Annotated in this window: 116 protein-coding genes and 2 tRNA genes (2 of these 118 cut by a window edge); 74 read left to right on the top strand and 44 right to left on the bottom strand. The window is 69.8% G+C overall.

The features are described from left to right. Both MT347_RS09185 and MT347_RS09180 read left to right on the top strand, forming a co-directional pair. Positions 1-1,279: the 3' portion of a cation:dicarboxylate symporter family transporter gene (locus tag MT347_RS09185; protein ID WP_243500321.1), read on the top strand. 176 nt of this gene lie to the left of the window's left edge; 1,279 of the gene's 1,455 nt are visible here — the last part of the coding sequence; its start codon lies off the left edge, out of view; the stop codon is at positions 1,277-1,279. Next, entirely contained in the window at positions 1,276-2,106 is an 831-nt protein-coding gene (locus MT347_RS09180; RefSeq protein WP_243500319.1) for an aldolase/citrate lyase family protein, read from the top strand. The genes MT347_RS09185 and MT347_RS09180 overlap by 4 nt, the downstream gene beginning before the upstream one ends. A 192-nt stretch (positions 2,107-2,298) precedes the next feature. On the opposite strand, the gene MT347_RS09175 is transcribed toward MT347_RS09180, so the two are convergent. From MT347_RS09175 to MT347_RS09155, 5 genes are all read right to left on the bottom strand, one after another. Then, entirely contained in the window at positions 2,299-2,925 is a 627-nt protein-coding gene (locus MT347_RS09175; RefSeq protein ID WP_243500317.1) for a DUF1992 domain-containing protein, read from the bottom strand. Continuing rightward, positions 2,922-3,845 carry an oxygenase MpaB family protein gene (locus MT347_RS09170; protein ID WP_243500315.1) on the bottom strand — a complete coding sequence of 308 codons (924 nt, stop codon included), beginning with the start codon at positions 3,843-3,845 and terminating at the stop codon, positions 2,922-2,924. Before MT347_RS09170 ends, MT347_RS09175 begins: the two co-directional genes overlap by 4 nt. Positions 3,846-3,884: 39 nt before the next feature. Next, entirely contained in the window at positions 3,885-4,379 is a 495-nt protein-coding gene (locus tag MT347_RS09165) for a hypothetical protein (protein WP_243500312.1), read from the bottom strand. 37 nt (positions 4,380-4,416) lie between these two features. After that, entirely contained in the window at positions 4,417-4,827 is a 411-nt protein-coding gene (locus MT347_RS09160) for a DUF4383 domain-containing protein (RefSeq protein WP_243500310.1), read from the bottom strand. 231 nt (positions 4,828-5,058) lie between these two features. Beyond that, complete coding sequence (locus tag MT347_RS09155) at positions 5,059-5,868, bottom strand: enoyl-CoA hydratase/isomerase family protein (RefSeq protein ID WP_243500308.1); 810 nt, start codon at positions 5,866-5,868, stop codon at positions 5,059-5,061. A gap of 150 nt (positions 5,869-6,018) precedes the next feature. Between MT347_RS09155 and MT347_RS09150 the strand changes: the two genes are divergently transcribed. The 12 genes from MT347_RS09150 to lpdA all read left to right on the top strand — a co-directional run bounded on the left by MT347_RS09150 (position 6,019) and on the right by lpdA (position 19,048). Beyond that, on the top strand, positions 6,019-6,447 hold the full coding sequence (locus MT347_RS09150; RefSeq protein ID WP_243500306.1) for a YdeI/OmpD-associated family protein: 429 nt from the start codon (positions 6,019-6,021) through the stop codon (positions 6,445-6,447). A 43-nt stretch (positions 6,448-6,490) separates the two neighbouring features. Further along, entirely contained in the window at positions 6,491-7,132 is a 642-nt protein-coding gene (locus tag MT347_RS09145) for an asparagine synthase (protein ID WP_243500304.1), read from the top strand. 55 nt (positions 7,133-7,187) lie between these two features. Next, the gene (locus MT347_RS09140; RefSeq protein WP_243500302.1) at positions 7,188-7,394 is read left to right on the top strand and encodes a hypothetical protein; all 207 of its coding nucleotides are present in this window, start codon (positions 7,188-7,190) and stop codon (positions 7,392-7,394) included. Between the two features lie 129 nt (positions 7,395-7,523). Beyond that, on the top strand, positions 7,524-8,474 hold the full coding sequence (locus MT347_RS09135) for a sugar-binding transcriptional regulator (RefSeq protein ID WP_243500301.1): 951 nt from the start codon (positions 7,524-7,526) through the stop codon (positions 8,472-8,474). A 211-nt stretch (positions 8,475-8,685) separates the two neighbouring features. Next, entirely contained in the window at positions 8,686-10,149 is a 1,464-nt protein-coding gene (locus MT347_RS09130; protein WP_243500300.1) for an FGGY-family carbohydrate kinase, read from the top strand. Between the two features lie 24 nt (positions 10,150-10,173). After that, the gene (locus tag MT347_RS09125) at positions 10,174-10,950 is read left to right on the top strand and encodes an ATP-binding cassette domain-containing protein (protein ID WP_243500299.1); all 777 of its coding nucleotides are present in this window, start codon (positions 10,174-10,176) and stop codon (positions 10,948-10,950) included. Further along, the gene (locus tag MT347_RS09120) at positions 10,940-12,031 is read left to right on the top strand and encodes an ABC transporter permease (protein ID WP_243500298.1); all 1,092 of its coding nucleotides are present in this window, start codon (positions 10,940-10,942) and stop codon (positions 12,029-12,031) included. The genes MT347_RS09125 and MT347_RS09120 overlap by 11 nt, the downstream gene beginning before the upstream one ends. A gap of 74 nt (positions 12,032-12,105) precedes the next feature. Beyond that, positions 12,106-13,116, top strand: coding sequence for an ABC transporter substrate-binding protein (locus MT347_RS09115; protein WP_243500297.1), 1,011 nt, complete (start codon positions 12,106-12,108; stop codon positions 13,114-13,116). A 105-nt stretch (positions 13,117-13,221) separates the two neighbouring features. Next, on the top strand, positions 13,222-14,472 hold the full coding sequence (locus tag MT347_RS09110; RefSeq protein WP_243500296.1) for a dihydrolipoamide acetyltransferase family protein: 1,251 nt from the start codon (positions 13,222-13,224) through the stop codon (positions 14,470-14,472). 21 nt (positions 14,473-14,493) lie between these two features. Continuing rightward, the gene (locus MT347_RS09105; RefSeq protein WP_243500295.1) at positions 14,494-16,962 is read left to right on the top strand and encodes a thiamine pyrophosphate-dependent enzyme; all 2,469 of its coding nucleotides are present in this window, start codon (positions 14,494-14,496) and stop codon (positions 16,960-16,962) included. Beyond that, positions 16,962-17,654 (top strand): transaldolase family protein, encoded by a 693-nt coding sequence (locus MT347_RS09100; protein WP_243500294.1) that lies wholly within the window; start codon positions 16,962-16,964, stop codon positions 17,652-17,654. Before MT347_RS09105 ends, MT347_RS09100 begins: the two co-directional genes overlap by 1 nt. Further along, the gene (lpdA, locus tag MT347_RS09095; RefSeq protein ID WP_243500293.1) at positions 17,651-19,048 is read left to right on the top strand and encodes a dihydrolipoyl dehydrogenase; all 1,398 of its coding nucleotides are present in this window, start codon (positions 17,651-17,653) and stop codon (positions 19,046-19,048) included. The genes MT347_RS09100 and lpdA overlap by 4 nt, the downstream gene beginning before the upstream one ends. Positions 19,049-19,179: 131 nt before the next feature. On the opposite strand, the gene MT347_RS09090 is transcribed toward lpdA, so the two are convergent. Continuing rightward, positions 19,180-19,252, bottom strand: a tRNA-Arg gene (locus MT347_RS09090). 146 nt (positions 19,253-19,398) lie between these two features. On the opposite strand from MT347_RS09090, the gene MT347_RS09085 reads away from it, so the two are divergent. Next, complete coding sequence (locus MT347_RS09085) at positions 19,399-20,895, top strand: L-serine ammonia-lyase, iron-sulfur-dependent, subunit alpha (RefSeq protein ID WP_243500292.1); 1,497 nt, start codon at positions 19,399-19,401, stop codon at positions 20,893-20,895. A 102-nt stretch (positions 20,896-20,997) separates the two neighbouring features. Here MT347_RS09085 and MT347_RS09080 read toward each other — a convergent pair whose 3' ends face one another. From MT347_RS09080 to MT347_RS09070, 3 genes are all read right to left on the bottom strand, one after another. Continuing rightward, complete coding sequence (locus tag MT347_RS09080) at positions 20,998-21,429, bottom strand: MarR family winged helix-turn-helix transcriptional regulator (protein ID WP_243500291.1); 432 nt, start codon at positions 21,427-21,429, stop codon at positions 20,998-21,000. A 318-nt stretch (positions 21,430-21,747) separates the two neighbouring features. Next, positions 21,748-22,365: a histidine phosphatase family protein gene (locus MT347_RS09075; RefSeq protein ID WP_243500290.1), complete on the bottom strand. Its 618-nt coding sequence runs from the start codon at positions 22,363-22,365 to the stop codon at positions 21,748-21,750. 269 nt (positions 22,366-22,634) lie between these two features. Beyond that, complete coding sequence (locus MT347_RS09070) at positions 22,635-23,348, bottom strand: hypothetical protein (protein WP_243500288.1); 714 nt, start codon at positions 23,346-23,348, stop codon at positions 22,635-22,637. A gap of 194 nt (positions 23,349-23,542) precedes the next feature. Between MT347_RS09070 and MT347_RS09065 the strand changes: the two genes are divergently transcribed. After that, positions 23,543-24,370, top strand: a complete 828-nt coding sequence (locus MT347_RS09065; protein WP_243500286.1) for a Cof-type HAD-IIB family hydrolase — start codon at positions 23,543-23,545, stop codon at positions 24,368-24,370. Between the two features lie 115 nt (positions 24,371-24,485). After that, positions 24,486-25,808, top strand: coding sequence for an NAD(P)/FAD-dependent oxidoreductase (locus MT347_RS09060; protein WP_243500284.1), 1,323 nt, complete (start codon positions 24,486-24,488; stop codon positions 25,806-25,808). 47 nt (positions 25,809-25,855) lie between these two features. Here MT347_RS09060 and MT347_RS09055 read toward each other — a convergent pair whose 3' ends face one another. Continuing rightward, the gene (locus tag MT347_RS09055) at positions 25,856-26,716 is read right to left on the bottom strand and encodes a sulfurtransferase (RefSeq protein WP_243500282.1); all 861 of its coding nucleotides are present in this window, start codon (positions 26,714-26,716) and stop codon (positions 25,856-25,858) included. Between the two features lie 16 nt (positions 26,717-26,732). After that, a complete protein-coding gene (locus MT347_RS09050; protein WP_243500280.1) occupies positions 26,733-27,233 on the bottom strand; it encodes a DUF4188 domain-containing protein in 501 nt (166 codons plus the stop codon). A 71-nt stretch (positions 27,234-27,304) separates the two neighbouring features. On the opposite strand from MT347_RS09050, the gene MT347_RS09045 reads away from it, so the two are divergent. Continuing rightward, complete coding sequence (locus MT347_RS09045) at positions 27,305-27,922, top strand: MerR family transcriptional regulator (RefSeq protein WP_243500278.1); 618 nt, start codon at positions 27,305-27,307, stop codon at positions 27,920-27,922. Between the two features lie 135 nt (positions 27,923-28,057). On the opposite strand, the gene MT347_RS09040 is transcribed toward MT347_RS09045, so the two are convergent. Further along, on the bottom strand, positions 28,058-28,348 hold the full coding sequence (locus tag MT347_RS09040; RefSeq protein WP_243500276.1) for a DUF4287 domain-containing protein: 291 nt from the start codon (positions 28,346-28,348) through the stop codon (positions 28,058-28,060). Between the two features lie 121 nt (positions 28,349-28,469). On the opposite strand from MT347_RS09040, the gene MT347_RS09035 reads away from it, so the two are divergent. Beyond that, positions 28,470-29,459 carry a GNAT family N-acetyltransferase gene (locus tag MT347_RS09035; protein WP_243500274.1) on the top strand — a complete coding sequence of 330 codons (990 nt, stop codon included), beginning with the start codon at positions 28,470-28,472 and terminating at the stop codon, positions 29,457-29,459. On the opposite strand, the gene MT347_RS09030 is transcribed toward MT347_RS09035, so the two are convergent. After that, positions 29,456-30,238 (bottom strand): siderophore-interacting protein, encoded by a 783-nt coding sequence (locus tag MT347_RS09030; RefSeq protein WP_243500495.1) that lies wholly within the window; start codon positions 30,236-30,238, stop codon positions 29,456-29,458. The two genes, MT347_RS09035 and MT347_RS09030, sit on opposite strands and share 4 nt — an antisense overlap. 87 nt (positions 30,239-30,325) lie before the next feature. On the opposite strand from MT347_RS09030, the gene MT347_RS09025 reads away from it, so the two are divergent. The 4 genes from MT347_RS09025 to MT347_RS09010 all read left to right on the top strand — a co-directional run bounded on the left by MT347_RS09025 (position 30,326) and on the right by MT347_RS09010 (position 34,130). Continuing rightward, positions 30,326-31,294 (top strand): siderophore ABC transporter substrate-binding protein, encoded by a 969-nt coding sequence (locus MT347_RS09025; RefSeq protein WP_243500272.1) that lies wholly within the window; start codon positions 30,326-30,328, stop codon positions 31,292-31,294. A 68-nt stretch (positions 31,295-31,362) separates the two neighbouring features. Next, on the top strand, positions 31,363-32,337 hold the full coding sequence (locus MT347_RS09020) for an ABC transporter permease (RefSeq protein WP_243500270.1): 975 nt from the start codon (positions 31,363-31,365) through the stop codon (positions 32,335-32,337). Next, positions 32,330-33,340 (top strand): iron chelate uptake ABC transporter family permease subunit, encoded by a 1,011-nt coding sequence (locus tag MT347_RS09015; protein ID WP_243500268.1) that lies wholly within the window; start codon positions 32,330-32,332, stop codon positions 33,338-33,340. The genes MT347_RS09020 and MT347_RS09015 overlap by 8 nt, the downstream gene beginning before the upstream one ends. Before the next feature lie 31 nt (positions 33,341-33,371). Further along, a complete protein-coding gene (locus tag MT347_RS09010; protein ID WP_243500266.1) occupies positions 33,372-34,130 on the top strand; it encodes an ABC transporter ATP-binding protein in 759 nt (252 codons plus the stop codon). A 20-nt stretch (positions 34,131-34,150) separates the two neighbouring features. Here the strand turns inward: MT347_RS09010 and MT347_RS09005 are convergent, their stop codons facing one another. After that, a complete protein-coding gene (locus MT347_RS09005; RefSeq protein ID WP_243500264.1) occupies positions 34,151-34,372 on the bottom strand; it encodes a hypothetical protein in 222 nt (73 codons plus the stop codon). A gap of 77 nt (positions 34,373-34,449) precedes the next feature. On the opposite strand from MT347_RS09005, the gene MT347_RS09000 reads away from it, so the two are divergent. Continuing rightward, entirely contained in the window at positions 34,450-35,292 is an 843-nt protein-coding gene (locus MT347_RS09000) for a siderophore-interacting protein (RefSeq protein ID WP_243500262.1), read from the top strand. 238 nt (positions 35,293-35,530) lie between these two features. Here the strand turns inward: MT347_RS09000 and MT347_RS08995 are convergent, their stop codons facing one another. Further along, complete coding sequence (locus tag MT347_RS08995; protein ID WP_243500260.1) at positions 35,531-36,520, bottom strand: DNA-3-methyladenine glycosylase; 990 nt, start codon at positions 36,518-36,520, stop codon at positions 35,531-35,533. 115 nt (positions 36,521-36,635) lie between these two features. Then, positions 36,636-37,394: a winged helix-turn-helix domain-containing protein gene (locus tag MT347_RS08990; RefSeq protein WP_243500258.1), complete on the bottom strand. Its 759-nt coding sequence runs from the start codon at positions 37,392-37,394 to the stop codon at positions 36,636-36,638. A 436-nt stretch (positions 37,395-37,830) separates the two neighbouring features. On the opposite strand from MT347_RS08990, the gene MT347_RS08985 reads away from it, so the two are divergent. The 7 genes from MT347_RS08985 to MT347_RS08955 all read left to right on the top strand — a co-directional run bounded on the left by MT347_RS08985 (position 37,831) and on the right by MT347_RS08955 (position 44,927). Further along, on the top strand, positions 37,831-38,130 hold the full coding sequence (locus tag MT347_RS08985; protein ID WP_243500256.1) for a GNAT family N-acetyltransferase: 300 nt from the start codon (positions 37,831-37,833) through the stop codon (positions 38,128-38,130). A gap of 82 nt (positions 38,131-38,212) precedes the next feature. After that, on the top strand, positions 38,213-38,422 hold the full coding sequence (locus tag MT347_RS08980; protein ID WP_243500254.1) for a hypothetical protein: 210 nt from the start codon (positions 38,213-38,215) through the stop codon (positions 38,420-38,422). A 1-nt stretch (position 38,423) separates the two neighbouring features. Further along, positions 38,424-38,741, top strand: coding sequence for a hypothetical protein (locus tag MT347_RS08975; RefSeq protein ID WP_243500252.1), 318 nt, complete (start codon positions 38,424-38,426; stop codon positions 38,739-38,741). 126 nt (positions 38,742-38,867) lie between these two features. Then, positions 38,868-40,022, top strand: a complete 1,155-nt coding sequence (locus tag MT347_RS08970) for an exonuclease SbcCD subunit D (RefSeq protein WP_243500250.1) — start codon at positions 38,868-38,870, stop codon at positions 40,020-40,022. Continuing rightward, complete coding sequence (locus MT347_RS08965; protein ID WP_243500248.1) at positions 40,019-43,027, top strand: AAA family ATPase; 3,009 nt, start codon at positions 40,019-40,021, stop codon at positions 43,025-43,027. The genes MT347_RS08970 and MT347_RS08965 overlap by 4 nt, the downstream gene beginning before the upstream one ends. A 38-nt stretch (positions 43,028-43,065) precedes the next feature. Then, positions 43,066-43,248 (top strand): hypothetical protein, encoded by a 183-nt coding sequence (locus tag MT347_RS08960; RefSeq protein WP_243500246.1) that lies wholly within the window; start codon positions 43,066-43,068, stop codon positions 43,246-43,248. 176 nt (positions 43,249-43,424) lie between these two features. Then, on the top strand, positions 43,425-44,927 hold the full coding sequence (locus MT347_RS08955; protein ID WP_243500244.1) for an MFS transporter: 1,503 nt from the start codon (positions 43,425-43,427) through the stop codon (positions 44,925-44,927). 55 nt (positions 44,928-44,982) lie between these two features. On the opposite strand, the gene MT347_RS08950 is transcribed toward MT347_RS08955, so the two are convergent. The 4 genes from MT347_RS08950 to MT347_RS08940 form a co-directional block, all read right to left on the bottom strand. Next, positions 44,983-45,540: a nucleoside phosphorylase gene (locus tag MT347_RS08950; RefSeq protein WP_243500242.1), complete on the bottom strand. Its 558-nt coding sequence runs from the start codon at positions 45,538-45,540 to the stop codon at positions 44,983-44,985. Positions 45,541-45,621: 81 nt separating this feature from the next. Beyond that, positions 45,622-46,566 (bottom strand): aldo/keto reductase, encoded by a 945-nt coding sequence (locus MT347_RS08945; RefSeq protein ID WP_243500240.1) that lies wholly within the window; start codon positions 46,564-46,566, stop codon positions 45,622-45,624. A gap of 75 nt (positions 46,567-46,641) precedes the next feature. Continuing rightward, positions 46,642-46,776 carry a hypothetical protein gene (locus MT347_RS18155; RefSeq protein ID WP_279391171.1) on the bottom strand — a complete coding sequence of 45 codons (135 nt, stop codon included), beginning with the start codon at positions 46,774-46,776 and terminating at the stop codon, positions 46,642-46,644. Next, positions 46,773-46,970: a hypothetical protein gene (locus MT347_RS08940; protein WP_243500238.1), complete on the bottom strand. Its 198-nt coding sequence runs from the start codon at positions 46,968-46,970 to the stop codon at positions 46,773-46,775. Before MT347_RS08940 ends, MT347_RS18155 begins: the two co-directional genes overlap by 4 nt. A 101-nt stretch (positions 46,971-47,071) precedes the next feature. On the opposite strand from MT347_RS08940, the gene MT347_RS08935 reads away from it, so the two are divergent. Then, positions 47,072-47,569 (top strand): DUF427 domain-containing protein, encoded by a 498-nt coding sequence (locus tag MT347_RS08935; RefSeq protein ID WP_243500236.1) that lies wholly within the window; start codon positions 47,072-47,074, stop codon positions 47,567-47,569. Between the two features lie 39 nt (positions 47,570-47,608). On the opposite strand, the gene MT347_RS08930 is transcribed toward MT347_RS08935, so the two are convergent. Then, positions 47,609-49,666 (bottom strand): NAD(+) synthase, encoded by a 2,058-nt coding sequence (locus tag MT347_RS08930; protein ID WP_243500234.1) that lies wholly within the window; start codon positions 49,664-49,666, stop codon positions 47,609-47,611. 109 nt (positions 49,667-49,775) lie between these two features. Between MT347_RS08930 and MT347_RS08925 the strand changes: the two genes are divergently transcribed. After that, on the top strand, positions 49,776-53,582 hold the full coding sequence (locus MT347_RS08925) for a bifunctional RecB family nuclease/DEAD/DEAH box helicase (RefSeq protein ID WP_243500232.1): 3,807 nt from the start codon (positions 49,776-49,778) through the stop codon (positions 53,580-53,582). Positions 53,583-53,852: 270 nt separating this feature from the next. On the opposite strand, the gene upp is transcribed toward MT347_RS08925, so the two are convergent. Continuing rightward, positions 53,853-54,485, bottom strand: coding sequence for a uracil phosphoribosyltransferase (gene upp / locus MT347_RS08920; protein ID WP_243500230.1), 633 nt, complete (start codon positions 54,483-54,485; stop codon positions 53,853-53,855). 59 nt (positions 54,486-54,544) lie between these two features. Between upp and tadA the strand changes: the two genes are divergently transcribed. Then, the gene (gene tadA / locus MT347_RS08915) at positions 54,545-55,003 is read left to right on the top strand and encodes a tRNA adenosine(34) deaminase TadA (protein WP_374206522.1); all 459 of its coding nucleotides are present in this window, start codon (positions 54,545-54,547) and stop codon (positions 55,001-55,003) included. Between the two features lie 38 nt (positions 55,004-55,041). Here tadA and MT347_RS08910 read toward each other — a convergent pair whose 3' ends face one another. Then, positions 55,042-55,968: an LLM class F420-dependent oxidoreductase gene (locus MT347_RS08910; protein WP_243500227.1), complete on the bottom strand. Its 927-nt coding sequence runs from the start codon at positions 55,966-55,968 to the stop codon at positions 55,042-55,044. A gap of 83 nt (positions 55,969-56,051) precedes the next feature. Next, complete coding sequence (locus MT347_RS08905; RefSeq protein WP_243500225.1) at positions 56,052-57,164, bottom strand: alpha/beta fold hydrolase; 1,113 nt, start codon at positions 57,162-57,164, stop codon at positions 56,052-56,054. A 209-nt stretch (positions 57,165-57,373) separates the two neighbouring features. On the opposite strand from MT347_RS08905, the gene proC reads away from it, so the two are divergent. Together proC and MT347_RS08895 are read left to right on the top strand one after the other, a co-directional pair. Next, complete coding sequence (gene proC / locus MT347_RS08900; RefSeq protein ID WP_243500223.1) at positions 57,374-58,219, top strand: pyrroline-5-carboxylate reductase; 846 nt, start codon at positions 57,374-57,376, stop codon at positions 58,217-58,219. 2 nt (positions 58,220-58,221) lie between these two features. Continuing rightward, on the top strand, positions 58,222-58,509 hold the full coding sequence (locus MT347_RS08895) for a DUF1905 domain-containing protein (RefSeq protein ID WP_243500220.1): 288 nt from the start codon (positions 58,222-58,224) through the stop codon (positions 58,507-58,509). A gap of 72 nt (positions 58,510-58,581) precedes the next feature. On the opposite strand, the gene MT347_RS08890 is transcribed toward MT347_RS08895, so the two are convergent. Together MT347_RS08890 and MT347_RS08885 are read right to left on the bottom strand one after the other, a co-directional pair. Next, positions 58,582-59,253, bottom strand: coding sequence for a TrkA family potassium uptake protein (locus MT347_RS08890; RefSeq protein ID WP_243500218.1), 672 nt, complete (start codon positions 59,251-59,253; stop codon positions 58,582-58,584). Further along, positions 59,246-60,688: a TrkH family potassium uptake protein gene (locus MT347_RS08885; protein ID WP_243500216.1), complete on the bottom strand. Its 1,443-nt coding sequence runs from the start codon at positions 60,686-60,688 to the stop codon at positions 59,246-59,248. The genes MT347_RS08890 and MT347_RS08885 overlap by 8 nt, the downstream gene beginning before the upstream one ends. Before the next feature lie 68 nt (positions 60,689-60,756). Between MT347_RS08885 and MT347_RS08880 the strand changes: the two genes are divergently transcribed. The 6 genes from MT347_RS08880 (at position 60,757) to MT347_RS08855 (ending at position 62,686) form a co-directional block, all read left to right on the top strand. Continuing rightward, positions 60,757-61,152, top strand: coding sequence for a helix-turn-helix transcriptional regulator (locus MT347_RS08880; protein ID WP_243500214.1), 396 nt, complete (start codon positions 60,757-60,759; stop codon positions 61,150-61,152). A 150-nt stretch (positions 61,153-61,302) separates the two neighbouring features. Continuing rightward, positions 61,303-61,494 carry a helix-turn-helix domain-containing protein gene (locus MT347_RS08875; protein WP_243500212.1) on the top strand — a complete coding sequence of 64 codons (192 nt, stop codon included), beginning with the start codon at positions 61,303-61,305 and terminating at the stop codon, positions 61,492-61,494. An 83-nt stretch (positions 61,495-61,577) separates the two neighbouring features. Beyond that, complete coding sequence (locus tag MT347_RS08870) at positions 61,578-61,676, top strand: 30S ribosomal protein bS22 (RefSeq protein ID WP_003792170.1); 99 nt, start codon at positions 61,578-61,580, stop codon at positions 61,674-61,676. Between the two features lie 110 nt (positions 61,677-61,786). Further along, positions 61,787-62,080 (top strand): rhodanese-like domain-containing protein, encoded by a 294-nt coding sequence (locus tag MT347_RS08865; RefSeq protein WP_243500210.1) that lies wholly within the window; start codon positions 61,787-61,789, stop codon positions 62,078-62,080. A 28-nt stretch (positions 62,081-62,108) separates the two neighbouring features. Then, on the top strand, positions 62,109-62,387 hold the full coding sequence (locus tag MT347_RS08860) for a glutaredoxin family protein (RefSeq protein ID WP_243500208.1): 279 nt from the start codon (positions 62,109-62,111) through the stop codon (positions 62,385-62,387). Continuing rightward, on the top strand, positions 62,384-62,686 hold the full coding sequence (locus MT347_RS08855) for a Dabb family protein (protein WP_243500206.1): 303 nt from the start codon (positions 62,384-62,386) through the stop codon (positions 62,684-62,686). The genes MT347_RS08860 and MT347_RS08855 overlap by 4 nt, the downstream gene beginning before the upstream one ends. A 42-nt stretch (positions 62,687-62,728) precedes the next feature. On the opposite strand, the gene MT347_RS08850 is transcribed toward MT347_RS08855, so the two are convergent. Continuing rightward, complete coding sequence (locus MT347_RS08850) at positions 62,729-63,694, bottom strand: ABC transporter ATP-binding protein (protein ID WP_243500204.1); 966 nt, start codon at positions 63,692-63,694, stop codon at positions 62,729-62,731. Positions 63,695-63,919: 225 nt separating this feature from the next. Then, positions 63,920-65,278 carry an aspartate--tRNA(Asn) ligase gene (gene aspS, locus MT347_RS08845; protein WP_243500202.1) on the bottom strand — a complete coding sequence of 453 codons (1,359 nt, stop codon included), beginning with the start codon at positions 65,276-65,278 and terminating at the stop codon, positions 63,920-63,922. Positions 65,279-65,442: 164 nt separating this feature from the next. Here aspS and MT347_RS08840 point away from each other — a divergent pair, with 164 nt between their 5' ends. The 6 genes from MT347_RS08840 (at position 65,443) to ccsB (ending at position 70,918) form a co-directional block, all read left to right on the top strand. Next, positions 65,443-66,132, top strand: a complete 690-nt coding sequence (locus MT347_RS08840) for a DedA family protein (RefSeq protein ID WP_243500200.1) — start codon at positions 65,443-65,445, stop codon at positions 66,130-66,132. Between the two features lie 79 nt (positions 66,133-66,211). After that, on the top strand, positions 66,212-66,856 hold the full coding sequence (locus MT347_RS08835) for a histidine phosphatase family protein (RefSeq protein WP_243500198.1): 645 nt from the start codon (positions 66,212-66,214) through the stop codon (positions 66,854-66,856). After that, complete coding sequence (locus MT347_RS08830; protein ID WP_243500196.1) at positions 66,856-67,461, top strand: TlpA disulfide reductase family protein; 606 nt, start codon at positions 66,856-66,858, stop codon at positions 67,459-67,461. The genes MT347_RS08835 and MT347_RS08830 overlap by 1 nt, the downstream gene beginning before the upstream one ends. Next, positions 67,458-68,207: a cytochrome c biogenesis CcdA family protein gene (locus MT347_RS08825; protein WP_243500194.1), complete on the top strand. Its 750-nt coding sequence runs from the start codon at positions 67,458-67,460 to the stop codon at positions 68,205-68,207. Before MT347_RS08830 ends, MT347_RS08825 begins: the two co-directional genes overlap by 4 nt. Continuing rightward, a complete protein-coding gene (locus tag MT347_RS08820) occupies positions 68,188-69,906 on the top strand; it encodes a cytochrome c biogenesis protein ResB (RefSeq protein WP_243500192.1) in 1,719 nt (572 codons plus the stop codon). The genes MT347_RS08825 and MT347_RS08820 overlap by 20 nt, the downstream gene beginning before the upstream one ends. Before the next feature lie 4 nt (positions 69,907-69,910). Continuing rightward, positions 69,911-70,918, top strand: coding sequence for a c-type cytochrome biogenesis protein CcsB (gene ccsB / locus MT347_RS08815; RefSeq protein WP_243500190.1), 1,008 nt, complete (start codon positions 69,911-69,913; stop codon positions 70,916-70,918). 346 nt (positions 70,919-71,264) lie between these two features. Here the strand turns inward: ccsB and MT347_RS08810 are convergent, their stop codons facing one another. Both MT347_RS08810 and MT347_RS08805 read right to left on the bottom strand, forming a co-directional pair. Beyond that, positions 71,265-73,349 carry a YhgE/Pip family protein gene (locus MT347_RS08810; protein ID WP_243500188.1) on the bottom strand — a complete coding sequence of 695 codons (2,085 nt, stop codon included), beginning with the start codon at positions 73,347-73,349 and terminating at the stop codon, positions 71,265-71,267. Next, positions 73,346-76,234, bottom strand: coding sequence for an MMPL family transporter (locus MT347_RS08805; RefSeq protein WP_243500186.1), 2,889 nt, complete (start codon positions 76,232-76,234; stop codon positions 73,346-73,348). Before MT347_RS08805 ends, MT347_RS08810 begins: the two co-directional genes overlap by 4 nt. A 117-nt stretch (positions 76,235-76,351) precedes the next feature. Between MT347_RS08805 and MT347_RS08800 the strand changes: the two genes are divergently transcribed. Then, the gene (locus MT347_RS08800) at positions 76,352-76,978 is read left to right on the top strand and encodes a TetR/AcrR family transcriptional regulator (RefSeq protein WP_243500184.1); all 627 of its coding nucleotides are present in this window, start codon (positions 76,352-76,354) and stop codon (positions 76,976-76,978) included. On the opposite strand, the gene MT347_RS08795 is transcribed toward MT347_RS08800, so the two are convergent. Then, positions 76,965-77,966 carry an o-succinylbenzoate synthase gene (locus MT347_RS08795; protein ID WP_243500182.1) on the bottom strand — a complete coding sequence of 334 codons (1,002 nt, stop codon included), beginning with the start codon at positions 77,964-77,966 and terminating at the stop codon, positions 76,965-76,967. The two genes, MT347_RS08800 and MT347_RS08795, sit on opposite strands and share 14 nt — an antisense overlap. A gap of 47 nt (positions 77,967-78,013) precedes the next feature. Between MT347_RS08795 and MT347_RS08790 the strand changes: the two genes are divergently transcribed. The 4 genes from MT347_RS08790 to MT347_RS08775 are packed head-to-tail and all read left to right on the top strand — an operon-like array spanning position 78,014 to position 81,884. Beyond that, positions 78,014-78,811, top strand: a complete 798-nt coding sequence (locus MT347_RS08790; RefSeq protein ID WP_243500180.1) for an LLM class F420-dependent oxidoreductase — start codon at positions 78,014-78,016, stop codon at positions 78,809-78,811. 10 nt (positions 78,812-78,821) lie between these two features. Then, positions 78,822-79,724: a 1,4-dihydroxy-2-naphthoyl-CoA synthase gene (locus MT347_RS08785; protein WP_243500178.1), complete on the top strand. Its 903-nt coding sequence runs from the start codon at positions 78,822-78,824 to the stop codon at positions 79,722-79,724. 16 nt (positions 79,725-79,740) lie between these two features. Then, positions 79,741-80,901, top strand: a complete 1,161-nt coding sequence (locus MT347_RS08780; protein WP_243500175.1) for an AMP-binding protein — start codon at positions 79,741-79,743, stop codon at positions 80,899-80,901. Positions 80,902-80,912: 11 nt separating this feature from the next. Then, positions 80,913-81,884, top strand: coding sequence for a 1,4-dihydroxy-2-naphthoate polyprenyltransferase (locus tag MT347_RS08775; RefSeq protein ID WP_243500173.1), 972 nt, complete (start codon positions 80,913-80,915; stop codon positions 81,882-81,884). A 61-nt stretch (positions 81,885-81,945) separates the two neighbouring features. Here the strand turns inward: MT347_RS08775 and MT347_RS08770 are convergent, their stop codons facing one another. Then, a complete protein-coding gene (locus MT347_RS08770) occupies positions 81,946-82,284 on the bottom strand; it encodes a DUF4229 domain-containing protein (protein ID WP_243500171.1) in 339 nt (112 codons plus the stop codon). 109 nt (positions 82,285-82,393) lie between these two features. Between MT347_RS08770 and MT347_RS08765 the strand changes: the two genes are divergently transcribed. Genes MT347_RS08765 through MT347_RS08755 form a run of 3 tightly spaced genes read left to right on the top strand, consistent with a single transcriptional unit; the run spans position 82,394 to position 85,502 of the window. Then, positions 82,394-82,813 carry a PLD nuclease N-terminal domain-containing protein gene (locus MT347_RS08765; protein WP_243500169.1) on the top strand — a complete coding sequence of 140 codons (420 nt, stop codon included), beginning with the start codon at positions 82,394-82,396 and terminating at the stop codon, positions 82,811-82,813. Between the two features lie 6 nt (positions 82,814-82,819). Then, positions 82,820-84,592, top strand: coding sequence for a 2-succinyl-5-enolpyruvyl-6-hydroxy-3-cyclohexene-1-carboxylic-acid synthase (menD, locus tag MT347_RS08760; RefSeq protein ID WP_243500167.1), 1,773 nt, complete (start codon positions 82,820-82,822; stop codon positions 84,590-84,592). A gap of 52 nt (positions 84,593-84,644) precedes the next feature. Continuing rightward, entirely contained in the window at positions 84,645-85,502 is an 858-nt protein-coding gene (locus tag MT347_RS08755; protein ID WP_243500165.1) for a polyphosphate kinase 2 family protein, read from the top strand. Positions 85,503-85,534: 32 nt separating this feature from the next. Here MT347_RS08755 and MT347_RS08750 read toward each other — a convergent pair whose 3' ends face one another. Then, positions 85,535-86,749 carry an isochorismate synthase MenF gene (locus MT347_RS08750; RefSeq protein ID WP_243500490.1) on the bottom strand — a complete coding sequence of 405 codons (1,215 nt, stop codon included), beginning with the start codon at positions 86,747-86,749 and terminating at the stop codon, positions 85,535-85,537. A 271-nt stretch (positions 86,750-87,020) separates the two neighbouring features. Between MT347_RS08750 and MT347_RS08745 the strand changes: the two genes are divergently transcribed. The 9 genes from MT347_RS08745 to MT347_RS08705 all read left to right on the top strand — a co-directional run bounded on the left by MT347_RS08745 (position 87,021) and on the right by MT347_RS08705 (position 96,586). Beyond that, positions 87,021-87,584 carry a DUF402 domain-containing protein gene (locus MT347_RS08745; protein ID WP_243500163.1) on the top strand — a complete coding sequence of 188 codons (564 nt, stop codon included), beginning with the start codon at positions 87,021-87,023 and terminating at the stop codon, positions 87,582-87,584. A gap of 9 nt (positions 87,585-87,593) precedes the next feature. Next, a complete protein-coding gene (locus MT347_RS08740; RefSeq protein WP_308194225.1) occupies positions 87,594-88,313 on the top strand; it encodes a demethylmenaquinone methyltransferase in 720 nt (239 codons plus the stop codon). A gap of 95 nt (positions 88,314-88,408) precedes the next feature. Next, positions 88,409-89,470 carry a polyprenyl synthetase family protein gene (locus MT347_RS08735; RefSeq protein WP_374206521.1) on the top strand — a complete coding sequence of 354 codons (1,062 nt, stop codon included), beginning with the start codon at positions 88,409-88,411 and terminating at the stop codon, positions 89,468-89,470. 39 nt (positions 89,471-89,509) lie between these two features. Further along, the gene (locus MT347_RS08730; RefSeq protein ID WP_243500161.1) at positions 89,510-90,883 is read left to right on the top strand and encodes an FAD-dependent oxidoreductase; all 1,374 of its coding nucleotides are present in this window, start codon (positions 89,510-89,512) and stop codon (positions 90,881-90,883) included. Between the two features lie 250 nt (positions 90,884-91,133). Then, entirely contained in the window at positions 91,134-91,760 is a 627-nt protein-coding gene (locus tag MT347_RS08725) for a hypothetical protein (RefSeq protein WP_243500159.1), read from the top strand. Positions 91,761-92,171: 411 nt separating this feature from the next. After that, complete coding sequence (locus MT347_RS08720; RefSeq protein ID WP_243500156.1) at positions 92,172-93,437, top strand: extracellular solute-binding protein; 1,266 nt, start codon at positions 92,172-92,174, stop codon at positions 93,435-93,437. Beyond that, positions 93,434-94,402 (top strand): carbohydrate ABC transporter permease, encoded by a 969-nt coding sequence (locus MT347_RS08715; RefSeq protein ID WP_243500154.1) that lies wholly within the window; start codon positions 93,434-93,436, stop codon positions 94,400-94,402. Before MT347_RS08720 ends, MT347_RS08715 begins: the two co-directional genes overlap by 4 nt. 55 nt (positions 94,403-94,457) lie before the next feature. Further along, on the top strand, positions 94,458-95,306 hold the full coding sequence (locus tag MT347_RS08710) for a carbohydrate ABC transporter permease (RefSeq protein WP_243500152.1): 849 nt from the start codon (positions 94,458-94,460) through the stop codon (positions 95,304-95,306). Between the two features lie 11 nt (positions 95,307-95,317). Next, a complete protein-coding gene (locus tag MT347_RS08705) occupies positions 95,318-96,586 on the top strand; it encodes an ABC transporter ATP-binding protein (protein ID WP_243500150.1) in 1,269 nt (422 codons plus the stop codon). Positions 96,587-96,641: 55 nt separating this feature from the next. On the opposite strand, the gene MT347_RS08700 is transcribed toward MT347_RS08705, so the two are convergent. The 4 genes from MT347_RS08700 to MT347_RS08690 all read right to left on the bottom strand — a co-directional run bounded on the left by MT347_RS08700 (position 96,642) and on the right by MT347_RS08690 (position 100,384). Next, positions 96,642-97,175 carry a DUF6518 family protein gene (locus tag MT347_RS08700; RefSeq protein WP_279391198.1) on the bottom strand — a complete coding sequence of 178 codons (534 nt, stop codon included), beginning with the start codon at positions 97,173-97,175 and terminating at the stop codon, positions 96,642-96,644. Positions 97,176-97,187: 12 nt separating this feature from the next. Further along, a complete protein-coding gene (locus MT347_RS18150; RefSeq protein WP_279391169.1) occupies positions 97,188-97,322 on the bottom strand; it encodes a hypothetical protein in 135 nt (44 codons plus the stop codon). Positions 97,323-97,370: 48 nt separating this feature from the next. Beyond that, positions 97,371-98,906: a YdiU family protein gene (locus MT347_RS08695; RefSeq protein WP_243500145.1), complete on the bottom strand. Its 1,536-nt coding sequence runs from the start codon at positions 98,904-98,906 to the stop codon at positions 97,371-97,373. A gap of 134 nt (positions 98,907-99,040) precedes the next feature. Continuing rightward, the gene (locus MT347_RS08690; protein WP_243500143.1) at positions 99,041-100,384 is read right to left on the bottom strand and encodes a dicarboxylate/amino acid:cation symporter; all 1,344 of its coding nucleotides are present in this window, start codon (positions 100,382-100,384) and stop codon (positions 99,041-99,043) included. A 150-nt stretch (positions 100,385-100,534) separates the two neighbouring features. Here MT347_RS08690 and MT347_RS08685 point away from each other — a divergent pair, with 150 nt between their 5' ends. From MT347_RS08685 to arr, 3 genes are all read left to right on the top strand, one after another. Continuing rightward, complete coding sequence (locus tag MT347_RS08685; protein ID WP_243500141.1) at positions 100,535-101,242, top strand: FadR/GntR family transcriptional regulator; 708 nt, start codon at positions 100,535-100,537, stop codon at positions 101,240-101,242. 88 nt (positions 101,243-101,330) lie between these two features. After that, a complete protein-coding gene (locus tag MT347_RS08680; RefSeq protein WP_243500139.1) occupies positions 101,331-103,052 on the top strand; it encodes an AMP-binding protein in 1,722 nt (573 codons plus the stop codon). Continuing rightward, positions 103,045-103,452, top strand: coding sequence for an NAD(+)--rifampin ADP-ribosyltransferase (gene arr / locus MT347_RS08675; protein WP_243500137.1), 408 nt, complete (start codon positions 103,045-103,047; stop codon positions 103,450-103,452). Before MT347_RS08680 ends, arr begins: the two co-directional genes overlap by 8 nt. 7 nt (positions 103,453-103,459) lie before the next feature. On the opposite strand, the gene MT347_RS08670 is transcribed toward arr, so the two are convergent. Genes MT347_RS08670 through MT347_RS08660 form a run of 3 tightly spaced genes read right to left on the bottom strand, consistent with a single transcriptional unit; the run spans position 103,460 to position 104,743 of the window. Next, the gene (locus MT347_RS08670; RefSeq protein ID WP_200936098.1) at positions 103,460-103,597 is read right to left on the bottom strand and encodes a hypothetical protein; all 138 of its coding nucleotides are present in this window, start codon (positions 103,595-103,597) and stop codon (positions 103,460-103,462) included. Continuing rightward, entirely contained in the window at positions 103,594-104,235 is a 642-nt protein-coding gene (locus tag MT347_RS08665) for a dihydrofolate reductase family protein (protein ID WP_243500134.1), read from the bottom strand. Before MT347_RS08665 ends, MT347_RS08670 begins: the two co-directional genes overlap by 4 nt. A 19-nt stretch (positions 104,236-104,254) precedes the next feature. Then, a complete protein-coding gene (locus MT347_RS08660; protein WP_243500132.1) occupies positions 104,255-104,743 on the bottom strand; it encodes a YajQ family cyclic di-GMP-binding protein in 489 nt (162 codons plus the stop codon). A gap of 88 nt (positions 104,744-104,831) precedes the next feature. On the opposite strand from MT347_RS08660, the gene MT347_RS08655 reads away from it, so the two are divergent. The 3 genes from MT347_RS08655 (at position 104,832) to MT347_RS08645 (ending at position 106,726) form a co-directional block, all read left to right on the top strand. Further along, complete coding sequence (locus tag MT347_RS08655) at positions 104,832-105,332, top strand: FBP domain-containing protein (RefSeq protein ID WP_243500484.1); 501 nt, start codon at positions 104,832-104,834, stop codon at positions 105,330-105,332. Between the two features lie 95 nt (positions 105,333-105,427). Continuing rightward, positions 105,428-105,512, top strand: a tRNA-Tyr gene (locus MT347_RS08650). A gap of 227 nt (positions 105,513-105,739) precedes the next feature. Next, positions 105,740-106,726, top strand: coding sequence for an HNH endonuclease (locus tag MT347_RS08645; RefSeq protein WP_243500130.1), 987 nt, complete (start codon positions 105,740-105,742; stop codon positions 106,724-106,726). 478 nt (positions 106,727-107,204) lie between these two features. Here MT347_RS08645 and MT347_RS08640 read toward each other — a convergent pair whose 3' ends face one another. Beyond that, positions 107,205-107,408 carry a hypothetical protein gene (locus tag MT347_RS08640; protein WP_243500128.1) on the bottom strand — a complete coding sequence of 68 codons (204 nt, stop codon included), beginning with the start codon at positions 107,406-107,408 and terminating at the stop codon, positions 107,205-107,207. A gap of 761 nt (positions 107,409-108,169) precedes the next feature. Between MT347_RS08640 and MT347_RS08635 the strand changes: the two genes are divergently transcribed. Further along, entirely contained in the window at positions 108,170-109,159 is a 990-nt protein-coding gene (locus MT347_RS08635; protein WP_243500126.1) for a hypothetical protein, read from the top strand. Between the two features lie 164 nt (positions 109,160-109,323). On the opposite strand, the gene MT347_RS08630 is transcribed toward MT347_RS08635, so the two are convergent. Continuing rightward, positions 109,324-109,671 (bottom strand): hypothetical protein, encoded by a 348-nt coding sequence (locus tag MT347_RS08630; RefSeq protein ID WP_243500124.1) that lies wholly within the window; start codon positions 109,669-109,671, stop codon positions 109,324-109,326. An 83-nt stretch (positions 109,672-109,754) separates the two neighbouring features. Then, on the bottom strand, positions 109,755-110,183 hold the full coding sequence (locus MT347_RS08625; RefSeq protein ID WP_243500122.1) for a hypothetical protein: 429 nt from the start codon (positions 110,181-110,183) through the stop codon (positions 109,755-109,757). An 86-nt stretch (positions 110,184-110,269) separates the two neighbouring features. Between MT347_RS08625 and MT347_RS08620 the strand changes: the two genes are divergently transcribed. Further along, positions 110,270-110,698 carry a MarR family winged helix-turn-helix transcriptional regulator gene (locus MT347_RS08620; RefSeq protein ID WP_243500120.1) on the top strand — a complete coding sequence of 143 codons (429 nt, stop codon included), beginning with the start codon at positions 110,270-110,272 and terminating at the stop codon, positions 110,696-110,698. Here MT347_RS08620 and aztA read toward each other — a convergent pair. After that, entirely contained in the window at positions 110,670-111,341 is a 672-nt protein-coding gene (aztA, locus tag MT347_RS08615; protein ID WP_243500118.1) for a zinc ABC transporter ATP-binding protein AztA, read from the bottom strand. The genes MT347_RS08620 and aztA overlap by 29 nt on opposite strands. 55 nt (positions 111,342-111,396) lie before the next feature. Between aztA and aztB the strand changes: the two genes are divergently transcribed. After that, positions 111,397-111,586 carry the 5' end (the start) of a zinc ABC transporter permease AztB gene (gene aztB / locus MT347_RS08610; RefSeq protein WP_243500116.1) on the top strand. The gene runs 665 nt beyond the window's last position, so 190 of the gene's 855 nt are visible here — the first part of the coding sequence; it begins with the start codon at positions 111,397-111,399; its stop codon lies beyond the right edge, outside the window.

Genomic DNA, 111,586 nt, shown 5'->3' with positions numbered 1-111,586 from the left:
CAAGATGATGATCGCCCCGGTGATCTTCTGCACGATCGTCGTCGGCATCGGCTCGATCGCCAAGGCCTCCACGGTCGGCAAGATCGGCGGCTTGGCGATGGTCTACTTCCTGATCATGTCGTCGTTCGCGCTGATCATCGGCCTCGTCGTCGGCAACATCATTCACCCCGGCGAGGGCCTCAACATCGCCGGCGCCCAGTACGACGCCCCCGCGGCCGAGGCCACCACGACGCAGGAGTTCGTCCTCGGCATCATCCCGACCTCGTTCTTCTCGGCGTTCACTGGCGGCAGCATCCTCCAGGTGCTCTTCATCGCCCTGCTCGTGGGCTTCGCCCTGCAGCGCATGGGCGAGCGTGGTGCCCGTATGGTCGACGCGATCCGCAACTTCCAGGTGCTCGTGTTCCGCATCCTGGGCATGATCCTGTGGCTCGCCCCGATCGGTGCCTTCGGTGCCATCGCCGCGGTCGTCGGCAAGACCGGCTTCCAGGCCGTCATCAGCCTCGGCATCCTGATGGGTGCGTTCTACCTCACGTGCTTCCTCTTCATCGCCGTGGTGCTCGGCACGCTCCTCTACGTCGTGACCCGCGTCAACATCTTCACGCTCATGAAGTACCTGGGCCGCGAGTACCTGCTGATCGTCGGCACCTCGTCGTCCGAGGCCGCCCTGCCCCGCCTCATCGCCAAGATGGAGCACCTCGGGGTCTCGAAGCCCGTCGTGGGCATCACCGTTCCGACCGGTTACTCGTTCAACCTCGACGGCACCGCCATCTACCTCACGATGGCCTCGCTCTTCATCGCCTCGGCCATGGGCTCGCCCATGTCGCTCGGTGAGCAGATCGGCCTGATGGTCTTCATGATCATCGCCTCGAAGGGTGCCGCCGGTGTCACCGGCGCGGGCCTGGCGACCCTCGCCGGCGGTCTCTCGGCCTACCGCCCCGACCTGGTCGACGGAGTCGGCGTCATCGTCGGCATCGACCGCTTCATGTCGGAGGCGCGTGCGGTCACCAACTTCACCGGCAACGCGGTGGCCACCATGCTGATCGGTGTCTGGACCAAGGAGTACGACGCCCAGCGCGTTCGCGAGGTGCTCGCGGGCAACATCCCGTTCGACGAGAACCTGCTCACCGGCGACGACCACGGTTCGGTCGGCAAGGCGGCGGATGCCAAGGAGTCGGCCTCGGCAGAGGTCGGCGCCGGCCCCGCCACGGTCGACACCGACACGCTCGACGCCTTCCGCGCCAAGGCGGAGGCGGAGGCGGCGGCTCGGAGCCGTTCGTGACCATCGCGCACACCCCGGCGGGGGCGGCTTCGGCCGCCCCCGCCCCCGCGCGTGCGGACCTCGCCCGCACGTGGATGCTTCGCTCGCCGCTCGCGGGCGGCCTCGACACGGCGGCCGACGTCCTCGTGCTCGACCTCGAAGACGGGCTCCCCGCCGGCCGCAAGGCGGAGGGCCGCGCGCGAGCACGTCGCGCTGCTGTCGACGCACCCTTGTGGCTGCGGATCAGCGCCGCCGGCACCCGCGACGGCGACGACGACCTGGCCCTGGGCCGCGATCTCGGCGATCGCCTCGCGGGCGTCGTCCTGGCGATGTGCGCCGGCCCCGACGACGTCGCTCACGTGGCGGCATCCCTTCCGCTCGGCACTCCCATCGTGGCGATGGTGGAGTCGGCCGCAGCGCTCCTGGCCGCCCCGGCGATCGCCGCACACCCCGCCACCCGTCGCCTGGCGTTCGGCACGGGAGACTTCCGGCGCGACACGGGCATGGCGGCCGATCGCATGGCGCTGTCGTGGCCGCGGGCGCAGCTCGTGGTGGCCTCGGCCGCCGCGGGGATCGCGGGACCCATCGACGGCCCGTGCGGTCCGATCGAGCAGGCTCGGGATGCCGCGCTGCACGCGGTCGCCATGGGCTTCACCGGCACGCTGGCGCTTCAGGATGCCGCCGTCGCCGGCGCGCACGCGGGCTTCACGCCGTCCGCCGCCGAGGTGCAGGCCGCTCGGTCGCTGCTGTCGGAGACCCCCGACGGGCCGGTCGACGGCTCCTACGCGCCGACCCTGGCCCGCGCGCGTGCCCTCGTCGAGCGCGCGGAGGCGCTCGCCGCACTCTGAGTCCGGGCATCTACCGGCTTCGACAGGCTCAGCCGCCTCGCGGTGGGGGTCCCTGGCGTCCCCGAAGCGACGGTGCTCCTCGCGGATCGCCCCGGCTTCGACAGGCTCAGCCGCCTCGACAGGCTCAGCCGCCTCGACACGCTCGGCCCGCCGCGCGGGGCAGGTCCGTGAGCTCGTCGACGGGACCGGTTCTCACCGCCGTCCGAACCACCGCCGCCGTCGCCGCACCGGGGCCGCCACCCGTGCAGCCTCCTCGCGCTCACGCCGCCGACCAGCCCACGCCGCCACCTCGGCCTCCTCGTCCACGGTGGGCGTGACCACCGGCGGCCCGCCCTGCAGCTGCCGCCGCGCGTCGATCACCCGACGGTTGAAGTCACGGATCGCGTCGCGGACATCGATCTCGCGCGCGATGGCATCCAGTCGCTCCGCCATCTCGGCGTGTTCGACCCTCAGGGTGAGGGCCGGCGGGCCCAGCCCGGTGAGTTTCTCGGTCTCGATCTTGCGGCGGATCCACCAGTCGGGATCGTGCGCGCCGCCCAGGTCGGGCAAGGGCTTGCCGGCTCCGGGCAGGTCGTCGAACTCGCCGCGGCGGATGGCCTGCTGGATCGCGTTCTCGACGAAGGCTGCGCGCTCCGCCGCCGTCGTTCCGCGCGCCGGCGCCGGTGGGGCATCGGAGGGCGAACCGGCGTCGGCGCCGTGCGTCGATTCGGCCGCCGACGCGCGCTTCGGCGTCTCGTCGGCGGCCGGGTCGAGTCCCGCCGCCCGCAACTCGCGATCGAGTCGGTAGCGCTCCGCCGCCTGACGCGGATCGTCGTTCACGCCGCCTCCCGCTCCAGCCTCCGCAAGCGCTGACGCGCCATGTCCTGTGCGCGCGGGCCTGACCCGAGGGCCCGTTCGGTGATGCGCAGGATCACCCGCGTCAGCGTGAGCACGGGCAGGGGCCACCGCCGCACGCCGAGCAACGTGCGATACCGGCGGGGGATGGTGGCCACCGCCGCGGCGAACAGCACGCGGTAGGCCAGACCCATCGCGCCGGGGAACGGCGGTCTGCGCAGGAACCGCACCACGTCGTCGACGCGCTCACCGCCGCGCAACTCTCCGCGCTCGAAGAAGGCGTCGATCTCGCCGCGCAGCGCGTCGCGGGTGAGGGGCGGGTCGACCACCCGCATCAGGCGACCGGCCGTCGCCCAGTCCGCGACGTACGCGTCCGCACCACCGGGGATGGGCGTGCGCGACACCTCGTGCCCAGCGAGGAACGCGTCCGTGAAGGCGAGGTGCACCCATCGCACCAGGTCGGTCGCCTCCGCCGTGTACGTGCGCTCGGTGCCGTCGCCCGCGCGATAGTCGCCTTTCACGCGCTGGTGGAAGCGCCCGACGCGACGCGTTTCGGCATCCGCCTGCGTCGTCGAACCGTAGGTCAACGTGATCACCCAGCGCACCGTGCCGGTGAGGCGTCCGATCGGGTCCTCGCGATAGCGCGACCAGTCGTGCACACCCGCGAGGGCACCCGGGTGCAGCGCCTGTAGCAGAAGAGCCCGGATGCCGGCCACCAGCGTGCCCATTCCGGCGTGCACCGTCCACGCGGGGCCGTTCTCGACGAAATAGCCGGTGTCATCGCCCGCGGCGATGTCGCGGACGTACGGGGCCATGCCGGTCGGGTCGCCCGCGAGGGCGGTGAGGATCTTCCCGCGCAGCGACTGGATCCAGTCGGGGACGGAAGAGGAGGGGGCGTCGGTCACCCTCCCAGCGTGCCACCGTCTGGGGAGGCGGGCTCCGGATCAGTGACCGTCGTGGCTGATGACCGGCACGGTGCCGTCGTCTCGCAGCAGGACGGCGTTCTGGGTCGCGCCCAGGGCGGGGGTGACGACGACGGCGATGACCGCGGCCGCCACGAGCAGTCCCACCACGCTCATGGGCTGGGGCGACCGGTCTGCCGTGCCGTCACGACGGATCCGACGCAGGCGGCCCGCGGCCGCCGCCCCGACCACGACGAGCAAGACGGATGCCGCGGCGGCGCCGAGGATGCTCGTGTGGGCCGGGTCGGCGAACATCAGCGCGCCGGTCAGGACCAGGGTCGCGAGCGACCCGCCCAGGGCGGCTCGCGGCATGAGTAGGCGTCCGGTGGCCAGCACCGCTCCGCCCCAGGCGAGTGCGGCGAGGCCGAGGACCACCATCCCGGCTCCGAGGCCGACGGCGACGGCCTCGGAACCGGGTCGGACGATCGCGCCCGCGCCGAGGGCGGCGGCGATGAGCCCGGCCCCCCATGCGGACACGGAGGGCCACGACTGTGTGAAGGTCGCGGCGGTCACATCACACCGCCGCGGTGCGGGGGATGCTGCGCTCGGTGCCGAGGCCCACGCCCAGCAGCACGACGGCGCTGGCAAGGTGCAGGAAGTGGTCGGGCACGTTCAGCGCGAGGATGTTCGCCGGGGTGTCGACGAGGAAGAAGCCGACGATGCCGAGCAGAAGGTAGACGGCGCCGACGGTGGTGTTCACGCCCTTGGCGGCGCGAGCATTGGCGAGCCCGGCGACGAGAAGAGCGCCACCGATCAGCAGGTGCGCGATGTTGTGCAGCGGGTTGACCTCGAAGATGCCGAGGAGCAGACCGCCATCGGTGGCGATGAAACCGACCCCGCCGGTCACGGCGAAGCCGAGCAGTCCGACGAGCAGGTAGACAGCGCCGAAGACGGTGGCCACGAGACGGTTGGGTGATGAGCTCATGATGAACCTCCCAGAGTGTTGGCAGCGACCGTCCGGTCGCCTCACCACATCTTCGGAGGAACGCCGCCGATCGGATTGGGCTTTGCGCGTCACTCCGGTCATCCGATAGCAGTCCGGAAACGACAGAAGGCCCCCGAGTACTCTCCGAGGCCCTCCGCAACGACACCGAAATTACGGGCCCGCCCCTTCGAGTCGGAGGGGATTGCGCTTCAGCGGACGTTCACCTATCGATCACGCGGCGCGAGCGCGTTCCGCCCGTCGCCGCATCGCCTCGGCGCTGCGGCGCGCGCGGACCGCGTGCTCACGGATGAGGCGTGCGGCGTCGGACGAGCCGGCCGCCGCGCTGATCGCGCGCGCCTCCGCCGCGAGGTGGCGACGGAACTCGTGGGGGTCGGCGCCCCGGAACAGTGCACGAGACGCCGCCATGTGACTTTGCGGCCGCGATGCGAGACGGCCGGCCATGGCCCGCACCGCGTCGGACAGGTCGGCCGGGGCGGTGACGGCGTGCACCAGGCCGATGTCGTGGGCGGCCGTGGCATCCAATCGGAGGCCGACCGCGCTCATCGCGCGCGCGCGGGACGCTCCGATGACCCTCGGCAGGAGGAACGACGCGCCGCTGTCGGGGCTCAGTCCGATGGCTTCGTACGCCGTGAGGAAGAGGGCGCGGTCCGATGCGAGGATGACGTCCGCGCAAAGAGCCAGGCCGAGTCCCCCGCCCGCGGCGACACCGTCGACCGCCGCGATGATGACCGCATCCAGGTCGGCCAGGCGCGCGAGAGCCCCGTGAAAGGTCGTCGCGAGCTCGTAGACGAACTGGCCGAGGTCGTCGGCGTCGGCCATCTCGGTCACATCGCCACCGGAGCAGAAGCCGGCGCCGGCTCCCGAGAAGACGACGACCCGGGGCGCGTCCACCGCGATCTGCTCCACCGTGCGGCGCAACGACCGTGCGAGGTCGAGGCTGATGGCGTTGCCGTCATCGGGTCTGTTCAGGGTGACCCAGGCCACTCCGTCGGAGATCTGCAGGTGTACGGGTTCTGTCATCGTCTTCGCCAGTCGTCGGTGCGCCCCCACCGGCGGCTCATGCCATCAGCATCGCCGCTGCCATCTCTTCGGAGCCTCCGCGCGAACGGATTGCCGCACCCGTACGTCCGCCGGGTGTGTCCGGTCGGGCTCTCTGCCACACTGTGCCGCATGCGTTTCGAAACGACACTGTCGCAGACGGGGAACAACACCGGGATCGAGGTGCCGGCGGACGTCGTCGACGAACTCGGGGGCGGAAAGCGCGCCGCTGTCGTGGTGGACGTCAACGGCTTCGTCTACGCCAGCACGATCGGGGTGATGGGCGGTCGCTTCCTCATCCCCTTCTCGTCGGACAAGCGTGCCGCCACGGGGCTGGCCGGAGGGGATGCCATCACCGTCACGTTGACGCTCGACACCGCACCGCGAACCGTCGAGGTCCCCGACGATCTCGCCGCGGCGCTCGCCGACGCGGGTGCGCGCGCGGCCTTCGATGCCCTCTCGCCGAGCGCTCGCAAGGCGCACGTCACCAGCGTCGAGTCCGCCAAGGCCGCGGACACCCGCTCGCGCCGCGTCGCCGCGGTCGTCGCCAAGGTGTCCTGAGGGTCGCGCCCCCCGCGGACGATAGCCTGGAGCGGGAGGTGCCGTGGGGCGCACGAAAGAGGCCATAGCCGAGGGGCTGTCGATCGCGACAGCGGCGGCGCGACTCGGCGTGCGCAATCGCATCCTCGTGCAGACGATCGCCCGGGGCGGCCAGTTCGACGGCGAGGTCTTCGCGGAGTACGCCCGCAAGACGCTGAGGGCACTCGCCGACGAGCAGGACCAGGCCGCCGAGCGGGTGACGCACCAGCGCAAGCGCGCGTGGGGGCGCTTCTCGGATTCCTCCGGAACCCATGACTACCGTGATCGCGACACGCGCAACCTCCGTCGCCGCGCCAAGCAATCGCGCGGGGTGGCGAAAGAGCTCCGCGTGTTCGCCGACGACCCCGCGCGCGTGGCGGGACTCGTCGCCGACGCACGCATCGCCGCGTGGGGCGATGTCGAGGCCAACCTCAGCCAGCGTCTCGACGTCGAGGGCATGACGGCGGATGCCGATCCCGAATACGTCCAGATGCGCAAGGCCCGCATGGACGCCCTGCGCATGGTCGACCTGGCACGCCTCGCCTCACAGGCGAAGCGGCGGGCGAAAGACCGGGCCGCCGCCGACGAGACCCCGGCCGACGCGCCCGACCCGCCGTCGACCGGTGACGGCAAGTCCGGCAAGAAGAAGAAGTCGGCCGCGCGCTGACCCGCCGTCGCGCCCGCGGCGCGATACTCTCGCCCGCGAGCGAAAGGCGGATGCCATGGTGGAGCGACGGTTCGGACGGAAGACGCGGGTACCGCGTCCCGGCTATGCGATGGTGTCGGTGAGCGCGCGGGACGCGAACGGTTTCGTGCACCATTACGACGACATCGAGGCGCCCGTCGGCTCCCTCCGCGAGTCGCTGGCGATTCTTCACCTGCACTCGTCGGAGATGGATGCCGCGCACCGCGGCGAGGCCGGCGCCTGAGCACACACGTCCGGGGGCGGTGACGACACGGCCCAGCGAACGCGCCGCGTGTACCGTCGGGTGCATCTGAGCATTTCGTGCACATGCGAGCGGTTCGAGTCGTAGCATGAAGAGGACGAAGGAGTGCTCATGGCGATGGATCGTCCTCGTGGTCGGCCTTCGGCCTCGCTGGAGGCGGCCATCGTCGCGCGGCGCTACTACCTCGACAATCGTCAGAAGAGCGAGATCGCGGAGGAACTCGGGCTTTCGCGCTTCAAGGTGGCGCGTCTTCTCGACGAAGCGCGCGAGAGCGGGATCGTGCGCATCCACGTCGACGTGCCCACGGACATCGACCTCGATCTCGGTGACCGCGTAGCGCACCGCTTCGGTATCGCGAGAGTGCTCGCTGCACGGTCCCTGCCCGATGGGGGAGCCGATGACGCCGTGGTCGGCGCCGCGGCCGCGCAGTACCTCGAGAGCGTGCTCGGGTCGCAGGACGTGCTCGGAATATCGTGGGGACGTGCGTTGACGAGCACGGTCGAGGCATTCTCGGCGCGGACGATGACCGATGTCGTGCAGGTGGTCGGGGGAGTGAACGCGGGTGGGTCGGCGATCGGCGGGGTGGAACTCGCGCGCCGGATGGCTGCGGCGACGGGTGGTGCGGCTTATCCGCTCAATGCGCCGTTGCTCGTGGGTTCCGCCGAGATCGCTCGTGCGCTGCGAGGCGACGCCAGTCTCGCCGCCGCCATCGATCGTTTCCCGGCGCTCACCTTCGCCGTCCTCGGTGTGGGGTCATGGGACCCGCCGCACTCGGCCGTCGCGACGGAGCTCGACGAGCGCGAGCGTGCGCAGATCGTCGCCGCCGGCGCGGTGGCGGATGTCTGCGGCATCCTGCTCGATGGGCAGGGCGACTTCGTCGACTCCCCGTTGACGGGTCGAACGGTCGGAGTGTCCCTCGACGATCTGCGTCGGATCCCCGAGGTCGTGGCGGTGGCGGGTGGCATCGAGAAGACTCGGGCGATCGCGGCGGTCCTGCGGAGCGGGTTCGTCTCGACCCTCGTCACCGACGTGCAGACCGCTCGCCTGCTTCTGGAGTCGTAGGTCCTCCTCGCGCCACGGTCCCCGCCGGTCGAGTGGTCGCGTGAGAGCGACGGGCACCCGCCCGCGGCGCAAGATCCGCCGTGCACGCACGAGCCGCGGCTCGTCGTCGACGTGCGCACCGAATCTGTGCTTGCGTGCGCGTCCGCGACGCGTATGATGTGAGCATATGAGCGAGCAGCGCTCATATGTGCACACCAAAGGAGGTGATCGCATGACACCCATCACCATCGGGATCGACCTCGGCACCTCCAGCGTGAAAGTCGTGGCCCTTGGTCTCGACGGCGTCGTGCGCGGCACTTCCCAGGTGCACTATCCGGTCGAGCGCCCCCGCCCCTCGTGGGCCGAGCAAGACCCCCGCCGGTGGTGGCTGGCGACCTGCGAGGCCATCGCTGCGCTCCACGTCGCCGATGTCGGCCGCGTCGTCGCCGTCGGCCTGTCGGGCCAGATGCACGGTCTCGTCGCCGTCGACCGTGCCGGCGAACCGGTGCGCCCGGCGATCATCTGGTCCGACGCGCGCAGCCAGGCCCAGGTCGACCGATGGATGCACCTGCTCACGCCCGCTCGCGTGACCGCGGCCACCGGGATGCCGATCGCGACCGGGATGCTCGGCGTCAGTCTGAGCTGGGTGCGCGAGAACGAACCGGCCGTCTACGCCCGGATCGCCCACGTGTTCTCGCCCAAGGACTGGATCCGCTCCCGGCTGACGGGGGTCATCGCGACCGATCCGACGGATGCCGCTGCCGGGCTGCTCTACGACATCCGCGCGGGAGAGCCCGCGCGCGCTCTCGCCGCCGGTGTCGACCTCGACGCGGGCCTGCTCGCCCAGGTGATGCCCACTCTCGCCGTTTCGGGTCATGTCACTCCGACGGCGGCCGAGGAGTCGGGCCTGCCCGCGGGCATCCCCGTCGCAGTCGGCGGCGGCGACCAGGCCATGGCCGCGCGGGCCCTCGGCCTGCAGGATGCCGCTCGGGCGGCGGTCGCGTTGAGCTCCGGCGGTACCGCGTTCCAGAGGACGATCGAGCCGCTGGCGTCCGACCGCGGGCTGCACGTCATGCCGTTCGTCCGCCCCGGCGAGTGGATGGCGATGGGGGTGGTGCTCGCAGCCGGACTCGGCATCGACTGGCTGCTGGGACGCGTCGCCGGAGGCGACACCTCGCCGCCCCGCGTCGCCGCGATCATGGACGAGGCCGCGGCCGTCGTGCCCGGCGCGCGAGGCCTGGTGGTTGCGCCGCACCTCGGAGGGACGCGAACACCTCGCGTCGACGCCGCCGCGCGCGCCCGCATCTCGGGTCTCGGCTTCGAACACGACCTTTCTCACATCGTCCGCGGGTTCGTCGAGGGCGTGTGCGTCTGGCTCGGGGACGCGATCGACGAGCTCGCCGCCGCCGGATCGCCCGCGACCGAGATCGTCATCTCCGGGGGCGGCGCGCGTTTCGACGTGTGGCGTCGCACCCTCGCCGACGTCACGGGCCTTCCCGTGCACGTCTCCAGCGATGTGGAGCACTCCGCGATCGGGGCCGCCCTCGCCGGGGCCGAAGCAGCGGGCATCGACGTCGACTTCGACGCGCGCGCACGCGTCTCGGGAGTCATCGAGCCCGACCCCGCCGTCCGTCCCCTCTATCGCGAGCTGTCGCGGCGCCTGCGCGCCGACATCGACCGCGGCCCCCAACCCTGACCACCTCCACCAAAGGAAGCCGACATGGAACAGAGTCGTCCCGTGCTCTCCGCACGCGGGATCACCAAGCACTACGGCCACGTACAGGCGCTGCGCGGCGTCGACCTCGACATCTACCCGGGCGAGGTCGTCGGCCTCGTCGGCGACAACGGCGCCGGCAAGTCCACTCTCGTCGGCGTGCTCTCCGGTGCGACCACCCCCACCCACGGGCGGCTCGAATTCGAGGGGCGCCCCGTCGAACTCTCCAGCCCGCTCGCGGCCCGCGACCTCGGCATCGAGACGGTGTACCAGGACCTCGCTCTCGCGATGGACCTCCCGATCTGGGGCAACCTCTTCCTCGGGAGGGAGCGACTGGCGAAGGGCCTGCTGGGCAGACTCGGCTGGCTCGATCGCAAAGCGATGATCGCCGATGCCGAAGACAAGCTCGCCGGCACCCGCATCCGCATCGGCTCGACGCTCTCGCGCGCCGCCGCCCTCTCCGGCGGCCAGCGTCAGGCCATCGCGGTCGCGCGCGCGGTGTCGTGGGGCTCGAAGCTCGTGCTGATGGACGAGCCGACCGCGGCGCTCGGCGTGGAACAGCAGCAGCGCGTCGGCGAGCTCATCACCGACGTGGCGTCGACGGGCCTTCCGGTGCTGCTGATCAGCCACAACCTGCCGCAGGTGCAGGACATCTGCGACCGCGTCCTGGTGATGTACCGGGGCCGGATCGCCGCCGATCTGAACCCGCGCGAGCACGGGATCGAAGAGATCATCCGGTGGATCACCGGTGCCGCTGTGAAGGAGAACGCCGATGTCCGTTGACCAGACCCCGCGGACGTCCGCGACCGCCGCGGAAAGGGCCGTGATCCCCGCGACCACGAGCGTGCGTACCCTCGGACGCGAAGGGCGCCCCCGGTGGCGCCGCGCCGTGGGCTGGCTCGGCAGCCACGACGGCGATCCCGCTCGCGTGCTCATCCTGGTGCTGATGATCACCGTCATCGGCATCATCGCCCCGACCTTCCTGTCGAAGGCGAGCTGGCTGGCGACCTCGCAGGCGGCGACGGTCATCACGCTGCTCGCGATCGGTCAGACCTTCGTCATCATCGCCGGGGGCATCGACCTGTCGGTGGGGGCGGTGCTGGCCTGCTCCGCCATGGTCGGGGCGGTCACCATGCGACAGCTGGTCGGGGCCGGGGTGGATCCCACGCTCACGATCGCGATCGGCTTCGCGGCATCGCTGGCGACCGGCACGCTCATGGGGCTCATCAACGGGCTCGTCATCACGAAACTGAAGATCACGCCGTTCATCGTCACCCTCGGCATGCTCGGAGTCGGCACCGGCACCACGAACATCCTCAGCGGTGGTACCGAGGTCGTGGGCCTTCCCGCTCAGCTGGGCGCGATCGGCAACGCCGGGCTCCTCGGCGGGTGGCTGACGGTCCCCGTCCTCGTCACGATCGTCGTGGCCGTCGTCGCTGCCCTGGCGCTGTCGCGTACCCGCTTCGGCATGCGCACCTACGCCATCGGCAGCAACAACGGCGCGTCGCGTCGCGCCGGCATCGCCGTCGACGCGCACCTCGTGCGTGTGTACATGCTCTCCGGGGCGCTGGCGAGCATCGCCGGTGTCCTGCTGGTCTCGCGCTTCGTCGGGGCCTCACCGCTGGCCGGTCAAGGCGCCGAGTTGTCGGCCATCGCCGCCGCCGTCATCGGTGGGGCGAGCCTGACCGGGGGTCGAGGCTCGATCGTGGGCACCCTCGTCGGGGCGGCGATCACCGCTGTGCTGCAGATCGGCCTCATCCTCGCCGGTGTCCAGTCCTTCTGGCAGACGGTGGCCATCGGCATCGTCATCGTGCTGGCCGTCTACGGCGACCAGCTCCGCATCCGTCTCTCCGGCGATCGATGATCGCCCTCCTTCTTCCATCCATCGCTCCGTTTCGCCGCATCGTCGCGGCACTCACTCCCTGAAAGGCACTTCTCATGGTCACCAGCACTTCTCGCGCACTGTGGCGCGGCACCGCTGCGGCTGCGGCGCTCACCCTGGCCGCCTCGCTCTCGGCATGCGCCGGGGGCTCGGCATCCGGCGGCGACTCGTCGGGGCAGAACCTGACGTTCTACATGGTCCCGGGGCTCACCACTCACCCGGCCTACATGACGATGTACTGCGGGGGCAAGGAAGCCGCCGACGAGCTCGGTGTCGCCCTCGAGTACACGGGGGCGACGACGTGGGACCCCTCGGCGCAGCTGCCCGTCGTGCAGTCGCTGCTCGCGAAGAGCCCCTCGGCGCTGCTGCTCACCCCGACCGACGGTGGAGCGCTGCGTCCCGTGGTCGATCAGTACCTCTCCGCCGACATCCCCGTTGTCGCCCTCGACACCACTCTCACCGATACGTCGGGACTGTCCGCCGAGATCAGTTCGTCGAACGAACAGGGGGGAGCGGCCGCGGCGACGGCCCTCGGCGAGGCGATCGGCGGCACGGGCACGGTGGCGATCATCAGCGGATCACCGGGAGCCAGCACCGACGCCGCGCGCACGAAGGGCTTCCAGGACGAGATGAAGAAGTCGTTCCCCGACGTGACGCTGCTGGAGCCCGAGTACTCCAAGTCGGTTGTCGCGACCGCCGAGTCGCAGGTGCAGGCATTGATGCTCGCCAACCCCGACCTCGCGGGCGTGTTCGGGGTCAATGGCAACTCGGCCACGGGCGCCGCGAACGCCATCGTCAACGCCGGGAAGAAGGGCGAGATCCCCGTGGCGGGGTACGACGCCGAGCCGGCGACGGTGGAACAGCTGAAGGCCGGCAACATCTCGATCCTCGTCGTGCAGGACTTCAAGAAGGAAGGGCGCCTGGGTGTCGAGGCCGCGTACGAAGCGGTCACCGGTGAAGCGAGCGAGATCGAGACCCCGGTGTACCTCGAGAACGTCATCGCGACCACGGCCAACGCCGACGACCCGGAGGTCTCGAAGTACTTCTACCGCGAGACCTGCGACTGACCCTTTCGGGGCGGCCCCACGGGCCGCCCCGACCCCACCGCCTCCGGCGGTTCTTTTCGGATCTCCCTGCGCTCATGTGAGAGCGCACCGCACATGAGAGCGAGCATGATGGCCACCGAAGTCAAGGTGCCGACCACCGGCAACGCCGGCGAACCCGCCGTCCTTCTGGAATGGAACGTCGCCGTCGGCGACACGGTCTCGATCGGCGACGTCGTCGCCGTGCTCGAGACGGCGAAAGCGACCGTCGAGGTCGACACCCCCGCGGCGGGCGTCGTGCTCGATCTGCGATACGCCGAGGGCGACGAGGCTCCCGAGCACGACGTGCTCCTGGTCGTCGGGGCGGTGGGCGAGGCCGTCTCGGCGCGCACCCCGGATGCCGCGCCCTCGGCCGGCGCGTCCGTCGGTGCCTCCGCCGCACCCGACGGCGCGTCCGACCGTTCCCCGGCCACGGCTCGCGCCGCGTCGCCCGCGCCGGAGCAGAGCCCCCCGCGTGGCCGCCTCAGCATCTCGCCGCGCGCCCGCCGACTGGCCGCGGAACGCGATGTCGACATCGCGCTGATCGAGGGGAGTGGCCCCTTCGGCCGCATCGTGATCGCCGACGTGGAGGCCGCGGACACGGCGCCTCCCACGCCTTCGGCGACGGCACCCGTTCCGGCGCCCGCCACGTCCCGCGCCGGCCGCGAGGGAAGCGTCGTGCCCGTCCGTGGGGCGCGCAAAGTCACGGCGCAGCGCATGCACGCCTCTCTGCAGGGCACCGCGCAGGTCACTCTCACCCGCTACGCCTCGGGCGACGCTCTCCTGGCGTATGCGGCGCGCTTGAAGGAGGCCGCCGCACTCACGGGGGCGGCGCGCATCGGTGTGAACGATCTGCTCCTCTTCGCCGCGGCTCGCACGCTCGCACGGCACCCGGCCGCGAACTCGTGGTTCTCGTGGGACGGCATCACGCGGTTCGACCACGTCGATCTCGGTTTCGCCGTCGACACCGGGCAGGCGCTGTTGGTGCCGGTGATCCGCGATGCGCAGTCGCTCGGCCTGGGCGCACTCGCCGAGGCCGCACACGCCGCGATCGACCGCGCCCGAGCCGGGCGCCTCGCGCCCGACGAGATGGAGGGCGGGACCTTCACCGTGTCGAATCTCGGGGGGGCCGGCATCCACTGGTTCACCCCCGTGCTCAATACGCCGCAGACCTGCATCCTCGGCGTCGGTGCCACGCATCGCGCCTTTCCCGAAGCTCCCGCACAGCTTCCGCTGTCGCTCACCTTCGACCACCGCGCGATCGACGGTTCGGCCGCCGCCGCGCTCCTCGCCGACATCGCGAGCTCGATCGAACTGATCGACACCCTCGCCGCCTACTGACCACACGACCGGAGAAACGTTATGGCCAAGGAACTGCTCATCGACCCCACCGAGACGCGTCGAGCCCACGAGCTCGCGTTCGCCTCGATCAAGGTCAACGCCTACACGTCCGATGTCGCCGCACAGCGCGCGACCTACGGCGACGCCGCGATCCGCCGCATCGGGCGCGACATGATCCTCGTGCGCGAGTTCGAACTCATGCTCAACGCGATCAAACGCGAGGGCGCCTACCTCGGTGTCCCCTACACGCACCTGGGCCCGGCTCACCTTTCGATCGGTCAGGAGGCGGCCGCCGTCGGGCAGGCCTTCACCCTGGGCGCCGTGGACAAGGTGTTCGGGAGCCACCGCAGCCACGGCGAAGTCGTCGCGAAGGGGCTGTCGGCGATCACGTCGTCGTTGCCCGCCGATCTCGAGCCGCGCCTGCGCGAGTGGTCCGAGGGCGCCATCTGGGATGTCGTGCAAGACCGACTCGCCACCGACGACCCCGAACAGCTCGCCATCAACTACCTCATGTACGGCATGACGGCCGAGACGTTCGGCCGGCGCACCGGCTTCAACCGCGGTCTCGGCGGCAGCATGCACGCCTTCTTCCCCCCGCTGGGCATCTACCCCAACAACGCCATCGTCGGCGGCTCCGCGCCACTGGCCACGGGAGCTGCGCTCCACAACCGCCTGCGGCGCGCGCCGGGCATCGTCGTGGCGAGCATCGGCGACGCCTCGACGGGCACGGGACCGGTGTGGGAGTCGTTCAACTTCGCCGGCATGGCCCAGCTCGACCGGTTGATGGATGAGAAGCACCGCGGGGGTCTTCCGGTGGTGTTCTTCGTCGTCAACAACTTCTACGGCATGGGCGGGCAGCCCATCGGCGAGACGATGGCCTTCGAGCGCCTCGCGCGCATCGGCGCCGGCATCAACCGGCACAGCATGCACGCCCAGACCATCGACGGCAACGACCCGTTCGCCGTCATCGACGCGATGGAACAGGCCCGTACTCACCTCGACGCCGGCGAGGGCCCCGTGCTCATCGACTGCCAGACCTACCGCCTGTCGGGCCACTCGCCGAGCGACGCCTCGTCGTACCGCACGAAAGACGAGGTGGACCTCTGGACGGCGATCGACCCGATCGAGACGTTCTTCTCGCGCATGGTCGACGGCGGCGCGCTGCCCTCCACCGCGCAGGCCGAGCTGAAAGCCTGGGCCGAGCGGACCGTGACCGCAGCTCTCGAGGCCGCGATCGACGACACCGTGTCGCCGCGGCTGCACCTGCGCAGCGACGCCGGCGTCATGGCATCCCTGACCTTCAACAACACCACGGTGCAGCCCGGCGAGGCGCCGGCGGGCGAAACGATCGTCCCGGTCGACGAGCTGCCTCACCGGCTGGCGCTGGCCAGGAAGTCGCGCGTCGGCGTCGAGGGCGGCAAGACGCTCAGCGGCGCGAAGGCGATCACGTTCCGCGACGCGATCTTCGAGGCGATCGTGGATGCCACGGCCGCCGACGACCGCATCACGCTCTGGGGCGAGGAGAACCGCGACTGGGGTGGATCCTTCGGCGTCTATCGCGGGCTGACCGAGTTCCTGCCCCGCCACCGCCTGTTCAACTCTCCCATCTCGGAGGCCGCGATCGTCGGATCGGCCGTCGGCTTCGCGCTCAGCGGTGGACGCCCCCTCATCGAATTGATGTACGCGGACTTCATCGGCCGCGCGGGCGATGAGATCTTCAACCAGATGGCCAAATGGCAGCCGATGTCGGGCGGCCTGGTGCAGATCCCGCTCGTGATGCGCGTCTCGGTGGGGGCGAAGTACGGCGCCCAGCACTCGCAGGACTGGAGCTCGATGGTGGCGGGCGTACCGGGCCTGAAGGTGGTGTTCCCCGCGACCGCACGTGACGCGAAGGGGCTGCTGGCCTCGGCATTGAAGGGCAACGACCCGGTGGTGTACTTCGAGAGCCAGCGCCTGTACGACCTGCCCGAGACGGTGTTCGACGACGGCGTCCCGGCCGAGGAGTACCTCACGCCGATCGGCGTGCCGAACGTCGTGCGCGAGGGTGCCGATCTCACCATCCTCACCGTCGGGGCGGCGCTGTATCGTGCGCTCGAGGCCGCCGACCGCATGAAGCAGCAGTGGGGCCTGGAGGTCGAGGTCATCGACGCGCGTTCGCTCGTGCCGTTCGAGTACGACCTGCTGCTGGCATCCGTCGCCAAGACCGGGCGTCTGGTGTGCGTGTCGGACGCGAACCTGCGGGGCAGCTGGCTGAACACGGTGGCGGCGAAGGTGAGCGAGGAGGCCTTCGACGACCTCGACGCCCCGGTGGTCGTGCTCGGCGCCCGCAACTGGATCGCGCCGCCCGCGGAGCTGGAGTGGGAGTACTTCGTCACCCCCGACGACATCGTCGATGCGGTTCACACCCGCATCCGACCGCTCGACGGCCACCGCGTGCAGGACGGCCCCGGCGCCGACGGCACGCTCGACGAGTCGGCGCGGGGCATCTGATGCTCGCGTTCTACGTCGACAGCGCCGAGCGTGCGGCCGCCGAACGGATGCTGGCCACGGGCCTGTTCGCCGGGCTCACCACCAACCCCGCCATCCTCGACAAGGCCGGCCTCGGCACCGCCGACGTGCCCGAGGTGGTGCGCTGGGCGGTCGATGCCGGCGCCGCCCGCGTCTTCGCCCAGGTGCACGGCGACACTGCCGACGAACTCGTCGCCCGCGGCGAGCGGTGGCGCGCGCTCTCGGATCGCGTGGTCATCAAGGTCGCCTACTCCGCGGCGGCGTTGGAAGCCGCCCGGCGGCTCGCCGGGGGCGGCGAGGTGCTCGTGACGGGATTGCACCGCGCGTGGCAGGTGCTGCCGGCGATGGCGGCGGGGGCGACCTACGTCGCGCCGTTCATCGCTCGAATGGATGCCGCGGGACGCGACGGCCTCGTCGAAGCTGCGGCCATGACCGCCGCCGTCTCGGCCGCCGGCTCGCCGCTGAAGGTGCTCGCCGGAAGCGTGCGTACGCCCGAACAGATCCTCACCCTCGTGCGTTCCGGGGTGCGGCACCTGACCTTCGGGCCGGCGGTCTGGGAGCAGTTCTTCGGCGACGCCGTCACGCGCGACGCCGTCGCCGCGTTCGAGGCGCTCGCCTCCGACCCGGCCGTGGTGCCGGTCGCCTCCGACCAGACCGAGGGGGTTGCGGCATGAGTGCCGAGGTCGACCTCGTCGTGCTCGGTGCCGGCCCCGGCGGCTACGTCGCCGCGGTCCGCGCGGCACAGCTGGGCCTCACGGTCGCGATCGTCGAGGAGCGCTACTGGGGTGGGGTCTGCCTGAACGTCGGGTGCGTGCCGGCGAAGTCGCTCCTGCGCAACGCCGAGATCGCGCGCCTCGTCACCGCGCAGAAGGAGCTGTTCGGCCTGGCCGGCGACATCACCGCCGACTACGCCGCCGCTTACGCGCGCAGCCGGAAGGTCTCGAGCGACCGGGTCAAAGGCATCCACTATCTGATGCGCAAGAACCGCATCACCGAGTTCGAGGGTCGGGGACGCTTCACCGGTCCGCGCGCGATGTCGGTGACCGCCGCCGACGGCAGCGTCAGCGAGATCCGGTTCGGCAAAGCCATCATCGCGACGGGATCGACGGTACGGATGCTCCCGGGCGTCGAGACCAGCGCCAACGTGCTCACGTACGAGACGATGATCCTCGCGTCCGACGTTCCGCGCCGCGTGGTCGTGATCGGCGCCGGGGCGATCGGCATCGAGTTCGCCTACCTCCTGCGCAGCTACGGCGCGGAGGTGACGGTCGTGGAATACCTCGATCGCGTGCTGCCCCTCGAGGATGCCGACGTGTCGGCCGAGCTCGAGAAGCACCTCCGGTCGCTCGGCGTCGAGGTGCTCACCTCGACGCGGGTCGACGGCGTGACCGACCGCGGTGACGACGTCGAGGTGGTGTGCACGGTCGACGGCGAGGAGCGCACGCTCGTGGCCGAGCGCGTGCTCGTCTCGGTCGGTTTCGCCCCGCGCATCGACGGCTACGGCCTCGAGAGCACGGGTGTCGAGGTGACCGACCGCGGGGCGATCGCGGTCGACGGATACCTGCGCACCAGCGTCGACGGCATCTACGCGATCGGTGACGTCACCGCCAAACTCGCCCTCGCGCACGTCGCCGAGGCGCAGGGAATGGTCGCCGCCGAGCACGCGGCGGGAGCGCAGACCCACCCGATCGACGACTACCGGTTCATGCCACGCGCGACCTTCTGCCAACCGCAGGTGGCGAGCTTCGGTCTCACCGAGGCTCAGGCCCGGGCCGAGGGGCGCGGCATCCGGGTCTCGACGTTCCCCTTCGTCGCGAACGCCAAGGCGCACGCCCTGGGGGATGCCAGCGGCTTCGTCAAGCTGATCGCCGACGACGAGCACGGCGAGCTGATCGGCGCGCATCTGATCGGTCACGACGTGTCCGAGCTGCTGCCGCAGCTGACGCTCGCGCACCGGTTCGAGCTGACCGCCGAAGACCTCACGCTCAACGTCCACACCCACCCGACCATGAGCGAGGCGATGCAGGAGGCCTTCCACGGTCTGGTCGGAGCGCCGATCAACATGTGACCTCGGTGCGTCGCGAGGTCGCCCGTTTGGAGCCGGAGCGCAGGATGCCCTGCTCTTCGGCTCACGGGGAAAGAGACGAGGCCTGGTCCGGATTACTCCGGGACCAGGCCTCTCACTGTCTCAACACAGTGTGCGCCCGAAGGGACTCGAACCCCTAACCTTCTGATCCGTAGTCAGATGCTCTATCCATTGAGCTACGGGCGCAGGGCCTCCGCGCGAAACGGCGCGCAGGCCGTGGTCAAGCATAGTCGGGAGCATCGGAGACGTCTAATCGGGCCCGAACGGAACGCATCCCGGGCGTGGCGCACGGGTGTCTGTCGGGTGTCGGAACGGCGACGTACGCTGGCGGGATGAGCGCCTACACCTCCGCGTTCGAGCTGTTCTCCATCGGGATCGGACCCTCGAGCTCCCACACCGTCGGCCCCATGAAGGCCGCCGTCGATTTCGTCACGAGGCTGCGGGGCGACGACGTCCTCGACCGGGTGGTATCCGTCTCGTGCGCCCTGTACGGCTCTCTCGGCGCGACCGGAATCGGTCACGGCACCCCCGACGCCGTGGTCGCGGGGCTGCAGGGTCTCGACCCCGAGACGGTGGATCCGGATGCCGTGCGCCGGGCATGGTCGAACTGGCGCGACGGCACGTCGCTCGCCCTGGCCGGTTCGCACCGGATCCCCTTCGCGAAGGCCGACATCTCGCTCGAACCGCGAACGCGTCTGCCCGGTCACCCCAACGCCATGACCCTCGTCGCGCGCGACGCCGGGGGCGCGGTGATCGCCGACGACACCTACTACTCGATCGGCGGGGGCTTCATCCGCCGAGACGGCGAGCCGGCGCGGGTGTCGGCGGTGCCGATGCCCCTCGCCTTCGACGATGCCGCCACGCTCATCGCGCTGTGCGACGAACGCGGGATCACGATCGCCGAGGCGGCACGGCTCAACGAGGAGGCCCTGCGCTCCGACGCGGAGATCGCCGCCGGCCTCGACAGCATCTGGGATGCGATGGCGGCCTGCGTCGACGCGGGGCTCCAGAACGACGGTGTGCTCCCCGGCATCCTCAGAGTGAAGCGCCGGGCCGCCGTCATCCGGGGGCAGTTGGATGCCATCGAGGCCGAGGGTCATCGCGAGCTGCCGGGGGAGTGGCTCGGCGCCTTCGCCCTCGCGGTGAACGAAGAGAACGCGGCGGGCGGCCGCGTGGTCACGGCGCCGACGAACGGGGCGGCCGGGATCCTTCCGGCCGTGGCCATGTACTGGTGGCGCTTCCTCGCCGACTCGGGCCTCGGCGTCGGAAACGCCGTGACGCCGCACGGCGAGCTCGTCGGCAGTGCACTGCTCGGCTACGGCGGCCATGCCCTCACGCGCTCCGAGGTGTCGCACGCCGACGACGACGACGTCGCCGAGGCGAACCGCCGACGCGGCATCCGTCGGTTCCTCCTCACGGCGACGGCGCTGGGCTCGCTGTTCAAGGCCAACGCCTCGATCTCGGGCGCGGAGGGCGGGTGCCAGGCCGAGGTCGGCTCCGCGTGCGCGATGGCCGCGGGCGGACTGACGGCGGTGATGGGCGGGACCAACCGGCAGATCGAGAACGCCGCCGAGATCGCGATGGAACACCACCTGGGTCTCACGTGCGATCCGGTCGGAGGGCTCGTGCAGATCCCGTGCATCGAGCGAAACGCGATCGCCGCCTCCACCGCCGTGACGGCCGCGCGCCTCGCCCTGCGCGGAGACGGAAGCCACTTCGTGTCCCTCGACGCGGTGGTCGAGACCATGCGTCAGACGGGCATCGACATGTCGACGAAGTACAAGGAGACGAGCGAGGGCGGCCTCGCGGTCAACGTCATCGAGTGCTGAGGGGCGGGTGCGCCGACGGCGGCTCGGCTCGCGAGGCCGCACCCGACCGACGAGACCGTACCTGCGTGCCCGCCCGGGTTGCGGTCTCGACCGACGCCCGGGTCAGGCCCCGTCGCGGAGCTTCGCGGTGAGAGCGTGCAGCTGAGCGAGTTCGGTGTTGTCGAGGCGGGCCATCCGCTCGGCGATCGAGCGACCGTGAGCGGCGGCGATGCGGCGGAAGACCACCGCGCCGTTCTCGGTCGCGGTTACGAGCGAGCCGCGGCCGTCTTCCGGGTCGGCGCACTTGGTGAGCAGCCCGCGGGAGACCATCCGTTCGACCAGACGCGACACGCTCGGTTGGCTGATGAGCATGTTGCCGGTGACGTCGCGGAGGCGAGCGGTCATCTGCGGGGCGCGGGTGACGGTCAGGACCACGTCGTACTCCGCCTGCGACAGGTCGGTGCTGTCGAAGTCGCTGCGGATGTCTTCGAACACCTCGTGCTGCGCGCGGAAGAGGCTCTCCCAGGCTTGCACGGCGAGGCGTCGGTCCGTCATCCCCTCAGCGTAGGGCCGATCGGGGCCGTTCTGCCGGGTCGTCTCACCGCACGCTCGGGATGATATCGGCGGCCACGGCACGCGGTTCCGACGGCGGACAGAGTAAGGGCCGGTCGGAGAGGCTTCCGACCGGCCCTTGTCCCTGCACCAAGAGTGTCCTGCAATCACATGTCGGTAGCTGCCACAGCAAAACAACTACCGTGCAAGCACTCTATAACGGTGGGGTAACGCTAGGGAAGAGGGCGCCGTTATATTTTCGTGACCGATTTCGGCGGAGCATCCTGCGGGTTCCGTCCTCACGTCTCCTCCGCCTGACGGTCACCGACCGCGCACGTGATTCCACTGCGTGATGACCTCGGAGCCGTGCTCGAACCCGAGTTCGCTCACCGCCGAGGTGCCGAGCACGAAGTACCGCCCACCGGCGGCGGTGAGGCCGAGCCACGAGCCGGCGAGGGCGCGGAGGAAGTGTCCGTGCGAGAACACCAGCACCTGCTGGCCGGCGCGCACGCGCGGGCGGAGTTCCGCGAGCAGCGACTCTGCGCGGACGGTGACCTGCGCGACGCTTTCGCCCGGAGTGTCGCCCGGCGGCGTGCCGTCCCAGATCGTCCACGGGTGGCCCAGGCGCGCCACGATCTCGGGGGTCGTGAGACCCTCGTACGCGCCGTAGTCCCACTCGACGAGGCGGGGCTCGGTTCGCGCGTCCGGATAGCCCGCGCGGGCGGCCGTCTCCACGGCTCGGCGTAGCGGGCTCGTGAGCACGAGGTCGTAGTGCCGCGTCGCCAGGAGTGTGCCGGCGAGCTCGGCCTTGTAGGCGCCCGTCTCGGTGAGCGGGATGTCGGTGAGACCGGTGTGTCGCCCGCCGCGGCTCCACTCCGTCTCGCCGTGTCGCACCAGCACGATGCGTCCGTCGGGTTCGGTGAGTTCCGCGTCCTTCATCCGTCCATCCTCACGACCTCATCCGTGCGGCGCCAGACGAAGATGGGCCGGCCGGGAGTCCCGACCGGCCCAATCCTGCACCAGAGTGTCCTGCAATCACATGTCGGTAGGTGCCACAGCAAAACAACTACCGTGCGATCACTCTATAACGGTGAGATAACGGAGCGGAAGAGGTTTCCGTGATCTTTTCGTTACTCGAGATTCCCCGCCGGCGAGGTCGCACGGGGTCGCCGATGACGACAGAGATCGGTTCCGGCGCCGTGCGTGCCTCACTCCGAGCGTCTGAGCCAGGCCTCGACGTGGAGGATCTCGTCCGGGAACCGCGCCACCACGGACGCCAGCGCTGGAGAGACGTGATGCACCAGCACGAGCGCGCGGAAGCGACCGTCGATGTCCCAGCCCATACCGAACGTGTACGGTTCGGGCTCGGTCGCGATAGCCGCGTTCTCCGCCTGCTCGACCTCTTCGCGGGTCCACGCACTGGCAACGACGTGGAGGTGGCTTCCCAGCAGAGGGGCCAGAACCTCCCGCACCGCATCGACGTCCACCGCGGACGCGAGCCCGAACCACCCTCGCGGCCCTCGCGCGGCGAGGAGGGCCACCAGGGCATCGCCCCGGATCGCGTCGCAGGCCTCGTGCACCTCGGGGCGCAGGATCTCCGAGCGGTCCGAAACGCCGTCCACGTCGGGGAAGCTCGTTCCCTCGAGCCTGGGGAAGGACCGTACGCCGCGGCCGCCCTCCGATGCGACCGCGTCGACGATGGCCTCGCCCGTCCACACGCCATGGACGGTGACCATCCCACTTGGCTGTGCGCCGGTGAGGTCCGAGACGGGGAGGGCGAAGAAGTCCGTCTCGCCGACCAACTCGTGGTAGAGGCCCTCCCCGCGGAGGAGGAGCCGGTGCGCGGTGCCGTCTTCGACGAGGATCCCCGCTGCCGAGACCCGATCGCCCACCACGACCGGTTCCCGTCCCGTGTTCCGCATCGATGTCTCCTCGCCTTGCTGCCGACCGCCGACCTGGAGCATCAGACTGGCACGATGGCCGCCGACACGTCCAAGGTCGGAATCGCCCATCGCTGCGGCGTGCACGTTCGACGCGGACAGGCCGCGGAGTGAGTCGCCGCGGCGCCCGCGCCGGCCCGGGCGAGGGAGCCGGGGTCTGCCTCCACCCTGGGAGGATGGATGCCGTGACCTCCGACATCCGCCTGATCGCCGTCGACATGGACGGCACGCTCCTCGACGGCGACGGGAACGTCCCCGAACCGCTGTGGGAGCTGCTGCCGCGGCTGGCCGATCGCGGGGTGATGTTCGTGCCGGCGTCCGGGCGGCAGTTGGCGACCCTGCGTGCCAGCTTCGGCGAGGCGGCGGATGCCATGACCTTCATCGCCGAGAACGGGGCCTACGTCGTGCGGGCGGGTGTCGAGGTGGCATCCGATGCCCTCGATCCGGACGTCGTCGACCGGGCGGTGCGTCACCTCCGATCACTGGCGGACGAGGGTTACGACCTCGGGGTGGTCGTGTGCGGGAAGCGTTCCGCTTACATCGAGCGCACCGACGACGCCTTCCGGAGCGAGGCCTCGATCTATTACGCCGCGCTGGAGGTCGTCGATGACGTGCTCGCGATCGATGACGACGTGCTCAAGATCGCCATCTACGACTTCGCGGTCGCCGAAGACAGCGTGGGGCGCGCCCTCGACGAGATCGCCCGCTCGCACCGCGTGGTCGTGTCGGGTCGGCACTGGGTCGACATCCTGAACCCCGGCGTCGACAAGGGCGTCGCGCTCCGCGGGCTGCAGGCCGCGCTCGGCGTCACCCCCGCGCAGACCGCCGCGTTCGGCGACTACCTCAACGACCTCGAGATGCTGGATGCCGCGGACTGGTCGTATGCGATGGCCGAGGCTCATCCCGAGGTGATCGCCCGGGCGCGCCACCGTGCCCCCTCCCACACGGAGCACGGCGTGCTGACCACGATCGAGGGATTCCTCGCCGACAAGGAGCGCTTCTGACCTCCCGCGCTGTACGGGTCGTCCACCCGGGCGGTAGGCACACTCCGTAGCGGCGGATGCCATGCCCGTCGCCGCCGCAGTACCGTCGCGAGAACCACCAACCCGCGGAGGACACATGCAGACGGCTGACACCATCGTCGTGGGCGCCGGGGTCGCCGGCCTCGCCGCCGCTCGCCTCCTCGCTCGGGCCGGGCGCCGGGTCATCGTGCTCGAGGCGCGAGATCGTGTCGGGGGCCGGGTGTTCACCGATCGCGCGGACGGTCGGATCACCGACCGGGGAGCGTCGTGGATCCACGGAATCACCGACAGTCCGGTCGCCGCGGCGGCGCGGGCGTTCGGGATGCCGATGGTGGAGTTCACGGTCGGTGGGTATCAGCCCGACAGTCGTCCGTTGACGTACTTCGACGCCGATGGGCGGCAACTCGACGCCGATGCCGTGCGGCAGTACGCCGACGACGTGCGTGCGCTCAACACCGCGTTGGTCGCACTCATCGCCGACGCCCCGGCGGAGGCGACCTACGCCGACGTCGTGGAGGACGCCCTTCTGGTGCAGGAGTGGGATGCCGAGCGGAAAGAGCGCGTGCGCGAATACAACGACCGCCGCGCCCAGGAGCAGTACGGCGTCGGCATGAGCGGACTCGGCGCCCACGGCCTCGACGACGACACCGTGAACGGCGACGAGGTGGTCTTTCCCCGGGGCTACGACGAGCTCGCCCGGCACCTCTCCGAGGGGCTCGATGTCCGGCTCGGACACGTCGTGTCGGCGGTGCGCTGGTCGCCGGAGGGGGTGACGGTCGACAGCGACGGTGGCAGGTTCACCGCGGCGGAGGCCGTCGTGACCGTGCCCGTCGGCGTCCTTCACTCCGGCGGTCTCGTCATCGAGCCGGCGCTGCCGAAACGGCATCGCCGCGCACTCGGCCTCCTGCGGATGAACGCCTTCGAGAAGGTCGTGCTGCGATTCGCCGAGCGCTTCTGGGATGCCGACGTGTACGGCATCCGTCAGCTCGGCGACGAGGGGGAGTGGTGGCACTCCTGGTACGACCTGGGGCGCCTGCACGATGAGCCCGCGCTGCTGACCTTCGCCGCCGGCCCCGCGGCCGTGGCCACGCGCACGTGGAGCGACGCGGAGATCGTGGCTTCCACCCTCGCGCAGCTTCGCCGGCTCTTCGGCGACTCCGTGCCCGAACCGACCAGCGCGATCGTGACGCGGTGGCAGGACGATCCGTTCTCGCGGGGGTCCTACGCCTACATGCTCCCCGGATCGGTCGGCGCCGATCACGACGACCTCTCCGACCCCGTGGGAGGCGTGCTGCACCTGGCCGGCGAGGCGACTTGGGGCGACGACCCCGCCACGGTGCCCGGCGCGATGCTGTCGGGGCACCGCGCCGCGCAGAACGTGCTGGGACGCGGCATCCCCGTCAGCGACCTCTGGGCCTGAGCGTCCGCCCTGCGGGACAGCTCGGCGGGGCGGCTCAGCCCCGCACGTCAGCGCGGGTCGGGGCCCGTCGCCACGGGCAGATCGGGATGGTTCGACCACTGGCTCCACGACCCCGGGTACACGCGCGGTTCGAAGCCGGCGAGCGTCAGCGCGACCGCTTGGTGCGCCGCCGTCACACCCGAGCCGCAGTAGACGCCGACCGACATGCCCTCCGCGGCCCCCAGCATCCGAAACCGCGACCGCAGGTCCTCGGGCGAGCGGAACCGTCCGTCGTCGCCGACATTCTCGGTGGTCGGCGCGCTCACGGCGCCCGGCACGTGCCCGGCGCGTGGGTCGATCGGTTCGACCTCGCCGCGGTAGCGCTCACCGGCGCGCGCATCGAGCAGCAGCGAGCCGTCGGCGAACGAGGCGACCTCCTCGAGCTCGAGCACCGGCAGCGCGCCGTAGGAGAGGGAGGCGGTCCCGGGCGCGGGGGTCTCGGCGTCGCCGGTCTCCACGTCGTACCCAGCGTCGATCCAGGCCCGCAGCGATCCGTCGAGCAGGCGCACGTCGGCGATGCCGGCGTGACGAAGCAGCCACCACGCCCGCGCGCTCGACATGTTCTTCAGGTCGTCGTAGACGACCACCGTGTCACCGTCGTCGATGCCCCATCGACGCGCGGTGTCCTGCAGGGTCTGCGCTGACGGGACCGGATGCCGCCCATCGGTAGGGTCGCCGTGCCGGGCGAGGTCATGGTCGAGGTCGACGTACTGCGCGCCGGGGATGTGTCCCGCGAGGTAGTCGGGCCGGCCGTCGGGGCGGTCGAGCCGCCAGCGGACGTCGAGCACCCGCACCGGCCCGCCGTCGGAGAAGACTCCGGTAGCGAGGGCGGCGTTCAGCTCGGAGGCGGTGGTGAGGATCGAGGCCATGCCACCAGTCTGGCCCTCACGCCTGATCGGCGCCGCCGCTCGTCCGCCCGTCGGCCACCCGCGCCCGCGCCCTGTCGTGTCGTGAGCTGACGGGCACGGTCTCGGTCGCCTTCGGCAGACCCATCGGCGGGGTGGCCACGTAAATGGTCTCGGCCCGCTCGACGACGTGCGTCTCGTGCCAGATCCCGACCGCGCCGGGCGTCTTCCTCGCGCGCTTGTTGAACCGCGTCCACGCCGGCCGGTGCTCCTGAGTCGGGGCGGAGGCGTAGGCGTAGAGCTTGTCGAGCGACGACCAGTACTGCACGAGGTAGGGCCCCCGGGCTCCGAGCAGCATCGAGAACCCGAGCAGTCCCGAATCGGGGTCGACGCTCAGCTCCCGCAGCATGCGCGGCATGTCGCCCATCAGCGGCATCCACTGGTCGGGCCTCCACCACTTGTTCACGGTCATCCCGATGTGGAAGACGACGAGTTCGCCGTCGTAGCGATGGGTCATCCGACCCGGATCGATGGATGCCATGGCATGTCCTCCTTAGATAGCCTTACTATCCAGTGTTGGATAGTATGGCTATCGAGTCAAGGGGGGAAACCGTGCGCATCTCGGAACTGGCGACGCGGACCGGCGTGCCCGTCGCCACCATCAAGTACTACCTCCGCGAGAAACTCCTCCCCGAGGGGGAGCGCACCTCGCCGACCCAAGCGTCGTACGGGACGGAGCATGCGCAGCGTCTCGGGGTGATCCGCGCGCTCGTCGACGCCGGAGTCGGCATCGCGGGGGTGCGCAAGGTGATCGGCGTCCTCGAGCAGCCCCCCGAAAACCCGTACGACCTCCTCGGCGCCGCCAACGCCGCCGTCACCCCCGCGGTCGCTGCCGACATCGATCTCACCGCGGCGACGGCTCTCCTCGAGCGCATGGGCGGAGACGCCGGGAAGTGCTTTCCCGACCAGGTCGCCGCGGTCGCCCAGGCTCTGGCTGCGCTCGACCGGGCCGGATTCGCCGTGCCCGAGCGGGTGATGGACGCCTACCTCTCCCACCTCTCGGCCATCGCCGAGGCCGAGCTCGCGGCGACGCCCGACACCTCGATCGAAGACGCGGTGCGCTACGTCGTGCTCGGCACCGCGCTGGTGGAGCCGCTCATCCTCGCCCTGCGGCGCGTGGCGGAGCAGGTGGCGGCGTCGCGGCGCTTCGCGCCGGGACCGTCTGACTGACCGGGTGCTCACGCCCTCGGCGGCCGTCGCGCCGTAGCGCCCCAGCGCGCCGTCGAGGTCGGGCCCTCGGGCAACGCGGCGCCCCCGGCCGGCGCTCGCCGGTCGGGGCGGTGGCATCCGCCGGACCGCGCCGGATCAGCGCTCGGGGTTGCTCGCCGCCCCGTCGAGCCAGAGCGTGTCGCTTTTGTCGCCGTGCGCACCCGTCTTGCCGACGTGGGCGTCGCTGATCTTCGGCCCCTTCGTGATGACGTGCACGAGCGCCATGCCGTGACCGCGACCGAGGTCGTAGTCGTCTTTCAGCCACTCCAGGATGGGAGTCGCCTTCGTGCCCGGGCCGTACCCGCGCTCCTCCGCCAGGGCGATGAACTGACGCGGGGTCAGCCCGGTCTTGGTTTCGATGTTGTCGAGATACGACTGGAAAGACATGACCGGAGGCTAGCGTGCCCCTCCGACATCGGTCCACCGGTGCGCGGGGCCCGCCTGCGCCCGCCCATCCGGGGTGCGCGTGCGCGCGAGCCGTGTCGTACCCGGCGGGTACGGTCGGATGATGGCCGTCACCCTGCACCGGGCGCCCGTCGCCGGCATCGACCCCCTCACCCTCTACCGCCTGATGTGGCTGCGGGTGACCGTCTTCGTGGTGGAGCAGCAGGCGGCCTACCCCGAGATCGACGGTCGTGACATCGAGCCCGGCGCGGAGCTGCTGTGGGCGAGCGAGGGCGACGAGGTGCTGGCCACCCTGCGCATCCTCCGCGAGGCCGACAACACGCGGATCGGCCGCGTCGCGACGGCTTCCGGGGCGCGGGGCCGCGGCATCGCCGCCGATCTCATGCGCGCGGCGGTCGAGGTGCTGGATGCCGAGGTCCCCGGCATCCCGATCCTGCTCGACGCCCAGGCGCACCTCGCGAGCTGGTACGGGCGTTTCGGTTTCCTGGTGTCCGGCGCGCCCTTCGCCGAGGACGGGATCCCGCACCTGCCGATGCGGCGGACGCGTCTGGCGACCGAGCGGCTCGTGCTGCGGGAGTGGACCCGCGATGACGCCGACCGCGCGTTCCTCTTTGATATGTATCGCCGACCCGAGGTACGTCGATACCTGGGCGACGGGCGGGTGATGGCGGACGCCGCCGAGGTCGATGCCCTGCTCGATTGCTGGTCGGGACTGGCCGAAGGTCTGCTCGGCGTGCGTGCCGTCGAGACGAGCGAGGGGGCACGCCTCGGCTCGGTGCTGCTCAAGCGCATCCCGTGGTCGGCGCGCGCCGGTGACGGGCATCCGGAAGGAATCGAGATCGGCTGGCACTTCCACCCCGATGCCTGGGGGGCGGGGTACGCGACCGAGGCGGCGGCCGCGCTGCTCGCCCTCGCCCGGGCGCACGGCATCCGGGGGGTCATCGCGGTGACGAACCCCGAGAACACGGCGTCGGGGGCCGTCGCCGAGCGGGTCGGTCTGCGCCCGGCGGGGCAGACGCGCGACTACTACGACACCGTGTGCGAACTGTATGCCTCGGTCGACGACCAAGGGGCGCCCACGGCGCGCGACTAGTGCGGCGCGTGGTACTCGGCGGTGCCGCGCTTCCAGTAGCCCTTCACGACCGTGGCGCCCGGGTCACCCGTCCATCGATCGAGCAGGAGCGCGCGCCCGGCCCGGACGATCGACTGCTCGGCAGCCACGAAGCCGAAGACGCACCCGACGGGTCGTTCCTCGACGTCGAGAGCGTCGAGCCAGTCGGCGAGCTCCTCGCCCGCGGGCCGCGTGCCCCGGTGCAGGTGCACGATTTCGACCCCGGGAGGTGCGTGCACGGCGAGGTCGTGCGCGGCATCCGGCACCTCCACGGCGATGCGCCCCACGGCGTCGTCGTCCATCGCCGAAGTGAACCGGCGGATGGCCGGGACCGCCGTTTCGTCTCCCGCGAGCAGCCACGCATCGGGCCTCCCGACCAGGACCATCGACCCGCGAGGGCCGCCCACGCCCACCGGAGCGCCGATCGGTGCGTCTTGCGCCCAGCGGCTGCCGACACCGGCGCCGTGCAGCGCGATGTCGATGTCGAGCCGACCCGATCCGGCATCCCAGTCCACCGGGGTGTACTCGCGACTCGGCGCGGACCGGACGTCGTCGACGGGCCCCGCGGGGAAGAACACGCGGATGTGGTCGTCGGCGCCGGGTGAGTCGAAGCCGCGCAGGTCGGGCCCTTCGAGTCGCAGGCGGACGTAGGACGGGGTGAGGAAGGTGCGCTCCGCCAAGGTCGCAGAGCGGAAGACCAGCTCGTTCCGTCGGGGTTCGAGGCGGGCTGCGGTGGGGGGTCCGAGGTGCGGGTTCGACATCTTCACGAAGGTAAGGCTAACCTAACGTTTCGTCCGCCGCTCGTCCTCGCGGTGGACCGACTCGCACACAGCACTGGAGAGATTCGCATGAGTATCCGCCTGTTCCGTCCCCTCGCCGCCGCATCCCTGGTGGCCGCCCTCGCCCTCGCGGGCTGCTCCTCGGGAGCCGCCGCACCCGCCGACGAGGCCGCGGCCCCGAGCACCGTCACCGTCGAAGACAACCACGGCGCGATCGAGGTGCCCGTGGCCCCCGAGCGGGTGGTCGCCCTCGACAACACGACGTTCGAGACCCTCAGCGAGTGGGGCGTGACGCTCGTCGCGGCTCCCAAGCCCCTCATGTACGACCTCTGGCCCTCGCTGTCGGGCGGCGACGAGGTGCTCGACGCCGGCCTGCACCGCGAGCCGAACATCGAGAACATCCTCGCGGCCGACCCCGACCTCATCGTCGGCGGCTATCGCTTCCGCGAGATCTACGACCAGCTGAAGGACATCCAGCCCGCGACGATCGAGACGAGCCCCCGCGACGCCGAGGACCACACCTCCGAGCTCAAGCGCCAGACGGCGATCCTCGGTCAGGTGTTCGGCAAGGACGACGAGGCCGCGAAGCTCTCCGCCGATCTCGACGCGGCGATCGCCGACGCGAAGGCGGCCTACGACCCGTCGCAGACCGTGATGGGCCTCATCACCTCCGGCGGCAAGATCGCCTACGCCGCTCCCGGCGAAGGCCGTGGTGTCGGCGTGCTGTTCCCCACGCTGGGGCTGACCCCCGCTCTGGAACGTTCGGCCGAGGATGCCTCGCACGGAGACGACATCAGCGTCGAGGCGATCGCCGCGGCGAACCCCGAGTGGCTCTTCGTCCTCGACCGCGACGCGATGTTCGGCGAGGACGGCTACGTCTCGGCGACGGATCTCGTCGAGAACGCCGAGGCGCTCAAGAACGTCCCCGCGGTGCAGAAGAACCAGATCGTCTACCTGGACGGGAGTTTCTACCTCGACGAGGGCATCCAGGCCTACACGAAGCTCTACCGCTCGGCCGCCGAGGCGTTCGCCTCCTGAGCTCGACCCCCTCGCGCGAGGCGCGGCGACCGAGGTCGTCGACGCCTCGCGCGGGAGGGGCGGATGCCATGACCTCCACCTCCCTTCCCGCTCGCGTACGGCGCGGGCGACTCGCGCTGCCCGTCGCCGTGGCCGGGACCGCCGCGCTCGTCGTCCTCTCGCTGTTCGTCGGCGCCTACGACCTGACCGCCGACGCCTTCGGTGGCGAGATGTTCTTCATCTCCCGCGTTCCCCGCACCGTGGCGCTGGTTCTCGCCGGCTGCGCAATGGCCGTCTCCGGCCTCATCATGCAGCTGCTCACGCAGAACCGCTTCGTCGAACCGTCCACCACGGGGACCTCGGAATGGGCGGCGCTCGGTCTGCTGGTCACGGTGCTCGTCGCCCCGGCCGCCCCGCTTCCCGTCCGGATGATCGTGGCGTCCGCCGCCGCCTTCGTCGGCACGATGGTGTTCATCGGCATCCTGCAGCGCATCTCGCTGCGCTCGTCGCTCGTCGTCCCGCTCATCGGCATCATGCTCAGCGCCGTCGTCTCGGCCTTCACCACGTATCTCGCCGTCTCGACGAACTCGCTGCAGATGCTGGGCACCTGGTTCATGGGCAGCTTCACCTCGATCGTGCGCGGCCGCTACGAGGTGTTGTGGATCGTCGCCATCGTGGTCGTGCTCGTGTTCCTCTACGCCGACCGGATCACCGTCGCCGGTCTCGGGCGCGACATCGCCACCTCGGTCGGGGTGGATCACACCCGTGTGCTGCTCGTCGGTTCGGGTCTCGTGGCCGTCGCGACCGGCGTCACGACCGTCGTCGTCGGATTCCTGCCCTTCCTGGGGCTCGTCGTCCCGAACCTCGTGTCGATGTGGCGCGGCGACAACGCCCGCGCGAACCTTCCCTGGGTGTGCGTCGGGGGAGTGGCGATCGTCGTCGTCTGCGACATCATCGGGCGCGTCATCCGGATGCCGTTCGAGGTCCCCGTCTCGATGATCCTCGGGGTCGTCGGCTCGGCCGTGTTCATCACCCTGCTCTTGAGGATGCGCGCCCGTGGATAGGACCCTGACCCGCCCCGCGCCGTCCCGCGCTCGCCGTCGCCCGCGGATCGCCCTGAGATTCGGCATCCTGATCGTGATCGTCGTGGTCGCCGCCACCGGGGTGCTGACCTGGAACGTGCCCGGCGAGCCCGGCTCCCGCGGGTTCTGGATCGCGGTGGACCTGCGCATCGTGAGCGTGGCGACCATCGCCCTCGTCGCCTGCTGCCAGGCGGTCGCGACGGTGCTGTTCCACACGGCGACGGCCAACCGCATCCTCACCCCGTCGATCATGGGCTTCGACGCCCTGTACGTCGTCATGCAGACCGGGTTGGTGTTCTTCTTCGGCAGCGCCGCGCTCTCGGCCACCGACGGCCTGCTCAAGGTGGTCGTGCAGAGCGCGCTCATGGTCGCGTTCGCGACGCTGCTCTACGGCTGGCTGTTCGCCGGACGTCGGGGCGACCTCCACATCATGCTGCTGGTCGGGGTCGTGCTGGGCGTCGGCTTCGGCTCGCTCTCGACGGTCATGCAGCGTCTGCTCACGCCCAGCGACTTCGACATCCTCTCCGCGCGCCTGTTCGGAAACCTCTCCAATTCGGATGCCGAGTACCTCCCGTGGGGGGCGCTGGTCGTCATCGTCGTCCTGGCCGTCGTCTGGCGATCGCGGCACCGACTCGACGTGCTGGCGCTGGGCCGGGAGGCATCCGTCAACCTGGGCCTCGCGTACCGGCGAGAGGTCATCGGCATCCTCGTGATGGTCGCGGTGCTCATCTCGGTGTCGACCACGATGGTGGGGCCGATGACTTTCTTCGGCTTCCTCGTCGCCACCCTCGCCTACCAACTGGCGGGCTCCGCACAGCACCGTGTGGTGCTGCCGTTCGCCGTGCTGTTGGGCATGGCCACCCTGCTCGGCGGATACTTCGTCCTCCGCCACGTGTTCTACGCGGCCGGCATGCTCTCGATCATCATCGAGTTCGTCGGCGGCGTGTTCTTCCTCGTCCATCTCCTGCGGAAGGGGAGCCTCTGATGTCCACCCGCTCACCGGGACGAGGTGTCCAGTGATCTCGCTCACCGACGTCACCATGACCTACGGCGACGTCACCGTGCTCGGCCCCGTGACCCTCGACATCCCCGCCGGCGGGGTGACCGCGCTGGTGGGCCCGAACGGCGCGGGCAAGTCGACGTTGCTCACGATCATCGGACGCCTGACGACAGCCACCCGGGGGCGCGTCACCGTCGCCGGCAACGACGTGACGGTCACCCCCGGACGCGAGATGGCGATGATCGTCTCGATCCTGCGACAGGAGAACCACTACGTCACCCGGCTCACCGTGCGCGAGCTCGTCGGCTTCGGACGGTTCCCGCACTCCCGGGGCCGCCTCACCGACCTCGACCTCGCCGCGATCGACGAGGCCATCGCGTTCCTCGACCTCACCGATCTGTCCGCCCGCTACCTCGACCAGCTGTCGGGGGGTCAGCGGCAGCGCGCGTACGCCGCCATGGTGCTGGCGCAGGACACCGACTACATCCTGCTCGACGAACCGCTCAACAATCTCGACATGAAGCACGCCGTCGCGATGATGGGCCAGCTCCGCCGCGCGGCCGACGAACTCGGCAAGACAATCGTCGTCGTCGTGCACGACATCAACTTCGCCGCGGCGTACGCGGACCGTATCGTGGCGCTCTCCGAGGGGCGGGTGGTGCACGTCGGTACCCCGGTCGAGCTCATGACGCCGTCGATCCTCGAGGACGTCTTCGGCACCCCCGTCGAGGTGCACGGCGGGGGAGCGTACCCGCTGGCGGTGTACTACCGATGACCGCGGGCATCAGGGTCCGCTCAGAGCTGGATGCCGTTGTCCTCGTCGTTGACACCCACGTTGCGGCCCCGGCTGGATTCGTAGGCGATCAGCCAGCCCACCGAGACCGCCGCCGCGATGACGAGACCGAGCCAGACGTTCTGCCACACCAGGCCGAACAGGATGCCGAGACCGAGCAGCAACAGGCTGCCCAACACCCAATACGTGCGTCCGCGCGGCCAACCGGTTCCCGTCTGCGTCATGCGCCCAGCCTAGGCGTCCGAGTGGCGGGGTCTGCGGTTCACCGCGTCCGACGCGCACATGAGAAGAGGAGAGACCGATGGCCCGATCGAGCGCCGCGCAGCTGCGCGTGAAGCCCGAGAAGAGTGAACTTCTGACCCTGCGGGTGCTGCGGAGGCGGCGTCTTTCGCCGTCGTTCGCCCGAGTGACGCTCGGGGGATCCGACCTGGAGAGGTTCACCCCGCTGGGCCGGGACCAGTGGTTCCGACTCTTCCTCCCCGTCGCCGAGGGGACACTCACGAGGCTCCCCAATCGTCTCGACACCTTCGCGTACCTCCGCTACCTGGCGATCGCGAAGACCGAGCGCCCGGTGCTGCGCAACTACACCGTCGCGGGTTTCCGTTCCGCGGGCGAGGAGGGTCCCGAGCTCGACGTCGACTTCGTGCTGCACGGCTCCGCAGCTGAGGGCACCGCGGGCCCGGCGGCATCCTGGGCCGAGACGTGCGAGCCCGGCGATGCCGTCGCGATCCTCGACGAGGGTGTGCTGTTCGCGCCACCGGTGGATCTCTCCGGCACGGTGGTGCTCGTCGGTGACGAGACGGCCCTGCCCGCGCTCGCCGGCATCCTCTCGTCCCTCCCCGTCGATGCGGTGGGGACCGCGTTCGTCGAAGTTCCGGATGCCGGCGACGTGCGCACGCTGACGGCACCGGACGGCGTCGACGTGCGGTGGGTCGTGCGAGCAGATCCGCGTGCGGTCCCGGGCTACGCCGTCCTCACCGCCGCGATCGAGGCGGGCGGGGCGGTTGAGGTTCCGCCCGCGTATGCGTGGGTGGCGGGGGAGCAGTCCCTGGTGGCCGCGATGCGTCGGCACTGGGTGCGGGTCGGCGTCGACAAGCGGATGATCTCGTTCACCGGATACTGGCGCGCTGCGCGCCCGCACTGACGCGGTCGCGTCGGTCTGCTGACGCGGTCAGGTCGGTGTCGGACGAAGCGGTCGCGTCGGCGCTCGGACGGTGGAGGCCCGCACGGGACGTGCCGCATCGGTGTCGGACGAAGCGGTTGCGTCGGCGCTCGGACGGTGGAGGCCCGCACGGGACGTGCCGCGTCGGTGCCCGATCGGATCGGCCCGGTCGACGCGCGGACCGATCCGTCCGCGTCGGCGGTGGGGCGGCGTGCCCGGGTCAGCGATCCCGGTGATCCTCCGGGCTGAGCCGCGGGCCCCGACGGGGCTCGAGGTCCGCACCCGCGTAGATGAGACGAATGACCCGTTGCCGGTGGCCGGCGAACGGTTCGAGGAGTTCGAGCATGCCGTCGTCGTCCGTACGGCGACCCGTCAGGGCGAAACCCACCTGGTGCGCGAGGTGGTAGTCGCCGGTGCTCACGGCATCCGGATCCCCGAAAGCACGGATGCGCGTCTCGGCGCTCGTCCAGATGCCGACGCCGCGAAGGCTGATGAAAATGCGGTCGCGGCCCTCGCCGTCGGTGGCGGACGCCGCGGCGCGGACGATCGCGTCACCGCGCCGCGCGGTCTCGACGATGGTGCGCGACTGCGGAGGCTCGATTCCGGCGCGATGCCACGCCCACGACGGCACGTGACGCCACCCTTCGATGTCGGGCGGAGCGAACATCGGCCGTGGCGTCGGCCCGGGAGCGCGCTCGCCGTACCAGGTGACGACGCTGCGCCAGGCCGAGAACGCCTGCATGCTGGTGACCTTCTGCTCCATGATCGCGCTGACCAGCGCGTCGAAGACGAGATCGGTGCGCCCGATACGCAGATCGGGGTGACGGCGATGCCACTCGGCGACCGACGGATGCCGTGACGCATCGAAGCCGTCGGGGTCATCGTGCGCGCCGCACAATGCGGGCAGCTGATCCATCGCCCACGGCGCCCCCGGACCCCACGCCGCCGCACGGACGCCGCCGCCGACCCGCTGCCGGAGGGCGAGGGTGGACACTCCGAGGGGCGTGCGGCTGACACGCCACACGACGCCACCGGAGGCGAGAGGGGTCGCGGCGAAGTAGGTGGGGTCGTTGCGCCCGTGGCGCTGCGCCGCGACGGTGCGCCCGATGTCGACGGGCCGGGATGGCCGGTACTCCGCCTCGAGGGGGCGTTCGACCGGCGCACCGAGACCGCGCGGCGCGTGGCGCGTGCGAACCTCGGTCGATCTCATGCGGACACCCTACGTCGGACCGCCGACATCGTGGCATCCGGGCCCGACGGCGAGCGATCCCACCCATGACGCCGATGTCGGCGTCTCGAGCAGGAGGCCGGAGAGGCGGCCGCGCTCAGAAGCGGTCGGGCGAGGGGGTGCCGTGACCGTAGCGGATCGAGACGTCGGCGTGCCGGTCGAAGCGGTAGCCCACGCCGCGCACGGTGCGCACGATGTCCTCGTAGGCGCCGAGCTTCGCGCGCAGCCGTCGGACGTGCACGTCGATGGTGCGCTCGCCCGGGGCGTCGTCATCAGTGGAGCCCTCCCACAGGGATGCCACGAGCTCGGTGCGCTCGATCGTGCGTCCCTCGCGCAAGACGAGGTACTGCAGCAGTTCGAACTCCTTGAAGGTGAACGCCGCGGATTCGCCGTCGATGAGCACGCGCTTGCGCGAGATGTCGACGACGACGCCGCCGGCGGCGCGGTCCTCTTCGGCCGGCTCCTCTTTCGTCCGGGCGACGGCCGAGGGCTCGTGCAGGGCGAGACGGACGACGTCGACGTCGCGGCCGCCCGAGCCGGCCGGGGCCAGCGCGACGGTGGCGTATGTCTCGGCGGCGGGGGCCAGTTCGCCGAGCGTGCGGCGAAGCGCCTCGACGAGCGTGCCGAGGCTCACACCCGCCGCAGCGGCCTTCGCCTCATCGATGCCGACGTACAGGGCGAAGCCGCGGGGCGCGGTCGAGGCGGCGGCGGGACGGGCGGGCTCGGCGGGCGCGGAGGCCGGAGCGGCTGCGGGAAGGGACGTCGGCGCCGTCGCGGCGACGGAGGCACGGGGTGCGGACACCGGTGCGGCGGAGGTGGCGGTCACGGGGCGATCGAGGACAGCGGAGAACGACATGAGGAGAGTTCCTTGGGTGTGTGAACCCGGGCGGCATCATGAGCGGGGTTCGACGGGAGGTGAGGGCCGAGAGGCCGGAGTGCGGCGCCGACATACGCGTGGTCGACGCGGAGGCCGGGAGACCGGGGGATGACGTCGGCATTCAGAAGCACGGACGTCACCCGGGCGAGGGTCGCGGTTAGCGGCACATTCGACAACACATGACAGCGCGGCCGGGCATCATCATGCCGGCAGTCCTGTTCGCCTCCCGGGCGGACAGAGAACGCGCGTTGTCAGTCATGGCGGCATTATTACTCACCGCGTCCGACGAGGTCAAATCGTGACCAGACGGCCGTCGCGAGGCATAGTGCACGGTGCGACAGGGGGAACCTGCGCTGGAGCCGAGCATTCTGCGTGATCCCGCCATCGTCGTCGCGCGGCGGCGTAGCCTCTCGGCATGTCCGATCTGCTTTTCGCCGATGACAAGACGGCATCCCGATTCACCCTGCACCGCGGCGATGACCTCGTCTCGGTCCTCGACTATCGAGACGACGGGCGCACGGTCGCCCTCACCCGCGCCTTCACCATTCCCACCTTTCGCGGCCACGGATACGCCGCGATCGTGACCGAACGCGCCGTCGATGCGATCGAGCAGGCGGGTGACCGAGAGATCATCCCGGTGTGCTGGTACGTGGGGGAGTGGTTCGAGGCGCACCCGGAGCGGTCAGCGCTTCTGCACGCCCGTCCGACGTCGTGACTAGGCGCGCGCGCGGGCGGACGTCAACCCCTGCCCGCCGCGCACCCGACGCGCAAAGCTGAAGACCTCGAAAGGGGACGCCATGAACGACGACCGCGATCTGCCCGAGGGCGTCATCGACGCCGACCCGCCCGGTGGCTGGGAGAGCGGAGCCGTCGCCGACGGCGAGACCGCCGAGCGCAACGAGAACGCCAAGGGGTCGCCTCGACTCAACGACGCCGCACCCTCGGATCCCATCGAGGGCGACGCCGCGAGTCAGGGAATCGACCCCGACCTGAGTACGGAGGATTGACATGTCGCAGGAAACCCGGGCCCCCGAGCCCAGCACCGGTCCTGACGGAGGGGCCGACGCGGCCGACTCGGTCGGTGGCGCCGTACATCGCGACCGCAAGACGCCGCATCCCGATGAGCAGTCGGAGCCGGCCATGGACACCCACCCCACAGACGACGAGGCGCGGATCCGAGGCGTCGTCGTCCAGACACGCGCAGACGTCGGCGACAAGAGCGAGGAACGCATCGCCGATGTGCTGCGTCAGCGCTTCACCGATGTCGGCCTCGACCTCGGCGACGACCGCATCCGCGCCCTTGCGGCCGAGATCGCGGGCAGCTGATAGCCGTCGTGCACGCCCCGCTCCGCCTTTGAGGCGAAGCGGGGCGTTCTGCGTCCGGCGGTCCCTTGGGGGCCGTCCGTGCGTTTGCTGCGAGCCGATGTCGGAGGTGCGACGTACCGTGTCTGCATGCGCATCTTGCACACCTCCGACTGGCACATCGGGCGTTCGTTCCACGGACATTCGACCCTCGACGCCCTCGGCGGCGTACTCGATGCCCTCGTCCACCAGGTGCGCGAACACGCCGTCGATCTCGTCGTCGTCGCGGGCGACGTCTTCGACTCCGCTGCGCCGTCGGCGGCCTGCTACCCGGTGCTCTCCGGGGCCCTCGCCGCCCTGGCCGACGCGGGCGCCCGCGTCGTCGTCACCAGCGGCAACCACGACTCTGCCGCTCGACTCGGCTTCCAGTCGGCTCTGCTGCGCGACGACATCTCGGTCCTGACCGACCCCACGGCGATCGGCACTCCGGTGACTTTCACTGACGACCATGGTCCCGTGCACGTCTACGGGATTCCGTACCTCGAGCCGGCGATCGTGCGGCACCTGTGGCCGGGCGTCGAATTGCGGAGCCAGGCACAGACCATGGCGCACGCGCTCGATCTCGTCCGAGCCGATGCGGCCGCGCGCGGCGGGCGCTCCGTCGTAGCGGCGCACTGCTTCGCCGCCGGTGTCGAGTCGACCCCGGGCGTCGAGCGCGAGATCCGACAGGGAGGGCTCGATGTCGTCCCCCTCTCCGCGTTCAACGGCCCCGATTACGTGGCGCTCGGGCACATCCACGGCCGACAGACACTGTCTGAGCGCGTGCGCTACGCGGGCGCCCCCCTGCACTACAGCTTCGGCGAGGCGGGAAAACCGCGCGGATCGTGGCTCGTCGAGCTCGACGCGTCGGGGCTCGCCTCCGTGGACTGGCTCGATCTGCCCGTGCCGCGTCCCCTCCTCACCGTGCGGGGGCGCCTCGACGACCTGCTCACCGACGAACGCCTCGCCGCTCACGCAGACCACTGGGTGCGCGCCGAGTACACCGACTCCACCCCTCAGCCCGACCCGATGCGTCGTCTGCAGGCGCGCTTCCCCTGGTGCGCGACCGTCGTGCACCTGCCGGCTGATACGCGGCGCGACGACGGCGCGGACTACTCCCGCCGGGTGCGCGGGGCGCGCGACGACGCCGAGGTGGTCGACGCGTTCCTCGAGCATGTCCGCGAGGGCGAGGGCGCCTCGCCGGTCGAACGCGAGCTCATCCGCAGCGTGCTCGACGCCCGCTCCGTCGCCGAGGCCCGTGCATGAAGCTGCATCGCCTCGAACTCGAAGGTTTCGGCCCCTTCCTCGACGTGCAGGAGGTGGATTTCGAGCGGTTCGCCGATGACGGGATCTTCCTGATCACCGGCCGCACCGGCGCGGGCAAGTCCAGCGTGCTCGACGGCGTCTGCTACGCCCTCTTCGGCGGCGTCCCCCGGTACGACGGAGCCGAGAGGCGCTTGCGGAGCGACCACTGCGAGCCCGACGATCCCACGCGCGTCACGCTGGAGTTCAGCGCCGAGGGCGATCGGTGGCGCGTGACGCGGTCGCCCGAGTTCGAGCGCCCGAAGCGTCGCGGCGGCGGCACGACGAAGGAGCCGCACCGCGCACTGCTCGAAGTGCTCGCACCCGAGGGGTGGACGGGCGTGGCCGCTCGCCCCGTCGACGTGGCGGCACGTCTCGACGAGATCCTGAAACTCACCCAGCAGCAGTTCCTGCAGGTCATCCTGCTGGCGCAGAACCGCTTCGCCCGCTTCCTGCTCGCCAAGAACGACGAGCGTCTGGCGCTCCTTCGCACCCTGTTCGGCACGCGTTCGTTCGAGCAGTACGCGGGAGATCTCGACGAGCGCCGCAAGCGCGCTCACGAGCGACTCGCGGCCGAAGGCGTCGAGGTGTCGACCCTGCTCGACGAGGCCGAGCGCCTGGTCGACGAACTCGACGCGGGCCGCGACGATGCCTCGTCCGAGGGCCGCGATGACGCCGTCGGCGTCGTCGAACGGCTCGTGAGTGTCGTGAGGGCGGTCGAGCGCGCCGATTATCGCGTCGATACCCTCGCCCGAGAGAACAGCGCCGCCGACGCCCGGCTCGACGCCGCCCTCGTCGCCGAGCGCGAAGCGCGGGCACTCGCCGAGCGTCAGCGTGATCGCCTCGTCGAGCGCGAGAAACTCGCGGTCCTCGAAGCCGCGACGGTGGCGATCGCCGCGGTCCGGCAAGAGGCTGAGGCGGCGGCCGGGTCCGAAGGGCTCCGCGTCGCGCTCGATGCGGCCCGGGCGGCGCGAGAGGCGTTGTCCGCCGCCGAGCGGCGTCACGGCGACGCGGAGGCCGTCATCCTCGAGCGGCGAGAGGCAAGCGCCGATGCTGACCTGGGGCCTCGAAACGATGCCCTCACCGCTCTCCTTGCGCGAGGAGAGGCGGCTTTGCGCACCGAGACAGAACTCGTCGGCCTCGATCTCGACGTTCGGCGCCTGCACGCCCGGGTCGACGCCGTCGACGGCGAAAGGCAGAAGCTCGTCGACGGCCGCGTCGAGGTTCCCGACATGCTCCGCGCCCTCGACGCGCGCCTGGTCGAGCTGGCGGGTGCCCAAGCACGGAGCGATGCTGCGCTCACGCACCGCGACGAGACGGCGCGCCGCCTGCACGCCGCCCGCGAGGCCGCGCGTCTGCGCGAGCAGCGCGATCAGGCGGACCTCGCCTCGCTCGTCCGCGCCGACGATCTCCAGCGGGCGATCGATGCGTGGATGATGCTGCTGCGCCGGCGCCTTGCCGGTGCCGCGGTCGAACTCGCGCACGAGCTCGTCGACGGCGAACCGTGCGCGGTGTGCGGTGCTCGTGAGCACCCGCAGCCCGCGCGGGGCACCGAGGCCGTCGTGAGCGACGCCGACCTCGCGGCGGCCGAGGACCGCAAGAACACCGCCGTCGAGAGCGACCGTCTCGCCTCCGACGCCGCCCGCGTCGCCCGCGACGCCCACGCCCTGTCGGCGGCGCTCGCCGGTGGCGACGGGGTCGAGGTGCTCCGGGCGCGCCTGGCTGCGGCCGACGACGCCCTCGCCGCAGCGGCGGCCGAGGTCGACGAGTACGAGCGGGTTCGTGCCGACCGCACTCGGGCGGCCGACCTCGACGCGGCGATCGCGCAGAGACTCGACACCCTCGGCGCGGACCTCGCCGTGGCGCGGCAAGAACTGGCCCTCGCGCGACAGCGCGCGGAGGCGCTCCGCGATGAGGTCGACGCGGCCCGGGACGAGTTCGACACGGTCGCGGCCCGACAGGACGATCTCCACACACGGCGCGACGCCGTGCGCGACCTCATCGCGGCGCGGTCGACTCTCTCCGCTGCTCGCGATGCCCATCGGGCCGCCGACAGCGCCGTCGTCGCGCTCGTCGACGAGAGTCCGTTCTCCGATGTCGCCTCGGTCACCGCGGCGCTGCGTCCGGCCGCAGAACGTCGCCGGCTCGACACGACCCTCGCCGAGCACGACGCTGCGCTCGCCGCAACGCGGCAGCGACTGCTCGAGCTCGAGCTCCTGCTCGTCGAGGTGGGAGACGATCCGATCGACCTCGCGCCGTTCACGGTCGAGGTGGCGTCGGCGCGCGAAGCGGTCCAGGCGACCGCGGCCGCCCGTGCCGCCGGGCGCTCACTCGCCGACCGCCTGCGGTCTCTGGCGCAGCGCGCCGATTCCGGTCACGCCGCGGTGGCGACCCTTGCCGACGAGCACGCGGTCGTGGCCCGCTTGGCCGACACGGTGGCGGGGCGGGCGCCGAACACGCGTCGGATGACGCTCGAGACATTCGTGCTCGCAGCCGAGCTCGAAGAGATCGTGGCCACGGCGAACCTGCGCCTGGAGCACATGTCTGCTGGACGCTACCGCCTGCAACACACCGATGCGCTTGCCGCGCGGGGGGCGTCCAGCGGTCTCGGGCTCGAGATCATGGACGCCTTCACCGGTCAATGTCGGCCCCCGCAGTCGCTGTCGGGAGGGGAGACGTTCCTCACCTCGCTCGCCCTCGCCCTGGGGCTCGCCGAGGTCGTCACCGCCCGCGCCGGCGGGCTCCGTCTCGACACGTTGTTCATCGACGAGGGCTTCGGCTCGCTCGACGACGACACGCTCGAACTCGCCATGCGAACGCTCGACGAGCTGCGTCAAGGGGGCCGCACGGTGGGTGTCATCAGTCACGTGGCGTCGATGCGCGATCAGCTGCCGGCGCAGCTTCACGTCACGGCGACGCCTCGGGGCCCGAGCGTCATCCGTCATGACGCCGCGCGCGCCTTCGGCTGACGCCCCTGTCTCTCGGACGGCCTGTCTAGGCTTGGCACATGCGTAAGAGCACTCTGTGGACCATTGTCGGCGTCGTCGTCGCCGTGATCATCGCTTGGGCGATCGTCAATGTGCTGTTCTCGTTGATCGCTTTCGCCTTCCGCGTGCTCGCCGTGGCCGTGGTCGCGTTGATCGTCTTCCTCGTGCTGCGCGCGGTCTTCGCCCGCCGCGAGGTCGACTGAGCGACGTCCGGCCGCCGCGGCCGAATCCGGTCCCGCACACCGCGGGGGCTCCCGACGTCGACTGAACGACGTCCGGCGCGTCAGTCGACCCCGGGCCCGCGCGCCGCTGCGGCTGCGCACGTGGTCGGGCGCAAGCCCGGACGCCGTGTCGGAGGCGCGGAGTAGCGTCTCAGACGATGTCTGATCAGTCCCCCACCTCCCCGGAACCCTCCGCCCCCATCACCCGCGATATCGCTCTCTCACCGCGGCACCGGTGGCGGGCCTACTGGGTGGCGGTCGCGGTGGCGGCGTTGACCATCCTCGATCTGACGAAGGTCAACGTGGCCTTGCCCTCGATCGAAGCGGCATTGAACGCGGGGCCGACCGAGCTTCAGCTCGTCGTCTCGGGCTACATCCTGACGTTCGGGTTGGTGCTTGTCCCGGCGGGGCGGCTGGGCGACCTCCGCTCCCGCCGTGTGCTCTTCCTCGTGGGACTTTCGCTGTTCCTCGTCACCAGCCTGGCGTGTGCTCTCGCTCCGAACACGACCGTGCTGTTGGTGGCCCGACTCCTGCAGGGCGTGGCAGCCGGCATCCAGATGCCGCAGGTGCTGGGTCTTGTGCAGCAGCTGTTCCAGGGTAAGGAGCGTGGGCGCGCGTTCGGTCTGTTCGGCGCCACGATCGGAATCGCGACGGCGTTCGGGCCCACGCTCGGTGGTCTTCTCATCGCCCTCGGCGGAGACACCGACGGCTGGCGACTGATCTTCTGGATCAACATCCCCCTCGTCGCCATCGTCATCGTCCTCGCCGCGTGGTTGTTGCCCGACACCCGCACGAAGTCCCATCGCCGGCTCGATCTCGACCCCGTCGGCGTGCTGTTGTTCGCGCTGACGATCCTTGCGCTGATGTGGCCCTTCCTTTTCACCACCGGCAGCCCCGCAGACAATCCGCATCGATGGTGGCTGCTCGTGGTCTCGGTGGTCTTCGCCGCAGCATTCGTCTACTGGGAGCGGCGCTACGCGGAGCGCGGTCGCATGCCCCTCATGCCGTTCTCGATCTTCTCGTTGCCGTCGTACCGGAACGGCGTGCTCATCTCGACCGCCTACTTCTCGGCGATCCCGGCCATGTTCCTCCTGGGCACCCTGTTCCTCCAGGGCGGGCTAGGCCTCGAACCGGTGTTCGCCGGCATGGTCACGATCGGCTTCGCCGTGGCCTCTGCCTGGAGCTCCTGGATCGGAGGCAACCTCGTCACCCGGCTCGGTCGACCCCTCGTCGTATGGGGGATCGTGGGCATGGTCGCCACGGCGGGTGGCCTCGTGCTCGTGGCGTTGTTCACAGCCCCCGAATGGACGCCCTGGGCGATGGCGGCCGTGATGACATTCGGCGGCTTCGCGGGCGGGCTCGTCATTTCGCCGAACCAGACCCTTACTCTCGCCGACATCCCTGTGCGCAGCGGCGGCGTCGCCGGATCGATCGGACAGCTCGGCCAGCGCATCGGCACCGCCGTCGGCACGGCCATCGCACTGGCGCTGTTCTACGCCACCGTGTATCGCGAGCAGGACTCGGTGGATGATACGGCGGTGCTGTACCACGACGCCTACGCGTCGGGCATGATCACCGTCGGCGTCTTCCTGGGTCTCGCGCTCATCGTGGGCGTCGCCGACCTGGCCAAGCGGGCGAAGACGGGTACGCAGACTCCGTGAGCGCAGATCGCGGGAGTTGTGCGCGGCGGACCGGCCGGGCCTGCGCGGGCTGGAGTCAGACCCCGTAGCGAGTACGTAGCTCGGCGCGCAGCTGGTGACTGCAGCGCTCCACCACGACGTCCCACAGCTCAGTGGCGCCGTCCTGTGCGCGGTCCGAGACGGCCCGAAGAATGCGGATGGGTACGTCGAACTGCTGCGCGACCCAGATGAGCGCATAGGATTCCATGTCCACTAGGCCCGCGCCGAGCCCGCGGATGAGTGCGACGGTCTGCGCATCGTCGACGAAGTGGTCACCGGTGGCGATGATCAGACCCTCATGTCCGGTGTCGACGCGCGCCGGCAGGGACACGTGTTCGCCGAAGGTGCCGTCCAGGCCCCTCACATCGTGTTGGATCGCGCCGGCGATCTCATAGATCCCGCCCTCGACCTCATCGTCGATCGCTCCGGCCGTGCCGACGACGACGATCTCGTCGTACTCGCCGCGGCAGAGCGCCCGCGTGAGAGCAGAGGCGGCGGGAATCTTCCCCACCCCGGTGAGCAGGCGCTCGAAACCCGGGATCTCCTCTTCGAAGGCGACGAGTTCGGAAGCATGGGCGGCGACGAGGAGTTTCACCCCTCTATTGTGCCTGCGCGAGCCATCCTCGCCGCGCTGCCCCGCACGGAGCGGGCCCCGCGCGGGGGCCCGCTCCGACGGTCAGTCCTGCGCCGCCTCGGACGCGTCGGACAGGCGCGCGATCTCATCGCGCGTGAGCTCCAGCGAGGCGCTCGCGAGCAGATCGGCGACCTGCTCGACTTTCGAGGCGCTCGCAATGGGCGCGGCGACGGTCGGCTGCGCGCGCAGCCACGCGAGTGCGGTTGTGGCGATGGATGCGCCGTGCGCGTCACCGACCTCTTCGAGCGCATCGATGAGCGCGAGACCCGCCGGAGTGGCCAGCTTCGCGGCTCCCCCCGCTCGCGGCGAGTCGCCCGTGGCATCCGCCGACCGGTACTTGCCGGTCAGGAACCCGCTCGCGAGCGCGTAGTAGGGCACGAGCGACATGCCGTGACGTTCGGCGACGGGCACGATGTCGCGCTCGATCTCGGTCCGGTGCACGAGGTTGTAGTGCGGCTGGATGGCGACGGGGAGGTCGGCACCCGCGGCTTCGGCGAGCGAGATCCACTCGCCGATACGCTCGGCGGTGTAATTGGACACGGCGACATAGCGCACGAGGCCATCACGGACGAGGTCGGCGAAGGCCGCGACGGTTTCGTCCAGCGGAGTGTCGGCGTCGTCGAAGTGGGCGTAGTACAGGTCGATCGCGTCGACCCCGAGGCGCTTCAGCGACGTTTCGGCTGCGGCGCGCACGTTCGACGCGGACAGGCCGCGGAAGTCGGGGTGCGTGCTCACCTTCGTCGCGACGACGATGTCAGAGGGCTTGCGGGAGGCGAGCCATTCGCCGATCAGCGTCTCGCTCTCGCCGCCCGAGTTGCCGGGGACCCAAGCGCTGTACCCGTCGGCCGTGTCGATGAAGTTCCCGCCACCATCGCGGAACGCGTCGAGGACCGCGAACGAAGTGTCGCGGTCGGCCGTCCAGCCGAAGACGTTCCCGCCGAGCGAGAGGGGGAGGATGTCGAGGTCGCTGCGTCCGATGCGCGTCATGATGTCCTTTCGAAGGGGGTCATAGACCCTCAGGACAACGATCCACTCCGGTGGACATTCCCGCGACGCGCCGGATCAGTTCCCGCCGGAGAGGATGCCGACGAGACCGCTGATCAGCAGCCACAGCCCGATGCCCGCCCCGGCGATCCAGATGACGACCGTCCCAGCCGGGTACTTCTTCTTGCCGCCGTCTTCACCGGGCGCGCTCATGAACGCACCATCATCACGATCGAGACGATCAACACGGCGAGACCTCCGACGACGGCGATGGAGGCGATGATGGGACCTCCGCCGGCGAGGTAGGCGACCACGCCGAGGGCCAGAAACAGCACAGCCACCACGATGCCGATGATCTGGTACGCGCGGTACCGTCGGCCGTCGGTCACGGTCTTCTGCTCGCTCACAGTGCCCCCTTCCGCCCCAGGCTATCGAAAACCCGTGCAGCCCCTGCGCCGTTCTCCCCGGGGCCGACCCCCGTGCGGCCGGCGCGGCGTAGCGTAGGCGCATGGCACGCCCCGTTCCCGATCCCGTCCGTCCCGGCCAGGAGTCCGTGTGGGACTACCCCCGCCCGCCGCGCGTGGAGCGCGAGCGCAGGCGGGTGCAGATCGACTTCGGGGGAACGCGCATCGTCGACACAGACGACGTCGTCCGCGTGCTCGAGACCAGCCACCCGCCGGTCTATTACGTGCCCATCGCCGCTTTCGGCGGATTCTTGTCGCTCGGACAGGGCGCTTCGTTCTGCGAGTTCAAGGGTGGGGCGCGGTACTTCGACGTGCATGGCGGTGGCGGAATGGTGGCCGAGCGCGCCGCCTGGAACTACCCGAGCCCGATGCCCGGTTACGAACTTCTGAACGACCGCGTCGCCGTCTACGCCGGCCCGATGGATGCCGTCATTCTCGGCGGCGAGACCGTGCTGCCCCAGCCCGGCGGCTTCTACGGCGGGTGGGTCACGCGCGAGCTGGCGGGCCCGTTCAAGGGCGTTCCCGGCTCGATGGGGTGGTGACGCGGCCGGTCTGACGCCCGAATCCGCGGCAGCGGTGATTCAGTCGTGGAACGCCTGCGGCACCGCCGCGCGCAGATCGGCCAACCACACGCGCGCGTTCCCGTCGGACGGTGCGCGCCAGTCGCCACGCGGCGAAAGCGATCCCGCCGGTGAGACCTTCGGCCCGTTGGGGATCGCCGTGCGTTTGAACTGCGCGAAGCCGAAGAAACGCTGCAGGAACACGTCGAGCCATTTCGCGACCGTCACCAGGTCGTACGACGGGCGTTCACCCTCCGGGTAACCCGGCGGCCACGTTCCGGCATCCGGATCCGACCAGGCATGGGCGGCGAGGAAGGCGATCTTCGAGGGCCGGAACCCGAAGCGCAATACGTGGTACAGCGTGAAGTCGTGCAGGTTGTATGGCCCGATGCGGTCTTCGGTGGACTGCATGCGGCCGTCCTGGCCCGCGGGCACGAGTTCGGGGCTGATCTCGGTATCGAGCACCGCCTGCAGCACCTCCACTGTCGCCGCGCTGAGCTCGCCCGAGGAAATGACCCAGCGGATGACGTGCTGGATGAGGGTCTTGGGCACTCCCGGGTTCACCGAGTAGTGGCTCATCTGGTCGCCCACACCGTAGGTCGACCAGCCGAGAGCGATCTCGGACAGGTCGCCCGTGCCGATGACGATGCCGCCGTTCTGGTTGGCGAGGCGGAAGAGGTAGTCGGTGCGTAGGCCCGCCTGCACGTTCTCGAACGTCACGTCGTGAACCGGCTGGCCCGAAGCGAAGGGATGGCCCATGCGCCCGAGCATCTCGGATGCCGCGGGGCGGATGTCGATCTCCTCGATCGAGGCCCCGACGGCCTCGGCGAGCGCCATCGCGTTGCGCTTCGTCTTCTCGCTCGTGGCGAAGCCGGGAAGCGTGTACGTCAGGATGTCGCTGCGAGGGCGCCCCATGCGGTCCATAGCCCGGGCGATCACGAGCAGCGCGTGGGTGGAATCGAGGCCGCCGCTGACACCGAGCACGGGTTTGGGGTTGCCGATGGCCTCGAGACGCTGCACGAGCCCCGACACCTGGATGTTGAAGGCCTCGTAGCAGTCCTGCGCGAGGCGAGCGGGGTCGTCGGGTACGAACGGAAAGCGGTCGAGCACGCGGCGCAGACCGATGTCGGCCGCGGGAGGGGCGAGTTCGAACGAGACCGTGCGGAACGCGGGCGCCGTCGTCCTCCGGTTGTCGTCGAAGGTGCCCTGGCGGATGCGGTCCTGCCGCAGGCGGTCGAGATCGACGTCGGCCACGCTCCGGCGAGGCCCGTCGGGGAAGCGCTCGGTCGTGGCGAGCAGCTGCCCGCCCTCGTAGATCATGGTCTGGCCGTCCCAGGAGACGTCGTTCGTCGACTCGCCCTGGCCTGCGGCGGCGTAGACGTACGCCGCGAGGCACCGCAGCGACTGGGACTGGGAAAGCAGGCCGCGGTCGTCGGCGCGGCCGATGGTGATGGGGCTCCCCGACAGGTTGGCCAGCACCGTCGCGCCCGCCAGTGCGGCACCCGACGACGGGGGGATCGGCACCCAGACGTCTTCGCAGATCTCGGCGTGAAGGGTGAGTCCCGGTACGTCGACGGCGTCGAAGATCAGGTCGGGACCGAACGGCACCGTCTCGCCGGCGATCCGGATGTGCTGCCCCGCCTGGTCGTCGCCGCGGGCGTACCAGCGATGCTCGTAGAACTCGCGATACGTGGGCAGGTACGCCTTGGGGGCGACACCGAGCACGCGCCCACGGTGGATGACGACCGCGCAGTTGAACAGCCGGTTGCCGTGGCGGAGCGGTGCGCCCACCAGCAGGACCGGGAGCAGATCCGCGGATGCCCGCACCAGGCGGGAGAGGGCCGCTTCGACGGCGTCGAGCAGTGGATCTTGCATGACCAGATCGTCGATCGCGTAGCCGGTCAGGCAGAGTTCGGGGAACACCGCGACCGCGACGCCCTCGGCGTCGCACGCGCGAGCGGATTCGAGCACAGCGGCGGCGTTCGACGCGGGGTCGGCGACCACGACGGGGATCGTGCACGCGGCGACGCGCGCGAACCCGTGTCGGTAAACGCTCTCGAACGGTAGGTCGGTGATCACCTGCCCAGTCTGACAGGCCCCTCCGACACCGCGGCAGCCGGATCGCGCGGCCACCGCCCTGTGGACGGCAGCCCGGGCGATGTCGGTGGTCGCCGTTAGCGTGGGAGACATGCGGTACATCGAGCGCGACGCGCGCATCGTCTGGAGCGCCAGCGACCTCAAGGCAGCGGCCGAGTGCGAATTCGCGTGGCTGCGCGCCATCGACGCGAAGATCGGGCGCATCGCCGCCGTCGAAGATCCTGAAGACGCGACCTTGGAGCGTGCCGCCCGGCTGGGTACCGCGCACGAACTGCGCGTCCTCGACGAGTATCGCCGGCGTCTCGGCGCGGCGGTGCGCGAGATACCCGCCGCCCGTTCGTCCGATGCCGACGCGCTCGCCGAGGCGGCGCGCCTCACCGACGCGGCCCTCGTCGACCCGTCGGTCGAGGTGGTCTACCAGGCCGCTTTCGCCACCGACGAGTTCGTCGGCTTCGCCGACTTCCTCGTGCGCGAACCCGAGGTGCGGGCCGATGGAACGCGTCGGTGGATCGTGCAGGACACCAAACTCGCCCGTCGCGCTCGCGTCACCGCGCTCATGCAACTCGCCGCCTACGTCGACCAGCTCGATCGCCTCCGGATACCCCGTTCCGCAGAGGTGCAGTTGCTCCTCGGCGACGGTTCGACGAGCACTCACCACGTCGACGATCTCCTCCCCGTCTTCGGTCTGCGCCGCGAGCGGCTCCGGGCCCTCATCGTCGATCGTCAGGTCGCCCTCGGAGCTGCGGGACCCGTCATCGGCTGGGGCGACGCACGTGGCGACCTCGACGTCGTCGCCTGCGGGCGCTGCGCCACCTGCGAACTCGAAGTCGTCGCCCATCGCGACCTGCTGCTCGTCGCCGGTATGCGGCCGGTGCAGCGCGACCGATTGAGGTCGGACGGCATCGAGACGATCGACGCTCTCGCTCAGGCCGACCGTGCACCCGCGGCGATGAGCGGCGACACGTTCGCCTCGCTGCGCACCCAGGCGCGGCTCCAGCTCGACAGCCCCGCCGGCGTGCCCGCCGACGATGCGCCGGCCCACGCGGTGCCCACCTTCGAGGTCGTGGCTCCGGCGTCGCTCGGCGTCCTGCCTCGGCCCGACCACGGAGACCTCTTCTTCGACTTCGAGGGTGACCCGCTCTACACCGAGGGCGTCGGCGAGCACTGGGGGATCGACTACCTCTTCGGCTGGGTCGACTCGCGCGAGGTCTACGGCTCCATCTGGGCTCACACCTTCGACGAGGAGCACCTCGCTCTCGAACGGTTCCTCGACATGGTCGCGCTACGCCGTCAGCAGCATCCCGACATGCACATCTACCACTACGCCCCCTACGAGCCCACGCACCTGCTCACGATGGCTGCGCGCTACGGCATACGAGAAGCCGACGTCGACCGGCTGCTGCGCGACGGCGTCTTCGTCGACCTGTACCCGGTCGTGCGGCGGGCGTTGCGCGTGGGCTCGCGGTCCTATTCGATCAAGAAACTCGAGCCGTTGTACATGGGTGACGAGGTGCGCACGAGCGACGTGCAGCGCGGCGACGACTCGATCGTCAAGTACGTCGAGGCGCGTGCGCTCGCCGCTGACGGTGACGCCGGTGCCGCACAGAAGGTCCTCGACGACCTCGCCGACTACAACCGCTACGACTGCGTGTCGACGCGGCGGCTCCGCGACTGGCTGGTCGAGCGTGCGCGCGAATCGGGCGCCGTTCCCGCGCGCGGCGCAGAACCCGACGAGAAGGCGTATGAGCCGTCTCCCCGGGCGACGGCACTGCAACGGTGGGCGGCGGAGGCTGCGGAGTCCGGTTCCGACGAACCCGTTACCGATAAATCCGGCACCGACAGCCCCGAGGCCACCGCCCTGCGCCTCGCCGCGGCCGCGATCGACTACTACCCGCGCGAAGAGAAGACCTACTGGGCCACGCACTTCCTCCGGCTGCGGGAGCCCGTGTCGGTCTGGGAGGAGACGCGCGATGTCATGGTCGTGGACCCTGCCCGCTCGCGGGTGACGACGGACTGGCACATCGCCGAGTCCGGTCGAGGTTCCGAACGTCGCGTGGTGGAGCTCCGTGGTGAGCTCGCGCCGGGCACCCGTCTCACCGCGGATGCCGAGCCCTTCGCCGTCTACGACCTGCCGGCGCCCTTCCCCATCGAGGTCCGTCCGCGCTGGATTCATGGCGCTCGCCGGGTGACCGTGCGCGAGGTGCTCGATGACGGTGCGGTGGTCGAGGAGATCGCGGCCGACGGCGTCACCTGGGACGAACTGCCGCTCGCGCTCACGCCCCCCGCGCCCCCGCGCGCCGGTAATCAGCAGAAGGCGATCGACGCCTGGGCCGACGCGGTGCTGATCGCCGCGCCGACCATTCCGGCCGGCCCCGCGGCCGACATCCTTCGTCGCGTGCCTCCGCGTACGCGTTCGGGAGGTTTCGCTCCCGTCACCGCGCTCTCGGGAGGAACCCCGCCGCGCACTTTCGTGCCCGGCCTGACCGAGCCCTCGGCCGCCGAGCCCTCGGCCGCCGAGCCGGGCGCTGAGGATCCCCGTGCCGCCGAGCCCCGCGCTGCCGAGCCCCGTGCCGCCGAGCCCCGTGCCGGCGAGCCGGGCGCTGCCCCGGCCTCTGCCGCAGGGCCCGGGGCTGACGGTGACGACTCGGTCGGTGGTGACGACGAAATCACCGCCATCGCCCGCAGCGTCGCCGACCTCGATCACAGCTATCTGGCGGTGCAAGGACCTCCGGGAACCGGCAAGACGTACGTCGGTTCGCACGTCATCGCCCGGCTCGTGGCCGAGCGCGGGTTCCGTGTCGGCGTGGTGGCGCAGTCGCACGCGACGATCGAGCACATGCTCGACCAAGTGATCGCGGCCGGGGTGCCGGCATCGCGGGTCGGGAAGGCTCCGAAAGACCCAAGCACGCCTCACACGTTCACCGTCCTGCCCAAGAACGGCGTCGCCGCCTTCACCGCCGAGAACGCCGCACAGGGGTTCGTCGTGGGCGGGACGGCTTGGGATTTCAGCCACGAGGCGCGCATCCCGCGCGGCAGCCTCGACCTCCTCGTCATCGATGAGGCAGGGCAGTTCTCGCTCGCTTCCACCATCGCCGTCTCGCTGGCGGCCCAGCGGCTGCTGTTGCTCGGCGACCCGCAGCAGCTGCCCCAGGTGAGCCAGGGTACCCATCCCGAACCGGTCGACACCTCGGCGCTCGGGTGGATCATCGACGGCGCCGAGGTGGTTCCCCCCGAGCTCGGGTACTTCCTCGCCCGCACGCGCCGAATGCATCCCGCAGTGGCGGGGCCCGTTTCGCAGTTGTCGTACGAGGGGCGTCTCGCTGCACACCCATCGACCGCCCTTCGCCGACTCGACGGCGTCGAGCCTGGGGTGCACGTCGTCCCGGTGCGACACCGGGGCAACTCCACCTGCTCCGTCGAGGAGGCGGAGGAGGTCGCGCACCTGGTCGCTCGGCTGGTGGGTCGCGAGTGGACCGGTGCCGAGGGCGGCGCGGGCGACAGCGCCGTCGTTCAGCAGCCCCGCGCCCTTCGGGCCGAGGACATCATCGTCATCACGCCGTACAACGCACAGCAGGTGGCCGTGGAAGGGGCCCTCGCCGTCGCCGGGTTCGCCGACGTCCCGGTCGGCACCGTCGACCGGTTCCAGGGTAAAGAGGCCGTCGTCGCCATCCTCACGTTGGCGGCGTCATCGGGTCGCGAGGCTCCGCGCGGTCTGGAGTTCCTCTTGCTGCGCAACCGCATCAACGTCGCGATCTCTCGCGCGATGCAGGCCGCGTACGTCGTGTACTCGCCGGCGCTGCTCGACGATCTTCCGCGCACTCCCGAGGGTGTCGCGCGGTTGAGTGCCTTCGCGCGCCTGGTGGGAGCGGGCGAGCGCGAGAGCGAGGTCGCCCGGTAGAACCGCCCCCGCAGCGCGCCATGCCTGAGGGCCGGGCGGCGTCGAGTCGCCGCCTGCCCGCCGCGCGACGGGGTGTTGCGCGGTGCCGCGCGGGCGGTGGGGCGGTCTTCGTGCGCGTGGCGCGTGGCCACGGCGCGTAGCGCCTTGGCGTGTAGCGCCTTGGCGCGTGGCGCGTGTAGCCAAGCGTGTGGCCTTCATCGCGCCGTGGCGCTCCGCGTATCCGCGGTCGACGGCCCCGAAGCGGCTGCCGCCTGCGGGAGCGGACGAGTGTTACGCAGTTCCGTAGAGGCGGTCGCCCGCATCGCCGAGACCGGGCACGATGTAGCCCTTCTCGTTGAGGCGCTCATCGACGGCGCCCAGGACGAGGGTGACGTCGTGGCCCTCGACCTGCTTCTCGATTGCCGCGACGCCCTCGGGAGCGCCCAGCAGACAGATCGCCGTGACGTCCTGCGCACCGCGCGCGAAGAGGAAGTTGATGGCCGCGCCGAGCGAGCCGCCGGTGGCGAGCATCGGGTCGAGGACGAAGCACTGACGGTCGCTCAGGTCGTCGGGTAGGCGCTCGGCGTAGGTCGTGGGTTCGAACGTCTCCTCGTCGCGCACCATGCCGAGGAAGCCGACCTCGGCCGTGGGGAGAAGCTTCACCATGCCCTCGAGCATGCCGAGCCCCGCGCGCAGGATGGGCACGACGATCGGGCGCGGTTCGCTGATCTTGACGCCCTCGGTGGTGGTCACGGGCGTCTGGATCTCGACCGGCTCGACGCGCACGTTGCGGGTGGCCTCGTACGCGAGCAGCGTCACGAGCTCCTCTGTGAGCTGACGGAACACCGGCGACGACGTCTGCACGTCGCGCAGCACCGTCAGCTTGTGAGTGATGAGGGGGTGGTCGGCGACGTGGACACGCATAGGCTCAAGGCTAACCGCTTCCCCCTGCGACCCCGTCGCGAATTTCCGGAGCCCCCGTGATGCCCACCCCCCGCGACCTCGATGCAATGCACCGGGCCTTGGCGCTTGCCGCAGAGGCCGCGGACGGCGGCGATGTCCCCGTGGGCGCCGTCGTCATCGATCAGGCCGGTCAGATCATCGGCGAGGGCCGCAACCTCCGCGAGATCACCAACGATCCCACGGCGCACGCCGAGGTGGTGGCGCTGCGTGAGGCGGCATCCCGGATCGACTCGTGGCATCTCGCGGACTGCACCCTCGTCGTGACGCTGGAGCCGTGCGTGATGTGCGCCGGTGCCATCCTGCAGGCGCGCGTCCCTCGAGTGGTGTTCGGATCGTGGGATGCCAAGGCGGGAGCCGCGGGGTCGATGTACGACGTCCTGCGCGACCGTCGACTGCCGCACCGCGTCGAGGTCGTCGGCGGCGTGGAGGAGCAGCGGGCCGTCGCTCAGCTGAGGGCGTTCTTCGGCGACCTCCGATGAGACGCGCCCCCGGAATCGACCGGGCCGGTGCAGGGCCGTCAGCGTGGCAACAACGGGAGGACCTCGGCGCCGATCTGGTCGGCGTGATCGAGGTCGCGGAGGTCCAGGAGCTGGAAGTAGACGCGCTCGACCCCCAGAGCCCGCAGACTCTCCACCTTCTCGGCGACCTGTTCCGGCGTGCCGACGATGTTCGCTCCGTTGTCGAACTCCGCGCGCGACTGACCGATCGCGGCGGCGCGGCGGTGGATCTCGGCGTCGTCCGAGCCGACGATGGTCGGCAGGGCGACGGAGAGCTTCAGTGTCGCGGGATCACGATCGATGGCCTCGCACGCGGCCCGGACGACAGCGAACTTCTCGGCCACGACGTCTTCGGTGACGAAGCCGATGTTGAATTCCGCGGCGTATCGCGCGGCGAGGGCGGGGGTGCGCCGGGGGCCTGCTCCTCCGACGATCACGGGGACCGTCGACTGTACGGGTTGGGGTAGCGCAGGGGCCTCGTCGAGGCGGTAGTGCTGACCGTGGAACGAGTAGGTCTCGGCATCCGGGGTCGACCACAGGCCCGTCACGATCTGCAGCTCCTCGAGCAGGTCGAACCGTTTGGCGGGGAACGGGATGCCGTACGCGAGGTGTTCGCGCTCGAACCAGCCGGTGCCGAGGCCGAGTTCGGCCCGGCCGCCCGACATCGCATCGACCTGGGCGACCTGGATGGCGAGGATCGCGGGTACGCGGTAGGTCACCGACGACACGAGGGTGCCGAGGCGGATGCGCGATGTCTCCCGGGCGAGCCCCGCGAGCGTGGTCCAGGCGTCGGTCGGTCCGGGTCGGGGGTCGCCTTCGCCCATCCGCAGATAGTGGTCGGAGCGGAAGAACCCGTCGAGGCCGTGCTCCTCGGCGGATCGTGCGAAGGCGAGCTGGTCGTCGTATGAGGAGCCCTGCTGGGGCTCGGTGAACAGGCAGTATTCCACGGGGGCCTCCGGGGGAGAGCGGCGGGCGCGCGTCAGCCGACGGAACGCGGGGTGGTCGCCATGGTCGGCACGGCGGGTGGGAGTCAGTCGGCGGAGCGCAGGATGATCGCCTCGGTCGGCGGGGCGGGGTCGGCGGGGCGCCCGACGTAGCCGATGTGCGTCAGCAGGGCCTGGCGGAACTGCGCGGGGCGCTCCAGGTGCACGGAGTGGCCGGCGCCGTCGACCGACAGTTCCGTCACCTCGCCGCCGCCGGCCGCGTACGCCGACAGGACGTCGCGCGTCTGAGACACCATGGGCTGGGCCGGGGCGACATCGGCGCCCGGCCAGCCGGGGACGACGCCCAGCGAGCCCAGGTGGTTCAGGTCTGAGAACGACGTGTCGGAGATGATGACGTCGGCCGTGCCGTGGATCCAGAGGATCGGGGGCTTGATCGCCAGATCGACGATTCCCGACACATCGAAGTACTTGGGGGCGAGGGTGTTCAGCACGCCCGTCGTCCCGGGCGCGAACCCGGGCCAGGTGGCGGTGGGAACAGCGTCGCCGGGGTAATTGCCGCCGGCCGTCGACGTCGACAGCATGGACTCGACCCACACGTCCTCGTACTCGCTGGAGTACCCCGCGGCGACGTAGCCCGAGCGGAAGACCGAGCGGGGGGAGGTCGGGGCGTCGGCCGTGGTGTCGTGATCGATGAGCCGCTGGACGAAGTCGTCGTTGGCGGCGCCCGCGCCGGTGCCGGCGTCGTCGTCGGTGAGTCGTGAGCCGTCGCGGCGGGTTCCCCCGAAGCCGTAGGGCGAGACCGGCGACTGCAGGGTCAGCGACCGCACCGGGTGGTCGAGGGCGTACTGCAGCACGACGCCGCCTCCCAGCGACCAGCCGACCAGGTGCGCCTCGGCGATGCCTCGGGCCCGCAGCGTCGCGAACAGATCGTCGCTGAAGTCGCGGACGCCGCGGGTGGCGTCGACGGGGGTGTGCTCCGAGCGGCCGAAACCGCGCAGGTCGACGGCGAGAACGCGCAGCTCGCTCGGCAGGTCCTGCATGATCTCCTGCCAGAACAGGGACGACGAGACGTTGCCGTGCACGAACACGACCGTCCGCTCGGCCGGTGTGGCCAGATCATCGCCGACGCGCTCGAGGACGTTGACACTCGTCCGGTCCGTCTCGACGAGACGCGCGGTGATGCCGTCGAAGAGTGTCATGGCAGGTCCTCCGTGTCGCTCAACGGTGCTCCCGTACACCGGTTCCGACTCTAACGCGCGGCCCGTGCAGCCGCACTCAGGTTGCTCCGGCTGGAGCCGTCGCCGGCGCTGCTCCCGGGTGCGCGAGACGGGTGGATGCCGCGGTCCCGCCGACGCGCGGCGTTGACATCCCGCTGCCCGATGTCGGGGGTGATTCATAGACTGTCGACATGACGGATGCCACGACCTCACTGCCCCCGATCGCGATTCTTGGAGCGGGGTCGATGGGGGGCGCGATCCTCCGCGGTCTGGTCGCCGCGGGGCTCACCGGTGGCGGCGTCATCGCGACCAACCGGTCGACCGCGAAAGCCGCGGAGCTCGCGGAGCTCGAGGGCGTCACGAGCGTCGCGCTCGAGACCCAGCCCTCCGCGAACACCGACGCCGTGGCGTCGGCCCACATCGTGCTCGTCGGCGTGAAGCCGGTCATGGTGCCCGACCTGCTCACCGAGATCGCGCCGCACCTGCGACCCGGCGCGGTCGTGGTGAGCCTCGCCGCCGGGGTCACCCTGGCGACCTTCGCCCGTCACCTCGGCGACGACACGGCGACGCTGCGCTCGATGCCGAACACCCCTTCGCTCATGGGTCAGGGCGTCACGGGTCTGGCGGCGGGTCCCGCGGCATCAGACGACGACGTCGCCGTCGTTCGCGCGCTGTTCGAGACGGTGGGTGCGGTCGTCGAGGTGCCCGAGGCGCAGATCGACGCACTCTCGACCATCTCGGGGTCGGGCCCGGCGTACGTCTTCCTCCTGGTCGAGGAGTTCACCAAAGCGGCCGTCCGAATGGGCTTCGACGACGACCAGGCGCGACTGCTCGCCGAACAGACGTTCATCGGGGCGACGAGCCTGCTGGCCGCCTCCGACGTCGACCCCGCCGAGCTCCGTCGGCGGGTCACGAGCCCGAAGGGCACCACCGAGCGCGCGATCGCCGTCCTGCACGACGCCCACCTCGACGACACCTTCACCGCCGCCGCCGAGGCCGCCCTCGCCCGCGCGAAAGAGCTGGCCGCGGGAGCCTGAGCATGCGACTGCGGTTCTCGGGCCCGGTCTGGTTCTGGCGCGGTCCCGCGCCGTTCCATTTCGTCACCGTGCCACCGACCGAGGCGGCGGTGATCGCCGAGATCTCGCCCGTCGTGACGTACGGCTGGGGCATGATCCCGGCATCCGTCACGATCGGTGCGACGACCGTGACCACGGCGCTCTGGCCGAAGGACGGCGGCTACATCGTGCCCGTCAAGAAGGCCCTCCAAGACGCAGAGGCACTCGCCGTCGACGACCATGTCGACGTCATCCTCGATATCGACGCCTGACGGCGCCTCGCGAACACGGCGTCGTTCCTTCGCCGCGCGGCTCCGGATCCACGGAGCGGGGCCGCCCGGGCTTCAGCGGTCGAGACCGGCGAACCGTTCGATGTCGGAGTTCGTGCCCGAGACGATGATGAGGTCGTGATTGGTCACGACGGTGTTCGCCTCGGCGTAGCGGAACGGCCGGCCGGGGCTCTTCACGCCCACGACGGTCACGTTGTACTTCGAACGCACGCCCGACTCGTTCAGGCCCACACCGCGCACGAGCTTCGGCGGATACATCTTGGCGAGGACGAAGTCGTCGTCGAAGCGGATGAAGTCGAGCATGCGCCCGCTGACGAGGTGGGCGACGCGCTCACCGGCTTCGGCCTCGGGGTAGATGACGTGGTTCGCGCCCACACGGGCGAGGATCTTGCCGTGCGACTGCGAAACAGCCTTCGCCCAGATCTGCGGCACCTTCAGGTCGACGAGGTTGGCGGTGATGAGCACCGACGCCTCGATGAGCGATCCCACGGCCACGACCGCTACCTGGAAATCCTGTGCGCCGATCTGCCGGAGGGCGTCGATGTTGCGGGCATCGGCCTGGACGGCGTGGGTGACGCGCTCCGACCACTTCTGCACGAGTTCCAGGCTGCCGTCGACCGCGAGCACCTCGCGGTCGAGTCGGTCGAGTTCTCCCGCGCATGCGGCGCCGAATCGGCCGAGGCCGATCACCAGGACGGGCGCGTCGCTGCGAATCCGTTCAACCAACGATCGGCCTTTCCACGGGCAGCGCGTAGAGCTGCGAGCGAGACGACGCGGCGACCGCCGCGGCGAGTGTCACAGTACCAATGCGCCCCATGAACATCGTGGCCGCCATGACGTAGACGGCGGGGTCGGGGAGCTCAGCGGTGAGACCGGTCGACAATCCCACCGTGGCGAAGCCCGAGATGACGTCGAAAAGGACGTGCTCGATCGGAGCGTCGGTGATGCGGCTGATCGTCACCGTCGAGATGGCGACGATCGTCGCTCCCCACGCCACGACCGAGAGTGCGACGCGCTGCACGTCGCTCGGGATCCGCCGTCCGAAGGCCTGCACCGACGGTCGACCCTTCGCCTCGGAGAAGACCGCGAGGGCGAGCACCGCGAGGGTGGTGACCTTGATGCCGCCGGCGGTGGATGCCGAGCCCCCGCCGACGAACATCAGCATGGATCCGACGATCAGGGTGGCACCGTTCAGGTCCCCGATGTCGATCACGCTGAATCCGCCCGAACGCGTCATGGCCGAGAGGAAGAACGCCTGGAACGTCGTGTCCCACGCATCCATGCTGCCGAATGTGAGGGGGTTGTCGTATTCCAGAAGCAGGATGAAACCGGCACCGAGCACGAACAGGACGACCGTGGTGATGAGGGTGAGCTTGGTGTGCAGCGACCATAGCCGGAAGCGCCAGTGGTGCCGCCACAGGGTGAAGATGACGGGGAAGCCGATCGAGCCGAGGAACACGCCCATCATCAGCACCGTCAGCAGGTAGTAGTCCTGGGCGAAGGGCGTGAGCCCGTCGGCGTTGGGGATGAAGCCGGTGTTGGTGAAGGCCATGGCCGCGTAGTACGGCGCCTCCCAGAGCGCGACGAGGGGATCGATGCCGCCGATCAGGAGCGCGGGGTAGATCAAGACGGTGAGGACCGCCTCGATGACCAGCGTCGACAGCGCTACCGTGCGAAGGAGCTGACCGACTTCGCCGAGGCGCACCGTCTGGCCCTCGTTGACCGGCCCGCCGTGGGCTCGAAGCGGGTTGCTGTCTCCCGCGGCGATGAGTTTGGCGCGCAGCCCCAGACGCTTGGAGATGACCAGGCCCAGGATCGAAGCCAGCGTCAGCACCCCCAGGGCACCGACGTTCACGCCGATGTAGGTGATCGCGTGACCGAGCGGCGACCAATGCGCGTACATGTCGACCGTCGACAGTCCGGTCACGCAGATGGTCGACACCGCCGTGAACAGGGCGTCGGCCAAGGGCGTCACCCGTCCGTCGGCCGCCGCGGCCGGCAGGGAGAAGAGTCCGGTGAACAGCAGGATGAGCGTCACGAACACCAGCACCGCGAAACGCGCAGGTGAAGCAGTCGTCAGATTGCGCAGACGATCCCATGCCGTGAAGGCGATGCGACGTAGTCGCACCGGCAGTCGCACCTCGTTCGGCGTCGCCGCCATGCGCTGCTCCCTTCGGTGCTCGGACCCGAATCATGGTACTCGGGCCAGGGCTTGGCTAATCTGATGCCATGGCGGACATCTTCGACGTGATCGCTGACGGAACGCGTCGCGACATCCTTCAGCTGCTCCTGGACCGGGTCACCGGTGGTGAGCGCGGCACCAGCGTGTCGCAGATCGTGGCGGCCCTGGGCGTCAGTCAGCCCACGGTCTCCAAGCACCTCAAAGTGCTGCGCGAGGCGGAGCTGGTGTCGGTGCGCGAAGAGGGTCAGCACCGGTACTACAGCCTCGCGGTGGCGCCGCTCGACGAGGTGGATGACTGGCTCGTGCCGTTCTTCTCCGTCGATGAGGAGAACGAGCCCGCTCTGCCCGAATCAGCCGTGCATGCCGCCGAGGTGGTAGGTCGGGCCGCCGCGTCCGTCAAGCACTCCTTCTCGACCGCCCTGCGGAAATTCCCCGGGCGCTGAGATCCCCGCGGGGACCGTCGGATGCCGGTGAGTGCGGCATCCGGAATGCACGTCCGTCACACGCGGCCCACCGGTTTACAGCCGTCACGGCCAGACCCTAGAGTGTGGTCAGCATCAGAGGGTGAGTCCACCCGGATCGAGGGGTGAACGATGGCCGAGCTGCCGGACGTGCGGTTCCTGACGGTCGCCGAGGTCGCCGAGCTCATGCGCGTGTCGAAGATGACCGTCTATCGCCTCGTGCACTCGGGCGAGCTGCCCGCCGTGCGCTTCGGACGCAGCTATCGCGTGCCCGAATCGGCGGTCGCCGAGGTCGTGCAGCGACCGGTGTCCGACGTCGGCTAGACTGATCCGAGGCTTTTTTTCCATCGCCTGCTGTTCCCGGGGGCCGACATCGGCACCCAGACCCCGACTTAGTGAGGTTTTCCGTGGGTTCTGTCATCAAGAAGCGCCGTAAGCGCATGGCGAAGAAGAAGCACCGCAAGCTGCTTCGCAAGACTCGTCACCAGCGCCGCAACAAGAAGTAAGCGGCCACTACACCGAGCGCCTGTCCGTTGCGACGGGCGCTTCGTGTATCCGTCGTCCGTCTTCGAGGCGCCACGGCATCCGACCGTCGCCTCGCCCCCGGGAGAGAAGCATGCAGTCCATCACGGTCCACGACCTGCACGCGGGACGCGAGCGTCCCCTGATCGATGTGCGCGAGGAGCACGAGTTCGCTGCCGGCCACGTGCCCGGTGCGGTGAACCTGCCGGTGTCGACCCTCGGTGAGCACCTCGACGAGCTGCCGGGCGAGCCGTTCGATGTGATCTGCCAGGTCGGTGGTCGATCGGCGCGGGTCGCCGAAGCGCTCGCCGCACGCGGTCACGACGTGACCAATGTGGAGGGTGGAACGGGTGAATGGGTCGCGGCGGGGTACGGCGTCGAAGCCTGAGGCGCCCCGCTCCTCCTAGGATGGAGGCGTGACGACCCTCACGCTGATCGGCAAGTCCGGCTGTCATCTGTGCGATGTAGCCGAGCAGATCGTCGAGACGGTTGTCGCCGATCTGCCGATAGACGTCGCAGAGCGCGTCGAGATCGAGCAGGCCTCGATCTCCGACGATGCGGCGCTCCACGCGGTCTGGTGGGAGAAGATCCCGGTCGTGCTCATCGACGGCGAGCTGCACGCGCACTGGCGCGTCTCCGCCGACCGCCTGCGAGCCGCACTCATCGCGGCCGATTCCGAAGGAGCCTCCTCGTGAGCATCCGTCACATCGTCCTCTGGAAGCTCGCGGCCGATGACGCCGACACACGGGCACTGCACGCCGAACAGGTCGCAGACAGACTCCTTGCTCTCCGCGAGGTCGTCACCGAGATCGACCACATCGAGGTGGGACGCAACGTCGTCAATCCGCAGTCGAACTGGGATATCGCGCTCGTGAGCGAGTTCGCGGACGCCGCCTCGCTGGAGCGGTATCAGGTGCACCCGGCTCACCAGGAGGTCGCGGCGTTCGTCCGCTCCGTCGTCTCCGAGCGCTCCTGCGTCGACTACCCGTTCTGAGCTGAGCGCGCCGCGACCCGCGGTGCGAACGTTCTTGCGTCGTCAGTCCCGGGGTCGCACGTTCACCGGCACCGGCGCGAGGGCGATGCGCGCGCGAGTGTCGACGTCGAGGCGGTGCTCGGCGGGATGTTCGATCACGACACGGCTGCCGTCAGCGGTGACAACGGTCGAGCGGCGGACGCTCCCGAGGAACGTGGTCTCCTCGACGATGGCATCCACCCCGGTCGTGTCACCGCTGACGAGGACGACGTCCTCGGGGCGCAGGACCACCTCGCAGTGCCCATCGTGCGCCGCGACGGCCAGGGCGAGACGCTGGCCCCACACCTCGACGACCGCACCCTCGACGATCCCGGGTACGGCGCTGACCGGGCCGAGCACTTCCGCAACGGCGGTATCGCCCAGGCGTCTGTACACGTCGGCGGGGCTGCCGGTGGCGACGATGCGTCCGCCGTCCAAGACGACGAGCTCATCCGCGACGGCGGCTGCCTCCGCCGTGTCGCGCGTCGCCCACAGCGTCGTCACGCCGCGCTCGCGGAGTTCGCGGACGACGCGGTCGCGGGTCTGAGCGCGAGCGGTGGTGTGCAATGCCGCGAGGGCATCGTCGAGCACGAGTGCCCGAGGGCGCGCTGCCAGCGCCTTCGCCAACGCCCAGCGTTGACGATCCCCCAGCGCGAGCCGGGACACGGGCGCATCCCCCGCCCGCAGGCCCACCAGCGCGCACAGGCGTTCCGCCTCGGCCTCGGGTGCGACGACCCCGGCATGGCGAGCCGCCGTCGTGATGGACGCGAGGGCGCGACCGAAGCGTAGGGCCGGACTACGGTCGAGGACCGCGGGGACCCGGGGGGCTGCGGCGCCCGTGTGCCCGTCGACCGTGACCGTCCCGGCGTCGCAGTGCTCGGCGCCCGTGGCCAGTCTCAGCAGCGTCGAGGCGCCGCAGCCCGACGGCCCGACGACCGCCACGATCGTGCCCGCGCAGATGTCGAGGTCGACGTCGCGGAGAATGCTCACGCCCGCACGGTCACGGCTCACCCCGCGAAAGATGATCGACCATCCCCGTGGCCGCGGTGCGCGCGCGAACGCCGACGAATCCACGGGCGTGACGGCGACCATGTGCCCACATTGAACAGCGCCCGTGACACGCCGACGCCCGGGGAGTGAACCCCGGGCGTCGCTCGTTCGAATCTTCGAGGTCGACGCCGCGCGGAAATCGGACGGACGTCGACGGCTCGGGACTTACGGCGCCAGTCGCGTCGGGCCGCGGAACAGGTACGTAACCTCGCGGATCGACGACTCGCCCAGAAGAAGCATCAGCACGCGGGCCAGGCCCATGCCGAACCCGCCGTGCGGCGGGGCGCCGAACCGGAAGAAGTCGAGGTAGAAATCGAGGTGCTCGGGATCGAGACCCTTCTCTTTCGCCTGCTCGATCAGCACGTCGACGCGGTGCTCGCGCTGGGCGCCGGTGGTGATCTCGACGCCGTTGAAGAGCAGGTCGTACGACTTGGTCAGCCCGGTCTCCTCATCGCGCATGTGGTAGAAAGCGCGGATCTCGGGGTGGTAGTCGGTGATGAAAACGAACTGGTGGCCGAACGTCTCGGCCACGTGCGCGGCGATCTGGCGCTCGCCCTCGGGGTCGAGGTCGCCGTCGGTGCGGGGGATGTCGTAGCCGCGTGCGGCGACGATCTCGCGCGCCTCGGCAAGCGGGACGCGCGGGAAGGGCACCGAGGGGACCTGCACCTCGACGCCGAACAGCTCCTGGATCTCGGCGCCGTGCTTGTCGGCGACGGCCTGGAACGCGGTGTGGAGCAGCTCCTCCTGCATGCGGGCGACGTCTTCGTGCGAGTCGATCCAGCTGATCTCCGCGTCGATCGAGGTGAACTCGGTCGCGTGACGGCTGGTGAAGGAGGGGTCGGCGCGGAAGGCGGGGGCGATCTCGAAGATCTTGCCGAAGCCGGCGACCTGGGCCATCTGCTTGAAGAACTGGGGGCTCTGCGCGAGATAGGCCGTCTTGTCTTCGAAGTACGGCACTTCGAACAACTCGGCGTTGGATTCGGAGGGGGACGCCATGAGCTTGGGGGAGTGCACCTCGATGTAGTCGCGCTCGACCCAGTAGGTGCGCATCGCGTGCTCGAGCGTGGTCTGCACGCGGAAGATGAGGTTGTTACGGCGCTGACGCAGGTCGATGAAGCGCCAGTCCATGCGCTTGTCGGGGCTGCTGTCCGCAGCGATCGGGGTCTCGGGGTTCGCCGCGGCCGCGATCACGAGCTCGCCGACCTTGATCTCGACCCCGCCGAGCTTGACGCGCTCGTCGTGCTTGAGCTCGCCGCGGACGGTCAGGAAGGTACCGGTGGCGAGGGCGCCGATCGTCTCGGTCAGCGCGAGCGCGGCGGCATCCTGATCCACCTCGGTCCCCGAGTCCGCCGAAGGGGCGGACGGACGCGTCGCAGGGTTCACCAGCTGCACGGCACCGGTCTCGTCACGAAGGACGACGAACTGCACCTTCTTCTGATCGCGGACGGTTTCGACCCACCCCGACACCTCGACGGCGCCGGCGGGAAGGGACTTCAGCTGGTTGACCAGGACTCGTTCGCTCACGATCGACCATCCTACGTGCGCCCGTCCCGCCGCAACGGGACGCGGGTGCGGGTGGTGCGGCATCCCCTCGCTCGGGGGCAACCCTCAGGAACCGTGCACCGGGGGGTCCTAGCCTGAAACGGGCGCCCGGTCGGGCGGCCGATCACCGAGCGCGAAGGCACCCGATGACCGACACCACCCTCTCTGCGTCCCCCCTACGGTCGAGCTCCGGCTCCGGGGAGGAGCAGTCGTGGCTGACCTCTCTGGCCGACTGGACCGTCTCGCTCATGGAGATCATCGGCCCGGTCGGGGCCGGCGTCGCCATCGCGCTCGAGAACCTCTTCCCGCCGCTGCCGAGCGAGGTCGTGCTGCCGATGGCGGGGCTGACCGCCAGTCGCGGGTCGTTCACGCTCTTCGAGGCGCTGCTGTGGACGACGATCGGATCGATCGTCGGCGCGTTCATGCTGTACGGCCTCGGCCGCTGGCTGGGGGCGGCGCGCCTGCGCACCTTCGCCGCCAAGATGCCCCTCCTGCACCCCGAGGACGTCGACCGGACCGTGGCGTGGTTCGAGCGGCACGGGGGCAAGGCGGTGTTCTTCGGTCGCATGATCCCGATCTTCCGGAGCCTCATCTCGATCCCCGCGGGAGTGTCGAAGATGTCCCTGTGGCGCTTCGGTCTGCTCACGGGGGCCGGCAGCCTCATCTGGAACACGATCTTCGTGCTGTCGGGCTACCTGCTGGGCGAGAACTGGCACATCGTCGAGGAGTACGCCTCGATCCTGCAGTACGTCGTGATCGTGGCGGTGGGCATCGGCGTGGCACTGTTCCTCTACACCCGCGTCCGCTCGTTGCTCGCGGCCCGCAAAGACGCCTGATCGTCCGGGATATCTCCACGTCGAAGCAACCGGCGCCCTTGCTCAGTCAGACCACAGAACCCGCGCCTAGACTCGGGTCGTGACCGCCGATCGCCTCCATCTCGTGCGCCACGGAGAGGTTCACAACCCCCGTCGCGTGCTTTACGGGCGGCTCCCCGGGTTCGGTCTCAGCGTCGCGGGTCGGCGGATGGCGCTCCAGGCAGCCGAGTACGTGCGGGGTCTTCACCGGCCCATCAGCGCTCTCGTCGTCTCGCCCCTGCAGCGCACGCGTGAGTCGTCGGAGCCCTTCACAGAGTTCTTCGGCATCCAGCCGTACATCGACGATCGCGTGATCGAGCCGACGAACGTCTTCGAGGGGCGGCGCATGAAGCGCGCGCTGGCGAACCCCCTGAACTGGCGTCACCTCAGCCGTCCCGCGGTACCCAGCTGGGGCGAGCCGTACGAACGCGTCGTCGCCCGGATGACGGATGCCATGGCCGACGCCTGGGAGCGGGTTCCCTCGGGCGACGTCGTCGTCGTCTCGCACCAGCTTCCGATCTGGGTGACCCACCTCGCCCTCTCCCACCAACCCACCCGCCACGACCCCCGCAAGCGCCGGTGTGCGCTGTCGAGCGTGACGAGTTTCGAACGGCGAGACGGCGCCGACGGCTCGACGCGCTGGGTCGAGGTGGCGTACGCCGAGCCGGCATCCACCGCCGGAGCCGTCGACGTAGGAGCCGTGTGATGCGCCGAATCCTCACCGCCGCCGGAGCGATGGCCGCCGCCGCGGCCCTCGTCGTGGGCTTGGCGGCCTGCACCGCCGACCCGCTCGCCGAGCAGTACCGGGCGGGCGACAACAAGGGCTACATCGCCGCCAACGGTCTGCAATGGCAGGAGATCCCCGAGTCCGACCGCGGCGAGGCCGTGGAGTTCTCGGGCAGCCTTGACAACGGATCGCCGGTGTCGAGCGCCGACTACGCCGGCAAGGTGCTCGTCGTGAACTTTTGGTACGCGACGTGCGGCCCGTGCATCATCGAGGCCCCGCGCCTCGAGCAGGCGTACCAGAGCTTCCAGGGCCAGGACGTGGCCTTCCTCGGCATCAATACCTACGACCAGCCCGCCACCGCGTTGTCGTTCGCCCGCGATCACGGGGTGTCGTACTCGAGCGCCATGGCTGTCAACGACGGCGAACTCAAACTGGCCTTCGCCGACAAGACCCCCATCAATGCGACGCCGACGACGCTCGTCCTCGACAAGCAGGGCCGCGTCGCCGCCCGCGTCATCGGCGAGCTCCCCGAGGCCTCGATCCTCGAGTCCATGGTGCGCACGCTCGTCGCGGAGCCCGCGTGAACCCGGGCGCCCTGGTCTTCGATGGGGCGCTGTGGCTCGCCCTGCCCGTCGCTCTGGCGGCGGGCCTCATCTCGTTCCTCTCGCCGTGCGTGCTGCCTCTTGTGCCGGGTTACCTGGGGTTCATCGGCGGTGCCGTCTCGCCGCGGGGTGCGTCGGCATCCTCCGCCGGCCGGGGACGGCTGCTCGGGGGGACACTGCTGTTCATCGCCGGATTCACCCTGGTGTTCATGGTCGCGAACGTGCTGGGCGGCACGGTGGGGCTGTTCTTCCTTCGCTACGCCGACGTCATCACGCGCGTGATGGGCGTCGTGATCATCGTGCTCGGCTTCGTCTTCATCGGCCTCTTCGGCGTGGCCCAGCGGTCGGTGCGGTTGCAAACACGCGGCAACCTCGGTCTCATCGGCGCCCCTCTGCTGGGCATCGCCCTCGGGGTGGGGTGGACGCCGTGCATCGGCCCGACGCTGGCCGCGATCCTGTCGGTGTCGTACAACCTGGGCGACCCCGGCCGCGCCGCGCTGCTGGGGCTGGCGTACTCGCTGGGTCTCGGCATCCCGTTCATCCTGCTCGCCCTCGGTTTCGGGTGGGCGACGCGCTCGGTGGCGTTCGTCCGGCGGCACATCCGGACGGTCAACCTCATCGGTGGAGCCCTTCTCATCGTGCTCGGCCTGCTCATGGTGACGGGCGCCTGGGGCCAGTGGATGTCGACCCTGCAGGGAGTGATCGGCAATGTCCAGCTCCCGCTCTGATCGAGGAAGCACCGTGAAAGAACCCACCGACGGCGTTCTGCGTCCGTCTGACCACGCCGACTCGGACGAGCCGGAGATCACGCAGCCGCGCCTGGGTGCCGTGGGGTGGGCACGCTGGGGCTGGCGCCAACTGACCAGCATGCGCACGGCCCTCGTGCTGTTGCTGCTGCTCGCGATCGCGGCGGTTCCGGGGTCACTGGTCCCGCAGCGCACGGCCGACCCCAATGGCGTCACCCAGTACTTCACCGACAACCCCGACCTCGCACCGGTGCTCGACAACCTGAGCCTGTTCGACGTCTACACCTCGCCGTGGTTCTCGGCCATCTACCTGCTGCTGTTCATCTCGCTGATCGGCTGCGTGCTGCCGCGCACCAAGCACCACTGGAAGGCGCTCAAGTCGCAGCCGCCGCGGACGCCCGCGCGCCTCTCGCGCCTCGACGATCACCGCAGCCGCACGATCGCGGTCGATGGGGATCCGGATGCCACGGCATCCGCCGCCGTCGACACCGCCGCCGCTCAGCTGCGCAAGAGCGGCTACCGCGTGGCCCGGTACGACGGTCGCGGCACCTTCTCGGTCTCTGCCGAGCGCGGGTACCTGCGTGAGACGGGCAACCTGGTCTTCCACGCCGCACTCGTGGGCGTGCTCGTCGCCGTCGGCCTCGGCGGCGGGTTCACGTACACCGGACAGCGCGTACTGGTCGAAGGTCAGGCCTTCGCCAACAGCCTGCTCGACTACTCCTCGTTCAACCCCGGTCGCTTCGTCAGCGGTGACACCCTCACGCCGTACTCCCTGACGCTGGATAAGTTCGACGTGTCGTACGTGCCGCCCGGGCAGCCGGGCTCGGGTCAGGCGGGTGACTTCGTGGCGCACCTGACGACCCAGGCGCCCGGCGGTGAGGCGCAAGACGGTGACGTGCGAGTGAACCACCCGCTCGATGTCGAGGGAGACCGCGTCTACCTCCTGGGAAACGGGTACGCACCGACCGTCACGATCCGCGACGCTCAGGGCGAGGAGGTGTTCCACGACTCGGTGGCATTCCTTCCGCAGGATGCCAACATGACCTCGCTCGGCGTCATCAAGGTCGCCGACGGTCTGCCGCAACAGCTGGGCCTCCTCGGCTTCTTCTACCCGACGATGGACGTGCTGTCCTCGGGGGCGCTGACCTCGACGTACGGTGCCCTCGAGTACCCCGTGCTCACGCTCCGCGTGTACGAGGGCGACCTGGGTATCGACGACGGCACACCGCGCTCGGTGTACACGCTCGACCCGTCGGGCATGACCCAGATCGCCGGCGGTGACAGCGGCACGCCCGCGCTGCAGCTCATGCCGGGCGATACGCAGGATCTGCCCAACGGCCTGGGCACCATCACGTTCGAGAACGAGGCGCCGGCGGGTGCCTCCGGCTACGACGGCTCCGTCAAGCGCTTCGCCTCGCTGTCGATCCATCGCGATCTCGCCGGACCCTGGGTGCTCGCGTTCGCGCTGCTCGCGCTGCTCGGCCTGCTCGCCGCGCTGTTCGTCCCGCGCCGGCGGATGTGGGTCAAGGCGACGCCGAAGGGTGACGGCGTCCTCGTCGAGTACGCGGGACTCGCCCGTGGCGAGGATCCGACTCTCGCCGCCGCCGTCGACCAGCTCACCGAACGCCACGGCGCCTCCCTTCCTGCCTCGAGCCACCCCGACACCGGAAAAGTAGACTGAGACCATGCCCGGAACCGACCCGCTTCTCCTCGACGAGATCTCCCTCCTCCTGGTGTGGACGGCGGTCGCCATCTACGTGCTGGCCTTCATCGCCTACGCCATCGACCTCGCCCGCCGCTCCGACCTCGCGCTCAAGGCGAAGGACGAGGTCGTCGCGCGCCAGCTGGTCACCGCGGGTGGTGGGGGAGTGATCTCCGGGTCGGCCGGCTCCTCGGCATCCACGTCTTCCTCCCGGCCCCGCTACCTGTGGGCCCGCCTCGGTACCGTGCTGACGGCGCTCGGGTTCGCGTTCCATCTGGTTGCTACGGTGCTGCGCGGGATCGCGGCCGAGCGCGTGCCGTGGTCGAACATGTACGAGTTCGCCCTCACCGGGCTTCTGCTGATCATCGGCGTGTACCTCGCGGTGCTCACCCGCTACGACCTGCGTTTCCTCGGCTCGCTGATGACCGGACTCGCCGTGCTGCTGCTCGGCGGGGCGACGTTGGCCTTCCACGTCGAGGTCGTTCCCCTCGCCGACCCGCTCAAGTCGGTGTGGCTCGTGGTCCACGTCTTCGTGGCGAGCCTCGCGACGGCGCTCTTCGCCCTGGCATTCGGGTTGTCGGTCGTGCAGCTCATCCAGACGCGTCGTGAGCGCAAGCTCGCCGAGGCCCCCGCGGATGCCGAGCCGAAGCGCAGCTTCCTGCGCACGGTGCCGTCGGCAGATGCCCTGGAGTCGCTGGCCTACCGCTTCGCGATCGTGGGCTTCATCTTCTGGACCTTCACCCTCATCGCCGGATCGATCTGGGCCAACGACGCCTGGGGTCGCTTCTGGGGTTTCGACACCAAAGAGGTGTGGACGTTCGTGATCTGGGTGCTCTACGCCGGCTACATCCATGCCCGCGCGACCCGCGGGTGGCGTGGCACCCGTTCGGCGTGGCTGTCGATCATCGGCTTCACCGCCGTGCTGTTCAACTTCACGATCGTGAACGTCTTCTTCAAGGGACTGCACGCGTACAGCGGCCTCACGACGTAACGCGGGGGTGCGCGCGCTGCTGGTCGGCGCGGCGCTGGCGCGGGGTGGTGTCGTGCTGGCGCGGGCGGGCGCCGACCGCGACGAGTCTCCGTGCTGAACGTCTAGGACACCCGGAACACTCGTCGAGGCCACCCGGGTGTCTCGGACACTCGGATGTCACCGCTCGCGGAGCGCGCGAGCCGCGGTCTACGTGAGTCGCGGTTTACGTGAGCCGCGGTCCACGCGAGCCGCGGTCTACGCGAGTCGCGGTCTACGCGAGTCGCGGTCTACGTGAGCCGCGGCCTACGTGAGCCGCGCCCTACGCGAGCCGCGGCCCACGCGAGCCGCGCCCTACGCACGCCGCGGCCTACGCGAGCGCGGCAGCGACGCGGGCCGACGTCGTGCGGCGACGGATCACGACGAGCGTCGTGGCGATGAGCGACAGCACCGCCCAGACGACGAACCCGGCGATACCCGTCGCCACGCCGCCCGAGGAGGACAGGGCGCCGAGCATCGCGTCGTACGCCGGGGCGGTCGGGAGCAGGGAGGCCACCGCCGCGAGGGCCGGTGGCACGGTCGATACGATGCTCGCGCCGAGCGCCAGAGCGCCGATCACGGCGGCGAGCCAGCGACCCGCTCCGCCGAACACGGCGACCAGCGCCTGATTTACGGCGGCGAAGGCCACACCCGCGGCGATGCAGATGAGAGCGAACAGCGCCCAGTCGCCCCAGTCGTAGTCGGATGCCACTTGCACCACGGCCGCGACGAGCAGTCCCTGGACGGCGCCGACGAGCGCCGCGGGGGCGAAGCCGCGCAGTGCCACGAGCGCCGAGGGACGTCGGCTGGTCAGGGAGCGCGCGGAGACGGCCTGGAACGCCACGAACGATGCGACGCCACCGAACCACAGCACGGCCATCGAGAGCAGCGGTACCGCGGCGAGACCGAACAGCGAATCCTGGGTGCCCGTCGCCGAGACGGGATCCGCCACCACGTCGGCGAGCGTGGTCGCCTGTGCGTCGGTGTAGCTCGGCAACTGGTCTACGGCGCTGTCCAGGCCGCTGGCCAGCGACGAGGTGCCCGTGGCGACCTGGTCGACGCCGTCGGCGAGTCGCCCGGCGCCGCCCTGGGCATCGGATGCTCCAGATGCCAGCTGCGCGGCGCCCGACCCGAGAGCGGCGGCACCCGCGCCGAGCTGGCGCGTGCCGTCGGCGATCTGCGTCGCGCCGCCGGAGAGGCCGTCGATCCCGCCCGCGATGGTGTTCAGGCCGGACGCTGCTTCGCGTGCGCCGCCGGCGAGCCCGGTGGCTCCGTCGGCGAGCTGCTGGTTGGCGTCGGCGATGGCGCGGATGCCGGCCGGCAGCTGCGCGGCTTGACCCGCGAGGTCGCCGATCTTGGTCACCGTCTGCGTGGCTTGGGGGAGGGCCTTGTTCGCTTCGTCGGAGGCGACGCGCAGGGCCTGGCACTGCTCCGGTGTGCCCGTGCACTCGTCTGCGGCCTTCTGCAGCGCCGCGGCCGCATCGATCAGCGCTTCATTGACCTGGGGAGCGGCGTTCGACAGGGCGGCGGCGTCTTCGGCGAAGCTCGGGGGGATCTGGTCGGCGAGACCGTTGATCTCTGTCGCGAGCTGCTGATTACCGGAGGCGATTCCGTCGGCGCCGCCGGCGAGCTTGTCGACGCCGACGGCCGCGTCGCGCGTGCCTCCGGCCAGGGCACTCGCCCCGCTGGCGAGCTGCGCGGCGCCGTCGGCGAGGGGCTTCGTGCCGGCCGAGAGCTGCCCCGCGCCGTCTGAGAGCTGCTCAGCTCCGCTGGAGAGTTGTCCCAGCCCGTCGCGGAGGCCGCTCGCCCCGGTGGCCGCCTGGGCGGCACCGTCGGCGAGCTGATGGGCACCGTCGGCAGCGGTACCCAGCTGATCGCCGAGCGTGGTGAATCCGAGGAACACGTTCTTCAGGTACTGCGATGACAGCTCGCCGCCGAAGACGTTGGAGGCGGTGGATGCCAACTGCGCGGTGATCGCGCCGTCAACGACGCGGGCGTCGGGCGCCGTTCGCACACCGATCGTGGCTTGCTCGGGGGTCTCGCCCGGTCGGGTCGAGAGGGAGGCTGCCGTGAAGTTCTCGGGGATCGTCACCACGGCCGTATACGTGCCGTCGGCGAGGCCCGCTGCCGCGTCGTCATCGTTCGAGATGACCCAGTCGATGTTGCTGGGCTGGTCGTCGGCGCCCTTGACCAGCCCGCCGGTCAGCTGTCGTCCGAGGGGGACGAGTTGGCCGTCGAGCTCGACGGCCTTGTCGTCGTTCACGATTGCGGCAGTGATGTTCTCGAGCCGGTCGGTGGGGTTGTACAGGGCGCCTACCAGGATCCCGCCGATCACGGCGGGCAGAAGCAGCACGCCAACGAGCGTCAGCCAGGTGACGGGGCGGCGCGAGCGGGAGCGCTCGACGGAGAGAGTCATGCGAACACCTCGGAGAGATCGGCGAAGGTTTCTTGCGGCGGGCGCGGGCGCCGCGGCGTGGGGAGGGCGAGCGAGGCGACGTCGGGACGCTGCGCTTCCGAGAGGAGGGTCAGAGCACGATGCTCGTCGCGGGCCGAGACGACGAGTGTGAACGGCACGTCGTCGTCGCCGGCACGGTCGCGCCTCTCGGTCGCGGCGCGCCGGAGCACGCTGGCCACGTCGTCGCGGTCGTCGTCGTCGAGACGGTCGATGTCGCTGACGACGGCGATGCGTGTCCCGCCGGCCACCGCCCGGCGGACATCGGCCGCGGCCGTGGCCGGGTCGTCGATCAGGGCGATGCCGACGCGCGCGCGAACGGCGCCGGCGCGTTCGGGGACGAGCAGGCCGTCGACGCGCAGGCGTCCATCGATCTTCGAAAGACGCCCGGCGAGTGCGAGCAGGAGCGTGCGCGTCGTACGCTGCTCACCGGTCACCAGGAGAGTGCCGCCGTAGGCGAGACGCACGGAGACGTCGGCGAACACCGGCTGCTCGTCGTCCGAGACGGTCAGGGCGCGCAGCTCGTCGGCGGCGATCGCGGTCGGGGGTCCTGCGGGCCAGGCGGCCAGATGGATCTCGCGTTCGACGGCCTCGCCCTCGACGTCGAGTTTGGGCAGGAGACGGTCCAGCCACCGCGGCATCCACCACGCCTTGTCTCCGAGGAGGGCGAGCACTGCAGGGACGAGGGTCATCCGCACGAGGAATGCGTCGACGGCGACGCCCACGGCGAGTCCGAGGGCGATGGGCTTGAGGCTCGAATCTCCCTCGGGAACGAACGCCACGAAGACCGCGAACATGATGACGGCGGCAGCCACGACGACGCGGGCGGAAGCCGCGAAGCCACTGCGGACCGCGTCGAGTGCGACCTCGCGGGGCGTGCGGCCCTCGCGATTCGCGTGGACGTAGTCTTCGCGCATACGCGAGACGAGGAATACCTGGTAGTCCATGGCGAGGCCGAAGAGCACGCCCATGACGACGATCGGCATGAAGCTGATGATGGGGCCGACCTTGGCGACGTGCAGCGCGTCGGCGAACCAGCCCCACTCGAACACCGCAGCCACGACACCGAAGGCGGCGGCGACCGACAGCAAGTAACCGCCCGCAGCGGTGAGCGGCACCCAGATCGAACGGAAAACGATCATCAGCAGCACGAGCGACAGACCGACGACGAACAGCCCGAACGGCAGGAGCGCGGCCCCGAGCTGATCGGAGATGTCGATCGTCACCGCGGTGTAGCCGGTGACCAGCAGGCGCACGCCGAATTCGTCGTAGAGGCGGTCCTCTTGGGCCCGGAGCTCGCGCACGAGGTCGGCGGTGCGCGGGTCGTCGGGGGCGGTCTCGGGCACGATCTGCACGATGCCGGTGTCGGCGGTCTCATTCGGGGTCGCCAGCGCGACCTCGGCCACACCGGGGATCTTCGCGATCTCTTCGCCGAGGTCGGTCATCAGCGTGAGCGGGTCGTTGCTCGTGACGATGGTGCCGGTCATGATGAGCGGCCCGTTGGCGCCCGGACCGAAGTATTCGTCGGTCAACTCGTACGCCACGCGGGCCTCGTCACCCTCGGGCAGCTGCCCGGCGTTCGGCAGGGTGAGGGCGAGAGATGCAGCGGGGATCGCTGCCGTTCCGAGGAGGGCGACGATGCCGACGGTGGTGACCACGGGATGCCGTGTCACCAGCCCCACCCAGCGCTTCGCGGGTCCGTTGCGCTGCGCACGGATGGCCGCGGTGTCAGCCTTCTCTCGGCTCTCGGCGGCAATCCGGGCGGCCTCAGTCGGGTCGTCCTCGGTGCCGGCGCCGCGAGCGCGCTTCTTCGGTCGCGTGAACCCCCACCCGACCACACGGTGTCCGGCGAAACCGAGGAACGCGGGGGTGAGGGTGAGTCCGACGCACACCGCGATCGCCACGGCGACCGAGGCGGCGACGCCCATGGTGGTGAGGAACGGGATGCCGGCGAAGCTGAGTCCGATGAGGGCGATGAGCACGGTGATTCCGGCGAAGACGACGGCCGAACCGGCCGTGCCGACGGCGCGGGCGGTGGACTCCTCGGGATCCATGCCTGCTCTCGTCTGGTCTTGATGCCGCGACACGATGAAGAGGGCGTAGTCGATGCCGACCGCCAAGCCCAGCATCACCGCCAGGAGCGGCGTGGTCGACGAGACGGTCGCGAAGCCCGTGGCGATGAAGATGAGCGCGATCGAGAGGCCGACGCCGAGGATCGCGGTGGCCAACGGCATTCCGGCCACGAGGAACGAGCGGAACGTCACCATGAGCACGAGCGCGGCGATCACCACGCCGAGGGCTTCGGTGAGGGTCGCGCCGGGAATCTCGGTGGCGAAGAGCTGGCCACCGAGGACGGCCTGCGAACCGGCGGGCAGGGCGGAACCGAGGGCGGTGGCAGCGTCGCGGAGCCCGGTCTCCGTGGCTTCGGGGACGGCCGTCGCCTCGCCGGAGAACTGGATGCGGACGATCGCGGCGCGGTCGTCTTCTGCGATGCCGCCCGCGATGCGCGAGTCGTACGGATCGGTGACCGCCGCGACGAAGTCGAGCCCGCTGACATCGGAGGTCGTCGTGGCGATGGCCGTCTGGTACGCCTGATCGCGCACGCTCGCGCCGTCGGCAGCGACCACGATGATCTCGGCGCTGGCGCCGCTCACCTGCGGGAAGGTGCGGTCGAGCATCTCGAGCCCGGCCTGCGATTCGGTGCCGGGGATCGCGAAGGTGTTGTCGGTCCCCTTCGCGAAGAGCGCGACCCCGCCGCCGGCGACGACCAGTATGAGAAGCCACGCGGTCAGGACCCGCCAAGGGTGACGGAATGACCAGCGACCCAGGGTGTACAGGAATGTCGACACGGCGGCTCCCACGATCGGTGAATGAGTCGATACATCACCGTATCGGATACATCAATGTATCGTAGTCCCCGATGGTGAGGTCGAACCTGGATTTCACCCGAGGACTGGAGGTCACGGATGACCGATTCCGCGCCCGCGACGACGCGCCGCCGCGAGAACACCCGTACCCGCCTGATGGATGCCGCCGCTGAAGTGTTCGCCGAGGTCGGCATCGATGCTGCCTCCGTCGAGGCCGTGTGCGAGCGAGCGGGCTTCACCCGCGGTGCGTTCTACTCCAACTTCGCCTCGAAGGAGGAGCTGTTCCTGGCGCTCTGCGCGCGATCCGCCGAGACCACCATCGCCGCCGTGCGGGAGCGGGTGACCTCCATCGAGGACCGCGGTCTCAACACTGCCGACGACGTGATGCAGCTCGTGCACGAGGTGCTCGAGGCGACGGGGGAGGATCGCCTCGACGTGCTTCTCGGCGCCGAGACGCGCCTTCAGGCCCTGCGCAATCCCGAGTTCGCCCAGGCGTACCTCGCGCTGAATCAGGGGTTGGGCGAGAGCGTCACCCACCTCGTGCGCGACATCGCCGAAGCGCGCGGGTTGTCGCTGCGCGTACCCGCCGACGTCGCGACGGAGCTGCTGCTGTCGGTGTGGGTCTCGACGTCGGAGACCGCTCTGCTCCTCCGTCAGGCGCCGGCGCTGTCCCGCTCGGGACTGGCCGAGCGGCTCTCTCAGGTGGTCGGGCTCATCCTCGAGTGACCTCGAGCAGGTCGTAGCAGCGACGCAGGCGGGCCAGCCACCAGTCGCGACGCTCGTCGTCGGCGGCCACGCGATCGAGGTCGGTGGACGACGGCCGCGGGCGTTCGAGTGACACCACGCCCCCCCGGGCGATGAGGGGGGATGCCACGACGTCGGCCGTGAACAACGATGCGGTGCCGAGACCGCAGTCGAAGTCGAGCTGCGGCAGCGCCGCGGCGAGGGCCGCCCCCATCGACAGTCCGATCGAGGTGTCGAGCGCGCTGGACACCACCGCGGGGAGCCCCGCCTGGGCGACGAGGTCGAGCGCCGCGTGCACTCCGCCCAACGGCTGCGCCTTGATCACCAGGATGTCGGCTGCCCCGGCACGGGCGACGAGGAGCGGATCGGCCGCCTTTCGCACACTCTCATCGGCGGCGACCGGGATGTCGAGGTATCCGATGCGCTCCCGCAACTCGGCGAGCTCGTCGACCTCGGCACAGGGCTGCTCCACGTACTCCAGGTCGAATTCGGCGAGCGCGTGTATCGCTCGCTCGGCTTCGTCGACGTTCCACGCCGCGTTGGCATCGATGCGCACGCGGCCCTCCGGCCCCATCTCGTCGCGCACCGCCCGCACCCGCGCGACGTCGTCGGCGAGCGTCTGTCCCGCCTCTGCCACCTTCACCTTCGCCGTGCGGCATCCGTCGTACCGGGCCAGGATGCGGGCGACGTCGGATGCCGGGACGGCGGGCACCGTGGCGTTGACGGCGACGACGTCCCGGACGGCCGGCGGCGTGGGTCGCCAGCCGAAGTCGAGGGCGCCGGCGAGCCAGGTGGCCGCTTCAGCGTCGGGGTACTCCGCGAAAGGCGAGAATTCCGTCCACCCCCGCGGCCCCTCGAACACCACGGCCTCGCGGGTGCGGATGCCGCGGAACGGCGCGGCGAGCGGAAGGGCGACCACCCGCGCGGTGGCGAGGACGTCGGCGAAGGGCGGGAGGGGCGTGGTGCTCATGTCCCCATCCTGGCCCGGGTGTCAGTGGCCCGGAATAGGCTGACCGCATGCTCTTCGACACTCCGGTCCGGCTCGGCGTCCAGATCCAGCCGCAGCACGTGCAGTACTCCGACATCCGCGACGCCGTCTTCCGTCTGGAAGAGATGGGCGTCGACATCCTGTTCAACTGGGACCACTTCTTCCCGCTGTACGGCGACCCCGACGGCGAGCACTTCGAGTCGTGGACAATGCTGTCGGCCTGGGCCGAGCAGACCGAGAGGGTCGAGTTCGGGGCGCTGGTCAACTGCAACAGCTACCGCGGCGCCGATCTGCAGGCCGACATGGCCCGCACGATCGACCACATCAGCAAGAAGGGCGGCGACACCGGCCGTTTCATCTTCGGCACCGGATCGGGCTGGTTCCAGCGCGACTACGACGAGTACGGCTACGAGTTCGGCACCGCGGGCTCGCGTCTGAACGCGCTCGCCGCCGACCTCGACCGCATCGTCGACCGCTGGGGAAAGCTGAACCCCGCCCCCACTCGCAAGATCCCCGTGATGATCGGCGGCAAGGGCGAGCAGAAGACGCTGCGCATCGTCGCGCGCCACGCCGACATCTGGCACAGCTTCGTCACGCCCGACGAGCTCCCGCACAAGCTCGGCGTGATCGAGAAGTGGGCCGAGACCGAGGGACGCGACCTGTCGACCCTCGTCGTGTCGAACGAGCTGAAGGATCGCGACGAGACCGACGCCGACGCCCTCTTCGACGCCGGCACGCGCTTGTTCACCCTCGGCTTCTCGGGCCCCGAATGGGACTACTCGCTCATCGAGCGGTGGTTGACCTGGCGCGACGCGAAGAACGCCTGAGGCTGATCGGGTGACCGTCTCCGAGCTCTTCGACCCCGCCGAGTGGACGCTCGCGCCCGGCGCCGAGCGATACACCGACATCACCGCGCACGTCACCCACGACGGGCGCGTCGCCCGCATCGCGTTCGACCGTCCCGAGGTGCGCAACGCCTTCCGCCCACATACCGTCGATGAGCTGCACCGCGCGCTCGACATCGCCCGCCAGGATCACCGCATCGGCGTCGTGCTGCTGACCGGCAACGGGCCGAGCACGAAAGACGGCGGTTGGGCGTTCTGCTCGGGCGGCGATCAGCGCATCCGCGGCCGCGACGGCTACAAGTACTCGCACGACGAGACCGCTGTGCACGATCCCGGCCGCGCCGGGCGCCTCCACATCCTCGAGGTGCAGCGCCTGATCCGTTTCATGCCGAAGGTCGTCATCGCCGTGGTCCCGGGGTGGGCTGCCGGCGGCGGGCATTCGCTCAACGTCGTGTGCGACCTCTCCATCGCGAGCGCCGAGCACGGCCGTTTCAAGCAGACGGATGCCGACGTCGGATCCTTCGACGCCGGGTACGGCTCCGCGTACTTCGCGCGCCAGATCGGTCAGAAGTTCGCGCGCGAGATCTTCTTCCTCGCGGAGGAGTACTCGGCCCAGCGGGCGTACGAGATGGGTGCCGTGAACCGCGTCGTGCCGCACGCCGAGCTCGAGCGGGAGGCGCTCGCGATGGCCCGAACGATCCTGACGAAGTCGCCCACCGCGATCAGGATGCTCAAGTACGCCTTCAACGCGGTCGATGACGGCCTGGTGGGGCAGCAGTTGTTCGCGGGGGAGGCGACGCGCCTCGCCTACGGAACCGATGAAGCGACCGAGGGTCGCGACTCCTTCCTCGAGAAGCGCGACCCCGACTGGTCCGACGTGCCGTGGCACTACTGACCGGGACCACCGAGACGTGAGAATCGGACCACCGGCGTCCACCAGCCCCCGCGACGTGCTGCGCGCCCTTCGGGCGGCGGTGCTGGGTGCAGGCCCGGCGGTCTCGCTGGGGCGGATCGACCCCCTCGGCGAGGTGCCCTCGGGCACCGCCGCGGTCGTGACGACGTCGGGATCGACGGGCGTGCCCAAATCGGTGGTGCTCTCGCGCAACGCGCTGATCGCGAGTGCCTATGCGACCGCGGCGCGTATCGGCGAGGGGTCGTGGCTGCTCGCCGTGCCGGCGACCTACGTCGCCGGGGTGCAGGTGCTCGTGCGGGCGTTCCTCGCCGACCGGGAGCCTGCCGTCCTCGGCGGTCCCTTCCGCCCCGAACCGTTCGCCGCCGCCGCCCTCGGTATGGCCTCGCACGACAATGGTGCGCGCGTGCCGACCTACACCTCCCTGGTCCCCGCGCAGCTTCAGCGCCTGTTGGATGCCGCCGACTCCGATCGCGCCGTCGCCCAGTCGCTGCGCTCGTTCGAGGCCATCCTCATCGGAGGGCAGGCGCTCGCGCCGTCGGTTCTCGAACGCGCGGCGGCCGCGGGCGCGAGGGTCGTGCGCACCTATGGCTCCACCGAAACCAGCGGCGGCTGCGTCTACGACGGCGTCCCTCTCGACGGCGTCGCCATGGCGATCGTCGAGGGGGAGGTGCGCTTGGCCGGGCCCACCCTTGCCGAGGGTTATCTCGACGAGCCGGAGCGCACGGCATCCCTCTTCCCCGTCGACTCCGACGGCACCCGCTGGTACCGCACCGGTGACGGGGGCGAGATCGTCGACGGAGAGCTGCACGTGTCCGGCCGCCTCGACAACGTCATCGTCTCGGGTGGGGTGAATGTGTCGCTGGACCGGGTGGAATCGACGGTGCGGAGCCTGGCGGGACTGGAAGCTGCGGTGGTCGTGCCGATCTCGGATGCCGTCTGGGGTCAAGGCTCGGCCGTCGTCCTGCCGCACGTCGAGGTGAGGGAGGTGTCCTCCGTGCTCGAGCGCGTCCGCGCCGCCGTCGGCGAGGCTCTCGGCGCCCCCGCGCGCCCGGCGCGCGTGGTGGTCGTCGACGAGGTGCCCGCACTCGACTCGGGCAAGCCCGACCGTGCAGCCCTCCGTCGCTGGCTGGCGGCGGGCGCACCCGGCACCCGGGCTTAGGATGAGCCTCCGTGGCAGCACAGTCTCGTAAGCGTTCGACATCCGCCGCGAAGCGGCGCCCGGGCGGCAACCCGCAGAAGCCCAAGAGCGGAGCGGCCCAGGCCGTGACCCCCGCGACCGCGCGCGACTGGATCGCGGCGGCGCGCCTGCGGACTCTTCCGCTCGCGATCACCCCGGTGCTGATCGGCACGGGGGCGGCAACCCTCGTCGACGACCGACTCCACTGGGTCATCGCCCTGGCCTGCCTCGCCGTGGCCTTCGCCCTGCAGATCGGCGTCAACTACGCCAATGACTACAGCGACGGCATCCGGGGAACGGACGACGTGCGAGTGGGACCGGGCCGCCTCACCGGCGGAAGGAAGGCGAAGCCGCGAACGGTGCTCCTGGTCGCACTGTCGTTCTTCGCGCTCGCCGCGCTCATCGGCCTGGCTCTGGTCATCCGCACGGGCCAGTGGTGGCTCCTCCTCGTGGGTGCCGTGTGCATCGTCGCCGCCTGGTTCTACACCGGCGGCAAGCGCCCCTATGGCTACAACGCGATGGGCGAGCTGTTCGTGTTCGTCTTCTTCGGCCTCGTCGCGACTCTCGGGACCACGTGGCTGCAGGTGTTCTCGCTGCCGCAGGAGGCGTGGTTCGGAGCCGTGGCCGCCGGCCTCCTGGCATGCGCGGTGCTCCTGGCCAACAACCTGCGTGACATCGATCAGGACCGCGTGGCGGGCAAGCGCACGCTGACAGTGCTCATCGGGCGGCGGGCGACGCAGGTGCTGTTCACAGTGTTCGTGCTCGTCCCGTTCGCCATCGCGGTCTTCCTGGCGTTCGTCTACCCGATCGCTTGGCTGACGCTCATCGCCCTGCTCGGCGGTCTCGCCGCGATTCTGATCGTGTGGACCTACCGTGCCCCGCGCGAGCTCATCACCGCCCTCCAGGTGACGAGCTTCACCTCCGTGGCCTACGGCGCGCTGCTGTTCTGGGCCTTCGCCGGCTGACGCCCGCACCGTCCTCAGGAGGCGAACTAGCCGAGGACAGCTGGTGTGAGTGGGCGGCGGGTCAGATGGCCGGGGGCTCGCCGGACTCGGTCGGCCTGTTTCGAGGGGTGCCGCGCTGCGCCGAATCCACGACGGCGTCTTCGGCATCTGCATCGGTCTCTGCACCCGTTCGCCGGCCGCTCGCGGTGCGCTGCGCGCGACGCTCGGCGAGACCGCCCGTGACGTTGTCGAGGGGGCGACGCAGGAACAGCAGCGACAGGCTGAAGCCGATGAGCGCCGCGAAGATGGCGGCGAGCCAGGGCAGCTCCTGGAACACGGGGAACAGCAGCAGGATGCCGAGGGGCACGAGGAACGCGAGGAGTCGCAGCACCGTGTAGACGAGGGCCGAGCGAGCGCGCATGCGCCCAGTCTACGACCGTCGTTCCCGCCGCTCCCACGAGTGGTTCGACGGCGGAAGACCGGATGACGCCTCCGGGCCGTCGCACAGCCGACGCACGTAGAATCGATCCATGGCACGGTTGCTTCTCATCCTGGCGCTCGTGGCGACCGTCTTCTGGGTCTACACGATCGTGGACTGCGCCGTGCAGCCGACCTCCCGTCACCGCGGAGTGAGCAAGGGCGCGTGGATGGCGATCGTCATCCTGCTGCCGGTGCTCGGTGGCATCCTCTGGTTCGTCATCGGTCGGGGTCGCGCCGCGGGCAAGCCGGTCGTGCGACGCGCGCCCGACGACGATCCGGAATTCCTGGGGCGTATGACGGCGTCGGCCCGCGCCGAGCAGGACGAGCGGATTCGCCGGCTCGAAGAAGAACTCGCGCAGCTCGATTCCGAGGCCGACGACCCGGAGCCGCCGCAGAAGCCGGTCGACCCCGACAACCCTCCGGGCAAGGGCGACGACGACACCCGCGGTCAGCGCGGCGCCGTCGGCTGAACGGCGGTGACCTCGCTCACAGGTGGCGCGCCCGCCACCGATGCCGCAGCCGCGCTCCTGAGCGGACTCGTGGCCCGGGGCGTGCGCCACATCGTGCTCAGTCCGGGGTCGCGATCCCAGGCCCTCGCGTTGGTCGCCGCCGACCTCGAGCGCGCGGGGCTCGTCCACCTGCACGTGCGTATCGACGAGCGCGTCGCCGGCTTCACAGCCCTCGGTATCGCCCGCGAGACGGGGATTCCCGCGGTCGTGGTGTGCACGTCGGGCACCGCCGTGGCCAACCTCCTCCCGGCCGCTCTCGAGGCCCACCACGCGGGCGTCCCCCTGGTGTTGCTCACCGCCGACCGCCCGGCCGAACTCCGCGGTGTGGGCGCCAATCAGACGACCCGCCAGCCGGGGCTGTTCCGCTCGGCCGCGCGGTTCGAGGCCGACCTGGCCGTTCCCGAACTGCTCGACGCCGCCGGTACCGGCGAGCAGACCGCCGCACTCGACGCTCTTGCGGCCGAGGCGCTGGCCGCCTCCCTCGGTGAGGGCATGCGTCCGGCCGGCCCCGTGCACGTCAACGTCCCCTTGCGCGAGCCGCTCGCCGGGGCGTCGCCGTCGTGGCTCGTCGAGCGGGCGGCATCCCGAGCCGTCGAGTCGCCGACGGACGCCACGGATGACGTCTCCGGCGCGCTCTACCAGGGCGGTGGCGGGATCGGAGTGGCCGACGTGGCCCCCGACATCGAGGCCGCGCACCGCATCGAGACCGGTCCGCGCACCCTCGTCGTCGCGGGAGCCGATGCGGGCGCCGCGGCCGAGCAGCTCGCCCACGCGGGAGGCTTTCCGCTGATCGCCGAGATCGTCAGCGGCGCGCGCTTCGGTCGGCAGATCGTGCACGGGTACCGCTCGCTGCTGCGCGAGCCCTCCCTCGGCGGACGCGTCGAACGCGTCGTGGTGTTCGGACGCCCGACTCTCAGCCGCGAGGTGGCGCTGCTGCTCGGGCGCGACGACGTGGAAGTGATCGCCGTGCGCGGCCCGGGAGAGCCCATCAACCTCAACGGCGCGACCCTCGCGGTCGACGCGGTGCGGGTGTCCGGCGACGCGGATCGCGCGTGGCTGGGGGAGTGGATGCGCGCGTCGCGCGACGCCGCCGTCGACCTGTCTCCCCCCGCCCCCGACGCCGACGGTCTGGCATCCGCGGTTCCGCACGAGCGGCTCGGGGCGATCAGCGCCGAGGTCGAGGTGATGCGTGCGCCGCTGGATCGCGCCGCGCTCGTCGACGCCCTCTGGCGGGCGACGTGGCCGCACGACCGCCTCGTGTTCGGCTCGTCGCGGCTGGTCCGCGTGGCCGACGAAGTGCTGGGCGGGAAGAAGGTCGCCGTTCACTCCAATCGCGGTCTCGCCGGCATTGACGGGACGATCGCCACGGCGACCGGAGTGGCCCTGGCGAGCCAGGTCGACGAGCGTCCGGGGGTCACCCGGCTGCTGCTGGGTGATCTGGCGTTCCTGCACGACGTGGGGGCGTTGCTGCTTCCTCCGGGAGAGGCCGAGCCGAGGCTGCAGGTCGTGGTGGGAAACGACGGGGGCGGCACGATCTTCGACGGCCTCGAGGTGGCCGGGGTGGCCGGGGCCGATGCGATGGCCCGCGTGCAGTACACCCCCCACACCGCGCGGCTCGAGCACCTCGCGCTCGCCTTCGGGTGGGAGTACCACCGGTGCACGACCCGGGTCGCGCTCGATCAGCTGCTCACCGCGCCCGCGGGAGGCCGCCAGCTCATCGAGGTCCCGCTCCTACGCTGATTCCCTCGTCAACGGGTGGTGCCGACGCGGGATGCCGCGGCACGATGACGGGATGAGTACGAGCAGCAGATGGTCCACGCCCGCCTCCGACGCGCTCCGTGTCGAGCCCGGCTTCCGCCTCAGCGAGATCGACCCGCGGTCGACGCCCGGTTACGACGGGAACAAGGCCACCGGCAAAGCCGACCTCGACGCCGGCCGGGAGCCACTGGAGGATCTGCAGGAGCGGCTCTTCGCCCAGAGCGTCGCGGGAACGGCCACCGGCTCGGTGCTGCTGGTCCTGCAGGCGATGGACACCGCGGGCAAGGGCGGAATCGTGCGGCACGTCGTGGGAGCCGTCGATCCGCAGGGCGTCGAGCTCGCCTCGTTCAAGAAACCCACCGCCGAGGAACTCGCGCACGATTTCCTGTGGCGCATCGAGAAGCGCCTGCCCGATGCCGGGCGCATCGGCGTCTTCGACCGCTCGCACTACGAGGACGTGCTCATCGGGCGCGTGCGCTCCCTCGCTCCGGCGTCGGAGATCGAGCGTCGATACGGAGCGATCGTCGCCTTCGAAGCGCAGGCCGCCGAGATGGGCATCCGGGTGGTCAAGGTCATGCTGCACATCTCGAAGGACGAGCAGCGCGAGCGTCTCGCCGAGCGCCTCGACCGGCCCGAGAAGCACTGGAAGTACAACCCCTCCGACGTAAACGAGCGCGAACTCTGGGACGACTACATGGACGCCTACCAGGTCGCCATCGAACGCACCTCGACGCCGATCGCGCCGTGGCACATCGTGCCCGCCGACCGCAAGTGGTACGCCCGTCTCGCGGTCCAGCAGCTGCTCATCGACGCCCTGACCGACATCGGTCCGCGGTGGCCGGCGGCCGACTACGACGTCGAGGAGGAGAAGCGTCGCCTCGCGGCATCCTGATCCGAGGTGACCGACGTCGCATCGGTCGGCGACTAGGCGAGAGCTTCGACGATGGGGCGGAACTTGACGCGCGTCTCGAGGAGCTCCGACTCGGGGACGCTCTCGGAGACGATCCCCGCACCGGCGTAGGCGGTGATCGCTGCGGTGGGCGATGACGGGGCCGCCCGGTCGATCTGCGCGCACCGGAGGGCGATGGCCCATTCCCCGTCGCCCGAGGCGCTCGTCCAGCCCACGGCACCCGCGTACCGGCCGCGATCGAACGGCTCGAGGCGTCGGATGACCTCGATCGCCGCCGCCGTGGGCGTGCCCGCGACCGCGGCGGTGGGGTGCAGGACCGAGAGCAGATCGAGCGAGGACGCGTCTTCGCTGAGCACGCCCTCGACGTCGGTGGCGAGGTGCCAGACATTCGGCAATTTGAGCGTGAAGGGCTGGTCCTCGGCCGCCAGTGACGACGTGTGCGGGCCGAGCGCCTTGAGCACGCTCTGGACGGCGAAGCGATGCTCGTCCTGATCCTTCACGCTCCGGCTCAGACCGACGGATGCCGCCACGTCGGCGTCCGTATCCCCTCCACGCGCCGCCGTGCCGGCGAGCACCCGGGCGGTCACCGTGCCGCCCGACACCGTCACCAGGGTCTCGGGGCTGGCGCCGATGAGCCCGTCGACGGCGAAGACCCAGCAGTCGGGGTAGCCCTCGAGCAGGGAACGCACGAGTCGGCGCAGGTCACTGCCCGCGGGAACGGTGCCGACGATGTCGCGCGCGAGCACCACCTTGGCCACCTCGCGGGCGCCGATCGCCTCGATGGCCTGACGGACGGCATCCTGATACTTCTCGGCCGTCTGCTGCCCGGGACCCAGGGTCGCCGACCAGTGCGGGCCGAAGGGCGAGCGCGGCGGGAGTTCGGGCTCGGGCTCGTCGGGGGTGTCGTCGAAGGCGAGGCGCGTGACCCAGGCGCGTCCGCTATGGCGGCCCACGATCATGCCCGGGACGCGCAGGACGTTCTCACGTGCGGACCGCGGGTCGAACACGAACGACCCGAAAGCCACCAGACCCGTTCCGGGTAGCCGCATGGGGTCGTCGATCTCGGCTGCCGCGGCGATGGCACGCCAGCGGTCGGAGATCGTGGCATCCCCCGGTCGTTCGCCGACATAGCGCAGCGTCAGCAGATCGCCGAAGGCGGCGAGCGACTCGCCTCGACGACTCCAGAAGAGCGGGTCGTAGGAGGTGGTGTACGCCAGGACGTCGTCCATCGGGGGCAGCTCGCGCGTGACCACCCGCAGGCGCGGCACGACGTCTTCCGCGGGTTCGAGCACGTCTTTCAGCGTAGACCCGCGCCCCGCGGGCGGGACGCGCGGAGCAGGACGGAGGCGATCGGCCGCTCGGTCACGGTCTGGCGGCGGGATCGCGGGCGGTCGGCCGCGGACGTCCTGCGTTGTGCCCCGCGTCGGGCGGGCTGCGTCCGGACAGAGGGCGGGGCGGGTCGCGACCATGGGCCGCGGCGGGCGATTTAGACTCCGGAACATGGATCCCCGACCCGCCCCCGGCACCCGCCTGCTGTTCGAGTGGCGCAAATGGGACGGCTCGCCGCACTGGGTGCAGGACAGCGTCTACCTCGGCGCCGACGAGTGGGGCGACTGGTTCGGGCAGCAGGTCGGATGGCGCAGCGCTCGCCCGGGGGCGGAGTTCGTCTGCCGTCAGCCGAACGTCACCCTGGTCCCGGCGAGCGGCGACTGGGCCTTCACCCACAACGCCGACCCGCACCCGGTCGCCGTCTACATCGACCTCGCCTGGGACGTGCGCTGGCACGATGACGGCGTGCCGCGCGGCATCGACATGGACCTCGACGTCGTGCGTCGCACCGACGGACGCGGGACGTGGATCGATGACCGCGACGAATGGGACGACCACCGCGTCCGGTACGGCTACCCGCTCGACATCGTCGACCACCTGGATGCCGCGGCCTCCGACCTCGAGCGACGGGTGCGCGCATACGAGGCGCCCTTCAGCGACGCGGTCACCGGTCCGTGGCTCGAGCGCCTCGCGGCTCTCGCAAGCCCCGGCGACCGCCCCGTCACCCCGGCCTAGACTCGACGAGTGAGCAGCGACCCCAACCGCGCCGACCTCGGCAAAGACCCGCAGCGCGTCAGCGGCATGTTCGATCAGGTCGCCGCCGCCTACGACCGCACCAACTCGGTGCTCAGCCTCGGCAACGACCGGCTGTGGCGCGTCGCGACGCTGCGGGCGGTGGCGCCGAAGAAGGGCGAACGGATCCTCGACCTGGCCGCCGGCACCGGCACCTCGTCGATGGCGTTCGTGCCGAGCGGGGCCCACGTGGTCGCCGCCGACTTCTCGCGCGGAATGATCGCCGAGGGGCGTCGCCGTCACGGGGACGTGCCGAATCTCGAGTTCGTGCAGGCGGATGCCACCGACCTCCCCTTCCGCGACGGCGAGTTCGACGCGGTGACGATGTCGTTCGGGCTGCGCAACGTCAACGACCCGCGCCGGGCGCTCCGCGAACTGCGCCGCGTAACCCGCCCCGGCGGCCGCATCGTCGTGTGCGAGTTCTCGCACCCGCCGTCGCCCGTCTTCAACGGCCTTTATCGGTTCTACAACGACCGCGTGCTGCCGATCGTCGCCAAGGCCGTGAGCAGCAATGCCGACGCGTACGACTATCTCAACGAGTCGATCCGCGACTGGCCGGACCAGCCGACGTTGGCCCGCTGGATGCGCGACTCGGGATGGGATGACGTGGAGTACCGCAACCTGTCGTTCGGCATCGTGGCCCTTCATCGCGGCATCCGTCCAGCCGACTGATCCCGGCGTCGGCGGCAGCTCCCGCCGTGCCTGATCGCTGTCAAGCGTCGAGATACCCGCGGCTGGCCCTCAGCGCGCCAGGCTAGGCTGAAAGAGTGACCCCGAGACCGCCCGCGGCCGGCTCCCGCCTGTCCGGCAAGATGGGCCTGAGCGACCGCATCTTCGCAGGCCTCCGTTCGCGCACCCTTCTCTCCACCGTCGAGGCCGGTCTCGCCCTCGTCGAGGCCGAGCTCGAGGGCGAGGTGCGAAGCGCCGACAAGCTGGCTGACGTCACCGCGCGCTATCTCTACGAGGCCGGCGGCAAGCGGGTGCGGCCGATGCTCGCGATCCTGACCGCGCAGCTGGGTCAGGGAACGACGCGCGAGGTGGTCGAAGTCGCCACCGCGCTGGAGCTCACACACCTCGGCTCGCTCTATCACGACGACGTCATGGATGGAGCGGACAAGCGCCGCGGGGTGCCGAGCGCCCAGACGGTGTGGGGCAACAACATCGCCATCCTCACCGGCGATCTGCTGTTCGCTCGCGCCAGCCAGCTCATGGCCCGCCGTGGCGAACGCGCGATCCAGCTGCAGGCCGACACGTTCGAGCGGCTCGTGCTCGGACAGATGCACGAGACCGTGGGCCCGCAAGAGGGCGACGAGCCCGTCGACTACTACCTTCGTGTCCTCGCCGACAAGACCGGCTCCCTCATCGCCGCCGCCGCCCAGTCGGGCGTCATCTACTCCGGCGCTCCCGAAGAGTACGAGCAGCCGATGGTCGTCTTCGGTGAGAAGGCGGGAGTCGCCTTCCAGCTGCTCGACGATGTCATCGACCTGTCGCCCGACCCGTCCGAGACGGGCAAGGTTCCCGGCACCGACCTGCGTGCGGGGGTGCCGACCATGCCGTACCTGCTGCTCGGACACCGCTCCGACGCAGCATCCGCCGACCTCCGTGCCCGCATCGACGAGGGACAGGAACGCATCGCCGATGGCGCCGACCCGTCGATCCTCGACGCGGCGCTCGCGGAGCTCCGCGACCACGAGACCACGCACGAGACTCTGCGTCTTGCGCACCAGTGGTCGCAAGAGGCGATCGACGCCCTTGCGCCCCTACCCGACGGCGCCGTGCGCGAGGCGCTGACGCGTTTCGCCCGCGCCGTGGCCGACCGCTCGGCCTGATCCCCTTTCCACCCCCCCGATCGCGATCGAGAGGACCCCATGACGAAGCTGCGCCTCGCCATCGTCGGAGCCGGCCCCGCCGGCATCTACGCCGCGGACATCCTGCTGAAGGCCGAGCGTCAATTCGACGTCTCGATCGACCTGTTCGAGCAGCTGCCCGCGCCCTACGGCCTGGTCCGCTATGGCGTGGCCCCCGACCATCCGCGCATCAAGGGCGTCGTCACGGCGCTGCGCGAAGTTCTCGACCGCGGCGATATCCGCCTGTTCGGCAACGTGCGCTTCGGCGAGGACATCACCCTCGACGACCTCAAGCAGCACTACAACGCCGTCATCTTCTCGACCGGCGCGATCCGCGACGCCGACCTCGACATCCCCGGCATCGACGCGCTCGGGTCGTACGGCGCGGCCGACTTCGTCAGCTGGTTCGACGGTCACCCCGATGTACCGCGCGAGTGGCCGCTGGAAGCCGAGTCGGTCGCGATCATCGGCAACGGCAACGTCGCCCTCGACATCACGCGCATGCTCGCGAAGCACGCCGACGACCTGCTGCCGACCGAAGTGCCCGACAACGTCTACCAGGGGCTGACGGCCTCGCCGGTCACCGACGTGCACGTGTTCGGTCGCCGCGGCCCGGCGCAGGTGAAGTTCACCCCGCTCGAGCTGCGCGAACTCGGTGAGCTGCGCGACGTCGACATGGTCGTGTACGACGAGGACTTCGACTACGACGACGCCTCGCGGGCGGCGATCGAGACGAACAAGCAGGTCAAGGTCATCGACCGCGTGCTGCAGCAGTGGCGCACCCGCCCGGGCGTGAACAACGCCGGCGGAGAAGCGTCGCGCCGCCTGCACCTGCACTTCTGGGCGAAGCCGCTCGAGGTCGTGAAGGACGACGAGGGTCGCGTGGCCGCCTTCCGCTACGAGCGCACGAAGCCCGACGCCGAGGGCGGCGTCATCGGCACCGGCGAGATCCGCGAGGTCCCCATCCAGGCGATCTACCGCGCGGTCGGCTACTTCGGTTCGCCGTTGAAAGACGTTCCCTTCGACGAGCGGCACGGCGTCATCCCGAATCACGAGGGTCAGGTGCTCTCGGCCGATTCGAACTCGCGTGTTCCCGGCGTCTACGCGACCGGGTGGATCAAGCGCGGGCCCGTCGGCCTCATCGGGCACACGAAGTCGGATGCCATGGAGACGGTACGCCACGTCATCAACGACCAGGGCGCGTGGTGGCGTCCCGCGCACCCCGAGGAAGAGGCCGTTCCGGCCCTCCTCGCCGAGCGCGGCGTGCGCTGGACCGACCTCGACGGCTGGCACCGCCTCGATGAGCACGAAGTGGCTCTCGGCGCCCCTCACGAGCGGGCGCGCATCAAGGTCGTCCCTCGCGACGAGATGATCGCGATCTCGCGCGGCGAGTGACTGTCTGACCTCGAACCGTCCCGTCCGATCGATGGGGCGGTTCACCGCCCACAGGCGTCAAATGCGCGGGGTATGGGGCGGCTACGCTTTCCGGATGCCAAGGACTCCTCCTACGAACCCCATCGTCGGGTCGTGGCGTTGGCTGGGTTATCAAGCGAATCGCTTCGAATCTCTTGCCCTCGTCTTGTCTGGGCTCCTCCTCGCCGGGGGCGGGCTCGTGGGGCTTAACGTGCCCTGGCTGAGTGTTCCGATGCTCATGGTGGGCACGGTTGTGCCTGTGGCGGCAACCGCGTGGAAGCGCCGCGAAGAAGAGGATGAAGAAACGTCCGATGCTCGAGCGCTGCTGCTTGAGCAGTCCCTCCGCCCTCTTCTCGAGCTCGCCGCGACGACCACCTCCCAGCCTCGGTCGGAGCGCCTGAGGACGGCGAAGTCGGCGGCCGAACGGGTGGTCGTGGAATTGGCGAACGCGTTCAGCGACGTCTCCGGGGTAAGGGTTGTCGTGTTCCGCATCGGTGAAGATGGCTCTGTCATGGAGCCCGGCCAGCCGGGTGGCAGGCAAGACCGTCCGAGTGCGTTCGTGCGCGGGACCCCGCGGGGTGACAAGGCGTTCGAAGTGCTTCAGGGACCGAAGCCTTTTGTTCGCGTCCCCGATCTCTCGGAGGTGGATCCTGACGAGTGGCAAGGGACGGGCAACGGCTATCAGACGTTCATTTCCGCACCCATCCGATCGTCGGAAGACGGTTTAGGACTTCTCACCGTCGATGCGCCGGTCGCCGACGCGCTCGAGGAACGTCATGGGGCAACACTTGCCCTCTTTGCGGCGGCACTCGGGGTGTTGTTCGCGGAAGCCGTGCGCGGTGGGGGAGGGGCGAGTTAGGGTAGTGAGCACCTGGAGGAACGGAGAGGCGGCCATGGGCAAAGTAAGACTTGCGTCCCCGCAGCCGAACTACCTTGAGAGGCCGATCACGGATCCGGAGCAGGCGATGAGCCGTGCCCGGGAATTGGTTCGTGAAAGTCGACGTGGCCGGGCTCGGTTTCTGATCTCGGTTTCTGCAGGCCCCGCGCGCTGAGTCGCTGCGTCCCTTCTGATTCGGTCTGCGGGGGAGATCCTTCTTCGGCGAACCTGCATCCGCGCATCGCAACTCGACGCGGTGCGATTGTCCGCCCGCGCGATTACCACCCCGCCAACGCCGGGGGCAAGCCTGAAGTCCCGAATCCACGCCGGTCGGCAGGATGGTGAGCACGACGCCGGGTACCGACGCCCCGCGCACAGAGGCGAGGGGGCCGGATGCGAACGGCGAGACGGATCGTGGCCGGAGCATCGGCGCTCGCCCTGGCGGGCACGCTCGGCGCCTGCTCCGCGGGTGATGGAGTGCCCACTCTCACCTGGTACATCAACCCCGACGACGGCGGTCAGGCCGAGATCGCGGCATCCTGCACCGAGGCGGCGAACGGGGCGTACCGCATCGAGACGTCCCTGCTGCCGCGCGATGCGGCATCGCAGCGCGAACAGCTCGCCCGGCGTCTCGCCGCGAGCGACCGGTCGCTCGACATCATGAGCCTCGACCCGCCGTTCATCCCCGAGCTCGCCGAGCCCGGGTTCCTCGCACCGGTTCCCGCCGATCTGCAGAGCACCGACGGCATCGTCCAGGGTGCGGTGCAGTCGGCGAGCTGGAACGGCGAGCTCGTGACCGTGCCCTTCTGGGCCAACACGCAGCTGCTCTGGTATCGCAAGTCGGTCGCCGAGGCGGCGGGCCTCGACATGACCCAGCCGGTCACGTGGGACCAGATCATGCAGGCGGCCCAGGATCAGAACAAGCAGCTGGGCGTGCAGGGTGCGCTCGCCGAGTCGCTCACCGTGTGGATCAACGCGCTCGTGGCATCCGGGGGCGGCAAGATCCTCGAGGATCCGGAGGCGGGTCCCGACGAGATGCAGCTCGGTCTGGAGTCGGATGCCGGGAAGAAAGCGGCCGACATCATCGGACGCATCGGCTCGTCGGGCCTGGGTGGTCCGGGTCTCCCGACGGCCGACGAGAACGCGAGCATGAATCTCTTCCAGGGCGACGACGGCTCGTTCATGGTCAACTGGCCCTTCGTCTACCCCGCCATGCAGGGTGCGGCCCCGGAGGTCGTCGACGACCTCGGGTGGGCGGTGTACCCCCGAGTGGATGCCGGGACCCCGGCCGCTCCTCCCGTCGGCGGCATCAACCTCGGCGTCGGTGCGTACAGCGAGAACGTCGACCTCGCCTGGCAGGCGGTGGCGTGCATCGTCAGCCCCGAGAACCAGGCCCAGTACTTCGTCACCAACGGCAATCCGCCCTCGAACCTCGCCGCGTACGACGACGCCGAGGTGACCGAGAAGTTCCCGATGGCCGACACCATCGCCGAGTCGCTGCAGCTCGGGGCGCCGCGGCCGCAGACGCCGTACTACAACGAGATCTCCATCGGACTGCAGCGCACCTGGCATCCACCGAACGCGGTGAACCCGGATTCGACGCCGCCGTCCTCGACCGACTTCATCCTCGCGGTGCTCAGAGGGGAGCGACTGCTGTGACCGACACGACCGTCACGCGCGCCACGCGGCGCGAAGAGGCAGCGGCTCCGAAGAAGAAGGAGCGCCGGTCGGACCGCGCGCGCGCCGAGGCCCGCCTGGGCTGGATGCTCGCCGGACCCGCCTTCGGCATCATGCTGCTGGTCACTCTGTACCCGATCGTGCAGGCGCTGTGGGACTCGCTCTTCAGTCTGCGCCTGACCGCCCCCGACGACCGGGCGTTCGTGTGGTTCCGCAACTACGCGGTGATCCTCAGCGACCCGGCGTTCTGGCAGTCGATGGGGGTGACGCTGTTCATCACCGTCGTGACCGTGCTGCTCGAGCTCATCATCGGCTTCGCGTTCGCGCTGGTGATGCACCGCGCGATCAAGAAGCTCCGCGGCTTCGCCCGGACGGCGATCCTCGTGCCCTACGGCATCATCACCGTCGTCTCGGCCTTCGCTTTCTTCTACGCCTTCGACATCAACTCCGGCGGATACGTCAACAGCTGGCTGGCGTGGATCCCCGGATTCGACGAGAACCTCAACTGGTTCGCCTATCAGGGCACGTCGCTCACGGTCATCATCCTCAGCGAGGTGTGGAAGACCACGCCCTTCATCTCCCTGCTGCTGCTGTCGGGTCTGGCGCAGGTGCCCGGCGACCTCGAGGAGGCGGCCAAGGTCGACGGCGCCACCTCGTGGGAGGTGCTGCGCCGCGTCATCCTCCCGAACATGAAGGCCGCGATCATGGTCGCCGTGCTCTTCCGCACGCTCGAGGCGTTCCGCATCTTCGACAACATCTTCATCATGACCGCGGGAGCCAACAACACCGAGGCGCTGTCACTGCTCGCTTACAACACCTCGATCGGGCGCCTGGAGATCGGTCTCGGCTCGGCGATCTCGGTGCTGCTGTTCCTCAGCGTGCTGATCATCGCGGGCATCTTCATCAAGGGATTCAAAGTGGATCTGTCGGCGGGAAAGAACTCGTGATGGGCGTTCCCGCGGGATCGCGGACCGGCATCCGGTGTGAAGGAGTGTGCAGCTGATGCGCGCAATGACCTGGCCCCAGCGGATCATGTGGCTCGTGATCATCGCGGCCGTGCTCGTGTGGTCGCTGTTCCCCGTGTTCTCGATCCTGATGACCTCGTTCAAGACGCAGGCGGGGCTCTTCTCGGGAACGCTCATCCCGCAGGAGTGGACGCTCGACAACTACGCGACGATCCTCGCCCCCGGCGGCAGCGCGCAGGACCTCTTCCTGCCGGCGCTGCGCAACTCGATCGGTATCTCGCTCATCGCGACCTTCATCGCGGTGGTGCTGGCGACGCTGTGCGCCTACGCGATCGCCCGCCTCGACTTCCCGGGCAAACGCATCATCCTCACGACGGCGCTCGCGGTGTCGGTGTTCCCGATCGTCTCGATCGTCACCCCGCTGTTCAACCTGTGGCGCGTGGTGGGCCTCTACGACACCTGGCTCGGGCTGATCATCCCGTACCTGTCGCTCACACTGCCGATCTCGATCTGGACCCTGGCGGCGTTCTTCCGCCAGATCCCGTGGGAACTCGAGCAGGCCGCGCAGGTGGACGGGGCGACGCCGTTCGAGGCCTTCCGCAAGACCGTGGTGCCCCTCGCGGCCCCCGGGGTATTCACCACCGCGATCATCGCGTTCTTCATCGCCTGGAACGACTTCGTCTACGGCATCTCGTTGACCTCGACGGATGCCGCCCGTCCGGTGCCGGCGGCCCTGTCGTTCTTCACCGGGGCCTCGCAGTTCGAGGAGCCCACCGGCGCCATCTCGGCCGCCGCCATCGTGGTGACCATCCCCATCGTCATCGTCGTCGTCATCTTCCAACGTCGTATCGTCTCGGGCCTCACGCAGGGCGCCGTCAAGGGATAAGGACTCACACCATGGCATCCATCACCCTGAACAGAATCGTCAAGACCTACGACGACGGGTTCACCGCGGTCCAGGGCGTCGACCTCGACATCGCCGACGGCGAGTTCGTGATCCTCGTCGGCCCTTCGGGCTGCGGCAAGTCGACGCTGCTGCGCATGATCGTCGGGCTCGAGGACATCTCCGACGGTGAGCTGAGGATCGCCGACGAGGTGGTCAACGACAAGGCGCCGAAGGACCGGAACCTGGCGATGGTCTTCCAGAACTACGCGCTGTATCCGCACCTCACGGTGTACGAGAACATCGCGTTCCCGATGCGCCTGAAGTCGAGCGACCTCAGCGACAAAGAGATCGACGAGCGCGTGCGCCGGGCCTCGAAGCTGCTCGAACTCGACGAGCACCTCCAGCGCAAGCCCGCGAACCTCTCCGGCGGCCAGCGTCAGCGCGTGGCGATGGGGCGCGCGATCGTGCGGAACGCCAGTGCGTTCCTGTTCGACGAGCCGCTCTCGAACCTCGACGCGAAGCTGCGCGGGCAGATGCGCACCGAGATCGCACGCCTGCAGCGCTCGCTCGGCATCACCACCGTCTACGTCACCCACGACCAGACCGAGGCCATGACCCTCGGCGACCGGGTCGCTGTGCTGCGCCGCGGCGAGCTGCAGCAGGTCGCGAGCCCCCGCGGGCTCTACGATCAGCCGGTCAATCTGTTCGTGGCCGGATTCATCGGCTCTCCGCCCATGAACTTCCTCAGTGGGACCGTGGACGGCGACACGCTGCGTCTGCCCATCGCCGACGTCCCGCTCGACGACCGGCTGCGCGCGGCCGTCGAGGGTCGCGACCTCGTCATCGTGGGTGTCCGGCCCGACGCGTTCGAAGACGCGGATGCCACGGAGCGCGACCTCACCGGCGGCATCACGGCCGAGTTCGACATCGAGATGACGGAGTGGCTCGGCGAGGTGCTGTACGCCTACGTGCCGTACGAGACCGACCCCACGGTGAAGGAGAAGCTGTCGGAACTCGACCGCGACCTCGACGGCGAGAGCCTGCGCACCGAACTAGTCGTGGCTCTGGATGCCATGAGCTCGATCCGCGCGGGGGACCGTTCGCGGCTGTGGTTCTCGCCGGACTCGCTGCACCTGTTCGACCCCGAGACGGGCGTGAACCTCACGCGCGACGAGGCGAAGGCCGAGAAGCTCGAGGAGGACGCCCGTCTCGCGCGGAAGCGCGCCCTGGAGCGGGCAAAGGAGCGGGCCGACCGCGAGGGGTCTTCGGCGGCGCGTTGAGGGACCCCGTGCGGCCTCGATCCGCTCTCGACACCGTCGGGCGGGGTCGGCCGCGTCAGACGGATGAACCGAGCTGGCCCAGCCACGCGTAGAACCCGATGAAGGCCGCCGATCCGCCGGCGGTGGCAAGACTCCCGAGCACGATCGGTGCGGTACGGGGTCGCGCGGCCAGGGCGCCGGCGGTCGCCAGCGCGATACCGAGCACGATCTGCAGGACCCAGTAGACGGGGCTGGTGGTCGCGGCGACGATCGTGAGGCCGTACACGCCCTCGCCGATCAGCACGGCCGCGACGGGAGCGGCCGCCAGGGGCTTCCACGACGCCGGCCCCGAGCGCACGAACGCGGCCGACAGGCCCACGATGGGTCCCGCCAGCACCCCGATGATCGTGAAGGTGTCCTGGAACGGTTCGGCGTAGAAGAATCCACGCCACCCCGACACGATGCGATAGCCCTCGATGAGCAGCACGAACGACACCGCCCCGAGTACGGCAGCGGGAAGGGGCTTCAGGCGCACCAGCCAGATGAGCCCGAAGGTCAAGATGGTCCACCCGCCGGCGGAGTTGGCGAACGACGTGAGCGCAGACGGCAGGAAGGTCTGCCCTCAACTGGTGAGGCCGCCGAGCACGAGAGACGCGGCGATGACGATCAGTGCGGGGACGAACCACTGCCGGGGGTGCATATCATCACGGTAGGCGGGCGGGTTCGCCCCCGCGTCCGCCTCGAGAGGGAGTCGCATCCGTCTCGGGGATGATGCCGGCGGCCGGATAGAGACGATCGCCGCGGGTCACGTGCCGCAGAAGGTCACGAACGGTCGTTCGGCGTCCGCGGGAGCCGACGCGAGCCGTCTGGCCAAGGGCGTCTCGCGCTCTCGATACGGGGTCCGCAGCACCTCGACGAGGTCCTCGACCGGGCGCAGGTCTCCCTGAACGGCGGCCGTCAGGGCCTCGTCCACGATGTGGTTGCGGGGGATGTAGATCGGGTTCGTCGCCGCGATCCGCGCGGCATCCGGTGCGTGGGCGGTCCAGCGAAGGGTCCAGGCACCGATCGCCGACGCGGCCGGTGCCGAGAGGCTGTGCTGCATCACGGACGGATCACCTCCGGTCGCGGTCACCAGATGCCGCCAGAAGCGCGTGAAGTCGAGGCGATGGGCCGCGAGCATCGACAGCACATCTTCCCCAAGCGCGCGCACTGTCAAGGGCGGGACCGCCGGTCCGAGACCCAGTTTCTCGCGGAACACCTCGGTCCACGCGTCCACATAGAGCCCGTCGAACGTCGAGACAATCTCCTTGGCGACCGATCGACCCTGGGAGGGATCGTCGGCGAGGGCGATCGACAGCGCTTCCCCGAGGCGGTCGAGGTTCCAGCGCATGATCTCCGGTTGGCGGCCGTACGCGTATCTGCCGTCGTGGTCGATCGAACTGAACACGGCATCCGGATCGTAGGCGTCGAGGAAGGCGCACGGACCGTAGTCGATGGTCTCGGCGGAGACGAGCACGTTGTCGGTGCTGAGCACTCCGTGGACGAACCCGACGCCCGTCCACCGCGCTGTCTGATCGGCCGCGGCGGCGGCGATCGCGGCGAGCAGAGCACGGGCGGGGTCCGGGTCTCCGATCAGGTGCGGATAGTGACGGCGGGTGACGTGATCGACCAGACGCAGCAGGAGAGACCTGTCGCCACGGGATGACGCGTACTCGAACGATCCGTACCGGACGTGACTCGAGGCGACGCGGGTCAGGACGGCGCCCGGGAGCACCTCCCCGTCGAGCAGGCGGGGGGCGCCTGTGGCGACGACCGCGAGCGCCCGGGTCGTCCGGATGCCGAGGGCGTGCATCGCTTCACCCATGACGAATTCGCGGAGCATCGGACCCACGGTGGCGAACCCGTCGACGCGCGACATCGACGTCGGCCCGATGCCTTTCGCGTGGACGTCGCGGAGGGATCCGGTTCTGTCGCGTCGTTCGCCGAGGAGGGCGGCGCGACCATCGCCGAGGAGCGGTCGGAAAACGCCCCACTGGTGTCCCGCGTAGACCTGAGCGACGGGCCGCGAACCCGGCGCACGGCGCTCGCCGGTGAGAAAACGGAGCCCGGCGTCGGTGCGCAGCAGCCGGGGGTCGAGATCGAGGTCCCGCGCGACCCCCTCGTTCAGCACGAGAAGGCGCGGGTCCGGCGTCGATCGTGGTCGGGCGGACCGCGACAGCTCGGGGAATGTATCAGCCCACGCGCTGGTCAGCGCGGGGAGAGCAGTGGGGTGCTCGTCGACGGCGGAGTGCGGGGGCACCCACGGGCCGGGCGGGCCGTCCTGATCGGGCGCGGAGAGCATGAGGGGAGTATGGCCGGTCCGCGATCTCGGTGCGGGCCCGTGACGTCGGACGGCGCTTTTCGACGCCGTGTGACGTGCGGTCGCGGAGGTGAGGGAGGCCCTGCGCGAGAGAACCCTCCCTCACCTCGGCGCGATCAGTCGGCGCGGTCGGCCGCCGCGTACTTCTCCGCGAGCTCGTCGTCTCCCACCGCCGCGGCGGTGACGCTCTTGCGTCCCGCGTAGACGTCCCGATCGATCTCATCGGTGCCGTTCGCCACGAGCATCGCGACCATCGTGTCGCCGTTGACGTTGAGGAACGTCCGGAAGATGCCGGTGAACCAGTCGACCGCGATGAGCAGTCCGACCGCCTCGAGCGGGAGCCCGAGCGAGGTGGCGAGGAAGGTCGCGGCGACGGCGAAGCCGCCGGGAACCGTGATCGTGCCCATGTTCAGCATGATCGCCAGTGCCATGCCGAGGATGATCTGCCCGGGAGTCAACTCCACCCGCCCGGCCTGGGCGAGGAAGAGGATGACGATCGTGTAGTTCAGTACCGCGCCGTACGACCCCATCGTCAGGCCCACCGACAGCGTGAAGTTCGCCACGCGCTGGCTGATCCCGACCTTTTCGACGGCGTTCTTCAATACGGTGGGGAAGGTGACGGCCGAGCTCGTCGTCGTGACGGCGATGACCGTCTGCTCGGCGAGCTTGCCGGGGAGGGCGGCCGGGTTGAGACGGGTGCGCACGCTGACCACCACGACGAACAACGCGGTGACGATCAGAACGCCCACCAGCGTGGCGCCCAGGTACGACAGTGCGGTCGTCACCACGGCGAAGCCCACGTCACCGGCGAGCGCCGCCAGCAGGCAGAACACCCCGATCGGCGCGATGCGCATGACCAGGCGGATCATGCCGAGGATGATCTGCTGCAGCTGGTCGAGCAGGGTGACGACGAGTTTGTTCCCCGTCGTGCGGACGTAGCCGTTCAGGGCCAGGCCGAACAGGAGCGAGAAGACGATGATGGGCAGCATGCTCGCGGTCGACATCGCGTTGAAGATGTTCGTCGAGACGAAGCCCAGGACGGTCTCCTGCCAGCCGGCGGGCGTCGCCGCCTCCTGCAGAGCGGGGTCGACCGCGCCGGAGTAGTCGATGCCCGCACCGGGGCGCACCACGGTCGCGAGCGCCCAGCCGACGATCGCGGCGACGACCGAGAAGCCGATCATCCACGCGAAGGTGCGTCCCGCGAGGCGTCCCATCCCCGACCCGGTCATGGAGCCCGTGGCCACGATCACCGAGGCCATCACGAGAGGCACGATCGCCATTTGGATGAGGCGGATGAACAGGTCGCCCACGAACTTCAGGTTCGCCGCCCACTCACCGGTGATGAGGCCGAAGACGATGCCGAGTACCGCCGCGAGGGCGATCAGGCTCGCCGGGTGGCGCAGGATCCGCCAGGTCGTCGCGAGACCGCGACCACCGTTCGTGATGTCTTGGTTGGTCATGACCGCTCCTCCGCAGATGTCCCTTGGTCGGTCCAATTGTGCGGGGGGCGCGTTTCAACGACCGGTTTTGCGTGTTTCCAGCCCGTTACGGTCTGACCAATCGGATCGAGGGCCGCCGCCGCGCCTGGAAAGATGGAAGCGGGAGGCCCGATGAGCGATCACGCGACGCTCGCGCCGCTGGAGCGGCACGGCGGTTCGGTGCACGAAGAGATCGTGGCGCGACTACGCGCCTTGATCCTGGCCGGTGTGTTGAAGCCCGGTGACCGGTTGGCCACCGAGCGCGAGCTGGCCGAGCAGCTGGTGGTTTCCCGGTCAGCCGTGCGCGAGGCGCTCCTCCGACTGCAGACGGCCGGTCTGGTCGAACGGCGACAGGGGAGTGGCACGCGCGTGAGCGCTCGCGTTCCGATCTCCGCCGCCCTGGCCTCGTGGCGTGACGATGATGACTCGGCGACGATCGCCGCGGCATCCGAGTTCCGAACCGTCGTCGAGCCGCAGATCGCCCGTCTGGCCGCGACGCGCATCGACGCCGCCGAGCTCGACGCGCTCGCCGCGGTGGTGGCTGAGTCGAGCACCGTCCGTGAGGGCGAGCGGTCGGTGCAGCTCGACATCGCCTTCCATGCGGCCGTTGCGGCGGCCACGCGCAATCCGCTCCTCGCGTCACTGAGCGAGCTGACGGTGTCGTGGACCCTCGAGGCCCGACTGTTCTCGCACGTCGCCGTCGACGGTCGTCGCCTCTCGCACGAGGGACACGCCCGTATCCTGCGTGCCCTGCGGGCGGCGAATCCGGATGCCGCAGAGGCGGCCATGCGCGTGCATCTCGACGAGATCGCCGGCCTGGCGCAGCGCGTTCGCGACTGACGGTTCTCGAGGGGCGCCACCCTCGTCGGGGAAACTCGAACCGCTGTCGGAGGGGAGGTCTAGCGTAGGACGCGATCGAAGGAGCCCCATGATCCCCACCGACGCGACCGCGACCGAGCGCTACCGGGCCGCGCGCGACGAACTCCTCGCCGCGCGCACCGATCCCGACCGGGCCGCACGGGTCACCTGGCCGCGGTTCGAGGGGCCGTTCAACTGGGCAATCGACTGGTTCGATCCGATGGCGCGCGGCAACGACGGGACCGCGCTGATCGTCGTCGACGACGACGGCACCCACCACCAGCGCACCTTCGACGAGCTCGCACGTCGCTCCGACCAAGTCGCCGTGTGGCTGGCATCCCGGGGTGTGCGCCGCGGCGAGACCGTGCTGCTCATGCTCGCCAACCAGGTGGAGCTGTGGGAGGCGATGCTCGCGATCATGAAGCTGGGCGGCGTGATCGCCCCGACCACTACCGCGCTCGGTACCACCGACCTCGGTGACCGCATCGAACGGGCGGCGATCCGGCATGTCATCGTCGGCGCCGGGGATGCCGACAAGTTCGACGACCTGCCGGAGGGACTCGGCCGGATCGTCGTGGGGGGAGAGCACCCGGGCTGGGCGACTTACGACGACGCCTTCGAGGTGGATGCCGAGCCCGCCCGGCATCCGGGAACCACCGCCGACGACCGCCTCCTCCTGTATTTCACCTCGGGCACCACGTCGAAGCCCAAGCTCGTGGAGCACACGCACGCGTCGTACCCGGTGGGCCACCTCAGCACGATGTACTGGCTGGGGCTTCAGCCCGGCGACGTGCACCTCGCCATCAGCTCGCCCGGGTGGGCGAAGCACGCGTGGAGTCTGTTCTTCGCGCCGTGGATCGCGGGGGCGACCGTGCTCGCGCTGAACTACTCGCGGTTCTCGGCGGAGCGGTTGCTGGCGGAGCTCGAGGCGGATCGGGTGACGACGTTCTGTGCGCCCCCGACGGTGTGGCGCATGCTGATCCAGGCCGATCTGACCGGGCGGCGCGGAGCCCTTCGCGAGGTCGTCTCGGCGGGGGAGCCTCTGAACCCCGAGGTGATCGCCTCGGTGCAGCGTGCGTGGGGCCTCGACATCCGCGACGGGTACGGTCAGACCGAGATGACGGCGGTCGTGGCGAACACTCCCGGGGCTTCGCTCGTTCCGGGCTCGATGGGTCGACCCCTCCCGGGCTGTCCGGTGGTGCTCGTCGACCCCGTCACCGGGGAGTTCGCCGACGAAGGTGAGATCTGCCTCGACCTCACCGATCGCCCGCTCAACCTCATGACCGGCTACGTCGGCGACGCCGCTCGCAACGCCGAGGCGTTCGCCGACGGGCTCTTCCACACCGGCGACGTCGCCCGTCGTGATGAGACCGGGAGCATCACCTACATCGGCCGCACCGACGACGTCTTCAAGGCGTCCGACTACAAGATCAGCCCCTTCGAGCTCGAGAGCGTGCTCATCGAGCACCCCGCGGTGGTCGAGGCGGCGGTCGTTCCCGCGCCCGACGACCTGCGTCTGGCCGTGCCCAAGGCCTACATCGTGCTGGCCGGTGGACGGGAGGCGGGCGATGAGATCGCGCTCGACATCCTGCGGTTCGCGCGCGAGCGCCTCGCGCCGTACCAGCGGGTTCGTCGCGTGGAGTTCTTCGAGCTTCCCAAGACGATCTCGGGCAAGATCCGCCGCGTCGAACTGCGCCAGCGCGAAGAGGCCGTCGCGCGCGGCGAGGTCACGTGCGTGGAGTGGACGGATGCCGCGCTGCGCGGCGAGGGCGGAGCGGCGCACCATGGGTGACGTGCTGGATCCCGGCCCGTTCTTCCACGGAACGCGGGCCGACCTGCGCGTGGGCGACTTGCTGACTGCGGGGTTCCGCTCGAACTACCGGCCCGAGGTGGTGATGAACCACGTGTACTTCACGGCACTCCTCGACGGGGCGGGACTCGCGGCCGAGATCATCTCCGGCGACGGACCGCCGCGCGTCTACGAGGTCGAACCCCTCGGAGCGTTCGAGAACGACCCGAACGTGACCGACAAGAAGTTCCCCGGCAATCCCACGCGCTCGTTCCGCAGCGCGGAGCCTCTGCGCATCGTCGCGGAGCGCGATGACTGGACGAGACTGACCCCGGAGGCGCTCGCCGCATGGCGGGAGCGTCTCACGACGTTGCGCAACGACAACGCCGAGATCATCAACTGACGCCCGGTCAGACCGGCTCGGTCGTGCGGATCAGTCCGCAGTTCACGCACGACCACGCCACGAGGAAACGCTCGTCGTCGAGGATCTCGAAGCGCAGCGGGTCACCGCACGTCGGGCAGGCGAGCGGGTCGACCGGTCGGCTCATCGCGCGAACGTGACGTGGACGACGCCGCTCTCCGCCACTTCGGACGTGACGGTGAAGCGCTCGTCGAGGCCGCGAAGGTCGTCCCACAGTCGGCCTCCGCGACCGAGGACGACGGGCCTGATGGCGACGTGGAGCCGGTCGACGAGGTCGACTTCCAGTGCGGAACGGACGGTGGACAGCCCGCCGCCCACCCGGACGTCGGCGCCGCCCGCGAGGTCGCGCGCTCGGGCGACGGCGTCCTCGATGCTCTCGGACGAGAACTCGAAGCGCGTGCCGTTGGAGAAGGCGATCGGCTCGCGCTCGCGATGGGTGAGCACGATGACAGGAACTTGGAACGGCGGCTCGTCGCCCCACCAGCCGCGCCAGTCAGGGTCGTCGGGGAAGGAGTGCAGGCCGAACATCGCGGCGCCCATGACCTCGGCGCCGACGTTCTCGAAGTACTCCGCCGCGTACCGGTCGTCGACGCCGGTGGTGCCGGCGCCGGAGGTGTCGCCGAAGACGCGCTCGCGGAACGTCTTCGTCGCCATGTAATCCGCGACGAGACGACCCCAATCCTCGCCCATCGGGTTCTCGGGTGTGGGGTCGGCGGGCATGGCGACCCCGTCGAGCGAGATGTTCAGATCGACGCGGACAGCCATGGCATCCTCCCGCCGTCGCTCAGCGGTAGTTGGTGAACTGCAGGTCGACGTCGAGTTCGGCGGCCTTGAGCAGGCGCTGCACCTCTTGCAGGTCGTCGCGCGACTTGGACTGCACGCGCAGTTCGTCACCCTGGATCTGCGACTTCACGCCCTTGGGGCCGTCGTCGCGGATGATCTTGTTGACCTTCTTCGCGATCTCCTGCGAGATGCCCTCTTTCAGCGTGGAGGTGATGCGGTATTCCTTGCCGCTGGCGACGGGCTCACCGGTCTCGAGGCTCTTGAGCGAGATGCCGCGCTTGATGAGCTTGGTCTGGAAGACGTCGAGGACGGCGTTCGCGCGCTCCTCGGAGTTCGCCTTGATGACGATGGACTCGCCGCTCCAGGCGATCGAGGCGTCGGTGCCCTTGAAGTCGTAGCGCTGCTCGACCTCTTTGTGCGCCTGGTTGAGGGCGTTGTCGGCTTCCTGCCGGTCGATCTTGGACACGATGTCGAACGAAGAATCAGCCATGGCGCAATTCTATTCGCGCGCCCTGCGCGCGCAGGCCCTGGACAGAGCATGGCCCGGGTGGGTACCGGCGCTCGTAGAATCGGATGCCATGCGAGCACTCACCGAAGACGAGGTCAGGGACTCGTTCGTCAACGCCACCCCCGACGAGCTGCGTGTCCTCACCCTCCCGCACGACTTCCTGCTGGCGGACTGGGACCACCTCGATTTCCTCGCATGGCGTGATCCGCGTACTCGCGGTCGTGGGTACGTGATCACCGAGCACGAGGGTCAGCCCGCCGGTGTCGTGGTGCGTGCAGCCGACGGTCAGTCCCGCGCGCGTTCGGCGATGTGCAACCTGTGCCACACGATGCAGCCCGGCGACCAGGTGTCACTGTTCACCGCCCGCAAGGCCGGGGAGGCCGGCGAGCACGGCGACACCGTCGGCACCTACATCTGCGCCGACCTGTCATGCCACGAGACGGTGCGCCTGGCCGCCCCTCTCGCGCCGAGCGAGATTCGCGCGAGTGTGGACCGCAAGATCGACGGGACGAAGCGCCGCGCCGAGGAGTTCGTCGCGCGGGTCTTGGACACTGCCGAAGTCTCTCGCTGACGGTTCGTCGCCGTGGTTTGAGGCACCGCTTCCGGGATAGTAGAGTGGTCTATCGCGCCTCTGGTCGACTGCGAAAGCCGGGCGGGTGCGCATCTGGCGAGTTACCCAAGCGGCCAAAGGGATCTGACTGTAAATCAGACTGCATTGCATTCGGGGGTTCGAATCCCTCACTCGCCACCACCTCGAAAAGCTCCGGTTGACCGCAGATCTGCTGCGATCGACCGGAGCTTCGTCGTTGGGCGGTGACGTTGCATGCGCCGTGCGTGGAATGGGGGGCGCGCCCCGAGGTATCCTTTCGGGTGCCGCCGCGTGGGCGGCGAAGGGTCGTCACCGCAGCCGACAGATTGCGCGACGACACGGCTGTTCTGAACTGGGGGGTTCCGTTGCCGTATCTCATCCTCGCGGGCGTGCTCGTGTTCGTGATCGTGCTAGCTATTCAGTACTGGTACATCGTCCTGCCGATCGCGCTGCTCGTCTGGGCGATCGCAGTCGCGCCGCGCGTCATCCGGCATATCCGCAAGAACCGCTACTTCTCCAGCGACGAGTTTCTCGCGCGCAAGGATGCGATCGCTGCGGTGGTCGCAGAGCACAACGCGATCGCTGGGTACACCGCCGAGATGCGCGCTCGGGGATCGTTCGACATCGGGGCGTCATCGACTGGCTCGCATGCGCACCTCGCCACGTACGAAAACACGAGTCGGCACGGCTACCGGCGTGATCGGAACGTGGCTGAGTTCGGAGCGTCCAACGTGCACAACTGCTCGCTGCAGGTCGTCCGCAACGCGGCCACCGACCCCCTGAAATACGTCATGAAGTACTTCGAAATCAAGCCCACGGAGGAGACGCTCGCCGACGTCGAGCGTCTCGGCGACGGCATCGCGCGGCTCGAGAATGCGGTCGCGAACCTGCAGCATCGCGAGAACCAGATCGTCGGGTCGTTCAACCCGCCGCCGTTCATCCTGCGCTACTACGAAGACGAGTTCATGAGCCACGTCGGCGTGAAGCTGCCTGAGGTACGCATCCCATACCCGGAGTACCGGTTCGAGTACGTCAGCGCGGGCGGGAACAGCTCTCAGCGCACATCGCTGAGCTTCAACACGCCCACGATCGACGCCCTGATAGAGGCGCTGTCGCAGAAGATCAAGTTCAGCAAGAGCGCTGCGGGGCAGCGCGCACTGATGACGGCGAAGCTCCGCGAGTTCATCAAGCGCCGCGATGGCTACGCGTGCAAGTCGTGCTCGGTCTCGGTCGCCGCGGAACCGAACCTGCTGCTCGAAGTTGATCACATCGTGCCGGTATCACGAGGAGGCCTTTCAGAGGTGACCAACCTGCAAACCCTCTGCTGGCGCTGTAATCGCACAAAGTCGAACAAAGTCGTCGCCGTTAATCTCTAAGTGACAACGACAAATGGCGAATGGCGACTCATTCCGAGTTCCAGCAAGCGGCCCCACACATCGGGGGTTGGCGTCACCGCGGGGAGTAACGCCGCACGAGCATGGCATTACAGCTCGCGCCTTCACCCGTTACGACGAAGCTTTCCGAGCGTGCTTCGCGCCAGCCTTGGAATGGGCAACGCGGCTGTAGCTCGAGTCGCTCCCCATCGTGGTGGATGGAAGCACACTTGAGGGTGCGCCCGCGTTCGAGTACCTCGTATCGCTGCGCGCAACGTTAGTCGCGACCGTAGAGGAGCGGGCTGCGGTGTACTCCTCCAGCTCCTGGCTGTATCTCCTCAGGTTGCTCAATCCTGCTGCTGTGAGAGGAGTCGGCTCTTTCGGACCTGATGCGAACTTTCAGTCTCTGTTCCGTGTCGCCGAGAACCTAGTGGGTTGCGCCGATGGCCCCCCACTTCATGGGGTGTCGGAGCAGGGGGTCTCAACCGCGACGTCCATGCAGCTTGCGCGGCTGCTTGCGCTCGCGGCTATTGTCGATGATCTTGAGGGCGCGATCCGATCGTCGACAAAGGGGGCCTGCTTTCGTGTGTTTCGTCGACGGCGGCCGAAGCTCGTGCAGGATGATGAGTTGCGCGATGGCCTGGCCGAGTTCGATCTGAGAAATCGTTACGAAAACGTCGAGCATCCGCCTACCTCGCGCACGACACCCCGTACGATCTGCCGGGCAAACCGCCGGTTCTCTGCGCATTCCGGTTTCCAGGCGACGTCGCGGTCAATCCGACGTGGAGCGGTCCTTTCCTCGGCGCGGTGACGGCCGACGAGCCCGCGCAGTTGACGGTCCGCGTTTTCACAACCGGGGACCCGACTCACGCCATCCTCGGTGCTGGAGCGCCTGGAGCTTTTGACGATCCTGACACCCCTGCCGCGATCGTCGTGTTTGGGCACGCAATGCTTCCCGCGTTGTGGAGCAGGGCAACACGGCAGGGCAGTCGATCACTGGCTTTGGAACCTTTCATCTGACTGACCAAGAGCTTCGGGCTGACGTCGAGAGCGCACTGATGAAGCCCAACGTTGAGGCCTCCGCCACCTTGATCGTGGCGTCGGTGTCGAGCCGTGCGGCGATGAGGTCGGCGAGCGCGGGGTCACGCTCAGCACGTTGACCTCATCGCCCAGGTTCACGAGTTCGACGGCGTTGAGCTCGATGGTGGCGTCGCGCGCTTCCATCGTCGCCTCCCATGCGCCGGCGCCGCCGCTGATCGGCTGCGGGTGGGTGACCGCTCTCGCGCCGCTGAGATTCAAGACGATCACGCCTGAGTTCGGATCCGTCTCGTCGTCCTGTTCAAGCAGGGAGTTTCCGGCGCAACGCCTGGCCGCCGATAGTCGACCTGACGGGACGAGGGGCCAGACCGGTGGCGACGCGCTCACTGGCGCCAATATGCTCACGAGGTGGTTCAGATAATTCTTGCTACTGGCGAACTGGCTGCCGCCGATAGTCCCAGACCTCTCGAGTTGTGGACCCTGATCGTGGCGGCTTTTGCTGCCCTCGCGGCCGTTGTGGCGGCTATCATCACTGCAGTCGCCGCTGTCAGACGCGATCGTTCTAGCTGGATTCGGCAAGAACAAACCGCCGCGTGCGAAATGTTCAGCGCCGCCATGCATGCAGCGATGGACGGGATCAGCGCCGGCGCAGTCGATCGGGCGCTCCATACTCCGGGTTTTGTCGGTCTCGAGGAATCTTTCGAAGGGTTTTCGCCGCTGCTCGGCTCGGTCAATGAATCGCTGAGAAAGTTGCTCGTGGTCGGGGAAGAGCATTCGCTTGCGGCGGCAGTCGACTTCATGGACGGGCTAGCCGGCCTTGGGGCACTGGCATACCCGCGTTCCGGGGCAGCCCATGAAGCCGCACTCAGCCAGCGCGCTGCCACTATTCACACCCTCGCTCGTCTCGCGTTGCGCGCGGATTTCGCGTTCCGAGCTGATCTGCGAGTTATGTCCCCGGGAGAGCGGCGTCGGTTCTTTGCGGAATTTGAGAAGCATGAGGGTGCACCCAGCCTGGCTCCAAGAGACCCCGGGACCGCGCGCGCCACGCTTATAGATTGGCGCGTGCGAACGTGGGACTTCGAGGACTCCGAAGCCCGGGGCGGATGGCTGCGGGCAGACAGTCCGTGGTCAATGCTGCGAGTGAACAACACTAACCTGTACCGCCCGTTGGGGGCCGTGCTCATCATTCGACCGAATATGCCCTGGCGCGCCGCGATCAGCAGCAACCTAACCCCTCATCAGATTGCCGAGATCGAAGCTGACATGTCTCTCCTCGTAAGATACGGGGGCCGAGGAGGGAAAACGCTCTATGCCGGCGGAAACGGTGGCTGGGTAGATGGTGAGATTGAGGCCGAGCAAATTTGGTTTTGGCAGTTAGAGGGATTGCCCGCCGCCTAATCCACGCGCCTCTACTTCTTTGTCGCGCGGCGGCGCGCGCCTTAGCGCGCATACTGAGCAAGAAACTGCCAAAGTGGTACGGTCAACTTCTCGAGTCTTTTACCTTCGATTGATTCTACTCAGGCGCAGTGCGTTGCTCAGCCGGCCGCCTGCAACGCTTTCGCTCAGCCCGCCGCCAGCAGCGCCCGCGATTTCGTCTCGAGGAACGCCACGAGCGCACCCAGCACGTTAACCTCGTTGCCCAGGTTCACCAGTTCGACGGCGTTGAGCTCGATGGTGGCATCGCGCGCTTCCATCGTCGCTTTCCATGCGCCGTCACCGCCGGTGATCGGCTGCAGGTAGGTGACGGTCTTCGCGCCGCTCAGGTCGACGACGATCAAACCCGCGTCGGGGTCGGACTCGTCCTCCTGATCGAGCAGGCGGATCTCACTGCCGGTCGGGTAGCCGAGCGTGCGGAACTGCGCGAGCCAGTCGTCGAGCAGGTCTTTATTCAGCAGGCGTCGTACCGGCACGCTTCTCCCCGATCCATGCGCGTGAATATCACGCGTCCCCACATTATGGCGGGTGGGGAGGGATCGGAGCTGGGGAACCGGTCTCAGGCGGCGCGGACCGCGCGTCCCGTGCCCCGTGCGGCGTGAACCGGGCTGTGGGACGCCTGCTCGGCGGTCTCCCACGTGCGGACGTCGACGACGAGACCCGATGCGGCATTGGCCTGATCGGCCAATGCTCGCAGGTACTCGCCGACGAGCTGCTCCGGCTCGGGGGAGTCGAAGACGAAACGCAGGGGGATCGCCGGCTGGAGCCAGATGGTCGATCGGCCGGTTTCTCCGTCCGCACCCGTCCAGGTGAGGGTGAAGGACTCCCCGCGACGCAGCTTGGTGGATGCGATGACTTTCAGATAGCCCATCAGGCGATCCGGGAAGGAGATGGGGGCAGTGTCGGAACCGTAGAACAGCGTGGCCATGGTGATCTCCTTCAGTCGTGAGTCGGGGTCGGCTAAAAAGTAAACTAGCACGTATTTCACGAAGTTAATTATTTTCGTGAAATATTCGATTCGTTCACTATGGTGGGGGAAGTGGTCGGCCGGACCACGTCGAGGAGGTGGATGCCATGTCGCTCCCCTCTGCGCTGATGACAGCCCTCGACGACTACGTGGCCGCACGTCACGACGCCATCGTGAAAGCTCGCAGGAACCTGGGCGTCAGCGAGCTCGAGGCCTCGGCGTTGTCGAACATCGCCGACCAACCCGGCATACGGCCGTCGGATCTTCGGGGACGTCTCGGCGTCACCGCGGCCGGCGTGACGACCCTCGTCGATCGCCTGATCGGGCGTGGTCTCCTGCGTCGCGAACTCGACGCGGACGACCGGCGCGTGAACCACATCTACCTCGAGGTCGATCTGGACTCCGAGCCGTGGGTGGCGCTGCGGCGCTTCCCCCGCGAGGTCGAGTCGGCCATGCACTCCGAACCCGCCGAGGTCGCCCGCGACGCCGCCGAGATGCTCGCGCGCGTCACGGAACGGGTGCGCGCGCGGCTCTGACGCCATCACGGGAGGTGCGAACCCTTCCCGCGTCGAGTTCGATCAGCTGGTCGGCGTCGCCGATGAGGCGGTCGTCGTGGCTGACGCAGACGACGGTGGCTCCCCGACCGCGTTCGTGAGCGATGGCCGCACGGTTGCGCTCCGCGCTCTTTGCGTCGAGTCCGGTCGTCGGTTCGTCGAGGAGAAGGATGTCGGCCCGCCGAGCCAGCCCCTGCGCGAGGAGTGCGCGCTGGCGCTGACCCCCCGAGAGGGAGGCGAACGGCACCGCGGCCAGGTGTGCGATGTCCAGGCGCTCCATCGCTGTCTGGATCGCCGCGCGGTCCGCTGAGCCGAGGCGGCGCCACGGTCCGACGCGCCCCCACGCCCCCACGGACACCAGATCGCGCACGGTCAGCGGGAGGTGTTCCGACACGGCCGCGCGTTGCGGCACGAACGCTCGGGAGTGTGCGCGAGCGTTCACTGTTCCGGCGGATGGTTCCCGTGCGCCGGCGAGCACTTCGAGCAACGTCGATTTGCCCGCGCCGTTCGGGCCGACGATGACGGTGAGCGCTCCGATACGGATGTCGACGTCGACGCCGTCGAGGGCGACGTCGCCGGCGAAGTCGACTCGGAGGGCGCGCGCGATGACAGCGGAGGGAGGCATGGCATCCATCATACGAGTTTGAGAATCGTTCTCATTCTCGATACGGTCGGGCAACGTGTCCTGGCTTTCCGATCCCTTCTCGCTCGAGTTCGTGCAGCGCGCGTTGCTCGGCGGCGTCCTCGTGTCGATCCTGTGCGCGATCGCCGGTACCTGGGTGATCGTGCGCGGCATGGCGTTCCTCGGCGAAGCCCTCGCGCACGGCATGCTCCCCGGTGTCGCCCTCGCAACCGTGATGGGCTTCCCCG

The organism is Microbacterium sp. VKM Ac-2923, from assembly GCF_022815605.1.
Classification (GTDB): domain Bacteria; phylum Actinomycetota; class Actinomycetes; order Actinomycetales; family Microbacteriaceae; genus Microbacterium.
The sequence above is the reverse complement of the archived record's forward strand: the minus strand, read 5'-3'. Positions and strand labels throughout refer to the sequence as shown.

What these genes read in the sequence shown, in the direction of transcription:
- MT347_RS09105 (WP_243500295.1), top strand. Translation starts at nt 14,494, where the DNA reads ATGGCCAAGGAACTGCTCATCGACCCCACCGAGACGCGTCGAGCCCAC.
- MT347_RS09055 (WP_243500282.1), bottom strand. Translation starts at nt 26,716, where the DNA reads ATGGCCTCGATCCTCACCACCGCCTCCGAGCTGAACGCCGCCCTCGCT.
- MT347_RS08770 (WP_243500171.1), bottom strand. Translation starts at nt 82,284, where the DNA reads ATGCGCGCTCGCTCGGCCCTCGTCTACACGGTGCTGCGACTCCTCGCG.
- MT347_RS08620 (WP_243500120.1), top strand. Translation starts at nt 110,270, where the DNA reads ATGTCGCTCCCCTCTGCGCTGATGACAGCCCTCGACGACTACGTGGCC.
- MT347_RS09140 (WP_243500302.1), top strand. Translation starts at nt 7,188, where the DNA reads ATGGTGGAGCGACGGTTCGGACGGAAGACGCGGGTACCGCGTCCCGGC.
- MT347_RS09125 (WP_243500299.1), top strand. Translation starts at nt 10,174, where the DNA reads ATGGAACAGAGTCGTCCCGTGCTCTCCGCACGCGGGATCACCAAGCAC.
- MT347_RS08820 (WP_243500192.1), top strand. Translation starts at nt 68,188, where the DNA reads ATGTCCAGCTCCCGCTCTGATCGAGGAAGCACCGTGAAAGAACCCACC.
- MT347_RS08690 (WP_243500143.1), bottom strand. Translation starts at nt 100,384, where the DNA reads ATGACCAACCAAGACATCACGAACGGTGGTCGCGGTCTCGCGACGACC.
- MT347_RS08905 (WP_243500225.1), bottom strand. Translation starts at nt 57,164, where the DNA reads ATGACACTCTTCGACGGCATCACCGCGCGTCTCGTCGAGACGGACCGG.
- MT347_RS08795 (WP_243500182.1), bottom strand. Translation starts at nt 77,966, where the DNA reads ATGAGCACCACGCCCCTCCCGCCCTTCGCCGACGTCCTCGCCACCGCG.
- MT347_RS08895 (WP_243500220.1), top strand. Translation starts at nt 58,222, where the DNA reads ATGCGACTGCGGTTCTCGGGCCCGGTCTGGTTCTGGCGCGGTCCCGCG.
- MT347_RS09080 (WP_243500291.1), bottom strand. Translation starts at nt 21,429, where the DNA reads ATGACGGACCGACGCCTCGCCGTGCAAGCCTGGGAGAGCCTCTTCCGC.
- MT347_RS08995 (WP_243500260.1), bottom strand. Translation starts at nt 36,520, where the DNA reads ATGAGATCGACCGAGGTTCGCACGCGCCACGCGCCGCGCGGTCTCGGT.
- MT347_RS09115 (WP_243500297.1), top strand. Translation starts at nt 12,106, where the DNA reads ATGGTCACCAGCACTTCTCGCGCACTGTGGCGCGGCACCGCTGCGGCT.
- MT347_RS18155 (WP_279391171.1), bottom strand. Translation starts at nt 46,776, where the DNA reads ATGAGCGCGCCCGGTGAAGACGGCGGCAAGAAGAAGTACCCGGCTGGG.
- MT347_RS09040 (WP_243500276.1), bottom strand. Translation starts at nt 28,348, where the DNA reads ATGTCTTTCCAGTCGTATCTCGACAACATCGAAACCAAGACCGGGCTG.
- MT347_RS08925 (WP_243500232.1), top strand. Translation starts at nt 49,776, where the DNA reads ATGCGGTACATCGAGCGCGACGCGCGCATCGTCTGGAGCGCCAGCGAC.
- MT347_RS09075 (WP_243500290.1), bottom strand. Translation starts at nt 22,365, where the DNA reads ATGAAGGACGCGGAACTCACCGAACCCGACGGACGCATCGTGCTGGTG.
- MT347_RS08790 (WP_243500180.1), top strand. Translation starts at nt 78,014, where the DNA reads ATGCTCTTCGACACTCCGGTCCGGCTCGGCGTCCAGATCCAGCCGCAG.
- MT347_RS08810 (WP_243500188.1), bottom strand. Translation starts at nt 73,349, where the DNA reads ATGACTCTCTCCGTCGAGCGCTCCCGCTCGCGCCGCCCCGTCACCTGG.
- MT347_RS08960 (WP_243500246.1), top strand. Translation starts at nt 43,066, where the DNA reads ATGCGTAAGAGCACTCTGTGGACCATTGTCGGCGTCGTCGTCGCCGTG.
- MT347_RS08880 (WP_243500214.1), top strand. Translation starts at nt 60,757, where the DNA reads ATGGCGGACATCTTCGACGTGATCGCTGACGGAACGCGTCGCGACATC.
- MT347_RS08800 (WP_243500184.1), top strand. Translation starts at nt 76,352, where the DNA reads ATGACCGATTCCGCGCCCGCGACGACGCGCCGCCGCGAGAACACCCGT.
- MT347_RS08840 (WP_243500200.1), top strand. Translation starts at nt 65,443, where the DNA reads ATGACCGACACCACCCTCTCTGCGTCCCCCCTACGGTCGAGCTCCGGC.
- MT347_RS08985 (WP_243500256.1), top strand. Translation starts at nt 37,831, where the DNA reads ATGTCCGATCTGCTTTTCGCCGATGACAAGACGGCATCCCGATTCACC.
- ccsB (WP_243500190.1), top strand. Translation starts at nt 69,911, where the DNA reads ATGCCCGGAACCGACCCGCTTCTCCTCGACGAGATCTCCCTCCTCCTG.
- MT347_RS09085 (WP_243500292.1), top strand. Translation starts at nt 19,399, where the DNA reads ATGAGCGCCTACACCTCCGCGTTCGAGCTGTTCTCCATCGGGATCGGA.
- MT347_RS08705 (WP_243500150.1), top strand. Translation starts at nt 95,318, where the DNA reads ATGGCATCCATCACCCTGAACAGAATCGTCAAGACCTACGACGACGGG.
- MT347_RS08970 (WP_243500250.1), top strand. Translation starts at nt 38,868, where the DNA reads ATGCGCATCTTGCACACCTCCGACTGGCACATCGGGCGTTCGTTCCAC.
- MT347_RS08945 (WP_243500240.1), bottom strand. Translation starts at nt 46,566, where the DNA reads ATGACGCGCATCGGACGCAGCGACCTCGACATCCTCCCCCTCTCGCTC.
- MT347_RS08975 (WP_243500252.1), top strand. Translation starts at nt 38,424, where the DNA reads ATGTCGCAGGAAACCCGGGCCCCCGAGCCCAGCACCGGTCCTGACGGA.
- MT347_RS08640 (WP_243500128.1), bottom strand. Translation starts at nt 107,408, where the DNA reads ATGCTCGACGTTTTCGTAACGATTTCTCAGATCGAACTCGGCCAGGCC.
- MT347_RS08755 (WP_243500165.1), top strand. Translation starts at nt 84,645, where the DNA reads ATGAGTACGAGCAGCAGATGGTCCACGCCCGCCTCCGACGCGCTCCGT.
- MT347_RS08765 (WP_243500169.1), top strand. Translation starts at nt 82,394, where the DNA reads ATGGCACGGTTGCTTCTCATCCTGGCGCTCGTGGCGACCGTCTTCTGG.
- MT347_RS09150 (WP_243500306.1), top strand. Translation starts at nt 6,019, where the DNA reads ATGCGTTTCGAAACGACACTGTCGCAGACGGGGAACAACACCGGGATC.
- MT347_RS08965 (WP_243500248.1), top strand. Translation starts at nt 40,019, where the DNA reads ATGAAGCTGCATCGCCTCGAACTCGAAGGTTTCGGCCCCTTCCTCGAC.
- MT347_RS08670 (WP_200936098.1), bottom strand. Translation starts at nt 103,597, where the DNA reads ATGAGCCGACCGGTCGACCCGCTCGCCTGCCCGACGTGCGGTGACCCG.
- MT347_RS08660 (WP_243500132.1), bottom strand. Translation starts at nt 104,743, where the DNA reads ATGGCTGATTCTTCGTTCGACATCGTGTCCAAGATCGACCGGCAGGAA.
- MT347_RS08725 (WP_243500159.1), top strand. Translation starts at nt 91,134, where the DNA reads ATGCTCATGGTGGGCACGGTTGTGCCTGTGGCGGCAACCGCGTGGAAG.
- MT347_RS09160 (WP_243500310.1), bottom strand. Translation starts at nt 4,827, where the DNA reads ATGAGCTCATCACCCAACCGTCTCGTGGCCACCGTCTTCGGCGCTGTC.
- MT347_RS09000 (WP_243500262.1), top strand. Translation starts at nt 34,450, where the DNA reads ATGGCCCGATCGAGCGCCGCGCAGCTGCGCGTGAAGCCCGAGAAGAGT.
- MT347_RS09130 (WP_243500300.1), top strand. Translation starts at nt 8,686, where the DNA reads ATGACACCCATCACCATCGGGATCGACCTCGGCACCTCCAGCGTGAAA.
- MT347_RS09065 (WP_243500286.1), top strand. Translation starts at nt 23,543, where the DNA reads ATGGATGCCGTGACCTCCGACATCCGCCTGATCGCCGTCGACATGGAC.
- MT347_RS09135 (WP_243500301.1), top strand. Translation starts at nt 7,524, where the DNA reads ATGGCGATGGATCGTCCTCGTGGTCGGCCTTCGGCCTCGCTGGAGGCG.
- MT347_RS08935 (WP_243500236.1), top strand. Translation starts at nt 47,072, where the DNA reads ATGGCACGCCCCGTTCCCGATCCCGTCCGTCCCGGCCAGGAGTCCGTG.
- MT347_RS09110 (WP_243500296.1), top strand. Translation starts at nt 13,222, where the DNA reads ATGATGGCCACCGAAGTCAAGGTGCCGACCACCGGCAACGCCGGCGAA.
- MT347_RS08990 (WP_243500258.1), bottom strand. Translation starts at nt 37,394, where the DNA reads ATGTCGTTCTCCGCTGTCCTCGATCGCCCCGTGACCGCCACCTCCGCC.
- MT347_RS08685 (WP_243500141.1), top strand. Translation starts at nt 100,535, where the DNA reads ATGAGCGATCACGCGACGCTCGCGCCGCTGGAGCGGCACGGCGGTTCG.
- MT347_RS18150 (WP_279391169.1), bottom strand. Translation starts at nt 97,322, where the DNA reads ATGCGACTCCCTCTCGAGGCGGACGCGGGGGCGAACCCGCCCGCCTAC.
- MT347_RS09155 (WP_243500308.1), bottom strand. Translation starts at nt 5,868, where the DNA reads ATGACAGAACCCGTACACCTGCAGATCTCCGACGGAGTGGCCTGGGTC.
- lpdA (WP_243500293.1), top strand. Translation starts at nt 17,651, where the DNA reads ATGAGTGCCGAGGTCGACCTCGTCGTGCTCGGTGCCGGCCCCGGCGGC.
- MT347_RS08885 (WP_243500216.1), bottom strand. Translation starts at nt 60,688, where the DNA reads ATGGCGGCGACGCCGAACGAGGTGCGACTGCCGGTGCGACTACGTCGC.
- MT347_RS08655 (WP_243500484.1), top strand. Translation starts at nt 104,832, where the DNA reads ATGCGAGCACTCACCGAAGACGAGGTCAGGGACTCGTTCGTCAACGCC.
- MT347_RS08830 (WP_243500196.1), top strand. Translation starts at nt 66,856, where the DNA reads ATGCGCCGAATCCTCACCGCCGCCGGAGCGATGGCCGCCGCCGCGGCC.
- MT347_RS09050 (WP_243500280.1), bottom strand. Translation starts at nt 27,233, where the DNA reads ATGGCATCCATCGATCCGGGTCGGATGACCCATCGCTACGACGGCGAA.
- MT347_RS09070 (WP_243500288.1), bottom strand. Translation starts at nt 23,348, where the DNA reads ATGCGGAACACGGGACGGGAACCGGTCGTGGTGGGCGATCGGGTCTCG.
- MT347_RS09025 (WP_243500272.1), top strand. Translation starts at nt 30,326, where the DNA reads ATGAGTATCCGCCTGTTCCGTCCCCTCGCCGCCGCATCCCTGGTGGCC.
- aztA (WP_243500118.1), bottom strand. Translation starts at nt 111,341, where the DNA reads ATGCCTCCCTCCGCTGTCATCGCGCGCGCCCTCCGAGTCGACTTCGCC.
- proC (WP_243500223.1), top strand. Translation starts at nt 57,374, where the DNA reads ATGACGGATGCCACGACCTCACTGCCCCCGATCGCGATTCTTGGAGCG.
- MT347_RS08875 (WP_243500212.1), top strand. Translation starts at nt 61,303, where the DNA reads ATGGCCGAGCTGCCGGACGTGCGGTTCCTGACGGTCGCCGAGGTCGCC.
- MT347_RS09005 (WP_243500264.1), bottom strand. Translation starts at nt 34,372, where the DNA reads ATGACGCAGACGGGAACCGGTTGGCCGCGCGGACGCACGTATTGGGTG.
- MT347_RS08750 (WP_243500490.1), bottom strand. Translation starts at nt 86,749, where the DNA reads ATGGACGACGTCCTGGCGTACACCACCTCCTACGACCCGCTCTTCTGG.
- MT347_RS09060 (WP_243500284.1), top strand. Translation starts at nt 24,486, where the DNA reads ATGCAGACGGCTGACACCATCGTCGTGGGCGCCGGGGTCGCCGGCCTC.
- upp (WP_243500230.1), bottom strand. Translation starts at nt 54,485, where the DNA reads ATGCGTGTCCACGTCGCCGACCACCCCCTCATCACTCACAAGCTGACG.
- arr (WP_243500137.1), top strand. Translation starts at nt 103,045, where the DNA reads ATGGGTGACGTGCTGGATCCCGGCCCGTTCTTCCACGGAACGCGGGCC.
- MT347_RS09120 (WP_243500298.1), top strand. Translation starts at nt 10,940, where the DNA reads ATGTCCGTTGACCAGACCCCGCGGACGTCCGCGACCGCCGCGGAAAGG.
- tadA (WP_374206522.1), top strand. Translation starts at nt 54,545, where the DNA reads ATGCCCACCCCCCGCGACCTCGATGCAATGCACCGGGCCTTGGCGCTT.
- MT347_RS09020 (WP_243500270.1), top strand. Translation starts at nt 31,363, where the DNA reads ATGACCTCCACCTCCCTTCCCGCTCGCGTACGGCGCGGGCGACTCGCG.
- MT347_RS08980 (WP_243500254.1), top strand. Translation starts at nt 38,213, where the DNA reads ATGAACGACGACCGCGATCTGCCCGAGGGCGTCATCGACGCCGACCCG.
- MT347_RS08720 (WP_243500156.1), top strand. Translation starts at nt 92,172, where the DNA reads ATGCGAACGGCGAGACGGATCGTGGCCGGAGCATCGGCGCTCGCCCTG.
- MT347_RS09035 (WP_243500274.1), top strand. Translation starts at nt 28,470, where the DNA reads ATGGCCGTCACCCTGCACCGGGCGCCCGTCGCCGGCATCGACCCCCTC.
- MT347_RS08955 (WP_243500244.1), top strand. Translation starts at nt 43,425, where the DNA reads ATGTCTGATCAGTCCCCCACCTCCCCGGAACCCTCCGCCCCCATCACC.
- MT347_RS08665 (WP_243500134.1), bottom strand. Translation starts at nt 104,235, where the DNA reads ATGGCTGTCCGCGTCGATCTGAACATCTCGCTCGACGGGGTCGCCATG.
- MT347_RS08680 (WP_243500139.1), top strand. Translation starts at nt 101,331, where the DNA reads ATGATCCCCACCGACGCGACCGCGACCGAGCGCTACCGGGCCGCGCGC.
- MT347_RS08710 (WP_243500152.1), top strand. Translation starts at nt 94,458, where the DNA reads ATGCGCGCAATGACCTGGCCCCAGCGGATCATGTGGCTCGTGATCATC.
- MT347_RS08745 (WP_243500163.1), top strand. Translation starts at nt 87,021, where the DNA reads ATGGATCCCCGACCCGCCCCCGGCACCCGCCTGCTGTTCGAGTGGCGC.
- MT347_RS09100 (WP_243500294.1), top strand. Translation starts at nt 16,962, where the DNA reads ATGCTCGCGTTCTACGTCGACAGCGCCGAGCGTGCGGCCGCCGAACGG.
- MT347_RS08865 (WP_243500210.1), top strand. Translation starts at nt 61,787, where the DNA reads ATGCAGTCCATCACGGTCCACGACCTGCACGCGGGACGCGAGCGTCCC.
- MT347_RS08695 (WP_243500145.1), bottom strand. Translation starts at nt 98,906, where the DNA reads ATGCTCTCCGCGCCCGATCAGGACGGCCCGCCCGGCCCGTGGGTGCCC.
- MT347_RS09030 (WP_243500495.1), bottom strand. Translation starts at nt 30,238, where the DNA reads ATGTCGAACCCGCACCTCGGACCCCCCACCGCAGCCCGCCTCGAACCC.
- MT347_RS08730 (WP_243500161.1), top strand. Translation starts at nt 89,510, where the DNA reads ATGACGAAGCTGCGCCTCGCCATCGTCGGAGCCGGCCCCGCCGGCATC.